Annotated in this window: 105 protein-coding genes and 1 pseudogene (1 of these 106 running past the window's edge); 48 read left to right on the forward strand and 58 right to left on the reverse strand. The window is 47.9% G+C overall.

Features of this window, described 5'->3' with window-relative positions; genetic code table 11:
- Nucleotides 1-636 precede the first annotated feature (636 nt).
- The 13 genes from HMPREF3091_RS16755 to HMPREF3091_RS16815 all read right to left on the reverse strand — a co-directional run bounded on the left by HMPREF3091_RS16755 (nucleotide 637) and on the right by HMPREF3091_RS16815 (nucleotide 13,509).
- Nucleotides 637-1,458 (reverse strand): heme ABC transporter ATP-binding protein, encoded by an 822-nt coding sequence (locus HMPREF3091_RS16755; RefSeq protein ID WP_070717264.1) that lies wholly within the window; start codon nucleotides 1,456-1,458, stop codon nucleotides 637-639.
- Complete coding sequence (locus HMPREF3091_RS16760; RefSeq protein WP_070717267.1) at nucleotides 1,451-2,452, reverse strand: FecCD family ABC transporter permease; 1,002 nt, start codon at nucleotides 2,450-2,452, stop codon at nucleotides 1,451-1,453. The genes HMPREF3091_RS16755 and HMPREF3091_RS16760 overlap by 8 nt, the downstream gene beginning before the upstream one ends.
- On the reverse strand, nucleotides 2,449-3,288 hold the full coding sequence (locus tag HMPREF3091_RS16765) for a heme/hemin ABC transporter substrate-binding protein (protein ID WP_004089890.1): 840 nt from the start codon (nucleotides 3,286-3,288) through the stop codon (nucleotides 2,449-2,451). Before HMPREF3091_RS16765 ends, HMPREF3091_RS16760 begins: the two co-directional genes overlap by 4 nt.
- Complete coding sequence (locus HMPREF3091_RS16770) at nucleotides 3,285-4,322, reverse strand: hemin-degrading factor (RefSeq protein WP_070717270.1); 1,038 nt, start codon at nucleotides 4,320-4,322, stop codon at nucleotides 3,285-3,287. The genes HMPREF3091_RS16765 and HMPREF3091_RS16770 overlap by 4 nt, the downstream gene beginning before the upstream one ends.
- 124 nt (nucleotides 4,323-4,446) lie before the next feature.
- On the reverse strand, nucleotides 4,447-6,567 hold the full coding sequence (locus tag HMPREF3091_RS16775) for a TonB-dependent hemoglobin/transferrin/lactoferrin family receptor (protein WP_020303755.1): 2,121 nt from the start codon (nucleotides 6,565-6,567) through the stop codon (nucleotides 4,447-4,449).
- 116 nt (nucleotides 6,568-6,683) lie between these two features.
- Nucleotides 6,684-6,887: a hemin uptake protein HemP gene (gene hemP / locus HMPREF3091_RS16780; RefSeq protein ID WP_004089883.1), complete on the reverse strand. Its 204-nt coding sequence runs from the start codon at nucleotides 6,885-6,887 to the stop codon at nucleotides 6,684-6,686.
- Between the two features lie 113 nt (nucleotides 6,888-7,000).
- Complete coding sequence (locus HMPREF3091_RS16785) at nucleotides 7,001-7,618, reverse strand: NAD(P)H-binding protein (RefSeq protein ID WP_070717272.1); 618 nt, start codon at nucleotides 7,616-7,618, stop codon at nucleotides 7,001-7,003.
- Nucleotides 7,615-8,139, reverse strand: a complete 525-nt coding sequence (hutX, locus tag HMPREF3091_RS16790) for a heme utilization cystosolic carrier protein HutX (RefSeq protein WP_004089881.1) — start codon at nucleotides 8,137-8,139, stop codon at nucleotides 7,615-7,617. Before hutX ends, HMPREF3091_RS16785 begins: the two co-directional genes overlap by 4 nt.
- Complete coding sequence (gene hutW, locus HMPREF3091_RS16795) at nucleotides 8,136-9,464, reverse strand: heme anaerobic degradation radical SAM methyltransferase ChuW/HutW (RefSeq protein WP_070717275.1); 1,329 nt, start codon at nucleotides 9,462-9,464, stop codon at nucleotides 8,136-8,138. The genes hutX and hutW overlap by 4 nt, the downstream gene beginning before the upstream one ends.
- Before the next feature lie 195 nt (nucleotides 9,465-9,659).
- Nucleotides 9,660-10,715 carry a 3-deoxy-7-phosphoheptulonate synthase gene (locus tag HMPREF3091_RS16800; protein WP_035502439.1) on the reverse strand — a complete coding sequence of 352 codons (1,056 nt, stop codon included), beginning with the start codon at nucleotides 10,713-10,715 and terminating at the stop codon, nucleotides 9,660-9,662.
- A gap of 259 nt (nucleotides 10,716-10,974) precedes the next feature.
- A complete protein-coding gene (locus tag HMPREF3091_RS16805; protein WP_004089878.1) occupies nucleotides 10,975-11,796 on the reverse strand; it encodes a posphoenolpyruvate synthetase regulatory kinase/phosphorylase PpsR in 822 nt (273 codons plus the stop codon).
- Nucleotides 11,797-11,916: 120 nt separating this feature from the next.
- On the reverse strand, nucleotides 11,917-12,264 hold the full coding sequence (locus HMPREF3091_RS16810) for a DUF3024 domain-containing protein (protein WP_004089875.1): 348 nt from the start codon (nucleotides 12,262-12,264) through the stop codon (nucleotides 11,917-11,919).
- A gap of 378 nt (nucleotides 12,265-12,642) precedes the next feature.
- Complete coding sequence (locus HMPREF3091_RS16815; RefSeq protein ID WP_070717279.1) at nucleotides 12,643-13,509, reverse strand: beta-1,6-N-acetylglucosaminyltransferase; 867 nt, start codon at nucleotides 13,507-13,509, stop codon at nucleotides 12,643-12,645.
- A gap of 581 nt (nucleotides 13,510-14,090) precedes the next feature.
- On the opposite strand from HMPREF3091_RS16815, the gene ppsA reads away from it, so the two are divergent.
- Nucleotides 14,091-16,466, forward strand: coding sequence for a phosphoenolpyruvate synthase (gene ppsA / locus HMPREF3091_RS16820; RefSeq protein ID WP_070717282.1), 2,376 nt, complete (start codon nucleotides 14,091-14,093; stop codon nucleotides 16,464-16,466).
- Nucleotides 16,467-17,010: 544 nt separating this feature from the next.
- Here ppsA and ydiK read toward each other — a convergent pair.
- Entirely contained in the window at nucleotides 17,011-18,111 is a 1,101-nt protein-coding gene (gene ydiK / locus HMPREF3091_RS16825; protein ID WP_004089866.1) for an AI-2E family transporter YdiK, read from the reverse strand.
- Nucleotides 18,112-18,799: 688 nt separating this feature from the next.
- On the opposite strand from ydiK, the gene HMPREF3091_RS16830 reads away from it, so the two are divergent.
- The 6 genes from HMPREF3091_RS16830 (at nucleotide 18,800) to HMPREF3091_RS16855 (ending at nucleotide 25,232) form a co-directional block, all read left to right on the forward strand.
- A complete protein-coding gene (locus HMPREF3091_RS16830) occupies nucleotides 18,800-21,856 on the forward strand; it encodes a D-2-hydroxyglutarate dehydrogenase YdiJ (protein WP_070717285.1) in 3,057 nt (1,018 codons plus the stop codon).
- On the forward strand, nucleotides 21,853-22,272 hold the full coding sequence (gene menI, locus HMPREF3091_RS16835; RefSeq protein WP_004089858.1) for a 1,4-dihydroxy-2-naphthoyl-CoA hydrolase: 420 nt from the start codon (nucleotides 21,853-21,855) through the stop codon (nucleotides 22,270-22,272). The genes HMPREF3091_RS16830 and menI overlap by 4 nt, the downstream gene beginning before the upstream one ends.
- 153 nt (nucleotides 22,273-22,425) lie before the next feature.
- On the forward strand, nucleotides 22,426-23,418 hold the full coding sequence (gene zntB / locus HMPREF3091_RS16840) for a zinc transporter ZntB (protein WP_070717287.1): 993 nt from the start codon (nucleotides 22,426-22,428) through the stop codon (nucleotides 23,416-23,418).
- Between the two features lie 395 nt (nucleotides 23,419-23,813).
- A complete protein-coding gene (locus HMPREF3091_RS16845; protein WP_070717671.1) occupies nucleotides 23,814-24,128 on the forward strand; it encodes an antibiotic biosynthesis monooxygenase family protein in 315 nt (104 codons plus the stop codon).
- Between the two features lie 2 nt (nucleotides 24,129-24,130).
- Nucleotides 24,131-24,520, forward strand: coding sequence for an amino acid-binding protein (locus HMPREF3091_RS16850; protein ID WP_070717289.1), 390 nt, complete (start codon nucleotides 24,131-24,133; stop codon nucleotides 24,518-24,520).
- Nucleotides 24,521-24,524: 4 nt separating this feature from the next.
- On the forward strand, nucleotides 24,525-25,232 hold the full coding sequence (locus HMPREF3091_RS16855) for an ArsR/SmtB family transcription factor (RefSeq protein ID WP_070717292.1): 708 nt from the start codon (nucleotides 24,525-24,527) through the stop codon (nucleotides 25,230-25,232).
- A 55-nt stretch (nucleotides 25,233-25,287) separates the two neighbouring features.
- Here HMPREF3091_RS16855 and ttcA read toward each other — a convergent pair whose 3' ends face one another.
- A complete protein-coding gene (gene ttcA, locus HMPREF3091_RS16860; RefSeq protein ID WP_070717295.1) occupies nucleotides 25,288-26,226 on the reverse strand; it encodes a tRNA 2-thiocytidine(32) synthetase TtcA in 939 nt (312 codons plus the stop codon).
- A 131-nt stretch (nucleotides 26,227-26,357) separates the two neighbouring features.
- Nucleotides 26,358-26,477, reverse strand: a pseudogene (locus tag HMPREF3091_RS22930) (site-specific integrase); the annotation flags it as partial.
- 459 nt (nucleotides 26,478-26,936) lie between these two features.
- Here HMPREF3091_RS22930 and HMPREF3091_RS16865 point away from each other — a divergent pair.
- From HMPREF3091_RS16865 to HMPREF3091_RS16890, 6 genes are all read left to right on the forward strand, one after another.
- On the forward strand, nucleotides 26,937-27,230 hold the full coding sequence (locus HMPREF3091_RS16865; RefSeq protein WP_070717298.1) for a hypothetical protein: 294 nt from the start codon (nucleotides 26,937-26,939) through the stop codon (nucleotides 27,228-27,230).
- Nucleotides 27,231-27,381: 151 nt separating this feature from the next.
- Nucleotides 27,382-27,666, forward strand: coding sequence for a hypothetical protein (locus HMPREF3091_RS16870; RefSeq protein ID WP_070717301.1), 285 nt, complete (start codon nucleotides 27,382-27,384; stop codon nucleotides 27,664-27,666).
- 123 nt (nucleotides 27,667-27,789) lie between these two features.
- Nucleotides 27,790-28,101 (forward strand): hypothetical protein, encoded by a 312-nt coding sequence (locus tag HMPREF3091_RS16875; protein WP_070717305.1) that lies wholly within the window; start codon nucleotides 27,790-27,792, stop codon nucleotides 28,099-28,101.
- A 174-nt stretch (nucleotides 28,102-28,275) separates the two neighbouring features.
- Complete coding sequence (locus HMPREF3091_RS16880; RefSeq protein WP_070717309.1) at nucleotides 28,276-29,013, forward strand: helix-turn-helix transcriptional regulator; 738 nt, start codon at nucleotides 28,276-28,278, stop codon at nucleotides 29,011-29,013.
- 25 nt (nucleotides 29,014-29,038) lie between these two features.
- Complete coding sequence (locus HMPREF3091_RS16885; RefSeq protein WP_070717312.1) at nucleotides 29,039-29,839, forward strand: PhzF family phenazine biosynthesis protein; 801 nt, start codon at nucleotides 29,039-29,041, stop codon at nucleotides 29,837-29,839.
- 23 nt (nucleotides 29,840-29,862) lie between these two features.
- Nucleotides 29,863-30,237 carry a RidA family protein gene (locus HMPREF3091_RS16890; protein WP_070717316.1) on the forward strand — a complete coding sequence of 125 codons (375 nt, stop codon included), beginning with the start codon at nucleotides 29,863-29,865 and terminating at the stop codon, nucleotides 30,235-30,237.
- A gap of 80 nt (nucleotides 30,238-30,317) precedes the next feature.
- Here the strand turns inward: HMPREF3091_RS16890 and HMPREF3091_RS16895 are convergent, their stop codons facing one another.
- The 6 genes from HMPREF3091_RS16895 to HMPREF3091_RS16920 form a co-directional block, all read right to left on the reverse strand.
- Nucleotides 30,318-30,734, reverse strand: a complete 417-nt coding sequence (locus HMPREF3091_RS16895) for a DUF2000 domain-containing protein (protein WP_070717317.1) — start codon at nucleotides 30,732-30,734, stop codon at nucleotides 30,318-30,320.
- 232 nt (nucleotides 30,735-30,966) lie between these two features.
- Complete coding sequence (locus HMPREF3091_RS16900) at nucleotides 30,967-31,248, reverse strand: hypothetical protein (protein WP_004089828.1); 282 nt, start codon at nucleotides 31,246-31,248, stop codon at nucleotides 30,967-30,969.
- Nucleotides 31,249-31,546: 298 nt separating this feature from the next.
- Nucleotides 31,547-32,689: a porin OmpC gene (gene ompC, locus HMPREF3091_RS16905; protein WP_004089826.1), complete on the reverse strand. Its 1,143-nt coding sequence runs from the start codon at nucleotides 32,687-32,689 to the stop codon at nucleotides 31,547-31,549.
- A 349-nt stretch (nucleotides 32,690-33,038) separates the two neighbouring features.
- Nucleotides 33,039-35,102, reverse strand: a complete 2,064-nt coding sequence (gene aegA, locus HMPREF3091_RS16910; protein ID WP_070717320.1) for a formate-dependent uric acid utilization protein AegA — start codon at nucleotides 35,100-35,102, stop codon at nucleotides 33,039-33,041.
- A 432-nt stretch (nucleotides 35,103-35,534) separates the two neighbouring features.
- Complete coding sequence (gene nifJ, locus HMPREF3091_RS16915) at nucleotides 35,535-39,068, reverse strand: pyruvate:ferredoxin (flavodoxin) oxidoreductase (protein ID WP_070717323.1); 3,534 nt, start codon at nucleotides 39,066-39,068, stop codon at nucleotides 35,535-35,537.
- A 325-nt stretch (nucleotides 39,069-39,393) separates the two neighbouring features.
- Nucleotides 39,394-40,050, reverse strand: coding sequence for an MgtC/SapB family protein (locus tag HMPREF3091_RS16920; RefSeq protein ID WP_004089820.1), 657 nt, complete (start codon nucleotides 40,048-40,050; stop codon nucleotides 39,394-39,396).
- 284 nt (nucleotides 40,051-40,334) lie between these two features.
- Between HMPREF3091_RS16920 and HMPREF3091_RS16925 the strand changes: the two genes are divergently transcribed.
- Nucleotides 40,335-40,598 carry a putative hemolysin gene (locus tag HMPREF3091_RS16925; RefSeq protein WP_004089819.1) on the forward strand — a complete coding sequence of 88 codons (264 nt, stop codon included), beginning with the start codon at nucleotides 40,335-40,337 and terminating at the stop codon, nucleotides 40,596-40,598.
- An 82-nt stretch (nucleotides 40,599-40,680) separates the two neighbouring features.
- On the opposite strand, the gene hslJ is transcribed toward HMPREF3091_RS16925, so the two are convergent.
- Nucleotides 40,681-41,109, reverse strand: a complete 429-nt coding sequence (hslJ, locus tag HMPREF3091_RS16930; RefSeq protein WP_004089818.1) for a heat shock protein HslJ — start codon at nucleotides 41,107-41,109, stop codon at nucleotides 40,681-40,683.
- 208 nt (nucleotides 41,110-41,317) lie between these two features.
- On the opposite strand from hslJ, the gene HMPREF3091_RS16935 reads away from it, so the two are divergent.
- Entirely contained in the window at nucleotides 41,318-41,863 is a 546-nt protein-coding gene (locus HMPREF3091_RS16935; protein ID WP_004089817.1) for a GNAT family N-acetyltransferase, read from the forward strand.
- Nucleotides 41,864-42,028: 165 nt separating this feature from the next.
- Entirely contained in the window at nucleotides 42,029-42,187 is a 159-nt protein-coding gene (locus HMPREF3091_RS16940; protein WP_004089813.1) for a glycogen synthesis protein, read from the forward strand.
- Nucleotides 42,188-42,291: 104 nt separating this feature from the next.
- Here HMPREF3091_RS16940 and HMPREF3091_RS16945 read toward each other — a convergent pair whose 3' ends face one another.
- Entirely contained in the window at nucleotides 42,292-43,284 is a 993-nt protein-coding gene (locus HMPREF3091_RS16945) for a 2-hydroxyacid dehydrogenase (RefSeq protein ID WP_004089812.1), read from the reverse strand.
- Nucleotides 43,285-43,531: 247 nt separating this feature from the next.
- Between HMPREF3091_RS16945 and HMPREF3091_RS16950 the strand changes: the two genes are divergently transcribed.
- From HMPREF3091_RS16950 to HMPREF3091_RS16960, 3 genes are read left to right on the forward strand one after another with little or no spacing between them, the layout of a single operon-like run.
- A complete protein-coding gene (locus HMPREF3091_RS16950) occupies nucleotides 43,532-46,150 on the forward strand; it encodes a YdbH family protein (protein ID WP_070717326.1) in 2,619 nt (872 codons plus the stop codon).
- Complete coding sequence (locus HMPREF3091_RS16955; RefSeq protein WP_070717330.1) at nucleotides 46,143-46,337, forward strand: YnbE family lipoprotein; 195 nt, start codon at nucleotides 46,143-46,145, stop codon at nucleotides 46,335-46,337. The genes HMPREF3091_RS16950 and HMPREF3091_RS16955 overlap by 8 nt, the downstream gene beginning before the upstream one ends.
- Before the next feature lie 10 nt (nucleotides 46,338-46,347).
- Complete coding sequence (locus HMPREF3091_RS16960; protein WP_070717333.1) at nucleotides 46,348-46,674, forward strand: YdbL family probable chaperone protein; 327 nt, start codon at nucleotides 46,348-46,350, stop codon at nucleotides 46,672-46,674.
- 128 nt (nucleotides 46,675-46,802) lie between these two features.
- On the opposite strand, the gene HMPREF3091_RS16965 is transcribed toward HMPREF3091_RS16960, so the two are convergent.
- Nucleotides 46,803-47,408, reverse strand: a complete 606-nt coding sequence (locus HMPREF3091_RS16965; RefSeq protein WP_004089795.1) for an FMN-dependent NADH-azoreductase — start codon at nucleotides 47,406-47,408, stop codon at nucleotides 46,803-46,805.
- Nucleotides 47,409-47,760: 352 nt separating this feature from the next.
- On the opposite strand from HMPREF3091_RS16965, the gene hrpA reads away from it, so the two are divergent.
- Entirely contained in the window at nucleotides 47,761-51,648 is a 3,888-nt protein-coding gene (gene hrpA, locus HMPREF3091_RS16970) for an ATP-dependent RNA helicase HrpA (RefSeq protein WP_083321453.1), read from the forward strand.
- Here hrpA and HMPREF3091_RS16975 read toward each other — a convergent pair.
- Entirely contained in the window at nucleotides 51,626-52,474 is an 849-nt protein-coding gene (locus tag HMPREF3091_RS16975) for a trypsin-like serine peptidase (protein WP_070717677.1), read from the reverse strand. The genes hrpA and HMPREF3091_RS16975 overlap by 23 nt on opposite strands.
- Nucleotides 52,475-52,954: 480 nt before the next feature.
- On the opposite strand from HMPREF3091_RS16975, the gene HMPREF3091_RS16980 reads away from it, so the two are divergent.
- Nucleotides 52,955-53,725, forward strand: a complete 771-nt coding sequence (locus tag HMPREF3091_RS16980) for a class I SAM-dependent methyltransferase (RefSeq protein WP_004089774.1) — start codon at nucleotides 52,955-52,957, stop codon at nucleotides 53,723-53,725.
- A gap of 458 nt (nucleotides 53,726-54,183) precedes the next feature.
- On the forward strand, nucleotides 54,184-54,819 hold the full coding sequence (locus HMPREF3091_RS16985) for a hypothetical protein (RefSeq protein WP_070717334.1): 636 nt from the start codon (nucleotides 54,184-54,186) through the stop codon (nucleotides 54,817-54,819).
- A 181-nt stretch (nucleotides 54,820-55,000) separates the two neighbouring features.
- On the opposite strand, the gene HMPREF3091_RS22935 is transcribed toward HMPREF3091_RS16985, so the two are convergent.
- The 6 genes from HMPREF3091_RS22935 to folM all read right to left on the reverse strand — a co-directional run bounded on the left by HMPREF3091_RS22935 (nucleotide 55,001) and on the right by folM (nucleotide 60,669).
- Nucleotides 55,001-55,699: a tetratricopeptide repeat protein gene (locus HMPREF3091_RS22935; protein WP_246840009.1), complete on the reverse strand. Its 699-nt coding sequence runs from the start codon at nucleotides 55,697-55,699 to the stop codon at nucleotides 55,001-55,003.
- Nucleotides 55,700-55,735: 36 nt separating this feature from the next.
- Nucleotides 55,736-56,167, reverse strand: a complete 432-nt coding sequence (locus HMPREF3091_RS22940) for an SEL1-like repeat protein (RefSeq protein ID WP_246840010.1) — start codon at nucleotides 56,165-56,167, stop codon at nucleotides 55,736-55,738.
- A gap of 101 nt (nucleotides 56,168-56,268) precedes the next feature.
- Nucleotides 56,269-57,756, reverse strand: coding sequence for a carboxypeptidase M32 (locus HMPREF3091_RS16995; RefSeq protein ID WP_070717338.1), 1,488 nt, complete (start codon nucleotides 57,754-57,756; stop codon nucleotides 56,269-56,271).
- Nucleotides 57,757-57,806: 50 nt separating this feature from the next.
- Nucleotides 57,807-59,135, reverse strand: coding sequence for a two-component system sensor histidine kinase RstB (gene rstB / locus HMPREF3091_RS17000; RefSeq protein WP_070717339.1), 1,329 nt, complete (start codon nucleotides 59,133-59,135; stop codon nucleotides 57,807-57,809).
- 6 nt (nucleotides 59,136-59,141) lie between these two features.
- Nucleotides 59,142-59,855: a two-component system response regulator RstA gene (gene rstA / locus HMPREF3091_RS17005; RefSeq protein WP_004089761.1), complete on the reverse strand. Its 714-nt coding sequence runs from the start codon at nucleotides 59,853-59,855 to the stop codon at nucleotides 59,142-59,144.
- A gap of 91 nt (nucleotides 59,856-59,946) precedes the next feature.
- Nucleotides 59,947-60,669 carry a dihydromonapterin reductase gene (folM, locus tag HMPREF3091_RS17010; protein WP_070717340.1) on the reverse strand — a complete coding sequence of 241 codons (723 nt, stop codon included), beginning with the start codon at nucleotides 60,667-60,669 and terminating at the stop codon, nucleotides 59,947-59,949.
- 675 nt (nucleotides 60,670-61,344) lie between these two features.
- Here folM and HMPREF3091_RS17015 point away from each other — a divergent pair.
- Nucleotides 61,345-61,767: a hypothetical protein gene (locus tag HMPREF3091_RS17015; protein ID WP_070717343.1), complete on the forward strand. Its 423-nt coding sequence runs from the start codon at nucleotides 61,345-61,347 to the stop codon at nucleotides 61,765-61,767.
- 94 nt (nucleotides 61,768-61,861) lie between these two features.
- On the opposite strand, the gene HMPREF3091_RS17020 is transcribed toward HMPREF3091_RS17015, so the two are convergent.
- Complete coding sequence (locus tag HMPREF3091_RS17020; protein ID WP_008813481.1) at nucleotides 61,862-63,253, reverse strand: amino acid permease; 1,392 nt, start codon at nucleotides 63,251-63,253, stop codon at nucleotides 61,862-61,864.
- 136 nt (nucleotides 63,254-63,389) lie between these two features.
- On the opposite strand from HMPREF3091_RS17020, the gene HMPREF3091_RS23010 reads away from it, so the two are divergent.
- Nucleotides 63,390-63,521 carry a hypothetical protein gene (locus HMPREF3091_RS23010; protein ID WP_256385891.1) on the forward strand — a complete coding sequence of 44 codons (132 nt, stop codon included), beginning with the start codon at nucleotides 63,390-63,392 and terminating at the stop codon, nucleotides 63,519-63,521.
- Between the two features lie 12 nt (nucleotides 63,522-63,533).
- Here HMPREF3091_RS23010 and ydgH read toward each other — a convergent pair whose 3' ends face one another.
- On the reverse strand, nucleotides 63,534-64,484 hold the full coding sequence (gene ydgH / locus HMPREF3091_RS17025) for a DUF1471 family protein YdgH (protein ID WP_070717346.1): 951 nt from the start codon (nucleotides 64,482-64,484) through the stop codon (nucleotides 63,534-63,536).
- A 625-nt stretch (nucleotides 64,485-65,109) separates the two neighbouring features.
- Between ydgH and pntA the strand changes: the two genes are divergently transcribed.
- A complete protein-coding gene (gene pntA, locus HMPREF3091_RS17030; RefSeq protein ID WP_070717349.1) occupies nucleotides 65,110-66,639 on the forward strand; it encodes a Re/Si-specific NAD(P)(+) transhydrogenase subunit alpha in 1,530 nt (509 codons plus the stop codon).
- Nucleotides 66,640-66,649: 10 nt separating this feature from the next.
- Entirely contained in the window at nucleotides 66,650-68,041 is a 1,392-nt protein-coding gene (gene pntB / locus HMPREF3091_RS17035; RefSeq protein ID WP_008813484.1) for a Re/Si-specific NAD(P)(+) transhydrogenase subunit beta, read from the forward strand.
- Between the two features lie 49 nt (nucleotides 68,042-68,090).
- On the opposite strand, the gene HMPREF3091_RS17040 is transcribed toward pntB, so the two are convergent.
- Nucleotides 68,091-69,350 (reverse strand): MFS transporter, encoded by a 1,260-nt coding sequence (locus tag HMPREF3091_RS17040; protein WP_004089739.1) that lies wholly within the window; start codon nucleotides 69,348-69,350, stop codon nucleotides 68,091-68,093.
- A gap of 193 nt (nucleotides 69,351-69,543) precedes the next feature.
- Here HMPREF3091_RS17040 and HMPREF3091_RS17045 point away from each other — a divergent pair, with 193 nt between their 5' ends.
- From HMPREF3091_RS17045 to bioD, 3 genes are all read left to right on the forward strand, one after another.
- Nucleotides 69,544-70,449 carry a LysR family transcriptional regulator gene (locus HMPREF3091_RS17045; protein WP_070717352.1) on the forward strand — a complete coding sequence of 302 codons (906 nt, stop codon included), beginning with the start codon at nucleotides 69,544-69,546 and terminating at the stop codon, nucleotides 70,447-70,449.
- A 140-nt stretch (nucleotides 70,450-70,589) separates the two neighbouring features.
- Nucleotides 70,590-71,810 carry a sugar metabolism global transcriptional regulator Mlc gene (locus HMPREF3091_RS17050; protein ID WP_070717355.1) on the forward strand — a complete coding sequence of 407 codons (1,221 nt, stop codon included), beginning with the start codon at nucleotides 70,590-70,592 and terminating at the stop codon, nucleotides 71,808-71,810.
- A gap of 228 nt (nucleotides 71,811-72,038) precedes the next feature.
- Nucleotides 72,039-72,704 carry a dethiobiotin synthase gene (gene bioD, locus HMPREF3091_RS17055; RefSeq protein WP_070717358.1) on the forward strand — a complete coding sequence of 222 codons (666 nt, stop codon included), beginning with the start codon at nucleotides 72,039-72,041 and terminating at the stop codon, nucleotides 72,702-72,704.
- 10 nt (nucleotides 72,705-72,714) lie between these two features.
- Here bioD and clcB read toward each other — a convergent pair whose 3' ends face one another.
- The gene (gene clcB / locus HMPREF3091_RS17060) at nucleotides 72,715-73,992 is read right to left on the reverse strand and encodes a voltage-gated ClC-type chloride channel ClcB (protein ID WP_070717362.1); all 1,278 of its coding nucleotides are present in this window, start codon (nucleotides 73,990-73,992) and stop codon (nucleotides 72,715-72,717) included.
- A gap of 147 nt (nucleotides 73,993-74,139) precedes the next feature.
- Nucleotides 74,140-75,528: a cytochrome-c peroxidase gene (locus HMPREF3091_RS17065; protein ID WP_070717365.1), complete on the reverse strand. Its 1,389-nt coding sequence runs from the start codon at nucleotides 75,526-75,528 to the stop codon at nucleotides 74,140-74,142.
- A 341-nt stretch (nucleotides 75,529-75,869) separates the two neighbouring features.
- On the opposite strand from HMPREF3091_RS17065, the gene HMPREF3091_RS17070 reads away from it, so the two are divergent.
- Complete coding sequence (locus HMPREF3091_RS17070; RefSeq protein WP_070717367.1) at nucleotides 75,870-77,360, forward strand: MDR family MFS transporter; 1,491 nt, start codon at nucleotides 75,870-75,872, stop codon at nucleotides 77,358-77,360.
- A gap of 52 nt (nucleotides 77,361-77,412) precedes the next feature.
- On the opposite strand, the gene HMPREF3091_RS17075 is transcribed toward HMPREF3091_RS17070, so the two are convergent.
- From HMPREF3091_RS17075 to ydfG, 3 genes are all read right to left on the reverse strand, one after another.
- Entirely contained in the window at nucleotides 77,413-77,685 is a 273-nt protein-coding gene (locus HMPREF3091_RS17075; protein ID WP_004089722.1) for a DUF1161 domain-containing protein, read from the reverse strand.
- 44 nt (nucleotides 77,686-77,729) lie between these two features.
- Nucleotides 77,730-78,077 carry a DUF1283 family protein gene (locus HMPREF3091_RS17080; RefSeq protein WP_172635521.1) on the reverse strand — a complete coding sequence of 116 codons (348 nt, stop codon included), beginning with the start codon at nucleotides 78,075-78,077 and terminating at the stop codon, nucleotides 77,730-77,732.
- Nucleotides 78,078-78,303: 226 nt separating this feature from the next.
- Complete coding sequence (gene ydfG, locus HMPREF3091_RS17085) at nucleotides 78,304-79,050, reverse strand: bifunctional NADP-dependent 3-hydroxy acid dehydrogenase/3-hydroxypropionate dehydrogenase YdfG (RefSeq protein WP_004089717.1); 747 nt, start codon at nucleotides 79,048-79,050, stop codon at nucleotides 78,304-78,306.
- Nucleotides 79,051-79,140: 90 nt separating this feature from the next.
- On the opposite strand from ydfG, the gene HMPREF3091_RS17090 reads away from it, so the two are divergent.
- The 3 genes from HMPREF3091_RS17090 (at nucleotide 79,141) to HMPREF3091_RS17100 (ending at nucleotide 81,070) form a co-directional block, all read left to right on the forward strand.
- Entirely contained in the window at nucleotides 79,141-79,365 is a 225-nt protein-coding gene (locus HMPREF3091_RS17090) for a hypothetical protein (RefSeq protein ID WP_070717371.1), read from the forward strand.
- A complete protein-coding gene (wzzB, locus tag HMPREF3091_RS17095; protein WP_004089712.1) occupies nucleotides 79,355-80,317 on the forward strand; it encodes an LPS O-antigen chain length determinant protein WzzB in 963 nt (320 codons plus the stop codon). Before HMPREF3091_RS17090 ends, wzzB begins: the two co-directional genes overlap by 11 nt.
- 225 nt (nucleotides 80,318-80,542) lie before the next feature.
- The gene (locus tag HMPREF3091_RS17100) at nucleotides 80,543-81,070 is read left to right on the forward strand and encodes a GNAT family N-acetyltransferase (protein ID WP_070717374.1); all 528 of its coding nucleotides are present in this window, start codon (nucleotides 80,543-80,545) and stop codon (nucleotides 81,068-81,070) included.
- Between the two features lie 135 nt (nucleotides 81,071-81,205).
- Here HMPREF3091_RS17100 and HMPREF3091_RS17105 read toward each other — a convergent pair whose 3' ends face one another.
- From HMPREF3091_RS17105 to HMPREF3091_RS22290, 8 genes are all read right to left on the reverse strand, one after another.
- Nucleotides 81,206-81,622, reverse strand: coding sequence for an RbsD/FucU domain-containing protein (locus HMPREF3091_RS17105; RefSeq protein ID WP_070717377.1), 417 nt, complete (start codon nucleotides 81,620-81,622; stop codon nucleotides 81,206-81,208).
- Nucleotides 81,623-81,677: 55 nt separating this feature from the next.
- The gene (locus HMPREF3091_RS17110; protein ID WP_004089705.1) at nucleotides 81,678-82,442 is read right to left on the reverse strand and encodes an SDR family NAD(P)-dependent oxidoreductase; all 765 of its coding nucleotides are present in this window, start codon (nucleotides 82,440-82,442) and stop codon (nucleotides 81,678-81,680) included.
- Between the two features lie 17 nt (nucleotides 82,443-82,459).
- The gene (locus HMPREF3091_RS17115; RefSeq protein WP_004089703.1) at nucleotides 82,460-83,788 is read right to left on the reverse strand and encodes an MFS transporter; all 1,329 of its coding nucleotides are present in this window, start codon (nucleotides 83,786-83,788) and stop codon (nucleotides 82,460-82,462) included.
- 64 nt (nucleotides 83,789-83,852) lie between these two features.
- Entirely contained in the window at nucleotides 83,853-84,386 is a 534-nt protein-coding gene (locus tag HMPREF3091_RS17120; RefSeq protein ID WP_083321458.1) for a gluconokinase, read from the reverse strand.
- A 123-nt stretch (nucleotides 84,387-84,509) separates the two neighbouring features.
- Entirely contained in the window at nucleotides 84,510-85,556 is a 1,047-nt protein-coding gene (locus tag HMPREF3091_RS17125; protein ID WP_070717385.1) for a LacI family DNA-binding transcriptional regulator, read from the reverse strand.
- 375 nt (nucleotides 85,557-85,931) lie between these two features.
- Entirely contained in the window at nucleotides 85,932-86,360 is a 429-nt protein-coding gene (arsC, locus tag HMPREF3091_RS17130; RefSeq protein WP_070717679.1) for a glutaredoxin-dependent arsenate reductase, read from the reverse strand.
- Between the two features lie 37 nt (nucleotides 86,361-86,397).
- Nucleotides 86,398-87,687 carry an arsenic transporter gene (locus HMPREF3091_RS17135; RefSeq protein ID WP_064573856.1) on the reverse strand — a complete coding sequence of 430 codons (1,290 nt, stop codon included), beginning with the start codon at nucleotides 87,685-87,687 and terminating at the stop codon, nucleotides 86,398-86,400.
- Between the two features lie 45 nt (nucleotides 87,688-87,732).
- Nucleotides 87,733-88,053, reverse strand: coding sequence for a metalloregulator ArsR/SmtB family transcription factor (locus HMPREF3091_RS22290; protein ID WP_071778688.1), 321 nt, complete (start codon nucleotides 88,051-88,053; stop codon nucleotides 87,733-87,735).
- An 86-nt stretch (nucleotides 88,054-88,139) separates the two neighbouring features.
- On the opposite strand from HMPREF3091_RS22290, the gene arsH reads away from it, so the two are divergent.
- Nucleotides 88,140-88,844: an arsenical resistance protein ArsH gene (arsH, locus tag HMPREF3091_RS17140; protein ID WP_064573852.1), complete on the forward strand. Its 705-nt coding sequence runs from the start codon at nucleotides 88,140-88,142 to the stop codon at nucleotides 88,842-88,844.
- 278 nt (nucleotides 88,845-89,122) lie between these two features.
- On the opposite strand, the gene HMPREF3091_RS17145 is transcribed toward arsH, so the two are convergent.
- The 4 genes from HMPREF3091_RS17145 to HMPREF3091_RS17160 form a co-directional block, all read right to left on the reverse strand.
- Nucleotides 89,123-89,500 carry a hypothetical protein gene (locus HMPREF3091_RS17145; protein ID WP_070717387.1) on the reverse strand — a complete coding sequence of 126 codons (378 nt, stop codon included), beginning with the start codon at nucleotides 89,498-89,500 and terminating at the stop codon, nucleotides 89,123-89,125.
- Between the two features lie 104 nt (nucleotides 89,501-89,604).
- Nucleotides 89,605-90,237, reverse strand: a complete 633-nt coding sequence (locus HMPREF3091_RS17150) for a CatB-related O-acetyltransferase (RefSeq protein WP_070717392.1) — start codon at nucleotides 90,235-90,237, stop codon at nucleotides 89,605-89,607.
- A 303-nt stretch (nucleotides 90,238-90,540) separates the two neighbouring features.
- On the reverse strand, nucleotides 90,541-92,001 hold the full coding sequence (locus HMPREF3091_RS17155; RefSeq protein WP_083321454.1) for an AMP nucleosidase: 1,461 nt from the start codon (nucleotides 91,999-92,001) through the stop codon (nucleotides 90,541-90,543).
- A 76-nt stretch (nucleotides 92,002-92,077) separates the two neighbouring features.
- Nucleotides 92,078-92,569: a MarR family winged helix-turn-helix transcriptional regulator gene (locus HMPREF3091_RS17160; protein ID WP_004089683.1), complete on the reverse strand. Its 492-nt coding sequence runs from the start codon at nucleotides 92,567-92,569 to the stop codon at nucleotides 92,078-92,080.
- A gap of 98 nt (nucleotides 92,570-92,667) precedes the next feature.
- Here HMPREF3091_RS17160 and HMPREF3091_RS17165 point away from each other — a divergent pair, with 98 nt between their 5' ends.
- Nucleotides 92,668-93,507 (forward strand): DMT family transporter, encoded by an 840-nt coding sequence (locus HMPREF3091_RS17165; protein WP_070717397.1) that lies wholly within the window; start codon nucleotides 92,668-92,670, stop codon nucleotides 93,505-93,507.
- 120 nt (nucleotides 93,508-93,627) lie between these two features.
- The gene (locus HMPREF3091_RS17170; protein ID WP_070717399.1) at nucleotides 93,628-93,900 is read left to right on the forward strand and encodes a hypothetical protein; all 273 of its coding nucleotides are present in this window, start codon (nucleotides 93,628-93,630) and stop codon (nucleotides 93,898-93,900) included.
- Nucleotides 93,901-93,959: 59 nt separating this feature from the next.
- On the opposite strand, the gene tehB is transcribed toward HMPREF3091_RS17170, so the two are convergent.
- Both tehB and HMPREF3091_RS17180 read right to left on the reverse strand, forming a co-directional pair.
- Nucleotides 93,960-94,574, reverse strand: a complete 615-nt coding sequence (tehB, locus tag HMPREF3091_RS17175; protein ID WP_035502252.1) for a tellurite resistance methyltransferase TehB — start codon at nucleotides 94,572-94,574, stop codon at nucleotides 93,960-93,962.
- A gap of 208 nt (nucleotides 94,575-94,782) precedes the next feature.
- Nucleotides 94,783-96,570, reverse strand: a complete 1,788-nt coding sequence (locus tag HMPREF3091_RS17180) for a methyl-accepting chemotaxis protein (RefSeq protein ID WP_070717400.1) — start codon at nucleotides 96,568-96,570, stop codon at nucleotides 94,783-94,785.
- 254 nt (nucleotides 96,571-96,824) lie between these two features.
- On the opposite strand from HMPREF3091_RS17180, the gene HMPREF3091_RS17185 reads away from it, so the two are divergent.
- Together HMPREF3091_RS17185 and HMPREF3091_RS17190 are read left to right on the forward strand one after the other, a co-directional pair.
- Nucleotides 96,825-98,012, forward strand: a complete 1,188-nt coding sequence (locus tag HMPREF3091_RS17185; protein WP_004089672.1) for a sugar transporter — start codon at nucleotides 96,825-96,827, stop codon at nucleotides 98,010-98,012.
- Between the two features lie 21 nt (nucleotides 98,013-98,033).
- Nucleotides 98,034-98,501, forward strand: coding sequence for a tetratricopeptide repeat protein (locus tag HMPREF3091_RS17190; protein ID WP_070717404.1), 468 nt, complete (start codon nucleotides 98,034-98,036; stop codon nucleotides 98,499-98,501).
- Here HMPREF3091_RS17190 and HMPREF3091_RS17195 read toward each other — a convergent pair.
- Nucleotides 98,491-99,954, reverse strand: coding sequence for an aminotransferase-like domain-containing protein (locus tag HMPREF3091_RS17195; RefSeq protein ID WP_070717407.1), 1,464 nt, complete (start codon nucleotides 99,952-99,954; stop codon nucleotides 98,491-98,493). The genes HMPREF3091_RS17190 and HMPREF3091_RS17195 overlap by 11 nt on opposite strands.
- Nucleotides 99,955-100,134: 180 nt before the next feature.
- Here HMPREF3091_RS17195 and HMPREF3091_RS17200 point away from each other — a divergent pair, with 180 nt between their 5' ends.
- Nucleotides 100,135-100,341: a DUF1127 domain-containing protein gene (locus tag HMPREF3091_RS17200; RefSeq protein ID WP_083321455.1), complete on the forward strand. Its 207-nt coding sequence runs from the start codon at nucleotides 100,135-100,137 to the stop codon at nucleotides 100,339-100,341.
- Nucleotides 100,342-100,408: 67 nt separating this feature from the next.
- Here HMPREF3091_RS17200 and HMPREF3091_RS17205 read toward each other — a convergent pair whose 3' ends face one another.
- Complete coding sequence (locus HMPREF3091_RS17205) at nucleotides 100,409-102,412, reverse strand: peptidase U32 family protein (RefSeq protein ID WP_070717410.1); 2,004 nt, start codon at nucleotides 102,410-102,412, stop codon at nucleotides 100,409-100,411.
- A 623-nt stretch (nucleotides 102,413-103,035) separates the two neighbouring features.
- Here HMPREF3091_RS17205 and HMPREF3091_RS17210 point away from each other — a divergent pair.
- The 3 genes from HMPREF3091_RS17210 to tus all read left to right on the forward strand — a co-directional run bounded on the left by HMPREF3091_RS17210 (nucleotide 103,036) and on the right by tus (nucleotide 106,113).
- Nucleotides 103,036-103,791, forward strand: a complete 756-nt coding sequence (locus tag HMPREF3091_RS17210) for an FNR family transcription factor (RefSeq protein ID WP_035502416.1) — start codon at nucleotides 103,036-103,038, stop codon at nucleotides 103,789-103,791.
- A 222-nt stretch (nucleotides 103,792-104,013) separates the two neighbouring features.
- Nucleotides 104,014-104,973 carry a universal stress protein UspE gene (gene uspE, locus HMPREF3091_RS17215; protein WP_070717411.1) on the forward strand — a complete coding sequence of 320 codons (960 nt, stop codon included), beginning with the start codon at nucleotides 104,014-104,016 and terminating at the stop codon, nucleotides 104,971-104,973.
- A 207-nt stretch (nucleotides 104,974-105,180) separates the two neighbouring features.
- On the forward strand, nucleotides 105,181-106,113 hold the full coding sequence (gene tus / locus HMPREF3091_RS17220) for a DNA replication terminus site-binding protein (RefSeq protein ID WP_070717414.1): 933 nt from the start codon (nucleotides 105,181-105,183) through the stop codon (nucleotides 106,111-106,113).
- Nucleotides 106,114-106,134: 21 nt separating this feature from the next.
- Here the strand turns inward: tus and fumC are convergent, their stop codons facing one another.
- A complete protein-coding gene (fumC, locus tag HMPREF3091_RS17225; RefSeq protein WP_070717419.1) occupies nucleotides 106,135-107,535 on the reverse strand; it encodes a class II fumarate hydratase in 1,401 nt (466 codons plus the stop codon).
- Between the two features lie 198 nt (nucleotides 107,536-107,733).
- On the opposite strand from fumC, the gene manA reads away from it, so the two are divergent.
- Together manA and HMPREF3091_RS17235 are read left to right on the forward strand one after the other, a co-directional pair.
- On the forward strand, nucleotides 107,734-108,909 hold the full coding sequence (gene manA, locus HMPREF3091_RS17230; protein WP_070717422.1) for a mannose-6-phosphate isomerase: 1,176 nt from the start codon (nucleotides 107,734-107,736) through the stop codon (nucleotides 108,907-108,909).
- Nucleotides 108,910-109,122: 213 nt separating this feature from the next.
- The gene (locus tag HMPREF3091_RS17235) at nucleotides 109,123-110,619 is read left to right on the forward strand and encodes a YdgA family protein (RefSeq protein ID WP_070717425.1); all 1,497 of its coding nucleotides are present in this window, start codon (nucleotides 109,123-109,125) and stop codon (nucleotides 110,617-110,619) included.
- 65 nt (nucleotides 110,620-110,684) lie between these two features.
- On the opposite strand, the gene malI is transcribed toward HMPREF3091_RS17235, so the two are convergent.
- Nucleotides 110,685-111,716 carry a Mal regulon transcriptional regulator MalI gene (malI, locus tag HMPREF3091_RS17240; RefSeq protein ID WP_004089652.1) on the reverse strand — a complete coding sequence of 344 codons (1,032 nt, stop codon included), beginning with the start codon at nucleotides 111,714-111,716 and terminating at the stop codon, nucleotides 110,685-110,687.
- Between the two features lie 241 nt (nucleotides 111,717-111,957).
- On the opposite strand from malI, the gene malX reads away from it, so the two are divergent.
- The 4 genes from malX to HMPREF3091_RS17260 form a co-directional block, all read left to right on the forward strand.
- Nucleotides 111,958-113,553 (forward strand): maltose/glucose-specific PTS transporter subunit IIBC, encoded by a 1,596-nt coding sequence (gene malX, locus HMPREF3091_RS17245; RefSeq protein WP_004089650.1) that lies wholly within the window; start codon nucleotides 111,958-111,960, stop codon nucleotides 113,551-113,553.
- A gap of 87 nt (nucleotides 113,554-113,640) precedes the next feature.
- Entirely contained in the window at nucleotides 113,641-114,816 is a 1,176-nt protein-coding gene (locus HMPREF3091_RS17250) for a MalY/PatB family protein (protein WP_070717428.1), read from the forward strand.
- A 235-nt stretch (nucleotides 114,817-115,051) separates the two neighbouring features.
- Entirely contained in the window at nucleotides 115,052-115,321 is a 270-nt protein-coding gene (locus HMPREF3091_RS17255) for a type II toxin-antitoxin system TacA family antitoxin (protein ID WP_004089646.1), read from the forward strand.
- A 3-nt stretch (nucleotides 115,322-115,324) separates the two neighbouring features.
- A protein-coding gene (locus HMPREF3091_RS17260; protein WP_070717430.1) for a GNAT family N-acetyltransferase crosses the window boundary here: on the forward strand, nucleotides 115,325-115,343 show its 5' end (the start). The gene runs 506 nt beyond the window's last position; 19 of the gene's 525 nt are visible here — the first part of the coding sequence; its start codon is at nucleotides 115,325-115,327; the stop codon falls past the right edge of the window.

The following is a 115,343-nucleotide window of genomic DNA, read 5'->3' on the forward strand; positions in this document are numbered from 1 at the left end:
AATGCGTCAGAACCTTTTTATGTAAAAATGGTGAGTGGTTTCGTCCGCCAGTTAGCATTTATGTATCTATGACACCGCTGGCGTAGGCGTCCGACGAGAGGTTACCAGCGCGTAACCTCTCGACTCTCGCGCTTTTTACCGCGTCGCTTGGCCGACCGGTCTCGGAGCGTACATCCTGTACGCCCTCGACCTACCGCCATCTTTCCTGATGGCGGTTCTATCATGCATTTCATCTAACATGAAAAGACAAAACAATATTGTTTTGTACTTTGTCTTTATTTTTTTAATTGTTTAAGTCTTGGTAGGGAGAGCCGCCGATACAGGGATGTATCGGCGGAGTTTGGGGCGCCCTGGATGGGCGATACCAAACCGGAGCGGAGATGGCGTCTCGGATAAAAGCGCGCGAGTTGAGAGCCCCCGCGCAACGGGGCTCTCATCGGTCGCCTACGCCAGCAAGCTCATGGAAACACATTAACTGACTGGCGAACGAAACATTTCACTGTGATTCCATAGAATAATGACGTCCCAAGCCGGAGCAACGCATCTGCTGACCGGTAAACGAAACATTACACCGTTGCCCTATAAAAGATCGGATGGCTAGCAACACCATCACCACAAAATCCATTCAACCACACGTTAGCGCCGCAGATATACCTGTGGTTCCCCGCATTCCGGATGTGGCATTACCCCTAAATCGGCGTGATACCAGCGGGTGAGGGTGTCATCGCTGAGCACTTCTTGCGGCGTTCCCTGAGCGACCAATTGGCCTTGGTGCAGTAGCAGGATGCGATCTGCGTACAGCGCCGCTAAGTTCAGGTCGTGCAAAATACAGCAAACGCCAAGAGGCTCACTACGCGTGAGCGATTTCAGCAACCGTAGCGTTTGCTGCTGGTGGTAGAGATCGAGTGCCGAGGTGGGTTCATCCAAAAATAGCCAGCGGGGCTGTGGTTCAGGCTGCCAAAGCTGGGCTAGTACGCGAGCGAGTTGAACGCGTTGCTGTTCACCGCCGGACAGCGCCCGATAATCTCGATCGGCAAGAACATCGCAGCCGGTTTGTGCCATCACATGCTCAACGGCGCGCTGATTATGTTCTCCGCCACGACCTTGATTCGGGTAAGGGGAGCGCCCCATCGCCACCACTTCCCGTACGCTAAAGGCAAAGGCGAGATCGCTGTGTTGACGCATAACGGCACGCGTACGCGCTAACTGGCGGGGGCTCCATTTATCGAGCGGCTGCTGTTGTAGTTCACAGTGGCCTTCGCTCGGGGGCAAAAAACCGGTCAGCAAACGCATCAGCGTAGATTTCCCGGCACCGTTAGGGCCGATAATCGCCACCATTTCTCCGCTGTGTAAAGAGAGCGACACCTGCTTAATGAGTCGGCGTTGTCCCAGATGGTAGCTGATGCTATGCGCTTGTAACTCAGGAGGCGTTAGCTGAATTTCGGAAGGTTTATCCAACGTTAAACTCCTTTTGACGCAGAATCAGCCATAAAAAGTAAGGGCCGCCGATCAGGCTGGTTAGCATACCTACGGGCATTTCAGCGGGTGAAACTAGCGTACGCGCCAATGTATCTGCGGTTAACAACAAGCAAGCACCACCTAGCGCTGAACAAGGTAACAACCAGCGGTGGTCTGCGCCTAAACGCATTCTCACCAGATGCGGAATAACTAAGCCGATAAAGCCGATAACCCCACTAACGGCTACTGCAGCACCGACTAATACCGCGCTCAGTAGCAGCAGTTGGCGCTTGGTTTTTGCCACATTAATCCCTAAATAGTGAGCTTCTTCATCGCCGAGCTGTAGAAGATTGAGACGGCGAGCCATCAGTAGTGCAGCCGCGCTGGCGGGAAGTATCAGTGAAGTGGCTGCCAGCAAGGTTCCCCACTGTGCTTGGCCTAAACTGCCCATACTCCACAGTGAAAATTGGCGTAGCTGCTGGTCATTGCTGATATAGCTGAGAACGCCAACCAATGCAAAGCAGAGTGCGTTGATAGCAATACCTGCCAGCAGTAGACGGGATAAAGAGCCGTGCCCACCGCGGCTGAGACCGTAGATCAGTAAGGAGATGACCAGACTGCCGCCGAAGGCCGCGAGCATATGGCTATAGAGCGCTAAGGTAGGGGCTAACGTCATGGGCATGACGATGACTAGCGCAACGCACAGTGATGCACCGCTGCTGATGCCTAACAGCGTTGGGTCGGCCAGTGGGTTGCGAAATAGCCCCTGCATGATGGCTCCAGAAACCGCCAACGCAATGCCGACAACCGTGGCGAGTAATACGCGCGGTAGTCGGATATTCAGCCAGACTTGCCACATTGCATCATCCAGCGGTGTTTCCCACAGAGTATGAAATGACAGGCGAAGGGCTCCCATATTGGCCGAGCCTAACCCGAGCGCCAGCAAAAGGACGATGAGGACGCTGAATGCAATGCGTGGCGATACTTTTGTCATCTCTGTGCTCGCTCCGCTGCCTGACGCAATGCCGCTAATGCTTCAGGTGTTTTTAAGCTAAAGCCGAGCAAAGCCATATCATCAACGACGAGGATCTGTTTGTTTTTAGCCGCAGGCGTCAGCGCCATGCCGGGTAATTCCCAGACTTTGTTCACGTTGCCTAAGGTTTTAAATCCATCGGTGGTCAACAAGATCAAATCTGGCGCACTTGCTACAACGCCTTCCTGTGAGAGGGGGCGATAACGAGAAAAACCTTGCATGGCGTTTTGCGCGCCGCTGGCTTTAATAATCGCGTCGGCTGCAGTGTCTTGCCCAGCCGCCATCGGCGTCATTCCACCGTGACTGAGAATAAACAACACCTTGGTTTTGAGTGGCGTATGAGGAATGGCGGCGAGCTGCTGCTCGTATTTTTGAGTCACTTCCGCGCCTTGTTTTTCTAAATTCAGTGCGCTCGCGACCTGCTGGATTTTGTGTGGAACATTTTCAAGAGAAGCTTCCCCACTGACAGGAACGACTTTCACGCCGACATCAGCAATCTGACGCAGCACGAGTGAGGGCTCCGCCAGTTCCGTCGCTAGCACCATTGTCGGCTTGAGCGAAAGAATGCCTTCCGCATTGAGTTGGCGCATATAGCCCACATCAGGAAGTTTTTTGGCTGCGGGGAGGGTACTGGTGGTATCTCTGGCAACCAGACGATCGCCGGCGCCTAGCGCATAAACAATTTCGGTGACGTCACCGCCGACGCTAACGATGCGGTCGGCTGCGACGGCGTTCATAGAGAATACAACCATCAGCGGTGCAGAAAGCACCGCCGCAAGGCGGCGGGCTAATGTCATGCGGCAACTCCATTCAGACGTGGTAAACCATTGATCTGGGTACGCCACTGTTCTTGTTCTGGCTGGCCTTCGGTACGCTGGCCAAACAGTTGGGCGATCTGAGTGCCATCTTCGGCGAAAAGCTCCAGACTCGTGACGAAACCATCTTTAGTCGGTTTGCGGGTGATCCAGCTTTCTGCAATCGCGGTTTCAATCAGATGCAGGGTAAAGCGGGAGTTAAAGATATTAATCCACTCATGGTGTGGCACCACGCGCTCAATTTTACCGGTGAAAATTTGTACGCAACCGCGATTACCCACAAAGACCATGATCTCGTTCTGGTCTTCTTTAGCGGTATTGAGCAGATGGGTTAGGGCGCTGTTGTCTACTCGGTAAGCTAAATCATCACCCACGGCAGCGAAGGCTTGCTGACGTGACAGATTATGGCGACCCAGTAGCTGGAAGAATTGGTGAACATCGGTCATGGCGCGCCATTCACTATCAATAACGGCGTTGTCGATGTGGCTATTTTTTGTTTCCGGCTGTGCCGGTTTGATCTCTAACGCTGGGTTTTCGTCGCTGACGAAACGGCCAATCAGATCATTCCATGCGGCCATATCAGTATTCGGCGTCGTGTAGACTTTATGTAGCGCATCGCCTTGAGCATCGAAGAATTGCACGCTGTGACGTTCACCGTTGCGGCTCTCTTCGGTTAATGTGAACGCGCTGCTCCAATGCTGAAGGAACAAGCGCAGATCGATGCTGCCTGGGTTCAGAATTAACCCCGCGTGACCGTGCAGGTGTTGGTTTTCGTAACTGCCTAGTTGTTCATGAACGGCGTATTCGTTACGCGTGATGGCCTTAACTTCGCCAACGGATTCTAATGCAGCCAGCAGAGTACGGGCATCGGCATTCAGACGACGTGCGCCGTGACCAACGCGGGCGTGCGTCAGCTCGGCCTCGCTGACATTCAGGATTGCCGCCAGATCTCGGGCATATTTTCCGCTGTTCTGCTCTTTGGCAGCCAGGTATTGCTCGTATAATGCAGATGTCATTTTGTCTTCCTTTTTATGGTGTTACAGGGTGCTTAAATGAATCAAATCAATGAGTGGTGCTACAGATACAAATGAGAAACCTCCCCCTAAACAGGGAGAGGTTGGAAACGCGTCGGAACCGCGATTACCACTGGTAGCTCACCAGCAGTTTTCCGTTAATACCATCCTGAATCACACCTTGTGATGAGTAGTATTCTTTGTCGAAGGCGTTACCCAGAACGACGCTTGTGGTCATGCCGTTGAATGAATCTTTGCCTTTGTAGCTAACGTAGAAATCGTTCACGCCGTAGCCAGCTTGTGGTGCGGTTCCGGCATTAACCTGATTGTTACGATCTGCGAAGGTACCGACCCAGCCTACGGAGAAACCGGTGGTGCTAATAGGCACGTTCACTTGGCTAGTGACGGTGTCTGGATTGATGTTATCTAGCCATTCTCCGGTTTTCTGATCTTTACCACGTGTACGGTTGTAGGCCAGACTCCAATCGAACCAGTCTGTTTGGTACTCCATCGCAGCATCCCAGCCCCAGATTTTGGCTCGGTCAATGTTGGTTGACGTAGTGCTGCAATCGATACAGCCGAATCGACCGTTAACAAAGCCCATATCCATCGTGACCTGGGTTTTGATGTAGTCCTTGGCTTTGGTACCGAAGTAACTTGATTTGAACTTCAGGGAGTCATTGGCCATCAGCACGTCGTCAAAGCGCAGACCAAAGCCAACTTCTTGGGTTTCATTGGTTTCAGGCTTCAGATTTGGATTTGGCTTCCAATAGTTCGCCATTCCTGGGCCCATTTGGAAGTGCAGGGCGTCGTTATACATTTCGCCCATCGTTGGCGCGCGGAATGCTTGGGCATAGCTACCGAAGATCATCAACCAGTCGGTTGGGTTAATGGTCATTGCGGCACGCGATGACCACTTGTCGGCATTAACATCATCGTAGCCGTCGCTGCTACCTTTATAATTGTCGTAGCGAGTACCGGCTACAATATCGACGGGTAAGTCGCGCAGCGTGATTTCATCCTGCAACCAGCCAGAAGCAAATTTGATATCCGCCTGTGGGAAACCAGTGGTCGCGCCGCCTGGCGTCTGCTTCTGTTTGTAGGCTTCTGTACCGTAAGTCAGCAAGTGAGAGGCAAAGCTGTCGGCAAACAGACGGCTACGGTTTTCCAGTTTGGCTCCGTTCGTGGTTTGCTTGCGCTCTTCGTAGGATGTCCCTGTTGGGCTCGCGTTAATTTTCACTTCAGAGGTATAGCCGGTCAGCGTGGCATCGAGCCAGTCTTGACCCACCGGTTTCAGTTTGTAGGTCGCCTGCGCATCGCGCTGAATAGTGGAGCGGTCGGTCATGACATTGCCGGTGCCCGCATTTTCTGTCTGAGGGTTTTTAGGTTCACGCGCGGCATTGTTGTAATAACGCAAATCACCGGACAACGACTGGTTTTCGTCAATTGTCCACGTTCCTTTGGTGAGAACGTTGCTGATGGTTTCATCATTCGGTGAATTAAAGCCGTTACTCATGCGCAAGTTACCGCGGTCGCGGGTGCTAAATGAGATAATGCCGTCTAAATCATCGGTTTTTCCGTATGCGCTCGCGCCCATGCCGAGGCTGTGATCCTGTGTGCCTGCAGTGCCAAATACGCGATAACCCGTATTTTTGCCCGGCATCAGCAGGTCTGCGGCATCGACGGTTTCGTAAGAGATTACGCCACCCAATGCGCCGCTGCCGTACAGTAATGCTCCTGGACCACGTACCACTTCGACGCGTTTGATAAGCGCGGGATCAAGGAAGGTACCGTTTAGATGTCCAGTATCTGTGCCTTGGCGAACGCCATCAACCAGAACCAAAACGCCGCGACGATCGTAGCCGCGCATGCTGATATCTTGCCCATTAGCACGGCTACCGCCAGAAATGGTTACACCCGGAATATGGCGCAGCATGTCGGGGGCCGAGCTAGCAGTCATCGTTTCTGGATCGTTGTTTTCCAGAACAGACACCATCATTGGCGCTTCAAAGCTGTCACGTTCGTTGCCTGTTGCGGTGACGGTCATGACGCTTTGCTGGCGGTTGCTGTCTTTGCCACCCGCAGGCGTGTTTCCAGTGTAAGCAATTTCTTGAGACGTGGAGCTAGCGGGAGTATCAACCAATGTATCCGCATGAGCGAATAAAGGTAGGGCGCAAGCCACAGCGATGCTTAAGCGGGAAGGACTAAAGGTTGAACGAGCCAGCCTGGCGCGGGTGGAACAAGACATGGGGCAACACTCCGTATGTATTAAAACATAGCATCAGGGCTGCTGGCTGCCTTGCCTAATAAAAGGCTGGGTGGCTGGCAAAATTAATGTTTGGATTAAAGTTAATGGTGTACTGATTACTTGGTCAGGATCAGTTTGCCTGATTTTGTTTGGCGCAGTTGATACTGTTCGCCTTGGTGCTGAATAATGACTTTTCCCTCGTCGCCTAACAGTGCGTGACTGTCAATCGTTGCCGCAGCCGAGGTATATAGCGTAGGGCTTTGGTGAGTCGACAAATTCAGCAAATCAACGGATTGAGGATCAATATTCGGCTTTTCCATATGCGCTCTTTCTTACAAATAGTAAGTGAATGTTAATTGTTATCACAATGAGAATCATTATCATGAAATGCGCTGAGCACAGCAAGATATTTTTGCAAAAAATGTGAACCTTTTTATGGTTTCAGCATCGGGTCAATCAGCGCGAAGATTTTCCCGTATGAACTTTCATCATCTATTCGCTTTTGAATAAGCAAGGCAACGTCAGCACGGCGGATAAGGCCATGAGCCTCACCCTGAACACATTGGCCGTTTCCGGTTGCTTCGCCGTTGAAGAGTCCACCTGGGCGTAAAATACAGCTTTGTAGCTGACTGGTTTGCAGCCAGCATTCCGCCAGTGATTTCTCACGCACCGCTTGTCCAAAGGCTTTTTTGGCACGTTCAGAGAGGGTGGGCCAACTATCGCCACAGCCAATAGAGGTGACTAGCATCATATGGGTGAGGCCGCAGCGCTCAGCGGTATCAATGATCAGTCGATTCCCCAGATAGTCGCCTTCACGGCTGCCTAACGTAGAGACAATTCGAGCTTTTTCGCCTGCCATCTGACAGATTTTTTCAACCTGATCCGCGTTGAGTGCATCGCCTTCAAGCACCGTTATACCTTTTTTGCGTAGAGTGTCGGCCTGCTCTGGGTTTCTGACGAGTGCAAAAATAGGGCGCTTTTCTTGTAGGCCCAAAGTGACCAGTTCGGCGCCGACGCCGCTACCTGCACCGAAGATTAACCAAGGTGTCATACGCAAGACTCCAGCTTTGTTGCAATCTTGCTAGATAACGCACGGAAGGCGTCTAACTGTTCGGTCAGCAGCTTGCGGTGGCTATCGCGGCCAACAAAAATTTTCATCATGGCGCGGCCAGCCTCGTTAATGAACCAGACTGATGCAGTGTCCATTCCCATAAATGGGCGTTCGACCAGTGCGATATGTTGGCAATGGGTGGCGCGAATGTGGCCGCTGAGGCCCTTTTTACCGCGTAAGTTAAAGAAACCATGGCGATGAGTACCGGTGGGTAATTCGCCATGAAACTCAAGGATCAAGTCATCATTGTTGACCAGCGTCGTGACGTCTCCCCATTGGGTGATTTCATCCCAAACCGTGTCAAACTGTGTGCCGTCGAAAATCTGCGCACCCGGCGTTAAACGGATAACGTCTAACGGAGTGACGTTGTAACGTTTGGCGATATCTTCAACCGTGCCGTCTGGGTTAGTGCTTAGGTACGCCATTAAATCGTGTTGTTGTGCTGAAGAGGGAGTGCTCATGCTGTTGGCTCCAAAATAGGTTGCTTGGTTTCTAATAGTTGAGGGACGAGAGTTTGCAGTGCCTGCATAATGTTGCTAGCCCAGAAACGGCCCGCGGGAGTCAGGAGAAAACGAGTTCCGTTAACCTGCATGAGGCCGCATTTTTGCCATTGTTGCAGTAATGGAAGGAGCGGTGATGGATTGGAAAGTACGCGTTTAAGGTCAAAATATCCCACCTCGATACCGCCTTGCAGCGTCAAACGCCAGCGGTGCTGCTCGCTGCGTGACGTCATCATCATGATTGGCTTACGCCCTTCATCAAGCTTTTGATAATAACGTTCAAGGCTGCGTTCCATCATATAAGACTGACCGTCGATATTTCCGCCAGCACAGCTGCCAAAAGCAAGACAGTCCGCCCCTTGTTTGATCAGCAGGTTGTACAGATTACGCTCCCTTGTGGTGCGCGCCCAATGGCTGTTACTGAGCTGACGCCAGCCTTCATCGGCTAAAAAGGCTTCTCCCGTGAGGTAAAAATCTCGGCGTTGAGTGACGTCGGGGAGCGTCACGCGTTTGTTTTCTACGGCCTTTCCCAACGGAGTAGAAGGCAGCAGGTTTAACGCATAGAGGTCAACGCCGTCTAACGGTAGATCGCTGACGATGTCGAGATCGTTTTGCCAGTCCTGCATGGTCTGTTCTGGCAGACCAAACATCAGGTCGCACACCACGGCCGCGCGATCGCGTTCAGCCAATTGGCGCATAAACGCAACGGCTTCTTCGCCAGTAGCTCGACGCCCCATACGCTGACGGATGCGGGTATTGAAGGTTTGAATACCGATCGAAAAGCGGTTTGCTCCGGCTTCAAGGCAGGCATCGACGCGTTCGTCATCAAAGTTGAGAATACGTCCTTCAACGGTGATTTCACAGTCTGGAGCCAACGGAAGCAGGCGTTTCAGCGTGCTGATAATACGGTTTAGCTGAGTCGCAGACAGCGCGGTCGGTGTGCCTCCGCCAAAATAGATCGCGTGGATAGGCGCAGACTGATGAAGCGGGCTGGAAGCCTCCATTTCAATTTCGCGCACCAGATAGTCGCAATATTGCTCGGTTGCTTCTGCTTCCAGTTTATTTTGATAGAAACCGCAGAATTTGCAGTGTGTCGCACAGAAGGGAATATGCAGGTACAGCAGGCGCTTATTCGCCTCGACGCTGCTATTCAGGATGCTTTGCCAGTGCTGATCAACGCTTTCTGGCGAGACTGGCTTTTGATTTCGCCATGGCATGGTTGCCCATCGGTCACGGAAAGGGATGCCTTCTTCCGCGGCGAAATAGGGCGCTAGATCCAAATACATGCGCAAATTTCCTTGGTGACTTTTTTGATAAAGGCCGACATTAAATGATAATCATAATCATTTGATCAACAGGGAAATCACTATAGAATGATCTACGTCAAAACGAAATGATAATTAATACCAATATGATTAAGGCGTAGTCAGGCGAAAAAAAACCGGCGCAATGGCCGGTTCATGAAGACGATGGGGCGTGAATTAGGATGATGACAGCCGAGCGCTAACGGCATCGGCCAACAACTCGAGTAATGTCTCGGTATCTTTCCAGCTCAAACACGGATCGGTGATTGACTGGCCATAGGTAAGAGCTTGTCCCGGAACATTTTTCTGCGTTCCTTCGACTAAGAAACTTTCTGCCATGACGCCTACGATAGCCTGTGACCCATCGCGGATTTGTTGTCCGACATTGGCGGCCACGTCTAGCTGACGACGGTGCATTTTTTGGCAGTTACCATGGCTGAAGTCGATAACCAAATGCTCAGGCAAATCAAACTCACGCAGGCTGTCGCAGGCGCTGGCGATGTCATCGGCGTGATAGTTCGGCGTTTTACCGCCGCGCATAATGATATGCCCGTAGGGATTGCCGCTGGTTTGGTAGATGGTCATCTGGCCATGCTTATCTGGGGATAAGAACATATGGCTAGAGCGCGCCGCACGGATGGCATCAATCGCAATACGTGTATTACCGTCGGTACCATTTTTGAAACCTACCGGACAGGAGAGCGCTGACGCCATCTCGCGATGGATTTGGCTTTCGGTGGTGCGTGCACCGATAGCGCCCCAACTGATCAGATCGGCGATATATTGACCGGTCACCATATCAAGGAACTCGGTGGCGGTTGGTACGCCTAATTCGTTCACCTTCAATAGTAGTTCACGAGCTAAGCGAATGCCGTGATTGACGCGGTATGAGCCATTGAGATCGGGGTCGGAAATTAATCCTTTCCAGCCAATCACCGTGCGCGGTTTTTCAAAATAGGTCCGCATGACAATTTCCAAGCGGTCTTGGTATTTGTCACGCATTGCTGATAAACGCTGGGCGTAATCAATGGCAGCATTGATATCATGGATCGAGCAGGGGCCAACGATAACCAGTAGGCGTTTATCATCACCACTGAGTATTTGTTCAATTCGCTTACGTGACGCTGTCACGTTTTCTGCGACCTGCAATCCAACAGGCAGTTGCTGCGCCAGTTCTTCAGGCGTAACAAGGGTGTCGATGCGCGCGGTTCGCAATTCATCGGTCTTGTGCATAACCATCTCTAAATCTGTTCTTCGCTACGGCAGGAGTACCGGGAAGTGATGACGATCACAATAAAGCAATTGACAAACAAATCAATAGCGGGCTGTTCATTTTATGTACGAATGGCGTACTTTTTTACTAGTACATGTGTACAAAATGATTGGGTGTGTGTTTTTAACACAAAATAACGATGTAGGTATGAGGGGAAAATATCAAATTAATAACGCACAGAAACCACTATCCTGTGCGTATCTAGCGATGTGATTAGCGCTAATACATCCGTCTGCTCAAACCTAAAGTATCGAGGATCTTAGTGGCAATCTCTTCAACTGAGTGATTAGTGGTGTTGAGGTAGCGGATCTGATTTTTGCGATACAGCGCTTCTACTTCAGCTAATTCTAAGCGGCACTGGCGCATGGAGGCATAGCGGCTGTTTTCGCGGCGTCCTTCACGAATTGCGGCTAGACGATCTGGGTTTATCGTTAAGCCGAAGAGTTTATGCTGATGTGCCTTAAGCGCTGGAGGCAGCTGTAGGTTATCCATATCGTCGGCGGTGAACGGGTAGTTTGCCGCACGGATACCAAACTGCATGGCGAGATAAAGACTGGTGGGGGTTTTTCCACATCGGGAAACGCCGAGCAGAATGACTTGCGCTTGGTCGAGGTTACGTAGCGAAATGCCGTCGTCGTGCGCTAACGTATAATCAATGGCGGCGATACGAGCATCGTATTTCAGCAAGTTATGTTCGGTTAAACCGTGCGTCAGATTTGCGACGTGCACGGGGCTCATGCCCAGTTCGTCCTGTAAAGGGGCGACCAGAGAACGGACGATATCCTGACAAAAACCTTCACTGCTGTGAATGATTTCACGAATTTTTGGCGAGACAATCGAGTAGAACACCAGCGGGCGAGAGCCGGTGCGATGATAGATATCATTAATTTGCTGACACACGGCTTCAGCGCGCGTTTCAGTTTCAACAAAGGGTAAGGTAAAAGAGGTGATATCGACGGGGAATTGCGAGAGCACCGCGTGTCCGAGAACCTCGGCGGTGATTGCCGTACCATCTGAAATATAAAATACGCTTCTTTCCACTCCGCGCTCCTGTAGGGACTTTCTTGTATTGTTCCTACTCTAGCGCACTCACATTTTATTTACATATTTTATATTTCAAACTGGTGGCATCGATCCGGCTTTGTGCTTTTTGTTGAGAACTTAGCCGAAGAAGCAGCCAAATTCATCGCGATCGACAATGCGCATGGCGATGCTGAAAGAAGGAACGGTGTCATCTTGATAGAGGTGCCATTCAGCGTTTGGGCGCATCCAGTAGAGTGTCCACTGTTTGGTATCTTCGACGTAGGTAATTTTTATCGATGGATGTTCAACCATCTTGGATTTCTTACTGTCGTCGGTGGCATGTAACTCATAAATGTCGATGTCATGACCTTTGATGCGGTACTGAAGGTCTGATTCGTGTCGCATATTTTCAGCAGGACGGCGTTTAGACAAAAACAGATCCATGCAGCGGGTGATATCTTGAAGCTCTGATTCAGTGAAAATCATGGTATTAACCTTAAAGCGATGAGCATACTAATTTAGTGAGCATCCTGACTTGGGAGACCGTCTATAGTGACGCTATGCCTATTTGCGTATACCCACATCGTTGACGTTGAATCGGTAGTTGGTTTGTCGCCTCGGTAAGGAGAGCCACAGATTACTGATACAAAACCAAGGATTTGGGGTATGGTTAAAAAACTGAAGAGGCCAACAATTTAGGAAATAGGCCTGAAGCTCGTGTAAAAATGGTATTTTAACCAAACATAAGGGAAATCATGAGAATAATGGGAATAGTCTCATTATTTCACCCCATGTAGGTGCATAAAAATACGTTTATTTGAGCAAAAAAGCAAATTCTCTGGCAGGGATAGCGCTGTCAACGATTTAAATTATGCTTTTAGCCGGGATAAAATTCTGCGGCGTCGTGATGTGCTTTTCCAAAATAGTTAAAATGTCGCTATCAATCGTTTCATCAAATTTTCTAGCAAAAAGATTTTTGCTGGAACATAAGTGTTTTTCATCCAGAGCCGTGAAGTCGCGGGGTCTAAGCTTAATATCTCCCATCGGGATCCAGTCAATAGCCCTTTTATCGTCATTGATAACGCTAGGGGGATAAGAGGTATTCATCAATACAGTTTGGAAGAAACCTTCGTCTGCGATCAGCGAATGGCGATAAAAATCACGAAATTTCTTAATTTCATCGCTGTGAGTGACAAATTCACAAAACTCACGACATAAAATCATCCACTGATTGCCAATATAGGGGGTGACATCTTTCATAAATGGCCGGTTTTTGGAAGGCACTTCAGTGATGTTACGTCCTGATTCCTCGACATATTTTTCTATTCGATGCATGGTTTCTGGGCGGGTGTCTTTTTGATTAGACATTTTTATAAAGTTACGGCCTTTATTCTTTATTAGAAACTGACAAATATTTTCTTGGGATTGTAGCGGGAAATCTTGACCACTCAAGTTAATGAAAAACTCCCAAGAGTTGCTTTTTTCTAACAGCATTTTCATGCCGCGTAATTCAGCGTCCACTAAGCTATAGCCGCCCCAGTTGGCATCCATACTTTCTATTAAAGATGCATTGGGGTATTCGCTTAGAAATTGATGGATATCTTGATGAGTCTCTTCACTTGAGCTTTTATCTATATGGACAACATATTGGTTATCCGCATGATAAATGGCTTTAAAGAGTCGTTTAAATTGGTTCGGATAGCGGTGGACCAGCAGAAAATAGGCAAGCATAGAAATTCCTTGGTGAGAATTAAATTCTATTAAACAGACGAAAAACATAGTGCTTCGTTATGATTCGTATGCACATAAAGAAAATGAAAATTAAAAAATCTGATGGATGTTAAATGCTAGAACACGTTGGGGAGATATTCACAACAGCCGGGTCGTGAAAATATTAATGATGGCAGGGATTTATTCTTCTGGCTGATGATAGAGCAACTTAACACCGATGTAAGGTAATAGCTATTTATAAATACAACGCTTATTTAGGGGGCAGATCGACACGCGTTGAGACTCTGCGCTGCAGAGGTATTGGCTGTGGTGTGCAAAAAAAGTGTATGGACATAATAACTATAGTAATCGTTTGCTTGTGAAGAATCGATTGTCCTTGGTTTTGCTCTGGTTATTAGCTGACGGATTTCAGCTTGTCAGAGTAAAAAAGTGCGGTTTGAAGAAAATTCATGATATTTACCAATAGGTGGATCGATTCACCTGTCTTGGCGAAACCTCACATTGTGCTAGTCTGAAAACGCCGAATTTGCGGCCACAATTATTTTCTGTACCCATCTTTGAATGTGAAAAGGATTGTCTCGATGTCTAGTAACGGCCCTGACTTGCATAACGTGCTTTGGTACAACCAGCTCGGAATGCACGATGTTGATCGGGTGGGGGGCAAAAATGCCTCTCTGGGTGAAATGATCACCAATCTGTCTGAGCTTGGTGTTTCCGTGCCGAATGGTTTTGCAACCACAGCACAAGCGTTCAATGATTTTCTCGAACAAAGCGGTGTTAATCAGCGTATTTATGAATTGCTGGATAAGACAGATATCGATGACGTTGCACAACTGGCTAAAGCGGGCGCACAGATCCGCCAGTGGGTCGTTGAAACGCCATTTACGCCTGAGCTTGAGCGTGACATTCGTAGCGCATATCAACAGCTCGCCCAAGACAATGCGGATGCCTCTTTCGCCGTGCGCTCTTCGGCCACCGCTGAAGATATGCCAGATGCATCGTTTGCTGGCCAGCAAGAAACTTTCCTTAACGTTCAGGGTATTGAAGCCGTCATGGTCGCGGTGAAGCATGTCTTCGCTTCGCTGTTTAACGACCGTGCGATCTCCTACCGCGTACACCAAGGGTACGATCATCGCGGCGTCGCACTGTCTGCGGGCGTACAACTGATGGTGCGCTCGGATCTGGCTGCTGCTGGTGTCATGTTCACCATTGATACTGAGTCTGGTTTTGACCAAGTCGTGTTTATCACGTCGGCCTATGGCTTAGGTGAAATGGTGGTGCAGGGCGCGGTCAACCCAGATGAATTTTATGTGCATAAGCCAACGCTGCAAAAAGGCAAACCCGCGATTGTGCGTAGAACCATGGGCTCGAAGAAAATTCGTATGGTGTATGCCGATAGCCAAGAGCACGGTAAGCAGGTACGCATTGAAGATGTTGAAGAGGCGGCGCGCAATCGTTTCAGTTTGAACGATCACGAAGTTGAGCAATTGGCTCATCAGGCTTTGATGATTGAGAAACACTATGGCCGCCCGATGGATATCGAATGGGCCAAAGATGGCCATACCGGTAAGCTGTATATCGTGCAAGCGCGTCCAGAAACCGTTCGTTCTAACGAACAGGTGATGGAACGTTATCAACTGACAGGACATAGCGAAGTATTGACCGAAGGCCGTGCTATCGGCCACCGCATTGGTGCAGGTCCGGTTAAGGTGATTCATGATATCAGCGAGATGAACCGCATCGAGCCGGGTGATGTGTTGGTTACCGATATGACCGATCCCGATTGGGAGCCGATCATGAAGAAAGCGTCGGCAATCGTGACTAACCGTGGTGGGCGCACCTGCCATGCGGCGATTATCGCTCGTGAACTAGGTATTCCAGCCGTCGTTGGCTGCGGTGATGCAACCGATCACTTAAAATACGGTCAGAAAGTGACGGTCTCCTGCGCAGAGGGTGACACGGGCTATGTTTACAGCGACATGCTGGACTTCACGGTGCATAGCTCTCAGGTATCGACGATGCCGGAACTGCCGCTGAAAATTATGATGAATATCGGCAATCCCGATCGCGCTTTCGATTTTGCTCGTTTGCCAAACGAAGGTGTGGGGTTAGCCCGTCTAGAATTTATCATTAACCGTATGATCGGTGTACATCCGCGCGCGCTGTTGGAGTTTGATCAGCAAGATGCTGAAACACAGGCTGAAATCAAGCAGATGATGCAGGGCTATGATAGCCCGGTTGAGTTCTACGTGGGCCGTTTGACGGAAGGCATCGCTACTTTGGCGGCCGCTTTCTGGCCAAAACGCGTTATCGTGCGTCTGTCCGACTTTAAGTCTAATGAATATGCCAATCTGGTGGGCGGTGAGCGCTATGAGCCGCATGAAGAGAACCCGATGCTGGGCTTCCGTGGAGCAGGTCGCTATGTCGCTGACAGCTTCAAAGATTGCTTTGCGTTAGAGTGCGCCGCAGTGAAGCGTGTGCGCAACGATATGGGGCTGACTAACGTCGAAGTCATGATCCCGTTTGTTCGTACCGTTGCACAGGCAGAGGCCGTGGTGAATCAACTCGCGTCCGAGGGCTTAAAGCGCGGTGAGAACGGTTTGAAAGTCATCATGATGTGCGAGATTCCGTCGAATGCGTTGCTTGCTGACCAGTTCCTTGAGTATTTCGATGGTTTCTCTATCGGCTCCAATGATATGACTCAGCTTACGCTTGGCTTAGATCGTGACTCCGGCGTTGTTTCCGAACTGTTTGACGAACGTAATGAGGCAGTGAAAGCGTTGCTCTCTATGGCGATACGAGCAGCGAAAGCACAAGGGAAATATGTGGGTATTTGTGGTCAAGGTCCATCGGATCATGAAGATTTTGCACGCTGGCTGATGGACGAAGGTATTGATAGTTTGTCCTTAAATCCTGATACCGTTGTTCAAACGTGGATTAATTTGTCAGAGAAATAGATTTGCATATTAATTATACGTAATTATTTCTGAGCGGCTGCTAAATACAGCCGCTTTTTTTTGCTTAATTTCGTAAAGGCGCAGGTAAAAATAGAGGGGTTAGTAAGAAAATGATTGATTATTCATCGATCAAAAAAGAATAAAAAAAAAGCCCATCATAGGGTGATGGGCAAAGACTACACACAGCAATTCGGTAAGAAGTGACGCTTGAACAAGCGGCTCCTTTAGGGGTACTTAGCAATCTAAGTTACTGAACATGATAGGTATCATGACTTGCATCGTCATTAAGAATCATCTGAATAACATTGAAGTCATATTATATAACGAATTATCAGGATAACGACAATGACTTTTACGCCGAGAATTAAGATTATTCCCTAAAGGCTGAAAAATTAGGCAATAATATAAAAGGAAAATACTTATTTATTATTTATTAAGCGGACAACTTGAGGATATTCTTAAATTCATGGTTTAAAAACACGAATTATCTTATTAATTAAAAACGGGGCCATTGGCCCCGTGATAGTTTATATATAAAAATATATTATAATTGATCAAGTTCCTTAGCCACTTGCTCTGCATCTTTGCTTGGCTCAGGGGCTTCGTGAACCCATGCCGAGACCAGACGATACGAGACGGCAAGAACCACTGGACCAATGAATAGGCCAATCATACCGAAGGCTAGCAGCCCACCGATAACACCAGACAAAATGAGGATCATGGGGAGATCTGCGCCCATACGGATGAGCGCTGGGCGAAGGAAATTGTCCAGCGTACCGACCACACAACTCCAGACGAGCAATACGGTGCCCCATGTTGTATCACCGGTCCAGTAGAGCCAGATGATAGCAGGGACTAGCACCAGCAATGGGCCTAGCTGTGCCAGACAACAAATGAACATTAAGACCGTGAGCAGCGTGGCATAACCGATACCGCTGATAGCCAAGCCAATCCCGCCAAGAACGGATTGTACTAATGCAGTGACCACCACACCAAGAGCAACAGCTCGGATAGCCTGAGCGGCCAATACAACGGCGGCATCGCCACGGTCAGAGCCTAAACGGACTGCAAAATGTCGGATGCCTAAGGCGACGTCTTCACCACGGCTATATAAAAGTGCGCTAAATAACAGCATCAGCGAACAATGCAACACAAAAGAGCCTACGTGAGCTGCCTGTGCGACAAACCACGTGATGGTTTGTCCGATATAGGGTTGTATTTTGGCAATGATGATACTGCCGCCACCCGCTAACATTGAGTGCCAACTGTTATAGAGTTTATGCCCGACCGCAGGAATGCTTTTTAGCCAGAGTAGGTCTGGAACTGACCAGTTTTTAGCGGAAGAGGCCCATTCTAAAACAGGACCGCTATTATCAATTAGGCTGCCAATCACTAAAGCGATAGGAATAATAAAAAGCAGAAGAAGTAAGATCGTCATCAGGAGTACGGCTATCCAGCGCTTACCCCAAAATATGTTCTGTAGCTTAATAAGCACTGGCCAAGTGGCAATAACAATCATGCTTGCCCAAGCGAATCCAAGAATAAATGGTCTCACTACCCAAAGGCAGGCAACTATCATGAGGGATACAAACAAAACCCCAAACATAATGCGGGGTAAGTCGTATTTGTACTGCGAATTATACATTTGAAATCCATCCTAAAATAGAACATTGAGTTCCCTATGCCTATGATGAACTATCATCGACAAAAACCCTAGCGCCTCGATGTATGCAAGCATAGCAGTTGGATGTTATTTGAGCGTGGATATTCAATTAATTAACAGAAAAACCCACTGGGATACGATCGACAGTGGGGGCAGAGCAGAAAAGATAACTTAGAGGGTGGTGAAATAATGAGCGATAAAGGCGATCACCGTAGCAGCAGTAAATAACTGTGCAACAAATTCGATGGACGTTTTAGGGAAATACATCAGTGAACTCACTCAATAGCGATAACCAGAGTTGCAGTATCTATTTCGAATCTTAACGAAACATTAAGACATCGCCGTGAGCGGTTTTTTTTGTCGGTTTGCTTTTTCCATCAACATAAAGCTCGGAGAATAGTGCGCATAGGGAGCGAAATCGTTTGCATGCTTGCAATCGCTTTGTTAGTAAAAGGTAAATTTTGTTTAGGTCACCATCGGCATCCACGCATTTTTTGTGATAGCTTCTTAAGGCTCGTATTTTTTGTCTGAGGCAAAAATGCGTATAAATAATAAAAAAGGATGAATCTGCCTTTCAGGTTCAGGAACTGCGTACAGGCGCAGATGGTTTGAATGTGAGCACGCTTTGATAACTCTTATTTGATAAGCATCCATGACAGGGTCGAGACGGATGATCCCACAAATTTCACAGGCACCAGGACTCGTTCAACTGGTGCTGGATTTCTTGCAGTCACTGAAGGACGGCGGTTTTACCGGCGATACTGATACGAGTTATGCCGCGCGTCTGACAATGGCGACGGACAATAGTATTTACCAGCTTTTACCTGATGCGGTACTTTTTCCTCGTTCTACGCCGGATGTTGCGCTTATCGCGAGATTGGCCTGCGAAGAGCGCTACCGCACGCTGGTCTTTACTCCGCGCGGTGGCGGAACGGGCACCAACGGGCAGTCGCTCAATCGCGGTATTGTGGTGGATATGTCTCGTTACATGAATCGCATTTTGGAGATCAATCCGCAGGAAGGTTGGGTAAGAGTGGAAGCTGGGGTGATTAAAGATCAGCTGAATCAATATTTAAAACCCTATGGTTACTTCTTTGCACCTGAGCTCTCCACCAGCAACCGCGCTACGCTGGGCGGCATGATCAATACCGATGCCTCAGGGCAGGGGTCACTGGTTTACGGCAAAACATCCGATCACGTTTTGGCCTTGCGCACGGTTCTATTAGGTGGCGAATTGCTCGATACCGCGCCTATCCCCGTCGAGTTAGCGGAAAAGCTGGCGCAGACTGGCACTAAGAGCGGCAGTATCTACCGTGCGGTGCTGGATTCCTGTCGTGATAATCGTGCGTTGATTATTGAAAAGTTTCCCGTCCTAAACCGTTTCTTGACCGGTTACGACCTGCGTCACGTATTCAGCGACGATTTACAGACTTTCGATCTGACTCGCATTGTTACTGGTTCGGAAGGAACGTTGACCTTTGTTACCGAAGCCAAGTTGGATATCACGCCGATCCCGAAGGTGCGGCGCTTGGTCAACATCAAATATGACTCCTTTGATTCCGCGCTACGTAACGCACCTTATATGGTTGAAGCTAAAGCGCTGTCGGTTGAAACCGTCGATTCTCGGGTGTTGAATCTGGCTCGTGAAGATATCGTTTGGCACTCGGTTAGCGAACTGATTCTTGATGTCCCTGATAAAGAGATGCTTGGCTTAAATATCGTTGAGTTTGCTGGGGATGATGCCGCGTTGATTGACGGGCGTGTTGCGGCGCTGTGTCAGCGCATGGATGAGCTAATGGCCACGCAGCAGGCCGGCGTCATTGGATATCAGGTTTGCGAAGAACTCGCTGGCATTGAGCGAATCTATGCGATGCGCAAAAAAGCCGTGGGGCTGCTGGGGAATGCCAAAGGACAAGCGAAGCCCATTCCTTTTGTCGAAGACACCTGCGTGCCGCCACAGCATCTGGCCGACTATATTGCCGAATTCCGCGCTTTACTCGATAGCCATCAACTGACCTATGGCATGTTTGGGCACGTAGATGCTGGCGTGCTACACGTACGTCCTGCTTTAGATATGTGCGATCCTCAGCAGGAAATGCTGATGAAAACGTTATCGGATAAAGTTGTAGAACTGACGGCCAAATACGGCGGGCTTTTGTGGGGCGAACATGGCAAAGGTTTTCGTGCCCAGTACAGCCCGGCATTTTTTGGTGAGGCGTTATTTACTGAACTGCGTCGCGTCAAAGCGGCGTTCGATCCAGACAACCGATTAAATCCGGGCAAAATTTGTCCTCCTTTGGGATGCGATGAACCGATGATGCAGGTCGATGCTGCCAAACGAGGCACCTTCGACCGCCGCATTCCGCTTGAGGTACGCAGTGAATTTCGCGGCGCGATGGAGTGTAACGGTAACGGCCTGTGCTTTAACTTTGATGTTCGCAGTCCGATGTGTCCTTCGATGAAAATCACCGGCGACCGTATCCATTCACCAAAAGGACGAGCAACGTTGGTACGTGAATGGCTGCGTTTGCTTTCGGAGCAGGGCGTAGACCCGCTAACGCTGGAACAAACGTTGGGTGAGCAGTCTACCGTGCGTGCGATGATCGAAAAAACGCGTAATACGTGGCATGCGAAAAAGGGTGAGTACGATTTCTCCCATGAGGTGAAAGAGGCGATGTCGGGCTGTTTGGCCTGCAAAGCATGCTCGACACAGTGCCCGATAAAAATTGACGTGCCGGGTTTCCGTTCGCGTTTTCTTCAGTTGTATCACACTCGCTATCTGCGTCCGGTGCGAGATTATCTGGTCGCGGGCGTGGAAAGTTATACGCCGCTCATGGCTAAAGCGCCGAAGGTGTTTAACTTCTTCTTTAGCCAGCCGTGGCTGCGTAAGATGAGTGAAAAGCGTATTGGTATGGTGGATTTGCCACTGCTATCTACGCCAACGCTCAAACAGTCGTTGGCTGGGCACATCGCTTACCAAACCACATTAGAACAGTTGGAAAAGTTAGGTGAGTCAGATCGCCAGCGGCACGTGCTGATCGTACAAGATCCGTTTACTACCTACTATGATGCGCAGGTAGTGGCTGATTTTGTGCGGCTGGTCGAACGGTTGGGCTTCCAGCCGGTTTTACTGCCGTTCTCGCCGAACGGCAAGGCGCAGCACATTAAAGGCTTCCTGACTCGCTTTGCTAAAACCGCGCAGAAGACGGCTGATTTCCTGAATCGAATTGCGCGGCTGGGGATGCCGATGGTGGGCGTTGATCCCGCGCTAGTACTTTGCTATCGGGATGAATATCGCGAGATTTTAGGTCAGCAGCGCGGTGATTTTAGCGTTCAACTGGTACATGAGTGGCTGCAGAAAGCTTTACCAGAGCCAGAAACATTACCGCCGCAAACCGGTGAGGCATGGTATCTTTTCGGCCATTGCACCGAAACTACGGCGCTTCCAGCCAGCACTCAGCAATGGCAGAAGATCTTTGCTCGCTATGGCGCAACGCTAGAAAATGTCAGCGTTGGATGCTGCGGAATGGCTGGAACCTATGGTCACGAGAGCAAAAATCTGGCTAACTCGCTTGGCATTTATGAGCTGTCTTGGCATCAGGCGCTGCAACGTTTACCTCGCCAACGCTGCCTCGCTCCCGGATATTCTTGCCGTAGTCAGGTCAAACGTATTGAAGGTAACGGGTTACGTCATCCATTACAGGCACTTTTGGAGATTGTTCGATGATTTGGAAACGTGCGGCAACGCTGGAGCAGCTTAATCAGATTGGCCATGATTGTATGGTCGGGCACTTAGACATTCAGATTACCCGAATGGGCGACGATGAGCTGGAAGGCACGATGCCGGTCGATCATCGAACGACTCAGCCTTTTGGGCTGCTGCACGGCGGTGCTTCGGTGGTATTGGCTGAAACGCTAGGCTCGCTGGCGGGATATTTATGCTCCGAAGGTAAACAACAGGTGGTTGGGCTGGAAATCAACGCCAATCACATACGCTCCGTGCGTGAGGGGCGAGTGCGCGGTGTCTGTAAGGCAATACATATTGGCCGCCGCCATCAGGTATGGCAGACCGAGATTTTTGATGAGCAAAACCGTTTATGCTGCACGTCTAGACTGACTACGGCGGTGATTGAAACCGCTTAACGCCAGAATCCATATCTAATACGCCCTTCAGTGCAAACTGCGGGGCGTATTAGTTTACGGATTGGTAAGTATGATAAATTAAACGAAAGTTTAAATTTCAAGACGTTAAGGCTAATATTAGCAACAGTGTTTTGGCTACAAAAAGGGGATGCTGTGACGGACGTTAATGTCATTTCAGGCGAACAATTAAAGATTCAGGATGCGGTTTACGCTTTACAACTCGACGGTAAGGGAGGCAGCGTTCCGGTGACGGATCTGACTCAGGCATCGAGTGAACATCCCTGTTGGCTGCATTTGGATTACGCGCGTGAAGAGAGTCAGAACTGGCTGAATAGTACCTCTTTGCTGCCTGATTCAGTGCGTGAATGCTTGGGCGGTGAAAGCATGCGCCCGCGAGTCACGCGTCTGGGTGACGGCACGATGATTACGCTTCGCAGCATAAACTTCAATAATGATTCCCGCCCAGATCAGCTGGTGGTTATTCGTTTGTACATGACGGATAAGCTGGTGGTATCGACTCGCCATCGCAAGGTTTACGCCATCGATGAAGTGCTGACCGATCTGCAAAACGGGACTGGCCCTGTAAGCAGCGGCGATTTGTTGGTACAGGTGGCCGATGCGCTGACCGATCATGCCAGCGAATTTATTGAAGATCTGCATGACAAAATTATTGATTTAGAAGATAACCTCCTGGATCAGCAAACGCCGGAAAGAGGGCAGCTCGCGCTTATCCGTAAGCAGTTGATTGTTCTACGCCGCTACATGGCGCCGCAGCGTGATGTGTTTGCACGTCTAGCCAGCGAACGTTTGCCGTGGATGACCGATGACGATCGTCGCCGTATGCAGGATATTTCCGATCGCTTAGGTCGAGGATTAGATGATTTAGACGGCAGCATCGCACGTACCGCTATTCTGGCTGACGAAATCTCAAATTTGATGGCGGACGCGATGAACCGTCGCACTTACACGATGTCGCTACTCGCCATGCTGTTCTTGCCGACGACGTTTTTAACCGGTTTGTTTGGCGTTAACCTTGGAGGCATACCGGGGAACACCTCACCCATTGCCTTCGCGACATTTTGCTTTTTGCTAGTTTTATTGTGCGTTTGCGTTGTGGTCTGGTTAAAACGCAGTAAATGGTTATAGTGAGTTATGCTGTAAAATTTTGTGGTAAATCAAATAAATCGGCATGAAAGGGTAAAACAGCCCGCGATATTGAGCCACATCAACATTTATCCTTTAGAGGTAGGGCAAACTTCATTTCGCAGGTGAATGCAACGCCAAGCGATGGGCGTTGCGCTCCATATTGTCTTACTTCCTAATTTTTGAATTATTGCATAGCACATTTAATTCGTAACATGCCGACTTTAGTCGGCATTTTTTTTTGCCTAAAACCTAGCGCTATACCTATCGAATCCTTCATCCCTCTAGCCTCTGCATCGTCACCTTCATTTGTGCACTTTGGATATTTCGTTTTTCAACGAAGCGTTCTCGAACGAAATCACTAGATTAATGCTTATCAACCGACCGGAGGGGAAATGATGATAGCAGTAATCTTTGAGGCAAATTCGCACCTAGATAAGCAGGCCCGTTATTTAGACATTGCAAGCGAATTGAAACCATTACTCGAGCAGATCGACGGTTTTATTGCGATAGAACGATTCCAGAGCCTGTCAGAGACAGGAAAGATCTTGTCTCTGTCTTGGTGGCGTGACGAGGAGTCGGTTTTGGCATGGAAGAAGAATGTCTTTCATCAACAAGCCCAAGCTGAGGGGCGCGCCTCTATTTTCTCGTATTACCGAATCAGAGTGGCCCGTGTGCTCAGAGATTACTCATCAGAAAATAGAGGGGAATGAACATGTATGATGTGCATATTATCTTGAAAAACTCTCCTGGAGAGCTGGCTTGGTTAGGGAAAGTTTTGGCACTTAACGGTATCGGACTCGAAGGTGGCGGCGTCTTTGCGTTAGGCGGTGAAAGCCACGCTCACTTTCTGGTCGCCGATGGCTTTAAGGCTAAAATGGTTCTTGAGAGTGAAGGGTTTCGAGTCAACAGCGTTTGCCGCCCGCTGATCAGAGTGCTAAGGCAGGAGCGTTTAGGGGAGCTAGGGGCAATTGCGGCAGCGCTATCTGAGAAAGGTGTTAATATTTTAACTCAATATAGCGATCATGCTAACCAGCTTATTCTCATTACGGATAATGACATAATCGCTCAGCAAGCCACTGAAAAATGGGCTGTGAAGGTCTAAAGCTATGCACAACACGATAAATGCCGAGCAGTTGACACAAGCTGATGTGCTTGAAGACGCCATGTCTGGCGTGGCTGCTGCCATGTCAGATCCGTCTCGCGTAAAAATACTTTGTGCGTTGATGGACGGTCGGGCGTGGACGGCAACTGAACTGGCCGCTGTTACAGACGTCGCGTCTTCTACGGCCAGCGCGCACCTTAACCGACTCTTAACGAATAAGTTGATTATCTGTTTATCGCAGGGACGGCATCGCTATTACCGTTTGGCGGGGAAGGAAACTGCCGAGCTGATTGAGATGATGATGGGGATTTCATGGCAACTCCATCCGACACCGGCAACGAGAACGCCGGTTGAATTGCGTATGCTTCGGACCTGCTACGATCATCTTGCGGGTGAAATTGCGGTGAAAATATATGATGCAATGAATCATGCCGGATGGTTTGGGGCTGATGGTACATTTTTAACTGACGAAGGATTTCGACAATTCAGTATGTTGGGCATCGATCTAGAACATAAAACCAAGCGAAAGATTTGCTGTGGCTGCCTTGATTGGAGCGAAAGGCGGTTTCATCTCGGAGGTGAAGCAGGGGCACAATTTTTTGCGCTGTGCGAACACAAGCATTGGGTACAAAAAGTTGCGGGGTTTCGTAAGGTCAATATGACGTCGAATGGAAGGAAGGCCATTGGACGACTGTTTCATATTGAGTGTTGATACACCGGTTGAAAAAACGCCGCTGAGCGCGGCGTTAATCTAAGGCTCTGGCGAGTTATTTTACTTCAACCACGTCCAGACGAATCGCATTGTCGAAGTTAGGCGCGTCTTCATCATCGGTTAATCCCACAGGGACTAACGGAAGCTCTTCACGATCAAAGGCCAAATCACCGCCGTCAATCACTTCACTCCCGTGCTGGATCCCTTTGAAGTCGAACAGGTTGGTATCAGCTAAGTGAGAAGGCACCACATTTTGCATTGCGCTAAACATGGTTTCGATACGACCAGGGTGACGGCGATCCCAATCACGCAGCATATCTTTAATCACCTGACGCTGTAGGTTTGGTTGTGATCCGCACAGATTGCACGGAATAATCGGGAACGCGCGTGCTTCGGCAAAACGCTCAATGTCTTTTTCACGGCAATAGGCCAGAGGGCGAATGACAATATGTTTGCCATCGTCGCTCATCAGCTTTGGTGGCATGCCTTTCAGTTTGCCGCCGTAGAACATGTTTAAGAACAGCGTCTGCAGCATATCGTCACGGTGATGACCTAATGCAATCTTGGTTGCGCCCAGCTCAGTTGCCGTGCGGTATAAAATTCCGCGACGCAGGCGCGAGCACAGGGAGCAGGTGGTTTTACCTTCTGGAATTTTCTCTTTTACAATCCCGTAGGTGTTTTCTTCTACGATTTTGTATTCCACACCGATGCTGTCTAAATAGGCAGGTAGAATATCTTCTGGGAATCCTGGCTGTTTTTGATCGAGATTAACCGCCACTAAACTGAAGTTGATAGGTGCGCTTTGCTGTAGGTTACGCAGAATTTCCAGCATGGTGTAGCTATCTTTGCCGCCGGACAGGCAAACCATAATGCGGTCGCCTTCTTCGATCATGTTGTAATCGACAATGGCTTCACCGACGTTGCGGCGCAGGCGCTTTTGCAACTTGTTCAGATTGTATTGCTCTTTCTTGCTTATGGTCTGATCTTCTGACATTGAATATGTATCCGGTGTTATGGGGCTCGCAGGGGGAAATGCCCTACAGGCAATAGTCGTTTCATGCGTAAGCGGGTCATCTGGCATTTTACCAGCTCATGGCACATAGCCGAAGGGATCCGCGTTGCTGCGTGGCGTGTATGGTACGGATTACGGCGACGAATTCCAGTGGGTTTTGCGGCTTTATTCCATAAAGCACCGATAGCAGAAAGCGGATAGCATGACTTCTGCCTATGGATCGCGTCTCTGGGGGTAACATTTCTCAACTTCTAGAACTGCTTGCCCGTGGTGTATCTCGGACTTTCTAACAAACGTAACTGTATATAAAATTATAGCATGGGATGTTAGTCGCGAGTTATATGTATATATATATTCCGATGGTGTATTTATCACTTTAATATCATTTGTTTTTATTGTTAACGATGGCGTTATTCATTTTTTTAGTTGATTAATATTGTAAGGGGTGAAGTTAATACAAAAAAATAATTAGCACCTTAAAAGGTTATATGTTGTTGACCTAAAAATTGACTGATTTACTATAACGACTGAGGTTCGTGCTGCAAATACATCATGGCTCACGAATTGTATTAGACCGTGATGGATTTTAGTGGGAAATTTCACCGATGTAACACTCGTACGAATCAGAATCTAATATGTATTAAATGCAAGGGATTCAATTTATACATTTCACGTAGGTATTAATCTTAACTATGAAAAATGCAAAATTTTGGTTGGCAATGGCTGTAGCGTTCGATGCTATCGGATTTTTTAGTCGTTTCTTTGGTGTATTAGCTGATGGGGCACGTGTCTTTGGTCGTGGATGTGACCTGCAATGCTCCAATGATGTAGTGATACTCTTTACTACCAGTGCATTATTTTTTGCGTTAGCATTGCTCTCCGCCATTTACTCGATATATCTTGCAAGGATGCAGTCAGGCAGAATCATAATAACGATTTTGGGTGTTCTGGCTGGGCTGATAGCAGTGATATTCTGTTGGGAGTAATCGTAATCAATTGCAATGACTATTGAATAGATATTTATAGAAATCCTGAATGGTAGATAGATAAAAGCTGAACTAAAAAATAATGAAACGTGATTTTTTGACGAAGGGAAATAGGCTTAACTTTATATATTGGATGTAGGGACTTATATCGATGGTAAAAATTTGGTTGACTGTAGCTGTAGTGTTTAATGCGATGGGATTATTTAGCGGCGTCGTTGCTCTAGGGGCGGGTATCGGAGGTTGCGTGCAATGCGGCGATATCCCTATGGCTGCGGGTGTATTATTTTTAGTTATAGCCTTCCTCTCAGCCGTTTACTCAGTACATCTTGCGATGCAGAAAGGAAGAGTCGTAATGATAATTTTGGGTATTCTGATAACGCTGGTAGCTTGCACACCGCTTCTTTGGCTATTCAGGCAGTTTGCTCTCCGCTTTTAAACTATTTCAGCAGAGGATAGTAATAATATATAGGTAAAAACTAACTGAAAATAATGGAAAGTAATTTCCCTCTCCAAGATAAATAAATTTCAATTTATACATTAGACTTAAGAACTTATATCGATGACAAAGAATTCAACATTTTGGTTGGTAGTAGCTGTAGTATTTGATGCGTTGGGGTTATTTATCAGTTTCTTGGGTGTTTTGGCTATTGGCGCGGGCGTTAGTGGAAGCGGATGTGGTCAGCAATGCTCTGCTAATTCAGAGATGTTCCTTGCTGTTGGTATATTCTTGTTGGTAGCGGCTCTGATATCAGCCCTCAGCTCGATATATCTTGCAAAGACGCAGAAAGGAGGAGGCGTGATAACGGTTCTGGGCGTGTTGGCTGCTCTGGTAGCCAGTTTACCGCTTCTGGTGTTCTGTATGGTGTTATAAATCGAGCGTGTATTTATCGCTGACCAACTCATCGTTTGTTCTTAATGTTTCAGTTTCATGCCACGGAGTAAATTCGGAAAAATTCAACATAAAGTTGAAATCACAACTTTATGTTGATATTGTCGTGTCAAGTGATACTCGCTAAATCTGTCATTTCTAGAGTCCTGAATCCGCATGAAAACGATGTTGAATGAACCCTGTCTTTCAGATACCACCGATCCTGCCATCATTGCCGAACGCAGGCTGGTGCTGAAGGTGTTGCGTAGTGCTTTGCAAATGCTTGGCTGCGTCGTTGGTCGCAATACTGAAGTGGTTCTCCACGATCTCACCCATCCAGAAAACTCGGTGATTGATATTGTTAACGGACACGTTTCCGGGCGCCGTATGGGGAGTTCTGTGCTATCGGGTCCACAAAACGATCGCGGCTTCAGTGCAGTGATGCAGGAGATAAAAAGCGAGTCCTGCGGCGAACCTTCAGTGGTCGGGGGATATGAAACATTGACTCCGTCGGGTAAAAAACTACGCAGTGCAACGGTCGTTTACCGGGATGCTCAGGGGCATCCGTTTGCCAGCCTGTGTGTGAATGCGGATATCAGCGGCATTGAAGCGGCACAAGCCTGTCTGGCGCAGTTATTGGCAAGCGGTATTCAGACGACTGAACATCCGGTATCTGAGCCACCGGATATGGAAATTCTGATGGCAGAAATCATTCAAGATGCAATGCAATGCACCGACGTTAAAAACGGCGTGATGAATAAAAAGGCCAAACTACAAGCGGTGCGCCAGATGCAGGAGCGGGGAATATTCATCGTAAAAGGCGGGGTTGAGAAAGCGGCAAAGGCACTCGGCGTCACGCGCTATACCATTTACAACTACCTTGAAGAAATCCGTCAAAGCCAAACTCGTGTCTAAGTATAACGATCCTTGGGGCAATATCATGCAAATTGAAATTTTTCAGGTTGATGCCTTTACCTCTCAAATTTTTGGCGGGAATCCAGCCGCGGTGTGCCCATTAGAACAATGGGTTGAGGATGAAGTGCTTCAGAAAATTGCGGCAGAAAACAATTTGTCAGAAACCGCATTCTTTGTGCAAAAGAGCGACATTATTGAACTGCGCTGGTTTACGCCACTCGTGGAAGTCGATCTCTGTGGGCATGCGACGCTGGCGACGGCGTGGGTATTGTTTAATCAACGTGGTGCCACACAGGATACGTTGAGATTCGCTACGCGCAGCGGCGTGCTGAGTGTTTCTCGTGACGGTGAGTTTTTGGCGATGGATTTTCCCGCAAAAAAACCGGAGCTCATTGATGTTCCTGAAGGTTTAGCGCAGGCGCTGAGCTTAAATACGCCTATTCGCCAAGTCTATAAGGCCGATGACTATATCGTGCTGGTGGATTCTCCAGAAATAGTGGAGGCCTTACGGCCAGACTTTTCGCTGCTTGCGCAATACCAAGTGCGAGGCGTGGTGGTAACCGCAGCGGGGCACGACTGTGATTTCGTTTCGCGCTGGTTTGGTCCAAACGTCGGTGTTAACGAGGATCCTGTTACAGGGTCGGCGCATACCTGCTTAGCGCCGATTTGGGCTGAAAAACTTCGGCGTAGCGATCTTAGCGCTCAACAGGGCGGCAGCAGAAAAGGGCAGTTAGGTTGTCGGCTTTATACGAATGTAGAGGGAGAAGAGCGCGTCATTATTAGCGGTCAAGCGGTGCTCTATCTTCATGGGATTATTTCTGTCTAGTTTTTCACTTTTGAGGGGCATCTATGTCTTCCAACCTACAGCGTTTTGCCAGTGATTTGCCGTTTCCATTTGCCAAAGCGGTACGCGCAGGCGACTTCTTGTTTCTGTCGGGGCAGGTTTCAATGTCTCCAGACGGCAAGCCGCTTTATGGCAGCATAACGGAACAGTCAGAAAATATTATGCAGAGTATCGCTAAAACGCTCAAAGAGTGTGGTTCTGATATGGACTCTATTGTAAAAGTAACCGTTTGGTTATCCGATATGAAACACTTTGCAGAATTTAATCAGGTATATGCTACTTATTTTAAACAAGGTTATCCTGCTCGTTCGGCAATAAGCTGTGAACTGGTGATGGGCTTAGATGTGGAAGTGGAAGTTCAGGCGATGATTAAAAAATAAAAATATTACGCAATCCATGTGAGGATAAAATAAAAAGCATGTCTCAGACATGCTTTTTTGTCGTGGTTAATTTAATGTGGCTATTTATAAACTGAGAATTTTTTAGTGATAGGTTTCAGTTTTTCCGTGTCACCAAATAAGGCAATAGCAATAAAATCAAGCTTATCTATTTCCGTATTTAACGTATCAGCGATCTGTTGCTCTGCGGAGTGAGATAACATCGTGTCCGTAAAGAAGTTATACGTTATTTCTGCCTCTTGGGCTTTTTGTACCGCGTTAGCGAGTTGGCTACTGTTCTTAGCCTGTAACACCACGACAGGGTAATGGCTCATATTGGCTTGTAATCCAGAACTGGCATTTGGGTACGCATCAAATAGCATTTCTTTAGCGCAGTCGGTAATTCCAGCGCTAAGATGACTGGCCGCATTCATTAATGTGCTAACTTCGTGATTGCGATTAAGGATGATATAAAGCTTCATCTCATTATCTTCGTACATTTTAAACTCTCGGTGTGGAATGATTCATTTTATATATAATACCACAATCATTCATTCAAACTACACCAGCATAGGAATGTATTTATTTTAAAATGTGTTAAGCACAAAGGTAGGCGGAAAGGCAAATGCCTCTAGTGGTGAAGTGATTAAAGAGCGCAGCAGCGATTGCCCGCCATGATATAAAGAAAAACCGCAGTAATTTCTACTGCGGTTAGAAAGAAAAAGTATAGCACTAACCTTGATGTGGCATTAAGTGAGGATCAGCGACTACAGCAGGTTTGTTGCTTGTAAGTGATTGTTCATCTTGAGAAATGCTACCGCTGTTGTCGGCCCAAGTACCTTCCATTGTTTTCGTGACTTGCTGATGTTGATAGTTCAAGTCTTGGCCTTGAGCGGCAACGTGAATACTTTCGGTTCCACCGCTGTTGTCAGCCCATGGTATTTGCAAATCAGCGGCAAACGCGGAGCCAGCCGTAGCGGCGATGATGAATGTGGAGAGAATGAGCTTTTTCATATAATACCTTAGTTCAAATGAAGGCGAACATAAACGTTCGTAGCAAGAGATCCATTGCACTGTTTATAACATCCTTATTTGATAGACATATTATCGCGCTGGCTTCTGATGAATAATAGCCAATAAGTGTAGACTTGTGTATGGATTGGTATCAATTATGAATATAGGATTTATATTTGTTATTTCGTTACTGTCGATGTTTGGATTTAACGTTTAGGTCTAATTGATGAGAGAGTGAATAACTCTGTTGAAACAAAAAAACCACCCGAAGGTGGTTTCTCAAAGCGAACAAACGGAATTAGAACTGATAAACCAGACCAACAGCTACAACGTCGTCGGTAGAGATACCGTTGTCTTTGTAGAAGTTGTCATCGTTGTCTAACAGGTTAATTTTATAATCAACATAGGTAGACATGTTTTTGTTGAAATAATAGGTCGTACCCACAGAAACGTATTTAACCAGATCTTTGTCACCGATGCTGTTTGCAGATGTTTGAGCATTGGCACTATAGAGGTCTTTGCCTTTAGATTGCAGATAAGAGACTTCTGGACGCAGACCGAAATCGAACTGATATTGCGCTGTTACTTCAAAATCTTGGGTTTTATTGGCAATTTGATTGCTGTCGCCATCACCGTATGGGGTCATGTTGTTGGTTTCAGCGAACATGGTGGCCAAATAGACGTTATTAGCATCATATTTCAGACCCACAGTCCATGCATCAGCTTTGTCACCGCGAGCGGTAGACAGATTACTTTGCTGATCGGTACGATCAGATGATGCATAGCTAGCACCAGCACTAATGCCCATGCCGAAGTCATAAGTGGTCGATAAACCGTAGCCATCGCCATTCTGGTGTTGAACATCGCGTGAGTTGTTGCTCAGTTTTTCGTTGTCGTTGTTCGTACCGTCGTTTTTACCTTGATACTGAAGGGCCACGTTCAACCCATCAACCAGACCGAAGAAGCCATTGTTACGGTAGGTTGCAACACCGTTAGTACGGCCTGTCATGAAGTTATCAGCCTGAGTATAAGAGTCGCCCCCGAACTCTGGCAGCATGTCGGTCCAGCCTTCCACGTCGTACAGAACGCCGTAGTTACGACCGTAGTCGAATGAGCCGTAGTCACCAAATTTCAGGCCAGCAAAGCCCAGACGGGTAAAGTTGCCGTCGCTGCCGTTGCCTTCGGTGTTATTCACCTGAACGTTATATTCCCACTGACCGTAACCGATCAGTTGGTCTGTAATCTGAGTTTCACCTTTAAAGCCAACACGCACGTATGACTGGTCGCCATCTTTGCTTGAGTCGTCAGAGAAATAGTGCAGGCCATCAACCTTGCCATACACATCCAGCTTGTTGCCGTCTTTATTATAAACTTCTGCTGAGTGAGCTGCGCCAGCCGCTAACAGAGCTGGGATAACCATCGCCAATACTTTTCTTTTCATGATAAATTCCTAATTATTTTTAGTGTGAATAAAAAACACGTAATCCATAGGTTGTAATTAATCGTTACAGCCATTAGATGCTAACGATTAAGTTCCATTTATCTGTAAATGTAATTTGTAATAAGTATACTGAAAGTAAGATTAAAAATGTCTGCTGTAATCTTTATTGATTTTATGAATATTTTAGTTCAATTAATTGATTGTTAATTTTTAATTAATTCAATGGTGCTTTATCTTCAGTTGCAAATATCTTATTTCTATTTTTGCATTTGCTGTCACACTTTATTTTTCATTTTGGCAATAAAAAAGCAGACCGAAGTCTGCTTGTATTAATTATCTCAATGTGTATTTATGCTGCATTCTCTGGGGTTATTGTTGGACGCTGCACAGGGACATGTAGGTACTGCATTATGCCGTCTGCAGCATGACGCCCCTCAGCAATTGCTGTTACAACTAGGTCAGCGCCACGCACCGCATCACCGCCTGCAAATATTTTTTTATTGCTGGTTTGATATGGAACCGCGGTTTCAACGCTGGCGACAATGCGTCCCCATTTGTCTAGTTTCACATTTTCAGACTCAAGCCACGGCATCTTGTGTGGGTTAAAGCCGAAAGCGATAACCACGGCGTCGGCAGGCATCACAAACTCAGATCCTGGAACGGGTTTAGGGCGACGGCGACCGGCTGCATCAGGTTCGCCCATGACGGTTCTCAGCATCCGAATACCCGTGACTTTACCTTCATCATCAATTTCAATGCTCAGTGGCTGCACGTTAAATTCGAACTCGACGCCTTCCTCACGCGCATTTTTTACTTCTTTCTTGGAGCCTGGCATGTTGGCTTCATCGCGACGGTAAGCGCAAGTTACCGTTTCAGCCCCGTGACGAATGGATGTCCGCACGCAGTCCATCGCGGTATCTCCGCCGCCAAGCACCACAACACGTTTGTTTGCCATACTGATGTAAGGTTCGTCTGGGAGCTCGGGTAATCCCATGACCTGTTTAGTATTGGCAATCAAGAAAGGCAGGGCGTCGTGAACGCCGTCTGCGTCTTCATTTTCAAGACCCGCTTTCATTGATTGGTAGGTGCCCGTGCCAACAAACACGGCATCATACTCGTCTAATAGTTCGGTTAGCGTAATATCGCGGCCAATTTCCGTGTTCAAGCGGAACTCAATACCCATGGCGCTAAAGATCTCACGGCGATGCGCGAGAATAGATTTATCCAGTTTGAAAGACGGAATACCAAAAGTGAGCAGGCCACCGATTTCAGGATGACGGTCGAATACCACCGCCTTGATACCGTTACGGGCAAGAATATCAGCACACCCTAATCCAGCAGGGCCAGCGCCGATAATGGCAACGCGTTTATCGACGGGCTTAACGTATGAAAGGTCTGGCGTCCAGCCCATTTCAAATGCTTTGTCTGAAATAAAGCGTTCGATGTTACCCACCGTGACGGCGCCAAACTCGTTGCCTAACGTGCAAGATCCTTCACAAAGGCGATCTTGTGGACATACACGGCCGGTCACTTCTGGGAGGCAGTTGGTCTGATGAGAAAGCTCCACGGCTTCCAAAATCCTGCCTTCTTTCACCAATTTTACCCAGTGTGGAATGCGATTATGCAAAGGGCAGGTCCATTCGCAAACGCTGTGGCTGCCGCATGAGAGGCAGCGGCTTGCTTGGCCACTGGCTTCTTCTTGAGTAAACGTCGGATAAATTTCTACGAATTGCGCCTTACGGATCGCAATCGGTTTTTTCACCGGATCGTGACGCGCTGGCGTATTCAGCATCTGTGGAACTTTACTGGCTTTTCCTTTCGTTTTAGCGCCGGTGGCGGGCATGACAATCGGGGCCGCAGACTGAATCGTTTTACTGGCGCTACCGTCGAAGAGTAAACCTGAATCGTCATTCATCATGGCGCGCAGTTGGCGCTGATGACGAAGATTGTTGAGCACGTGATCATCAATCAGTTTTAGTGCATTGCTTGGGCAACTGGCGACGCAAGAGGGTTCATCTGCAACACCGGCGCATAAATCACATTTATGTGCGTTAGCGAATACGCCATCGGGTTGGGTTTCGCTAGGCGCAGGGTGTGTAATCACTTCCATTGCGCCGAAAGGACATGCGACGACGCAGGTTTTGCAGCCAATGCATTTTTCCTGAATGACCTGAATGCTGTCATCACGTTTCTCAATGGCGTGATTGGGGCACACGTTAGCGCAAGGCGCATCTTCACAATGGCGGCATAATACGGCGGTGTGTTTATGCTCAATTTTGAGCACATGGATCCTTGGCTGGAATTGTGCGGGAGTCAGCACATGTTCACCATGGTTGTGAGCCATCACACAGGCAACTTCACAGGCACGGCAACCGATGCAGTTCTTAGCATCAGCAATAACAAATCGATTCATAACGACCTCACCCACATCCGGTTAATTATAAGTTTGTTCCGGTTATGCACATAGCATGCAAAGATTAGGGAAAATGACTTATTGAAGGCTAAGGAAATAGCCAATTGTGCAACGTATCACATTTATTCTGGCGTGACTGGTTAAAACATCAGCAGTGCCTTAGCGAAGATGCGCTGAGTCAATTTTTAATAGCGGTATATTTCTGATTGTTCGTCACGCAATATCAAAATGACACACGCAGCTTATCAAGGTTGTGACTATTGATAATGTGAGCGTATATCTAGATGCAGGCTTTTGTGAAACCGTTTATCGGAATAGTGTGGATCGGCAATGTATTCTTATTCGTTGGCGGCAATGTATTAATAAACGTGCATTAATAAAAAAGCGGCGCCAATGGAGGCACCGCTTTTAATATTATCGCCTAACTGAGCGTTATTCCGTATCGTCAGACAGTGGTTTTCCCGCCAACTGGCTTAAGAACTCAAAGCGCTTCTTCAGATCGGCAGTCGCATCGCGATACAGCTGCTGAGCAACTTCTGGCTCCTGCGTGTTCAAGCGGCGGAAACGCTGCTCTTTTAGCAAGGTATCGGCAAGATCAATCGACGGTGGTCGAGAGTCAAGCGCCAACGGCAGTTTACCTTCATCGCTGCGGCGCGGGTCAAAGCGATACAGCGGCCAGAACCCAGTCGCAGTGAGCTGCTTCATCTGTTCGTGGCTGTAAGCCAGATCATAGCCATGTTCTTCACACGGACTGTAAGCAATGATCAGGGAAGGGCCTGGATAGGCCTCGGCTTCCTGAATAGCTTTCACCGTTTGGTTAAGCTGAGCGCCGAGCGAAATCTGTGCGACATACACATGACCATACATCATCATGCTAACGCCCAAATCTTTACGCGCCTTGCGCTTCCCATGCTCGCCAAACTTGGTCACCGCGCCTAATGGCGTTGCTTTAGATTGTTGACCGCCGGTGTTGGAATAACATTGTGTATCGAGCACCAGAACATTGATGTTCTCCGTCAGACTCAACACATGGTCGAGGCCACCAAAGCCGATGTCATAAGCCCAGCCATCGCCACCAATCAACCAAACCGATTTATCTACCAGATAGTCTGCATCCGAGATCAACTGACGGGCATCATCAGAGTCGATGTTTTGCAGTTCGACACGCAGTTTTTCAACCTGAATGCGCCGTTCTTCAATAGGGAGATCCGGTTGGCGTAATTCATTTAGCAGTTCCTGCGGCAACTGTTCAGCCAGACTATCGAGTAGGCGATTCACGCGCTGGCGATGCTGATCGATCGTCAAGCGGAAACCGAGGCCAAACTCAGCATTATCCTCAAACAGTGAGTTTGCCCAAGCCGGGCCACGTCCGTCTGCGTTGGTGGTATACGGCGTGGTGGGCAAGTTACCACCATAGATAGATGAACAGCCGGTGGCGTTGGCGATTAATAGACGGTCGCCATACAGTTGGGTGAGCAACTTGATGTACGGCGTTTCGCCACAGCCAGAGCATGCGCCAGAGTATTCAAACAGCGGCGAAATCAGCTGCGAGGTGCGAATATCGATTCGCTCGATTTTGCTGCGATCGATTTCTGGTAGGTCGAGGAAGAAATCAAAGTTTTCTTTTTCCTCGGCGAGATGGTCAAGCCGGGACTTCATATTGATCGCTTTTATCTCAGGATTTTGGCGATCTTTAGCTGGGCAGACTTCAACACAAAGGTTACAGCCGGTGCAATCCTCTGGGGCGACCTGCAGCACATATTTTTGTCCACGCATATCACGTGCTTTGACATCCAATGAGTGCAGTGAGTCCGGCGCATGTTCCATGGCTTCCGGCATCACGACTTTGGCGCGAATAGCCGAGTGTGGGCAGGCGGCAACGCAGTGATTACACTGGGTACACAGCGGTGCTTCCCAGATAGGGATCTCTTCGGCGATATTGCGTTTTTCCCAACGCGTCGTGCCGGTTGGCCATGTGCCATCTGGTGGAAACGCGGAAACCGGTAAGGCATCGCCAAGACCCGCCAACATGGCGGCAGTAACCGTTTTAACGAAGTCTGGTGCGTCATCGGAAACGACCGATGGGCGCAGGCTGCTAGTGTCATCGATGGGCTGTAGCGGAATTTCTGTTAGCGCTGCCCGCGATGCGGCAAGTGCCTGCCAGTTGCGCTCAACGATTTCATTCCCTTTGCTGCTGTAACTGCGGGTGATCGCATCCTGTAGCAGTTTCAACGCATCATCACTTGGCAATACGCCGGTGAGATGGAAGAACGCCATCTGCATAACGGTATTGATACGCGCGCCGAGTTTGCATTCGCGGGCAATTTTGGCCGCGTTAATGATATACACCCGCGCCTGACGCTGATGAAGCAGAGCTTGGACATCCCGTGGTAGGTTGTGCCAGATTTCATCCGCGCTGTAAGGGGTATTGATAAGGAAGATGCCACCCGTTTTCAGGTGCTCAACCATTTGATACTTTTCGATAAACTGCCATTGATGACAGCCAATAAAATCGGCTTGGTTGATCAGGTAAGCCGAATTAATCGGGTTGTCGCTAACCCGCAGATGGGAAACCGTTAACCCACCGGCTTTTTTCGAGTCGTAAACAAAATAGCCTTGGGCAAACAGCGGGGTGCTATTACCGATAATCTTGATATTGTTCTTGGTGGCTGAAACGGTACCATCGCTGCCTAAACCATAGAACAGCGCTTCTAAGCGAGTACGCTGTGGCAGCAGTTCGTCGCTGAGCGGCAAAGAGAGCCCAGTAACGTCATCGAAGATCCCCACGGTAAAGCGTGGACGTGGATTTTCCAGCTTCAATTCATTGAAGACAGCCAACGCACAGTCGGGGCCAAACTCTTTCGATGAGAGGCCATAACGGCCGCCAATAACGCGTGGCAGGGTGTTGCGTTCGCCACGACTAAATGACTCCGCCAGCGCGGTCATGACATCCAGATAAAGCGGCTCGGCTAATGCGCCAGGCTCTTTGGTACGATCCAGAACGGCAATCCGTGTGGCAGAGTCCGGCAGCACCTTCAGTAATTGCTGTGCAGAGAAGGGGCGGAACAAACGCACCTTGAGCACACCGACTTTTTCATTACGGCTAAGAAGGGTATCGACAACTTCTTCACAGGTGCCGATGGCGGATCCCATCAGGATAACGACGCGCTCGGCTTCGGGATGACCATAATATTCGAAAGGCTGGTAGTGGCGGCCAGTCACGTCCCCAAACGCTTGCATGGCGTCGGCGACATGTTGATAGGTCGCGTCGTAGTAAGGGTTAGTCGCCTCACGGGATTGGAAATAGGTATCGGGATTCGCTGATGTACCGCGGATCACCGGATGATCGGGCGTTAGCGCGCGGGCACGGTGGGCATCAATCGCTGACTGTGGTAGCAGCGTTTTTAGCGTATCATCAGACAGCGGCACAATTTTATTGATTTCATGCGAGGTTCGGAAACCGTCAAAGAAATGAATAAACGGGACGCGGCTATTGAGCGTTGCCATATGGGCAATAAGCGCAAAGTCCTGCGCTTCCTGTACACTGTTGGCACACAGCATGGCACAACCGGTTTGACGCACAGCCATGACGTCGGAGTGATCGCCAAAAATGGATAATGCATGGGTTGCCACGGTACGGGCTGCGACGTGCAGGACAAAAGGCGTAAGCTGCCCGGCCAATTTATACAGATTGGGGATCATCAGCAGCAGCCCCTGCGATGAGGTAAACGAGGTCGCCAGCGCACCTGTTTGCAATGCGCCGTGAACGGTGGCTATCGCGCCACCTTCAGACTGCATTTCAACAACGCGTGGGATGTCTCCCCAGATATTCCGGCGTCCATCGCCTGACCAAGAGTCCGCTTGTTCCGCCATGGTGGAACTTGGCGTAATAGGATATATAGCGATAACTTCACTGGCTCGAAAAGCCACAGAAGCCACTGCGTTATTACCATCAGTGGTGATCATTAAATGTACCTTTTGTGCTCACTATCTAATACCCGTTATCCTCCAAACAACCTCCTCCAAACAGCCTGAATTGGCGGGGGTTTGAAATCATTCGGATATATTACATTGGACGCAGCAATAACAATCGAGCCACGTCTCGTCATGTTTTAATCATAGCAAAACATAATTAGCGGGCTTGTCAGTTTCATGGCATTGATGAAGTGGGCGGCGACGAGAAATTAACGGCAAAAGAGGGGAGATTAATATTAATTTACATATTGTCACGTTCTCCAATAAGAATGATTAAAAAATACCTTATTGGAGAACCGACGCTGCAGATAGCGGATTATCGAATATCGATAAAATGTACGCCGTTAACCTGCTGCAATTTCTGATAGACGTCACTGATATCTTGTTTCGGACGAAGCGTTAATTCCAGTGACATCTCACACAGCTCGGTATCGTTGTCATGCTGGTTTACGGTTAAATATCCAGGTTTTAGGCGCATCTGTTGTAACGCTAATAAAATTCCAGACACGCTGGCAGGCAATAGCTGAATAATCACTGAATGATGATGACCGATCAGACGATTGCTGAGCTGGCGGAAAACCTCGAGCACAATCAGCGTCATTAACGTGCCGTAGATACCGATTTCATACATACCACTCCCGATAACCAAGCCAATGGCCGCGGTGACCCAAAGACCGGCAGCGGTAGTGAGTCCTCTCACCACTTGCTTTTGAATCATGATGGTGCCCGCGCCGAGAAAGCCCATTCCGCTGACAACCTGTGCGGCGATACGGCTAGGGTCTAGGCCGACGTGTGACTCCATCAGAATGTCGTTGAATCCATACTTGGACACGATCATAAACATGGCGCTGCCGATGCCGACCAGTACGTGCGTGCGCAGGCCAGCTTCCTTAGCGCGTAACTGACGTTCAATGCCAATGAGGCCGCCAAGAAAACCCGCTAATACGACGCGCAGCAATAAATCAGTAATCATTTGTTCCTCTCGTTGTAATTTTATTGTTTTGCAGAACGATTAAGCGTAAAAACGAATAATTATTTTATGGTACGCCCAGACTGCTGAAACCGATGATTTTAGCCTAACCCGCCCGTCGGAAAAACAAGTATGCGTACCTTAAATGAGTCATCGCTTCGTATTCAGGTTGTTCAGTGTAAAAATATACTGGCGTTAAATATGTTTGTGTAAAATCCGAACGCTAAAAATACGCCGATATAGGATCATCGATAAACAGTCTTTAGGGTTTAGAGGAGAGAGTAGACATGATAGCTAAACTTGGGTTGGTGCTCGCGGCGGGCATTCTGTTGTCGGCCTGTAGCAGTGAACCTGAACAACAGGCAACCAGTGCTAACGTTCATCAGCGTATAGATATGTCGGACGCAGCCGTTGAAAACTGTGCGCTGGCGGGTGGAACTCTGGCTCTCTCCAGTCAACTTGACGGTAGTTCCGTCGGGATGTGCCAATTACCTGATGGTAAACGCTGTGGTGAATCGGCTTTGGTACGCGGCGCTTGTCCAGCGAATTAACGCGGTAGGGCATACTTTAGCCGTCAAAAATGAACAGGCCGGCCATAACAGCAGCCGGCTTTGTGCGCGCGGTGAGTCGGGCTTACATCCAATCTTTCTGCTGATATACCAGCGTATGGTTGGCATTCTTCAGCGTCAATTGTCCTTTAATCAATGAAACCTCTGCCCCCTGACTTAACACGTCGGTAATGATGGGATCTAACGCTGCGCGTGTAGGATCGATACACGCCATACGGGTAGATGCCAGATGCTCAACTTTCAATATATTGTTTTGCAGCTCTCCCTGACCCATAAAGCGGTTACACATTGCGCCAGAAACATGCATTTTCTCGCCAAACTCAATCCCCGGTTCCATACGGTTTTTATCGCCACCAATCGTTTTTCCGTCTACGCTTTGCAAAACAAAATGGCGATGCAGGAGATCGCTTTGTTGTATGGTCTGCGGTGCCTGAGTCGTACAGGCGGCAAGTAAAATAGTGCTTAATGCCAGAGATACAGCTTTGAATTTCATTATATTGCCTCAAACTATTTTTACAGAATAATCGGCGGTAACTTTCCGAAAGCTCACGCTATTTTACTCATTTGCTGAGATGGATGACACATTTCATCGCATGCGAGTTTATTTTTCATATAAAAACCTTTTACCCAGTCGGGTTTTGTTTGCTTCAGCTATTTATTTCGGTTTATAAATCAACAAAGACGAATATTTAGAGGATGTTATGGTGCTCGATACGCCGGTATTAATGACAGAACGTTTGGTTCTTCGCGCGCACAGGCTTGATGATTTTGCCGACCTGTGCGCGATGTGGGCCGATCCTGAGATCGTAAAATTTATTGGGGGAGAACCGCAAACTCCTGAGCAAGTTTGGCAGCGTCTGTTACGCTATACAGGTAACTGGGCGCTTTTTGACTATGGCTATTGGGCCGTTTTCGATAAGAGCACACAGCAATACATTGGCAATATTGGTCTGGCTGAAAACCATCGCGATATCGAGCCACGTTTGCGTTACCCAGAGATGGGGTGGACGCTCAACCCTGCTTTTCATGGCAAGGGTTATGCCATTGAAGCGGCAAAATGTGTGCTTGCTTGGGCTGATGAAGTACTAAAAACGCCGGTGTGTTGCATCATCGACCAAGATAACGTTCGTTCAATCCACTTAGCTGAAAAATGTGGCTTCCTGCTGCGTAAAGAAACTGGCTACCACGGCAACATGATTTACATCATGGAACGCCAAAATGCGATCGTCGACACGGAATTGCTTTAAATACAAGCACGCAGTGTTTAGTCGCCGGAGTCTATCTGGGTAATACTAGATATAGCGCAGCATATAAGCCTTTTTTCATAATCAGAAAGAGGAGTGTGCACAATGGTAAAGACTACCGCATCGCGTGTTTCATCCTGTGATGGAAGTCATTTTGGCGAAGGCAGTATGGACTTTCTTGCCAGTAGTATTGCGTTAATGGAGTCTCAAGGCCGTGAGGTAGATGCCAGCAAGGTGTGCGGCAACATGTCGGTCAAACAGCGAGAGCTGTTCAATCAACGTTTAACTCATTATCGTCAGGCATTATTGGCAGACCAGACGGTCTGATTTGACGACGGCGCTTAACGCCAAGATTTCCTCTTCAATCATCCATAAAAAACCCCAGTCAAAACTGGGGTTTCGTATTTAACGCTATCGGACGCCGCCGAGCGTTAAGCGGTCAGCAGATTGTCGCAGTGCTCACCGTTTGCCAGAGCGCGGATATTACCCAGTGTGGTTTCAGAAATGCTGGTCAGCGCTTCTTCGGTTAAGAATGCCTGATGACCGGTAAACAACACGTTATGACAGGCAGACAGGCGACGGAATACGTCGTCTTGAATAACGTCGTTAGACTTATCTTCGAAGAACAGATCGCGTTCGTTTTCGTAAACGTCCATCCCCAGCGAACCAATTTTTTGCTGCTTCAGCGCCTCAATGGCGGCGTCAGAATCGATCAGACCACCACGGCTGGTATTAATAATCATCACGCCACTCTTCATTTGGCTAAACGCATTGGCATCCAGCAGATGATGATTTTCCGGTGTGAGCGGGCAATGCAGGGTAATCACGTCAGATTTTTCGTACAGCGTCTTCAAATCGACATACTCAGCGCCCAACTCTAATGCCTGTGGGTTAGGGTATGGGTCATACGCCAGCAACTTCATACCAAAGCCTTTCAGGATCCGCATGGTCGCCACGCCAATCTTACCGGTGCCGATAACGCCCGCGGTGCGGTTGTGCATGTTAAAACCAATCAACCCCTCCAGCGAGAAGTTGGCGTCACGGGTACGCTGATAGGCGCGGTGAATGCGGCGGTTCAAGCTCATCATTAAGCCTACAGCATGCTCAGCTACGGCTTCAGGGGAGTAGGCTGGCACGCGAACGACCTGCAAACCCAACTCTTTGGCGGCAACTAAATCAACGTTATTAAAACCGGCACAGCGTAATGCAATGATTTTAACGCCCAGAGCGGCCAGTTCGGTGAGCACTTCGCGGCTCGCATCGTCGTTCACAAAAATACAAACCGCTTCACAGCCCTGTGCGACTTTTGCTGTTTTAGCGCTGAGTAAAAAGTCAAAAAACTCCAGCTCGAAACCGAATTCTTTATTTACTAGTTCTAGATACTTACGGTCATACTGTTTAGTACTATAAATCGCGAGCTTCATAGAGGATTCTCCACCAAAAAGATGTGATCATGATAGCAAAAATGGCTAAAAGAAACAAAGCAGCCAGCGGCGGCGGGTAAACATAAACGTGTCGTTGTTGAACCTCATAATGAAAGGTGTCGTTGAACGAAACTTGAGCTCAGCCATCATATCAACGACCACATTTATCTAGGATTTTGCCCGATTCATTCAGATGCATCCATTATTATGATATGTTGCGGCTGATTATTAAAAAGCAAGGCGAATTATGATCAAGTGGCTCAAAAGGTTATTTGCAGCGCTGATCGCCATATTATTGGCATTAACGTTTCTCTGGTTAACGGTGGCACATTGGCTGCCGTCGGTTATACAACATTGGCTTCCTGCGGGAACGACGGTGCGTTTTAGCGAACGTCCATTTTGGTCGAACGGGGCATTGCATCTACCGGGACTGAGCTATCAGGCTGGGGACTGCCGCTTGGGCGATCTATCGCAGGCACGTTTACGCTATCACCAAGGACGCTGGCAGATGTTGGCGGAAACGCTGGATGTAAATACCCAGTGCTTGGAAAAACTGCCTTCCTCAGACTCTCCCTCGGCACCGCTTGAGCTGGATAAAATCCAACAGTCTCTCCCGCTGTTTGATATCGCAGTGAACCATCTTATTGTCAGTCCTTGGCAGGATTATGCTGGGGCAATTAGCGTTGCTAACAATCTGGATGGACAGACCATCCGCTATCGCAGCGATCGTCTTAGTGTCGATGCACGTCTGGATGACAAACAGAAACTCACGTTGAAAAAGCTTTCGCTGAAAGTGCCACAAAGCGATCAACCGCTTGAGCTCGATGGCGAACTGCAAATTCCCTTGGATCTGGCGTCATTACCGCGTAGCGGTGCGATGCAGGCGCAGTTGAAAACGCCGTTTATTGATGCGCCTTTACAGGTGATTTCTTCGTGGAAAAATAAACAGGGTAATTTAACGATTATTGCTAGGGGGGATAAAACGCCGTTAGCAAACTTACCGTGGACGGTAAGCCGCCACGAGATTCATATCAACAAAGGGCAGTGGCGTTGGCCTTATGCGCAGCAACCATTGCAGGGCGGTATTGATGTCACGCTGACGGACTGGGATAAAAACTACCAGCAAACGCAGATTGAAGCGCGTATGAATGTGCTGACTCAGGGCGCTCACGGCAAAGGTAATGTGGTAGTCAATCTTGGGCCGGGCAAGCTCAGTGTGATTGACAGCAGCATGGCGTTTCGGGTCACTGGCCTCGTCAATAGCCAAAACCTTTCCCTAACGGCGTCGATTCCAGGGCAGCTTACCGGCAGCGTGTTGAACCCGTTGCTAACGTTAGACAGCGGTTCGCTGTTACGCGCCTGGGGCAAGCTGGATGCTCAAACCACGTTGCAAGAAATTCGCTGGCCGTTGGCCGGAATTAAACTCAACGCGGAAGGTGTCACAGGGCGCCTTCAGGCCATCATGCGCGTAAAAGATAGCTATTGGGGGAGTTTCAAACTCCATCTCGATGGGCAGGCGGCACAGTTTCTTCCCGACCAAGGACGTTGGCAGTGGCAATATTGGGGCAATGGCGATCTGCCCCCGCTTGCCGCTAAGTGGGACGTCGGTGGGCGCGGGGAGTGGATCGGTAATGCGATACGCTTGACCCAGCTTTCTACCGGATTCGATAAGATTCATTACGGTATGATGACGGTAATGAAGCCACGGCTTTCCATCGGGCAACCCGTCGAGTGGGTTCGTGATGAACAACAGCCAAAATTCAACGGCGCATTTATCCTCGATACCCGCAAAGTCGAGTTTGAGAACGGTGGCTATCTGCCGCACGCGGTTTTGAACCTTGCGGCTCAGGGCTCTGCGCCGGACCATTTTTTGCTCAAAGGCGATTTGCATGCCGAACGCATTGGCCCCATTAAGCTCAATGGACGCTGGGATGGCGAAAGACTGCGCGGAGAGGCTTGGTGGGCGAAGCAGCCAACGGCGGTATTCCAACCTCTGCTATCGCCTGATTTGAATATCACGCTACGCGATGGTGACTTTTACGCCCAAGCGGCTTTTTCTGCTGCGCGTGAACAAGGCTTCGAAGCCGGTGGTCATATGGTGGTGAAGAATGCCGGAATGTGGCTGAAAGACGGTGAAATGAGCGGGCTGGACTTTGTCATGGCCTATCGCTTGAAAAACGAGATCTGGCAGTTAGGTGCTAAACAGCCAATCAGCCTGCGTATTAAACATCTTTCGAACCTGTTTGAAATGAGCAATATTTCAGCCGACCTGCAGGGCTACTATCCTTATAGCGAAAGTGCGCCGTTGGTACTGTCTAACGTCGGTGTCGATATGCTCAAGGGACATATCGGTTTTGATGCGCTACGCCTGCCAGAGCCAGCTTCAACCGTACTGCGGCTGAAGGACATTGATTTAAGCGTACTGTTCACCGCGCTCAAACCGAAGCAGTTTGCGATGTCTGGCCGCGTTGACGGAGAGTTACCGCTGTATTTGAAAGATAAGCAGTGGCTGATTCGTAATGGCTGGATCAACAATTCTTCGATGCTGACGCTACGGCTCGATCCTGATATGGCCGACGCGATGGCGGAAAATAATCTGGCGGCGGGGGCGGCGATTGAATGGTTACGTTATATGGAAATCAGCCGTTCGCGAGCCGACGTGAATTTAAGTAATTTAGGGGGGCTCACGATGGCGGCTACCATTCGAGGGGTGAATCCTCAGCAGAACGCACACCGAGAGGTGGTGCTTAACTATCATCATGAAGAGAATATTTTCGAGCTTTGGCGGAGTTTACGTTTTGGCGATAATTTACAGGAGTGGCTGGAGCAAAGCCTCTCAACCCCTGCGAGGAGTGAGCATGAGTAACCTTAAGGTTTGGCTACTGGCTACCGTAGTATGTGTGCCCCTGACGGGCTGTGTACCGCGTATTGAGGTGGCAGCACCTAAAGATCCGATTACGATCAATATGAACGTCAAGATCGAGCATGAAATTCACATCAAAGTGGACAAAGACGTCGAGAATTTATTGAAAACCCAATCGGGCCTGTTCTAAGGAGATTCCGATGAAAAAATCGCTAATCGCATTGCTCGGTGCAGGCCTACTTTTCAGCAGCGCGGTATTTGCGCTGACGCTGGATCAAGCCAAACAGCAAGGTCGCGTAGGTGAAACGCTGAATGGTTATATTGTGGCGCTCAAGCAGGATAAAGAGACGTTAGCGCTGGTCGAGCAAATCAATACGGGTCGCGCGGAGAAGTATCAAGAAGTGGCGAACAATAACCACATCAGTCGCGAAGACGTCGCTAAAATGGCAGGGCAAAAGCTGGTGGAACGAGCTGCGTCAGGTGAATATGTGCGCGGCATCAACGGCCAATGGCTGCGAAAGCCCTAGCGTACAGGTTGGCATGACTTCATAAACAAACGCGCTCACAGGGAGCGCGTTTTTACTTTCTGCATAATAAATCTTTAGCTAACCACTCATCCGGACACAGGATCTAGAGGGGATAATGCAATATTGAATTATGCGGTAGCCAGTTGGCTGATCAGCGCTTTGGCATCTTGCTGCGCTTTTGTTGCCATATCTGGGCCGTAGGCGATTCCTTCTTCGAATACGAACTCTACGTCAGTCAGGCCGATAAAGCCTAAGAAAACGCGCAGGTAAGGCGTAACCAGATCGGTGTCGGTATCTTTGTGAATACCACCACGGCTGGTCAGAACGTAGACTTTCTTACCTTTCAGTAAACCTTCAGGGCCGGCCTCGGTATAACGGAAAGTCACACCGGCACGCGCTACCAGGTCAAAGTAGTTTTTCAACTGAGTCGAAATGTTGAAGTTATACATCGGTGCCGCAATCACAATCACGTCGGAAGCTTTCAGCTCTTCAATCAAGGTGTTCGACAGATCCAATGCATCCTGTTGGCGAGGCGTCAAAGGCGCATCAGAAGGGCGTAATGCACCGACTAACTCTCCATCCAGCACCGGAATCGGGTCTGCAGCCAGATCACGTACCTGAATCTGGTCATCGCTATGCTGTTGACGCCATTGTTCGACAAAGTAATCAGCCAAAACGTTTGACTGAGAGTAGTTAGCCAGAATACTTGATTTAAGAACTAATACTTTGCTCATGGTAATTTCCTTGTGACCTAATACTGTTAGGTATTGTCAGACTATTTGTTGAAATCAGGACGCTGTGTCCATCGCATGGAAGACACTTTATTCATAAAAGCCCATCAGTGATAGCGCAATAATTCGAGCTCTTTGTTCAATTAAATTGAACATGGTGAGATTGACCGCACTGTATGCATGACGATGTGACCGGCGAGTGAGAGAGATTGCGCCTGTGCTACTGCTGCCCAACGTTGGCCTGTGATACAATTACAGACAGAATTTGTCCCAGTGACATCATTAAAAACAACAGATAAACGGTGGTTTTACATTTTCACCTGTTGTCCGCCATCCGTTTCAAGGAATATTGATTGTGACATCCCCGCTTAGCGCCATCGCCTCGCAGCTTGATGAACTGATGCTGCGCGATAAACAGCGTTTGATGCGCCGCATACAGGGCGCCAAAAAGGTTAAAAAGGCCGAAAGCCAACAGGCTATCGCGGATACGCTCGCCGTCGATCTGGCTAGCGCGCTGCAACGCGTTGAGTCTCGACGTGCGGCCTGTCCAAAAATTCCCTATCCGGAAAACTTGCCGGTTAGCCAGAAGAAAGACGAAATACTTGCCGCGATCCGCGATCACCAAGTGGTGATCGTTGCCGGTGAAACGGGGTCGGGGAAAACCACTCAGCTACCGAAAATTTGTCTGGAGCTTGGGCGTGGGGTAAAAGGCCTGATCGGCCATACCCAGCCGCGTCGTTTAGCCGCTCGATCGGTCGGTGATCGTATCGCGCATGAGCTTGACACGACGCTCGGCGGCGCGGTGGGCTATAAAGTTCGTTTTAACGATCAGGTGAGTGACAATACGCTGGTCAAACTGATGACCGACGGTATTTTGCTGGCTGAAATTCAGCAAGATCGCATGTTGATGCAGTATGACACTCTGATTATCGATGAGGCGCATGAACGCAGTCTGAATATCGATTTTATTCTCGGCTATCTACGCCAGCTACTGCCTAAGCGTCCCGATCTGAAAGTGATTATTACATCGGCGACCATTGACCCTCAGCGCTTCTCGCGTCATTTCAATAACGCGCCCATTATCGAAGTCTCTGGGCGAACCTATCCGGTCGAAGTGCGTTATCGCCCGGTGGTGGACGATGCCGATGATGTTGACCGCGACCAGCTTCAGGCGATTTTTGATGCCGTGGATGAACTTGGACGAGAAGGACCGGGCGATATCCTGATCTTTATGAGCGGTGAGCGTGAAATTCGTGATACCGCCGATGCGCTCACTAAGTTGAATTTGCCGCATACCGAAATTCTTCCGTTATATGCTCGTTTGTCAGCTAGCGAGCAAAACCGTGTTTTCCAAAGCCACCATGGTCGCCGTATTGTGCTGGCGACCAACGTGGCAGAAACTTCGTTGACCGTTCCGGGAATTAAATACGTCATCGATCCGGGCACGGCGCGAATTAGCCGTTATAGCTTCAGAACTAAGGTTCAACGCCTGCCGATTGAGCCTATTTCTCAGGCTTCGGCCAATCAGCGTAAAGGGCGCTGCGGCCGCGTGTCTGAAGGTATCTGTATCCGTCTGTACAGCGAACAGGATTTCCTGTCACGTCCAGAGTTTACCGACCCTGAGATTCTGCGAACTAACTTAGCGTCGGTTATTCTACAAATGACGTCGCTTGGACTGGGCGATATTGCCGCATTTCCGTTCGTAGAAGCGCCCGATAAGCGTAATATTCTTGACGGTGTACGGCTTCTTGAGGAACTGGGGGCGGTTAGCACCTCGGAACAAGGACACCAGCAGCTTACACCGCTGGGACGCCAGTTGGCACAGTTGCCTATTGATCCTCGCTTGGCGCGTATGGTGCTGGAGGCGCAGAAGCACGGCGCAGTACGCGAAGTGATGATCATTACGTCGGGGCTGTCGATTCAGGATCCTCGTGAGCGCCCGAGCGAGAAGAAACAGGCATCGGATGAAAAACATCGCCGCTTTGCTGACAAAGAGAGCGATTTTCTATCGCTGGTGAATTTGTGGGATTACCTCAAAGAGCAGCAAAAAGAGCTTTCGTCCAATCAGTTCCGTCGTCAATGCAAAACTGATTATCTCAACTACTTACGCGTACGTGAATGGCAGGATATCTACACTCAGCTGCGTCAGGTGGTAAAAGAGTTACGTATTCCTATTAACTCCGTGCCGGGGGATTTCCGCGGGATTCACTGTTCTTTACTGAGTGGTCTGCTATCGCATATTGGCCAGAAAGACACTGAAAAGCAGGAGTATACCGGCGCTCGAAATGCGCGATTTGCCATTTTCCCGGGGTCGGCACTATTTAAAAAACCGCCTAAATGGACGATGGTTGCCGAGCTGGTGGAAACTTCTCGACTGTGGGGGCGCATCGCGGCGCGTATCGATCCTGAATGGATCGAACCGTTAGCGCAGCATCTGATTAAGAAAAGCTACAGCGAGCCGCATTGGGAAAAAGCGCAGGGCGCAGTGATGGCGACAGAAAAAGTTACGCTGTATGGCTTGCCGATTGTTGCTGCTCGTAAGGTTAACTACGGAAGTATCGATCCACAGGTGAGCCGCGAGCTGTTTATCCGTCATGCGCTGGTGGAGGGCGACTGGCAGACGCGTCATGCGTTCTTCCGCGCCAATCAGCGCTTGCGCTCCGAAGTGGAAGAGCTGGAGCACAAATCACGCCGTCGAGATATTTTGGTCGATGATGAAGCGTTGTTTAGTTTCTACGATCAGCGCATCGGCCATGACGTGGTTTCCGCTCGCCATTTTGATAGTTGGTGGAAAAAAGCCAGCCGCACCGATCCCGAACTGCTCAATTTCGAAAAATCGATGCTGATTAAAGATGGTGCACAGGGTGTGAGCGCTCTGGATTATCCTAATTTTTGGCATCAAGGGGCGTTCAAACTCCGTTTGTCCTATCAGTTCGAACCGGGGACCGACGCTGACGGTGTCACCGTACATATCCCACTGGCGATACTCAACCAGATTGAAGAGTCTGGTTTTGACTGGCAGATCCCGGGAATTCGCCGAGAATTAGTGATTGCGCTGATTAAATCGCTGCCAAAACCTATTCGACGCAATTTTGTTCCTGCGCCTAACTATGCTGAAGCCTTTTTAGGCCGAGCAACGCCGCTGGAAATGCCGTTGTTAGAGTCGATAGAACGCGAACTACGCCGCATGACTGGCGTGACGGTGTCACGTGAAGAGTGGCAGCTAGATCAGGTTCCCGATCATCTGCGCATGACGTTCCGCGTCATTGACGACAAAAAGAAAACGCTAGCTGAAGGTAAGTCGCTTGAAGCGCTGAAAACTCAGTTAAAAGGTCAGGTGCAGCAAACGCTGTCAGAAGTGGCCGACGATGGACTAGAACAGCAGGGCTTGCACGTATGGAGCTTTGGCTCTCTGCCGCAAAGCTACGAGCAGAAGCGCGGCGGTTATTCGATGAAGGCATTTCCTGCTTTGGTGGATGAAAAAGACAGCGTTGCGATTCGGCTGTTTGAAACCGAGCAGGAACAGCAGCAGGCAATGTGGCAGGGTTCGCGTCGTTTATTGCTGCTAAACATTCCTTCGCCGATAAAGTATTTGCATGAAAAGTTGCCGAATAAAGCCAAGCTGGGGTTGTACTTCAATCCTTATGGCAAAGTGTTGGATTTGATTGATGATTGTATCGCCTGCGGTATCGACTCATTGATTGCCAAACACGGTGGCCCCGCCTGGAGTGAAGAAGGTTTTACTCAACTTCATGAACAGGTGCGCGCAGAACTTAACGATGAAGTGGTGTCGATTGCGCGTCAGGTGGAACAAATACTGACAACGGCCAATGGCATTAATAAACGGCTCAAAGGCCGCGTTGATATGTCATTAGCGCTGGCGCTGTCAGATATCAAAAATCAGGTAGGAAATCTTATCTATCGTGGTTTTGTTACCGCTACTGGCGCATCGCGTTTACCTGATGTGGAGCGTTACCTGCATGCCATTGAACGGCGATTGGAGAAGGTGGCGACCGATCCTCATCGTGATCGTGCGCAAATGCTAAAGGTCGAACAGGTACAGCAGGCATGGAAGCAAATGCTCAACAAGCTACCGGCACAGCGTGCCGGAGAGCCCGAAATCAAAGAAATTCGCTGGATGATTGAAGAGCTGCGTGTGAGTTATTTCGCCCAGCAATTGGGTACACCGTACCCAATTTCAGAAAAACGCATCATGCAGGCTATTGATCAGATTTTGGCTTAGCATTTTGTTGAACGAGGCGTTTTAGGCCGTCACTGAATGCGGTGACGGCCACCGCTCTATTATCGGCTAGCGCGCGGTTTTCGGCGGCAGGCGCAGAGCTTTGAATAGCAATAAGCCGCCAGCCGTTATCCGTTGTCATCAGCAGCGGTGAGCCACTGTCTCCAGGCAACGTATCGCACTGATGACTCAGCACACCTGTTTGTGCCCATCCCATGACCAGGCAATTTTCATGGCTGTACAAATCATCCAGATGGTCTTGCGGATAACCCGCCTGCGTGACTAAACGCTTGTTGGCTTTTAACTCTGCGGTAAGCTGTTTACTGTTGCCTTGCCATAACGGCAGCGGTTCGATGGGCGGTAGCCAATCGCTCTCTATTTCCACTAAGCCATAATCCTGTGGCGCGGCGGAAGAGGGAACAATCCACCCATCACCGTCGGCTTTAAGGCGTTTGCCGAGTTTAGGGTCAACCAACGTACGCAGCTGAGTTATTTCATAGCGCCATTTTTGGTTATGCGAAGAGAAACGTAGGGCAATCGCTGGGTCAATCTTGCCGGGAGGTGTTAGTAAACAATGACCTGCGGTTAGCACTAAACGCGAGGTAATCAGCGTTGCGGTGCACAAATTCCCGCTTTCTGTCTCTATTTGGCCAATCGCATCCCACGGCGATTGCGTGACGTTAGTTATTTTTATGCGATCGTCTTTGCCATAGAACAGCTGTAACTGTTGCGCCGGAGTGAGTATTTCATCATCGGCCTTGGCAGGAAGTGTGGCGATGGCACAATAAAAAACTGGAACGCACAACGTAATAGAACGCAATAATTGCATAGAGCGGAACCCAATTGCAGTCATCCATTTACTCAGTAGTTTAACCAAATGATTGATTACTGCGAGGAATATTTGTGTTGAATAGGTGCGTTTCAGCGATGTTTTCTCGTTTACTGCTTTAACACCCAACTACAGATAAAAGCACGCAGTAATGATCCCGCACACAATCAGCGATATAAGAAGCAGTTCAAACCCATAGCGTCGAAACATATGCCATCCTCGAACCCTTCGCAGTCACTGATTTCCATGGTTAACCGATCTTTATCGTTAACATTGGCGCGCACGGCTGAATTATTCTCAACTTCAGGAGATGATTAATCTTAGTTTATCGTTACTTCAACGACTGTGAGTGATTGGTTTCGGCATGTAACGCTTTGTACTCAGTATGAAAATAATTCAATAGAGCGCTATTGAACCCCGCTAGATGCCTGACTATAGTGAGAAAATCGCTTTGTAAGTAAGCAGACATCAGGAGAATGCATGACCAATAAGCAGAGTCACCATAACGCGGTCGATCGTCAGTTTGCCGATCAGGCAAACGCCTATCTCGGTAGCGCGGTGCACGCACAGGGCAACGATTTACAACGTTTAGCGCAGTTACTTGAAGGTGACGATTTTGCCAACGTGCTCGATCTCGGCTGTGGTGCTGGGCATGCTAGTTTTGCCGTTGCGGCTCAGGTTCGTGAGGTTGTTGCTTATGATCTCTCAGACAAAATGCTTGATGTGGTGCAACACGCCGCACGCGATAAAGGCATCGATAACCTTATCGTCCAGCAGGGCGTTGCCGAATCTCTGCCGTTTGACGATGAGTCATTTGACGTAGTGATTAGCCGCTATTCCGCTCATCATTGGTATGATGTTGGAAAGGCGCTGCGTGAGGTCAAGCGGGTGTTAAAGCAGGGGGGAAGGGCTATTTTTATGGATGTTGTTTCTCCGGGGCATCCTGTTTTAGATGTTCATCTGCAAACGATTGAAATTTTGCGAGATACATCGCACGTCCGTGACTATACACCAGGCGAGTGGCTGTCATTTTTTACTGAGGCCGGATTACGAGTCCAAACGGTAACCTCCGACCGTCTCCACTTAGAATTTAGTAGCTGGATTACACGTATGCGCACGCCAGAGTCGCTGGTGACCGCCATCCGCGTCGTTCAAGAGAGTGCATCCGAAGAAGTGAAGCAGCACTTTGAACTCCAGCCTGATGGCTCGTTTACCAGTGATATCATGATGTTTGAGGTAGTTAAGAGTTAAAACAATCGCCGGAGCAGGTCTCCGGCGGTTTCAGACATCAATTTAGTTACAACATACATTGTAGGTTAAGCAGTAACAGACAATCTGAAACTCCTGCATTTCTTGTAACTAAGGGGGATATGTCATGCTGTAAAAAGCTTTATAGTGGGGGAAGTGTATTATAAACAACATTAAGTATTACTGAACAGCAAACATTGTAGTGACTACACCAAACAATCTTCATTACTCACTGAATCCGATATCGCAATATATCGCCAGCGTACAATTTCCTTTTACTGCTGCTTCATTTTAAAATGGTTATGGCTGTGAATTTCATCACAATCAATCAGTTAGTTTAATTGCTGATGGTTTAATTTTGGATAATATTACCTGTGGCAATTCGCAATATATTCGTCACTATCGCTTCAAGTTCTGGCCTGATAAAATTACTTAGAGTAACAACTAAGGATAAATACTCCATGTCAGCCTTACTAAAACAGCTTCACGCTATGGCAATAAATAAGGTTCAGCCTCCAGATGAATTATTGGCATTATATAACTGGATAGAAGAAAATGGATTTATAGAAGAATATAATGATGGCTTTCTATATGGCAGAATTAGCCATGATTGGGAATATACGCCAGATATTACCTTTACTGCTTCCCATCAAGACAGTATTCATTATTGGTTTGATTTGCCGACCGTCACAGAGGAAATTGCATCCAGACTCGTGATTTTTGCAAGCAGCGGCATGGATGGCTCCATGCTGGGGATGTGGCTTGATGATGATAAACAGGTAAGGTTTGTGCATCTGGGCTCCGGTTCAGGCTCCATGCTTTGCTGCATAATCGCCAATAACGCGCGTGATTTTCTTTCGCTACTTGCTATAGGTTATGCGGAAATAGGCGATGTTCATGATTTCTCTTTACCGCCAGAAGAATTGGGTCACAAGCCTAAACTAAATACGTTATTTCTCGATTGGTTAAAACGGGAGTTTTACATTACTCGCCCCCGTAATGCTTCGTTGATCGTGAAGAGGCCTGCTGAAATAGGAAGCAAAACGACCAGGGATCCGTTTTGTCAGTGGTGCAATAAGCAGTTTAAAAACACTTAATTTATAAAAGCACTTAATTTATGCGAGATGTGATTTAAAGGGACTCTTTGGTTTATGAGCGCAAGAGTCCGCTGTTCGAGCATTAATTGAAGGTGAAGCATTATTTTTTATATCGTATATTTCCGATCTATTGCCAGTGACATCAGGTATGGCAATAGATCGATATAAACCCCTAAGATCGTTAATTTCCGTTTACTGCAATATAAAACGCCTTTTCTTTGGCATATATTGCTTTGGCTTTTTGTAAGTCAGAAGCCGACAGTTCTTTTTCAATGGCATCTCTTTCATCTCGGGAATCGGGAGTCGCGTCCATACCGAGAGAGCACCAAGACCAAGCGGTGATATTGTCTTTGGCAACGGTGATGCCGTTATGAAGATAGTGACCGGTGCGATATGCCGCATAGGTGTCCCCTTGAGCTGCGGCTTTTTGGTACCAAAATAAAGCGCGTTTCTGATTAAGCGGTTCCATTTCCTCATAAACTTGCCCTAAGGTCGTCTGGGCAGACATATTGCCATTTGAAGCGGCTCGCTCGAGCCATTTAACCGCTTGCTGGATATCATGCTTACGAATTAGCGAAAGGCCAACGGCCAATTGTCCTCGGTCGTAACCTTTATTGGCAGACTTCATATACCAGCTAAACGCAGCGTCATCATTGCCTTCGTTGTCGCGAATAAAATATCCAAGCTCAAGCATGGCCTCAGCAGAACCATTGTTAGCGGCCAACGTTAGCCACTCTTTTCTTAACTCAAGCTGATTTTTCATTAACATGAAAGGGTATTCTTTGAGAATGTCTGCAACTTCTAGCTGGCTGCTAGCATCGCCCGATTTTGCCCATATCGAGTACCAGTACAGCGACTTCTCAATATTTTTCAGTGGCATCCGTGCATAGATGCTTGCAAAACTTCTTTGTGCGGGTCAGTATCCTTGCTCGGCAGCGCGTTCAAACCAATCTTTGGCTTTTGGCTCGCTGCGTCGTGAGTAATTATTTTCGTAGTCGCGGTCTGCACTCAGGATCGTGCCGAAATCGTATTCTGATTTAGGGTCACCGCTTTTCGCTTTTTTTTCTATTTCGTTGTATCGATGACGCAGTGCTGTAAGGCGTTGGCTTCCTTCCTCTGAATGACCTAGCAGCACGGCTCTGTGATAATAAGTCAGCGCTTCACCCAGATTTTGCTCAACGCCTTCAGCGTTCTCGAAACGTTTGCCAAGCTCAAGGCTGGCCTGAATATCACCTTGGCCAGCCTTAATTTGTAGCGCTTTAATATCTTGAGAGGCTGCATTTACCGAGGGTGAGGCCAGTATTGTAATCAACAGCAGGTTGAGCAGTGACACTTTAGCTATTGCCATAATCGTTTTTCTTCCTTGAAAAATTAGATAAACCCAACAAAACGCGCCATTTTATCGAGATATCCATTGCTCATCTATCTACGCTGGCTTCAACCTTCTTTCTACCTGTCTAAATAACGCTGTTCCAAATGACGGCGGAAGAAGCTTGGATTGAGTGTTTCGCCGCTGGCATTTTTTATCAATGTGTCAGTGTCGAAACGAGAACCCTGTTGCCAGATATTCTGGCGTAACCAATCAGATAGCGGTGACAAGTCTCCGCGCAAAATCTGGCTGTTTAAATCTGGCAGCGCCACTTTAGCAGAGGCAAACAGCTGAGCGGCATACATCGCACCTAGCGTATAAGTCGGGAAATAGCCAAATGCACCATCGGTCCAGTGAATATCCTGCATACAGCCATCACGGAAATTATCTTTGGTGCTGAGTCCTAGGTAAGCCTGCATTTTCTCATCCCAGAGTTCTGGAATGTGCTGCACATCAATTTCACCCTCGATTAACGCTCGCTCGATTTCATAGCGAAGAATGACATGGGCAGGGTAGCTCACTTCGTCGGCATCGATACGGATATAGCCAGCTTCCACTCGCTGGTTGATGCTTTTGAAATTGTCCGGTTCGAAAGCAGGTTGATCGCCAAACGCTTTTTGTACGTAAGGGCGTAAAAACGCAAGGAAAGGCTCGCTACGTGCGAGTTGCATTTCAAACAGCAAACTTTGAGATTCATGAATTGCCGTCGAACGTGCCTCGCCAATCGGCTGCCCAGCCCATTGTTTTGGCAAGTTCTGTTCATATCGCGCATGTCCGGTTTCATGCACAATGCCCAGCAATGCGCTGAGAAAATCATTTTCAGTATAGCGGGTCGTAATGCGGACATCTTCAGGCACGCCGCCGCAGAAAGGATGCGCGCTCACATCCAAGCGACCATGATTAAAATCAAAGCCAAGCACTTGCATAATTTCTAGGCCGAGAGCGCGCTGTTTCTCTATGGCGAATGGCCCCTGCGCTGAAAGTGTTTTTTCTGTGCTTTGTTTTTCAATAATGTTTTTCAGTAAATCAGGCAGCCAGCTTTTTACATCCGCAAAAATAGCGTCTAAGCGGGCGCTGGTCATTCCTGGCTCATATAAATCGAGAAGAGCGTCGTAGCGGCTAACGTTATTTGCCTCAGCGCGGATTTGCGCTTCTTCACGGCTTAGCTCAACCACCGGCGCGAAATTTTTCACAAACCCAGACCAGTCATTGTCGGGGCGTTGAGTTCGCCATGCGTGTTCACATTTCATCCCCGCTAATGACTTGGCGGAAACAAACTGGTCAGGCAGGATCACCGCCTGCTGATATCGGCGTGCGATCTCGTGCAGGTTAGCTTGCTGAGCGGCATCAAGAGACTCATTTTTTGCCTGTTCAATCCAATCCGCTATCTGTGGAGCGGTTAGCGCTTGGTGCATGAGAACACTGAGTTCAGATAAGGCTTCGGCGCGAGCCTGACTCCCGCCAGAGGGCATTTGAGTCTGCATATCCCAGCCCGTTATAGCGGAAAGATGTGACAAGCGAGACAGGCGTGTAAACGTATCGCGTAGCTGATCGTAGGCTGTTGTCATCGTAGACTCCCTATATCTTGTGGCAAATAAACAAATTAAAAACGAGAAGATCAGTGGGTATGAGGTTGAGCGGCTTGTGTACCGACCGTCGGTAGTGTGTTGGTCTGACGGCGTGGCCAACTGAATAAGAATGATGCGCCGCCCAACAAACTGCCGCTAGCCGAGATGGTGCCTTGATAAGCTTGCGCAATGCTGTAGACGATGGCTAAGCCGAGTCCACATCCACCGGTTGCGCGATCGCGGCTTGGGTCAAGGCGGACAAAAGGCTCAAATATTCGCTCGCGCTCCTCAGGAGGAATACCTGGACCGTCATCTTCCACCTGTAAACATGCGTTATTGCCGTCAAACCATAACCCAACGCGTAGCCTTTTCTCGCTGTAGCGCAGCGCATTATTGACTAAATTATCTAGCACACGCTCCATCAAGCGTAGATCGACGGCGCCAAAATCGCCTTCATGGGGAATATCCAGCGTGATTTCATGTTCGGGATGAATCATCTGGATATCAGCAATGCGTTCGGCCAGCCATTTGGGTAGATCGATAGCTTCAAGATGGGTTTCCACCTGTGGGCGGTCGAGGCGCGCATAGGTTAAGAGTTCATCGATCAGGCCTTCGAGCTGTTCAATATCGCGATTTAACGCCGTTTGCTCTGATTCCGACAGATTGTCACTCATTGCTAGGCGATAGCGTAGGCGCACCAGCGGCGTACGTAGCTCGTGAGCAATACCGTCAATCAACTGCTTTTTACTGACGATCAGCGTATTGATATTGTCAGCCATTTGATTAAAGGCCACACCTAAACGATGCAGGCTAGAGGTGGTTTCAAAATGCGTTCTTTCCTCCAGATGGCCTTCACCCAAACGCTGAGCGGCATTTTCAAGCCGTAATAAATCCTGCCAATGCGGTCGCATCCAAAGAAACACGGGCAACGCAAGGGACAAACCGATAAACAGTAGCAGCGCCAAATCTAGCAGGCGCATTTCGTGCAGATAGAAAAGATAAGGAATAGGGCCAACCGCTAATACATAGTGGCTACGCGGTATGCGCTGAATAAAAGAATATTCGCTGTCTAACGCCACAATTTCGCCGTTACGTAGCTTCTTTTCAAGCTCAGGAGCTAACTGTCGTTTGCCTAGCGGTTCGATATGAAATTTGAAGGATAAATTCCAATCAAGTTTGTTGATGGTCTTATTCCAATCTCGCGGAGGGATCTCGCGCAGTTCGCTGCGGATCAGATAAAGCGAGCTTTTCATCAGATCGTCCATCGACTGGCGTCCAGCGCGCTCGGCAGTCACTTTATAAACGAGCCCAACCAGCATCGCCATGACCAAGAAACAGACGAACAACAGGAGATAAAATTGGACAAAAAGCTTTCTCATCGAGAGTTATTCCCACGCGTTTGGTGCAAACAGATAGCCCTTATTGCGTACGGTTTTGATCCGGAACGGCTCAGTTGCGCTATCGTCTAATTTACGCCGTAGGCGAGAGATCGCCACATCAATGCTGCGGTCCATACCGTCATAGCTGACACCACGCAGCGTTAGCAATAGAGCATCGCGATCCATGATGGTGCCTGCGTGTGTTGCCAGTTCCCACAACAGATCAAAATCTGACGTTGAAAGACTGATATTTTTATCTTTCAACGTGACTTGACGGTTAACGGGGTCGATACGTAACTGGCCAAAATGGATGCCGTTACGAGTGTTCGTTGGTAACGTTTCCGCCTCAGCAGTCAAAGTCTGATGTTGACGAAGGTGCAAGCGCAGGCGAGCCAACAGCACCGCCGGCGGCGTGGTTTTCAAAATGTAATCGTTGGCGCCCATTTCCAAAGACAGAATATGGTTCATATCACTATCTAAGGAGGTCAGTAGTACGATCGGACCTTTATAAACCGGTCGTAAATCGCGACACAGCGTCATCCCATCTTTGCCTGGCAGCATGATGTCGAGCAAAACTAAATCAGGATTAAGGCGAACAATCGTTTCCATCGCGGTATCGCCGCGGGGCTCGATGGTGACGTCAAGATCGTGCTTGCCGAGATAAGCGGCAATTAGCTGACCAACCTCTGGATCATCTTCAACGAAAACAATGTTGTTCATAACGATTCTTAAGCCTTAGCGTGAAGAAAAACTCATACGAACGGCGCAATCTGAGCGAGCGACCATTCGAAATAAACAGAAATGCAGCGCGTTACCGTAATGGTCGGCCACCATCAACGCTAATAGTACGTCCTGTAACAAAGCGACTGTTCAACAGAAACTCAATGGTGTTCACAATTTCTTGTTCACCGGGAGCAATTTTCATCAGTGATTTGTCCAAAGCCTTCTGACGGTAGTCCTCACCATCGAGGCTATTAAACATTATAAGGGCGGGGGCGATGGCGTTAACTTTCACTTCTGGCGCCAATTTAGCGGCAAAGGAGCGGGTCATATTGTCTAATGCGGCTTTGCTTGCCGCGTAGGCAATATGCTTAGCACTGCCTCGTTCCACGACATAATCCGTAATATGAATAATATCTGAGCCAGCCTCACCTTGACCAACCAGTAACGGTTCAAGTAACTGATTGAGCAAATAGGGGGTATAGACGTGAATCTGCAGCATTTTAGCCAGCGTATCTTCTGGCGCGATCTCGGTAGTCTCAGCAAGCCATGCACTGGCGTTATGGATGACAGCGCGCAGTTTTGGTGTACAGGATTTGATCTGCTCAGCAAACCGATAGATCTCTTGGGTTTGAGTAAAGTCTCCCTGAATACATATTGCACCCGCTTGACGTAGTCCATCTAATGCGGGGTATTCGCTGCGATAGGCGACAATGACAGGTGTCCCTTGTGCTAGCAATGCATGAGCTAACGCCAGCCCGATTCTGCGGGCGCCACCGGTAATCAGGATGGGGGCGTTATAGGCATTTGTCATGTGTCGGCTTCCTATGATCGTTAGCATTGCGCTCGAGTCGAATGTCGCCGCTGATTATGCCATCTGTCGCTATGGTTAACATAGAGAAACGTTTCAGATTATCAGACACGTGATTGAGGCCGTAATCACTGTTTTTATAGTGTTACGTGCGATTGGAATACATTAGTAGTAGTAATATCTACGTTAAAATAAAGGCTCTGCCGCAGAGTATAAAGTTTTATAAATATAAGTTTAATGAATTAAAAATTAATTTTATCTACTTTTATAAATACTCTGTTTAAAAATGATTTTATAACGGGACGTATGGTTTGCACTTTTAACCACTCGCAGGCACTCAGGCTACAGTACGAGGCCTGTCGACTCAGGCGGGCTGCGGCGAAAGAGAGATAAGTGATATTACTGGTATTATTAAGGTAATATATATGATGTTAATTTTGTAAAATGTAATTAACGATTAAGTTAATTTTTTAATGGGAAGATAAAATAATGCTGCGTCTATGATGATATTTATATTTCTTATATTAAGTTTCATTTTCTGTGTGGTTTTCTATTTAAGAAAGTGCCATTATGAATTGGCTGAATAATTAAAAAATATCTGCAGCACCTGCAAAACATCATTTTGATACAATTTTATCTGTGCGCTATGTCGCAATCCAAGTGAGGGAGGCTAAGGTAATGTCCGGTAATCATTCAACCGTAGAGGATAGAAAAGCGCTCTGTTTTGATTACACTCGGTTTCTATCGGCTTCCTGTAACAAGCACTGGGGTTTTATTGATGCCATCTATGGCGTTATGCCGCTGTTCGGTATGGTGACTCGCTCTCAATCAAAATCGATTGAGAATCTCAACGCGCAGATTCGTCAATTAGCAATGCAGGTTTTATCGACACAGGTCAGCGATGAGACCAATATCGTACGTCTGATCGAACTGGTCAAAAATCAGGGGCTTCAAGAGTTAGACATTCAGCTTCCCTATGCATTGGAAGATGAGCAACTCATGACCATACAGGCTGAGTGCCGAAATGCTGTCAGTATGACCCAATACGACGAGCGTTTGCATGTTGTGATTACGACGACGAAAGAGCCTAAGCGTAAATAGGTCATATGCGTTGCGCATAGCGTCTACAGAGACAAAACGGACAAAATAAAAAGGTGGCTGATTAAGCCACCTTTTTGCATTTCATTCTCAGTCGTTATCCAAACATAAACCAAGCAGCGGGGAAAGTTGCGAGTAACAGTAAGAAGATCCCCATACGTTCCATGCCGCACAGATCCTTTTTACCCTCTAGGCCTCGCCGAGCAAACATGAAGACTAGCAGCCCAGGCGCATACAGCATGACAGACATCAGAAGATGAGTGATACCGGAGGCATAAATCAGCCATAATCCGTACGCACAGGCACCATACGCGGCGAAGATAATGCGTTTATCCTGCTTCTGGCGAGCCACTTTCAGCAGAAATGCGCCCACTAAAAAGTAAGGCACGAGAATCATCTCGGATGCGATGGTTAGCAGATTATTGTAATTAGCACCGGTCAACCAAATAATAATCAGCGTGATTTGTACCGCGCCGTTAGTTAACCACAGTGATGATGCTGGCGCCTCTTTGCTGTTTTGCTTACCGAAAATTTTAGGGAAAGCGCCGTGCTGAGAGGCAAGGAACGGCACTTCGGCGGCCATGATAGTCCAGCTCAGATAGGCACCACAAACGGAGACAATCAGACCGGCAGCAATGATGATCTCGCCCATTGGCCCCATCATGTTAACCATCAAACCAGCCATCGATGGGTTGCGGATTTCAGCAAGTTCGGCACGAGGCATAACCCCCAGTGACAGCAGGGTAATCAGCAGATAAACCACCAGGGCAGAGATAACTGCCAACATGGTCGCCAAGCCAACGTCTTTTTTATGTTTGGCTCGAGCTGAAACCACCACAGCGCCTTCGACCCCAATAAATACCCACAGAGTGAATAGCATCGTGTCTTTAACCTGTTCCCAAACAGGAACGCCGAGCTTAACGCCGGTGAAATCTAGCTTGAAGGTATCGATCTTAAACGCCAGCGCGGCCAAAATGACGAATAAACCCAGCGGCAATAATTTCGCTAAGGTCGCCGCCAAATTAATTCCGGCAGCGGTTTTTACCCCTCGCAGAATCAGGAAGTGAACCACCCACAATAAAATGGATTCGCCGACGATGGCCTGCCAAGTGTTACCATCACCAAATACGGTGTGTCCGGCGGAGTCGGTGAAGAAGCTTAGCGCCGCAAAAACGATCACCAGATAGGAGACGTTAGCGATGACCGCACACAGCCAGTATCCCCACGCAGAGCAAAAGCCGATCAGCTCCCCAAAGCCTTCTTTCGCATAGGTGAATATGCCGCCGTCTAAGTCTGGGCGAAGGCGTGTGAGCAGCAACATGGCAAAAGCAAGGAATAAAATACCAACACCGGTGATCGTCCAACCGATCAGTAGCGCAGCTGGGCTGGCTACGGCAGCCATATTTTGTGGCAGACTAAAAACCCCAGCCCCCAACATAGAGCTGAGGACAAGAGCTGTTAAAGCGGTGAGTCCGAGTTTTTTTTCCAATGCAAAATCCTGAAAGCAGTTTAATTAACTGTTTGATAACATCTGGTTGGTTTAAATAGGGTTGTAGCCGTAAATAAACAAAACAATAAACCGTAAAAAGTGGCGCCGATTGTACGAGTTGAAGGATAGGGGTGCAATGGATGCCTATGCGTTTTTTGCAAAAAAATATGCAAAATGCATGAAGATCAATCCAAGCACGCCAATGACGAGGGCGTTCTTTGCAAGGTTGAATAAAAAAGGGCAGCCAGTGGCTGCCCTTGTGGCGTAATAATTTAAAAATTTACTTGAACAGATCAGCGCTAACCGTAAGGTTGCCACCGCTCTTGTTCTGCCACTGGCGCGTAATATGGTAGTACTTAGCGCCTTTTTTAGCGGCTCGTTTAGCAACTTCAGTTGAAACGTCAGTCATACTATTGAAGTGGCCAGTAAAGGTCACTGAGTCAAACGGAACCATCTGCGCAGCGGTTGTGTTATTCACTTCCTGAATCTCTGTTCCATCAGGTAGCGTTACGGTGTATCGCTTGCCGGTGGATGACTGGGTTTCGAAGAAACGACCAATACCCGCGCTTGGCGTTCCCGAAGACGCTACGCCTGGAATTTCTACGTTTGCGGCTGCCGCGCCGCCGGCAGCAAGTGCCGCTTTACCTGCTTCAGAATCCGCTGGAATGGCGTCGGGACTTTGCACCTGACGCTTAGGCGCGTCGGCTTTATAGATGTAAGCGGTGATGTACTGGTTGCCGCCACCGTTGGCATTGATTTGGCGAACAATAAAGAAAGAGTCAGCGTCTTTTTTCTTCGCTGCACGGCTAATCGCTTCGGTTACCTCAGGCTGGCTACGGAAGAAGCCGCTCACGGTCACGGTATCGTAAGGCTGCAGTTCGTAAGCTTCTGCTTTAGGCAGTTCTTTAACGCCATTGAACACGCGATATTGGGTGGTGTTCTTAACCGTTTCTGCATCTTTCTTATAAACGTCGGCCGTTACGCGCCAGTTACCGCCGTTATTGCTGTTGTTGATATCTTGGATATAGAAGTAGTCCGCACCCATGCTATCTGCACGACGAGAGATTGCGCTTGCTGCGTCATTAATCGCGTTAAAACGTCCGCTGATGGTGACTCGGTCAAATGGCTTTAGTTCGGAGGCTTTCTCTGGCGTTAGTTCTTGTGCCGCTTGAGCAGACAGCGCAGTAAGAGACAATAACGCTGATGCAATAATGGTGGTTTTCAGCTTCATAAAAAATCCTTTACGCCTTTTTTGCATTGACGAGTGTGGCAGGGAGTACTGTTTAGTCTTTCACAGTGTTTGCTGCACAATCAATCAGGGTGACAGTGTTTGTAAAAATAATGGGGCAGATTATTACATGTAATAAGTTGTCATGCCTCAGTAATTTATGCGTAGTCAGTGATATGGTAACTAAATCGCATTTTTATGCCATACGGATATAAACCAAAGAAATACATTGGAGAATCAGATTACCGCACCGGTGTTAAGTTTATGTTAACTACAAACTTCAATCGTCTGATTTAACTGAATGAAAGTGCAAATGTGATGAATCTCTGCTCAGATTTTTTTCGGTAAAATCAATGCCATGAGTTCGGTTTTTACAATCGTTTTACTAATAACATACACAGAACGATAATTTTTATTAAATATATCCGTCAAGTGCATGGGAATAGTGGATCATCAACTCTATTTTCAGTAGGTTATAGGTAGCTATCAGTACCTCAAATGATAGGCGTTTTGTTATTGGCAATACGCCTTGTAAAAAAGGTTTAGCAAACATTGAGCTGTAAAGCTCTAACGGTCATCGCTCCTTCAGGATGACGCTCATCTTATTGACAGGTGAAAAGGGAAGATTATGCGTATTGGTATACCCAGAGAGCGGTTGGCCAATGAAGCCCGTGTAGCAGCTACGCCGAAAACGGTAGAGCAGCTACTCAAATTGGGTTTTACCGTGGCCATCGAAAATGGTGCCGGCAAATTAGCCAGTTTCGACGATGCGGCGTTCCAGCAAGCTGGCGCTGAAATTGTCGGCTATGAAGATGTTTGGCAGTCCGACGTCATTTTAAAAGTCAACGCGCCAGAAGATGAAGAAATTGCTCTGATGAATCCGGGCAGTACATTAATCAGCTTCATCTGGCCCGCGCAAAATCAAGAGCTGCTACAAAAACTGGCAGAACGTCAGGTTACCGTAATGGCTATGGACTCGGTGCCGCGTATTTCACGTGCCCAGTCGCTAGATGCGTTGAGTTCAATGGCCAACATCGCTGGCTATCGCGCTATTGTCGAAGCAGCACATGAGTTTGGTCGTTTCTTTACGGGGCAAATCACCGCAGCGGGTAAAGTACCACCGGCGAAGGTGATGGTTATCGGCGCTGGCGTTGCCGGTTTGGCTGCGATTGGTGCCGCCGGAAGCCTTGGTGCAATTGTTCGTGCATTCGATACCCGCCCAGAAGTGAAAGAGCAGGTTCAGAGTATGGGCGCAGAATTCCTCGAGTTAGACTTCGAGGAAGAAGCGGGCAGCGGCGATGGCTATGCCAAAGTGATGTCTCCAGCCTTTATCAAGGCTGAGATGGAACTGTTTGCTGCACAGGCTAAAGATGTCGATATCATTGTAACGACGGCGCTTATCCCAGGGAAACCTGCACCACGGTTGATCACCAAAGAAATGGTTGAATCGATGAAACCGGGTAGCGTGATTGTCGATCTGGCTGCGCAAACCGGTGGCAACTGTGAACTGACCGTTGCGGATACCGTGACTGAAACGCCAAACGGCGTGAAAATTATCGGCTATACCGATCTGCCAAGCCGTTTACCCACCCAGTCTTCTCAGCTTTATGCGACGAACTTGGTGAACTTACTCAAGCTTCTGTGTAAAGAAAAAGACGGTACGTTGAACGTTGATTTCGATGACACCGTGATTCGCGGCGTTACCGTGGTTAAAACCGGTGAAATTACCTGGCCTGCGCCACCGATTCAGGTTTCAGCGCAGCCTAAAGCCAAAGCTGCCGAGCCTGTTGCCGCTAAAGAGCCAGAGAAACCGGCCTCCCCATACAGAAAGTACGCCATATTGGCCGTTGCTATTATCCTGTTTGGTTGGCTGGCGAATGTTGCACCAAAAGAATTCCTTTCTCACTTTACCGTCTTTGCGCTCTCTTGCGTGGTCGGGTATTACGTGGTTTGGAACGTCAGCCATGCGTTGCATACACCGTTGATGTCGGTGACCAATGCGATTTCAGGGATCATTGTCGTGGGGGCCGTACTGCAAATCGGTCATGGCGGCTGGATCACTTTCTTCGCGTTTATCGCCGTGCTGATTGCTAGCATTAACATTTTTGGTGGATTCACCGTGACTCAGCGCATGCTGAAAATGTTCCGGAAGAACTAAGGGGTAACACATGTCTGGAGGATTAGTTACTGCAGCATATATTGTTGCCGCAATCCTGTTTATTTTCAGTCTGGCGGGTTTGTCTAAGCACGAGACATCCAAGCAGGGCAATATCTTCGGCGTTGTCGGGATGGCTATCGCGCTGATCGCAACCATTTTCGGCCCTGATTCCAGCAACGTAGGCTGGATTATTGTCGCCATGGTTATCGGCGGTGCTATTGGTGTTTATCTGGCAAAGAAAGTCGAAATGACCGAAATGCCAGAGCTGGTTGCCGTGCTGCACAGCTTTGTCGGTTTAGCCGCAGTGCTGGTTGGCTTTAACAGCTTTATCGAACACCAGCCGGGCTCAATGGAACATGTGATGGAGAATATCCATCTGACCGAAGTGTTCCTTGGCATCTTCATCGGTGCGGTAACCTTTACCGGTTCAATCGTGGCGTTCGGTAAACTGCGCGGCACGATTTCATCAAAACCATTGATGTTGCCAAATCGTCACAAGCTCAATCTGGCTGCGTTGGTTGTTTCTTTCCTGCTCATGGTATGGTTCGTGAATACCGGAAGTACCAGCGTACAGGTCATGTGTGTACTGCTGATGACGATCATTGCGTTAGCCTTCGGCTGGCATCTAGTGGCGTCTATCGGTGGGGCGGATATGCCGGTTGTGGTATCAATGCTGAACTCCTACTCCGGTTGGGCAGCGGCTGCGGCTGGCTTCATGCTGAGTAACGACCTGCTTATCGTAACGGGTGCTTTGGTCGGTTCTTCTGGTGCCATTCTGTCTTACATTATGTGTAAGGCGATGAACCGTTCATTCTTCAGCGTTATTGCCGGTGGTTTTGGTACGGATGGTTCTTCTACTGGTGAAGATCAGGAGATGGGCGAATACCGTGAAACGACGGCAGAAGAAGTTGCTGAACAGCTGAAAGGCTCTTCATCGGTCATCATCACCCCAGGTTACGGCATGGCTGTGGCTCAGGCTCAATATCCCGTTGCTGAGATTACCGCTAAGCTTCGCGCCATGGGCGTAAAAGTTCGCTTTGGTATTCACCCCGTCGCAGGGCGTTTGCCGGGGCACATGAACGTATTATTAGCTGAAGCCAAAGTGCCGTATGACATCGTGCTGGAAATGGACGAAATCAACGATGACTTTGCAGACACCGATACCGTTTTAGTGATCGGCGCGAACGATACCGTTAACCCAGCCGCGATGGAAGATCCACGCAGTCCAATCGCGGGTATGCCTGTACTGGAAGTATGGAAAGCGCAAAATGTTATCGTATTCAAGCGCTCGATGAATACCGGTTACGCTGGCGTTCAAAATCCACTGTTCTTTAAAGAGAACACCCAAATGTTGTTCGGCGATGCCAAAGCGAGCGTTGAAGCTATTCTGCGCGCGCTGTAATCACCGTTAGTTGCAGGTATCAAGGGCCGCAGATGCGGCCCTTTCTTATTTATATACGTCTTGCTTCGGGTAAGCGTTTTAGAGAACGACTGATCCAAATGGCGAGTAATAACATCACGCCGAGAAATATCACAATGCCGTTCCAACCATACTTATTCCAGAATACTCCCCCCAGCGTTCCCGCGACGCTAGAGCCCGCGTAATAACAAAATAGATAGAGAGAGGATGCCTGACCTTTGGCACGGCGAGCACGGCGGCCGATCCAGCTACTTGCTACGGAGTGCGCGGCAAAAAAACCGGCGGTAAACAGCATCATTCCGATAAAAATAGCCACCAACGGCGCGAATAGGGTAATAAGTAACCCGATCAGCATAATGGATATCGACACCGTCAGAACCGGACCACGGCCAAATTTACTGGTCAGTGCGCCTGCCTTGGGGGAACTATAGGAGCCGGTGAGATATACGACCGATAAGAGTCCCACAAAGGCTTGGCTAAGAGAATATGGCGTGCCAAGCAGGCGATAGCCAATATAATTAAACAGGGTCACAAAGCTTCCCATCAGCAGGAAACCTTCGGCGAAAAGAAGTGGCAGTCCACGGTCATGCCAGTGCAAACGGAAGTTGATAAGCAACGTCCGTGGGCGAAGTGAAGTTGCGCGGAAGTGTTTAGAGGCCGGAAGGATTTTCCAGAACATAAATGCAGCCGCGAGTGCGAACAACCCAATGATGGCGAGAGCGATTCGCCAAGAGAAGAAATCGGTCAGTACACCGCTAACTAATCGTCCACTCATTCCGCCAATTGAATTACCGCTGATATAAAGCCCCATAGAGAAAGCCACCACTGCGGGGTCAATTTCCTCACTCAAATAGGTCATCGCCACTGCTGCAACGCCGCTGAGCGAAAGCCCAACCATGGCGCGCATAATCAAAATTCCATGCCAGCTAGTCATCATCGAGCAAATCAGTGTGCAAATCGCCGCCAACAGCAGCGCGGTGACCATCACCTGTTTGCGCCCAATGGCGTCCGATAACGGGCCGGTAAACATCAGGCCAACGGCAAGGAGGCCCGTAGACACAGAAAGAGAAAGGCTACTGCTGGCGGGCGAAATGCCAAAGTCGTGCGACAACACCGGCAGAATAGGCTGCACGCAATACAGCAGGGCAAAAGTCGCGAGACCGGCGGAGAAAAGCGCAAGAGTGACGCGAATAAACTGCGGCTGTCCACGTTCTATATAGGGGAGTTTGTTTAATGTACGACGCGTTGGCGCAGCAGAAGGCGTTGAGGCCGAGCCAGCTTGAGGCTGCATACTTTCAGCCGAAGGGGTATCCACTCTGTATCCTTACCGAAAATATCGGGTGTAACGGTTAACCAGCTCTACTGACCTTATTAATGTGCGGTAGCTCACAACGGCTGATGTAAATTCAGCATAGGTATCTGCCATTTTATTGTCTAATATATTAATAAATACAAATGAGACTTTAAAAGTATCAATCAAGAAAATGCGTATAGAAATCAGACACCTTAAATACTTTATTGCGGTGGCAGAAGAGTGCCATTTTGGCCGCGCCGCAGAGCGGTTGAATATTTCTCAACCCCCACTAAGCCAGCAAATTCAATACCTTGAACAAGAAGTCGGGGCACGCTTATTAGCACGCACCAATCGCAGCGTGAGTCTGACTCAGGCTGGGGAGCTGTTTCTCAAGGAGTGCTATGAAATCGTTAACCATCTTTCACAAGCGGCAGAAACGGCGGCGCGAGCGCATCGCGGTGAGTTGGGGAGCCTGAAAATTGGTTTTACCTCTTCAGCCCCGTTTATTAGCCAGGTCGCCAGCAGTTTGTTTTCTTTCCGGCAACGTTATCCCTTGGTGCATATGCAAATGCGTGAGGTGAACACTAAGCAACAAATCGAACCGTTGTTGGAAGGGAAGTTAGATCTCGGCGTCATGCGTAACACTCGTCTCCCCGACACCCTGGTGCATCAACTCTTGTTACGTGAGCCACTGGTTGCCGTTTTGCATAAAAATCACCCGCTAGCGGCGGGGGAGCATAAGCCGCTTAAATTTAGCGATTTAGCCCATCAGCCTTTTGTTTTTTTCTCACGCGAAGTTGGGACGGCGTTGTATGACGAGATTTTAACCTTACTGCTCAATGCGGGGATTACGCCCTACATCACGCAAGAAGTCGGAGAGGCGATGACGATTGTTGGCTTAGTGTCAGCAGGGTTGGGCGTTTCGATTTTGCCCGCATCTTTTACTCGCATCCAAGTGGATGGCGTCTGCTATCGGCCCTTGGATGAAGACAATGCTTTCACTGAAGTTTGGTTAGTTTACAACAAGAATAGGGCATTAACCGCGCAGGCAACGGCCCTAATCGCGTTAATGCTCTCTCAACAGCAGATAAAATAATCGAAAATAAAGTCTGTGTAGCTGAGCTTATTTGTGCGCTAAATCACATAACGAATCAAATAGTTGACGCGTTTCCACAAAACCGACACCATAGCATTAATATTTATTTAGAAGCGTGAAAAATAAGCAGGAGTAGGTCGGTGATAGCTGAAAGCCAACCGGGACATATTGATCAAATAAAGCAGATAAATGCAGGGGCGGTATACCGCCTAATTGATCAACATGGCCAAATTTCACGCATTGAGTTATCAAAACGCGCTCAGCTAGCCCCGGCCAGTATCACTAAAATTGTGCGCGAACTGCTTGAAGCTCATCTGGTGCAGGAAACTGAATTTCAGGATCTCGGTAGCCGTGGGCGTCCTGCGGTGGGTTTAATTCTGGATACGGTCGCTTGGCACTATCTCTGTGTACGCGTTGGACATGGCGTCATGACGCTAGCACTGCGTGACTTAAGCAGTAAATTGGTTGCGGAAGACGATATAGATCTTCCGGCTCAGGCCGAACAGCCGCTGCTTGAGCGCATCATTAATGAAATCGATCAGTTTTTTATTCGGCATCAAAATAAATTAGAACGCTTGACCGCTATTGCAATAACGCTTCCGGGGTTAATTAATTCCGCCAAAGGCATGGTACATCGCATGCCATTTTATGCTGATGTCTGTGATATGCCTCTTGGCCCAGAACTAGAGCAACATACGGGACTACCGGTATTCCTGCAGCATGACATATGTGCATGGACAATGGCCGAATCCTTGTTCGGTGCAGGGGAAGGCTGCGGCAATATGATTCAGGTTGTGATCGACCATGATGTTGGCGCGGGTGTGATTACCGATGGGCGTTTGCTCAATGGTGGGCGTCATAGCGTTGTTGAAATTGGCCATACTCAGGTCGATCCATACGGCAAACAATGTTATTGCGGAAATCATGGCTGCCTAGAAACCGTCGCGGGGCTTGATCATATTCTGGATCTGGCTCAGCAGCGTTTACCTCTTTCTCCCTCGTCGCTGTTACATAATGGCCCCATTACCATTGACGCTATCTGTCAGGCCGCGATGCAGGGCGATCAGCTGTCTAAAGATATTATTAGCAGCGTCGGTAATAACGTCGGTCGTATTTTGGCTATCATGGTAAACCTGTTTAACCCAGACAAGATTTTAATTGGCTCACCGCTCAATCAGGCAAGCGCAATCCTTTTTCCTTCGATTAATGCGGCAATCCAACAGCAATCTCTCCCGTACTATGCTCAAGGCTTGAACGTCGAGGCGACCCGTTTCCGTAATAATGGCACCATGCCAGCTGCCGCTTTGGTCAAAGAGGCGCTGTATAATGGGTCATTGCTGGTTCAGTTACTTCAAGGTTGATTTTCCGCCTACATTTCTTCGGCTACACACCTTTCTATTTCATACCTCTATTTTGGTATAAATCGCGATATTTCATGAATTTGTCCGCTCGATAAACAAAATATTGAGCTAACGCAAGCTGCCGCTTTGCTGCTTCGCCTAGACTTTTCTCTATTCTTGACGGTGGAGGAGAGTGATCACTCCACCAATTTTTTGTATTTTTGTCGGAGTTTCTCCGGAGTAATATTCATGTTAAAGCGTGTTTTCGTCACAGGAACTGACACTGAAGTAGGTAAAACCGTCGTTTCTCGTGCTTTACTGCAATCCATCCATGCTTCTGGCGCTACTGCTTTAGGCTATAAACCTATTGCCGTTGGTAGCGAAGAAACCCCGCAAGGACTGCGTAATAAAGATGCGTTAACATTGCAGGCATCCTCTTCGATTCCATTGACCTACGACGAAGTGAACCCCATCACGCTGCAGGAAGAAATTGCTAACGCGTATACGGGTGAGGCACTGGACTACAGCTTGATGAGCCGCGGCTTGCAGAATTTGAGCTGCAAAGCGGAGCATTTGGTCGTTGAAGGAACTGGCGGATGGCGTGTATTAATGCAAGATTTGCGTCCACTGTCTGAATGGGTGGTGCAAGAGCAATTGCCTGTCATTTTAGTGGTGGGGATTAAGCTGGGTTGTATTAGTCATGCGATCCTCACAGCACAAGCGATTATCAACGATGGTCTGCCGTTTGCTGGCTGGATTGCTAACCGAATCAACCCAGGCCTGTCTCATTATGCGGAAACGCTGGAAGCGCTGCGTCAAAAACTGCCTGGGCCACAGTTAGGCGAGATTCCCTATCTGTTCCGCCCTGAAGAGAAAGATCTTTCTAAATATATCGATCTCTCACCGCTAAAATAACGAACGCTTTTTATTTTCGATATACCGACCCTGCCCGCAGCCAGCGAGATAGGGTCGTTGCTAGCACACATGCTAGTAGCAATCCTGGAAGCAGGGTGTATTCTCCCGTCATCTCAAACACCATCAATGCAGACATCACCGGCGCGTGGGTGGTTGCTGCCAATAGCGTTGCCATGCCTGTTAGCGCCATCAATAACGTAATATGCTGGCCCATCTCAGGCCAAATGGCACAGACCTGTCCCACCAACGTCCCCAACGCGGCACCAATAAACAGCGTGGGTGTGAATACGCCACCGGGAGCCCCCGATCCGCTACTGGCTAATATAGCCACCAGCTTACAGATCAATATGGCGGCGATAAGCAACACACCGGGCGGTGCTGTTAATAGTGACTGCACCACGCTGTAGCCATTCCCCCAGACTTCTGGAAATAGAATCGATAGTCCCCCTACAATTAACCCGCCAAGCGCCAGTTGCAACGGTGGCGGCAGGCGCAAGTGATGGAAGAAATTGCTGCTGTATTGCATCAGCATTAAAAAGAGGGGGCCTGCAAAACCCGCGATAATGCCCAGCACAGCCATGAGTACGTACTGAATAGGCCACGGCGCAGTCAGAATTTGTACCTGATAGAGAGTTTCTTGCCCGCCATTCAGCAAATTGCTCATTAACAACGCGCTAACGGCGGAGATCACCACGGGGCCCAGCGACGCCAACATCAGAGAACCGAACAGGATCTCGGCGATGAATAGGCTACCGGCTAACGGCGCATGATAAGCGCTAGCCATACCGGCGGCGGCACCGCAGGCGACCCACAGTTTCCACTCTTTAAACGGAGTGAAATAGCGGGCGAATATTGAAGCAAACAGGGCGGCTAACAGGATCATCGCCCCTTCGCGACCAATGGCACTGCCGCTGGAAACTACGATAAGCGAAGCAAGGCTTTTAACCAGACTTGCGGATACATCTAAACGACCATCGCCAGCATCAAAAGCCTCCATATAATCGGTGGGGGCTGAAGGGCGCTGGTGCTGATATTTCTGGAATAGCCACAAAATACAACCGGCTACCAATCCCCCAAGTGCTGGCGTAAGCAAGCGCCGCCATAATGGCAGATCGGCAGCAGCGGCCACTAAGCTTCCGCCACGACTACCGAGAAATAGCCATTCAAGCTGAAGCATCGCCTGATGAAATAACCAAACGACGGTGGCAGCAGCAATACCGAGGATCATTGAAATAACCAAACGGCGTAGCATGAGTTGATAATGTTGCATATGAATCAAACGTTTCATGCGTGGTGAAGTCATATTGGCCGTGGGTTTCCGTCGCAGTATGCACAGGCGATTTCGGCTGCGCTATTCAGAAGAGTATTGCCAGTTTAAGGGTTTTATCTACAGGAAGAAACTGTGCTGCAATCATGCAGCACAGTCAGTCAGAGGCTAGTGAATGGGATAGGGGGTATAAACCCCATTTAGCGATTCAAGGAAGGCGACGATATCATTCACATCTTGCTGTGGAAGCGTGGTGCCTACCTGATATTTCAGCATCAGTTTTACAGCTTCATCAAGCGTCGGAACGTCACCGCGATGGAAATACGGTGCCGTCAATGCAACGTTACGTAGCGTCGGCACTTTCTGACGGAAACGATCGCGCTCACCTTGGGTTACGTTCAGACGACCAATATCCGCACTAGTCACTTGACCGAAAGCGAAATCTTGTTTCAAGCCAAGTGGCTCAAACGCCTGGCCGCCCAAAATTTTACCCGTATGGCAGGTAGCACATTTGTTATCTTTAAATAGCTGATAACCATGTAGCTGTTGAGCCGTTAGCGCCTTATCTTCACCGCGAAGATAGCGGTCAAACGGACTATCCGGTGTGATTAGCGTTTTCTCAAATTCAGCAATCGCATCGGTGATGGTATCGCCAGTAAAGCCTTCAGGATAAACCGCCGTAAACTGCTGTTTTAGCGCCGCATCTTGATTAAGTTTGCCCGTAATCTCATCCCAAGACTTAGATGCCATCTCGATTGGATTCAGTGGTGGGCCTCCTGCCTGCTTTTGTAAATCAGGTGCTCGGCCATCCCAGAACTGTTCAACGTTGAAAACTGCGTTAAACACTGTCGGTGCGTTGATGGGGCCCACTTCACCGCCGACGCCAATCGAGGTTTGTCGCCCATCAACACCGCCAGCGCCTAACTGGTGACAATGTACGCAGGCGATAGAGTTATCACCAGATAAACGCGGATCATGATATAAGCGGAAACCTAAAGCCACTTTATCAGCCTGAACAGGGATCGACCGTGGCAATGGTTGAACGGGTTCGTTCATTAACGCGGGAGACATGTCTTTGGCCGCATAGTATTTAATACGCTGATCTTTGACCCAGTCTAGAATGCCTTTGCTTTCTTCTTCACTGAGAGAGCCAGCCCAATGCAAAGCGGTATAGCGAGTAGGTGGCATCGTATTGTGCTGCATTACCCATTCCACTTTAGCGATATCTCCCTGTGGCGGAGGGGTATCATGGATCAGGCTGTTGCGGATTGGCGTGAGATCAAACGACTTGTAGCCCAGATTGATATCGTATTCCATTAATTGCTTCGCAATCGGGAACTGTGAATAAAACGGTAACTTCGCCGATGGCGTATGACAGTAGTCGCAGCCTTTCTCACTCAACGTTTTCAATACCGCAGCATTCTGCGCTGAGAGCGATGCTTGCTCAGGCATGGTGATGCGCTGTTTGTCATGGTAATAAACGTATCCCGCCAGACCTAGGTATCCCACAACGCCCACCGTCGCAGCAATCCCTAAAACTTTGGTTATTTTTATCATGTTAAAACTCCATTTCAGAGCATGAAATAGGAGCGCGTCTGCGATGGACGCAATCCTCAGAGGGCCAAAATTGGCTTACTCATAGTGCGGGTTACAACCTGCCTCTTTATTGACCACTATCAATGATATGGGCAGGGGGTGCCTATCGTTAGAATAGGATTTAACAATCAATTGAATTTAGGTATATGTAAAACATATGTGTGACAGTGTCACAATTTGGAGTTAAAACCGACTTATTTTGCAATCTCATTCGCATCCTTGCACCGCTCATCATCCACCTTTTATTATTCATGCTACTGTAACAGGCTAGCTATACGTATTATTTCAGATGAGGCAGCAGTATGGTGGAACAGGTTGAACAGCAACATGGGCAGCGCGGTATCGTGTTAACAGCCTGCATGCTTGCCACATTTATGGCTGCGGTTGAGGTAACGATTGTTTCTACTGCCATGCCAACCATCATCGGTGATTTAGGCGGTTTTTCACTATTAGGCTGGATGTTTGCGGCGTATCTGCTGACTCAGGCGATATCTATTCCGATCTACGGACGTCTGGCCGATCTCTACGGCCGCAAAAGCATGTTTTACATTGGCGCATCGCTGTTTTTGTTGGGATCCGTACTGTGTGGTTTTGCCAACAACATGCTGTGGATGATTATTTTTCGCGCGATACAGGGCATGGGGGCAGGTGCAATCACGCCAATTGCCTTTACCATCGTTGCTGATATTTATTCGCCGTCAGAACGCCCTAAAATTCAAGGGTATCTCTCCAGCGTGTGGGGAGTATCCGCTATTGTGGGTCCGCTGATGGGCGCCTTTATTGTGCAGCATTTTAACTGGGCTCTGGTTTTTTGGGTTAACGTTCCCATTGGACTTACGGCCATGTACTTATTGTGGCGTTACTTCCCAGAAACACTCCAGCCACGAGTCCATCCGTTGGATATCGCGGGTACGGCTTGGCTAACCATTGCTGTGGCATCGCTTTTAGTTGCGCTGCTTCAGGCCGATATTCTGGGGTACTGGGTGGTGCCGTTGCTGTTGATAGCCTCTATAGCGTCATTTTTCCTGTTACGCCAAGAGAGAAGAGCAATCGAGCCGCTTTTTCCACTCGAGTTATGGCGGAATAAAGTCATTGTGGCAGGTAATATCGGCGGCTTAGTTGTGGGGGCCTCGATGATGGGGGTTGCTGCGTTTTTACCTACTTTTGTGCAAGGTGTCATGGGCGGCACGCCACTGCAAGCGGGAACGACTCTGGCCATGATGTCAATTGGATGGCCGATCGCCAGCGCGCTGAGCGGTCGCATGATGCTCCGTACCTCGTATCGGACGACGGCGCTATTTGGCAGCATATTATTGATTACCGGAAGCCTTGTTCTACTGATGCAGCAGCCTAATAGCGGTCTACTGTGGGGGCGCATCGCCGCCTTTATTATCGGCTGCGGTATGGGCATGACTAACACCACATTTTTGGTTTCGGTACAAAACATTGCGCCGCCAACCATGCGAGGTATTGCTACGGCCTCAACGGTGTTTACTCGGATGCTGGGTTCAGCGCTAAGCACCGCGGTTCTTGGTGCTACGTTAAACTTGAACCTCGACTGGCGATTGCCCGATATTCACGACCCAGTGCAGAAATTAATGAGTCTACATAGAGAGGGTTTTATTGCTGACTCCGCAATGCAGCATCTAACGGAACAAGTCGCCGCATCACTTCATTGGGTTTTCATGGCTGCCGCAATACTTTCACTTTTTGCGCTTATTACCGCTTGGCTTATTCCAGCAAAATTAAAGCCACAGAGTACGCCAAATGTGGAGTTAGAGAGTGAGTGTTAGATGTAAAAAAGGCTGCAATATGCAGCCTCTTACCTTTAGTTCTTCATTGAGATCATTGCGCGGCAGGGGCTGCGGTGCTCTCATCTTCATTGCCATTGGTACGCTGATAAATAATCTTCTGCGTATCGTTTTCGCAATGGCCGACAACCTGTCCACCGCTAGATTCCGCCTGATCGTTTGGCACGATATCCAGCGTAAAGCCTGACTCAGGCACGCCATTATTGATAATCTTTTGGCTAATATCGGCTTTGACGGTTTCACAGGATGCCTGAGCAGCCAATGGAATCGCGCCTAACAGCATGATGCCAATCAGTGATTTCTTCATGAAATATCCTCCAAGTTTCCTAAGGGTAGACTCGACTTCAACGCTTATGGATTAAGCGGGCGACCGGTATTTCTATCTAGGCAACGTTGGGTGTTGGGCTCCCAGTAAGCGTTGACGTTAAGGCTTTTCTCACATGCATCCTGCAAATCAACCGCTTTATCGAATTTATCGAACTGTTTCTCAACGCGTGTGTTCACCTTATTACGCAAAGAGCGAGTATCATCCCATTGCTCTTTTTGCTGGCGCGCATCTTCCTTCGTCAGCGAGTTATCTTGACCGCCGCTTGAGCCGAATACACACGTGCTGCCTGATGCACAAGAATCAGCCAAGGCAGATGCTTGCCAGCCGCCCATAATGAGTGCTGCCGCTAAAGGCATCCAACGAGCGGCCATCTGTAATTTTTTTAGTTTCACGTAGTTATCCTCATTTTTCCATGACCGAATTTCTCGATCACCACACGCGATATAAAGACACTATAACACCCGATCAGTTTCGCTGATAGTTTGTATAAAGACCGGTTGCGGTGTGGTTTAGTGAAAAGAGAGAAAGGCAGATAAAGCTAAACTTCAACGATTGATACAGGCGTTCAATGCAAAAGTTTAGCTTGTTATCTGATGCTTAACCGCGGTAAACGGAGAGCGGGGCGAAGGACTGACTCACTGGCATCATTTCAATGGTGTTGATGTTGACATGTGCTGGCAGCGTTGCAACCCAATATACAGCTTCAGCAATGTCTGCAGCACTGAGGGCATTGGCGTTTTCATAGGTTTTACCAACACGCTCATTATCACCTTTGAAACGCACGTTTGAGAACTCAGTGCCGCCAACCAGACCGGGTTCAATATCGCTAACGCGCACTCGAGTTCCGTGTAAATCAGCACGTAGACCCAAACTGAACTGTTTTACAAATGCTTTGGTGGCGCCGTAAACATTACCCCCAGCGTAAGGCCAATTCGCTGCCGTTGAACCGATATTGATAATGTGTCCAACATTGCGCTCAACCATATCAGGTAGGATTGCGCGGGTCATATTCACTAAACCTTTAGCATTTGTGTCAATCATCGTATCCCAGTCATCAATATTTGCTTTGTGTGCAGGCTCAAGCCCCAGCGCTAATCCAGCGTTATTGACCAAGACATCAATGCGACGTTTCTCAACAGGGAGGCTTTCCAGCGCTTGTTGGATGGCTGCGCGATTCCGTACGTCTAGCTGCAGAATTGTTAGTGCATCACCCAGTTCATCTTTGAGCTTTTCGAGGCGTTCCAAACGGCGACCGGTTGCAATGACATGATGTCCATTCTTGATAAATTTGCGCGTGATAGCTTCACCGAATCCTGCGGTAGCACCGGTTACAAATATATTCATTTCAAATTGCCTCGTTGAGTTAGCCTAAAATACAGTTCATTCAATCTACCAGAAGCACGTTAAATTGCTATTGCGGTTCGTAGAAAAATAATGGCTACCTATACTTACAAATACGGAAAAATCTTAGATGAAATAAAGGTGGAACAGCGTTTTGTCCGATTGAGTATCGATAAGGTATTTAGTACTATCAGCGGTCATATTCGTGCGCGATATATCAACCGCCAGCTATGGGTAATGGCGATATATTATTTGGTAAAAGAACAAATATTAGCTAGAACAATTAATAATATGTATGGGAAATCCTATGAGTTTTGAGCAAAAAAACAACAGCGATGAGATTGATCTGATCGATCTGCTGCTACAGCTATGGAATGGAAAGAAGACCATCATTGCCGCGGTGTGTATTGCTATTGTTTTAGCTATCGGATACATCGTCATCGCAAAAGAGCAATGGACGTCAACGGCGATAATAACACCTCCACAGCTAGGTCAATTAGCCGACTACCCAACGGCAGTTGCTGTTATTGACCCTTCAAATAGTAAAGATATTAGCAATGATGTATTCGCTAATTTCGTATCACGTATGTCGGCGGAAACTCTAGCGTTTATGCCTGAAAAGCCGTTAGATATTAAACCGACAAATTCAGGCAGCAAAGACTCCTTCACCGTAAGCTTCAGTGCAGAGACGCCAGAAGAAGCTCAAAAATCACTGTTAGCGGTGCTGAACAAGGTCAATAAGGAAACATCTAGCAGTTTTTATTCTAATGCAAGCAAAGCGCTACAAGTGCGAATGGATGCTATTAACACCTCACTAGATGCCCAACTTCAAACCGCCGAGGCTAAAAAGAATCGTCGTCTGACGGCATTAACAGAAGCGCTTAAAGTCGCTGAAGCGACTGATACAAAAAATGTCGCGGTTAAAGAAGTGAACGGACTGTCTGATGATATGCTATTTATGCTCGGAGAATCTGCTCTAAAGACATTAATAAATAACGAGTCAAGCTGGCCGCTATATTTAAGTGATAGCTATTACTCCAACCGTGAAACGTTGCAAGCACTGCAGAAAATTAAGCTAAGCGATACGGGTAATGATAAGTTTGAGGCATTCTCGTACTCGCAGAAGCCTTCGTTACCTATGATCAAAGATGCGCCAAAGAGAGCACTGATTCTCATTCTGTCTGTTTTACTTGGCGGATTGATTGGTGCGGCGATTGTTTTGGTAAAAGGCTTCTTGCGTAATATGAAGGATAAGAATCAAGCGGCATAATGCCGAGCGTTTAAGTTGATTGAAATTTGAACGTAGGTACGTCACAGATCCACCGAGCAAGCTTTGCGTAACACGACGCGGAGATTGCCGGTGGATTTTTAATTCTGAAGTCATCAAATTGTCGAACATAAATAAGTGATACACTCGCAAAACACCCGCAGTGCATTTTCATTATTATCCATCCTGTTATAGTTAATCCATCCCCCATAAACCTGAGAGATAAAGATGTTTAGCATTACGCGTATAACAAACACGGATGAAAAACTCTATACGTTAATAGATCACCTTTATGCAAGCGCATTTCCTTACCATGAAAAACGAGAGGAAAGGGCGAAACACGCGGCTTTGGCCAATCCTGCATATCATCTAGAGGCATGGCAATTCGACAACACCTTCGTCGGTTTTATCGGCTACTGGATGTTTAAGCACTATGCATACATTGAACATCTAGCCATTGAACCTAGCGTTCGCTCACGAGGATTTGGTAAACAAATTCTCGAACGCTTCTTGGCTACTCATCCGCAAACGGTGTTGGAAATTGATCCGTTAACCACGGAGATTGCTCATCGTCGACTGCGCTTTTATCAAAGCTTAGGATTTATTCAAAATGACTTTGCTCATCATCATCCAAGCTATCATGCAGAAATGAGCGATCATAAATTAATCGTGCTTAGCAGTAAGCAAGCATTGTCCGACGAGCAATACACCACTTTTTGCCACGACCTTCGTTTTGTGGTGATGGGCGCTGTTTAGTCTCACCAATAAATATCTCAGCAAAAAATACAGTATGTCGTTGCGTCTATTACGTAGTGATAAAGGGATGTGTGAACTACCTTACTTCGGCTCTATACATCCCTTGGTATTATTATGTTTTCAACGTGGATAACATTATAAAACTGGGGCTACGGTAAGAAGTAGATTACCAAATCGACGTTGTTCTCCTGATGCAATCACTAATAGTGTTTGATCAGATTTGACTTGGTTATAGAAATCTTGACGTGGCAAGTATTCTATCGGGCAGTTTTCTGGAAGTATCTGCCGATATTCAGATTCAATTGTATTTATAAAGTCAGAGGGGTAAGCCATTAAGACGGCTTTTTCAACGTTAATACTGGTAAGGATCTTTTCTAGAATTAATGTCGCAGGTACGACTCCAGGCGTGAGATTTAAATAAATAACCGTTGCCTGACGAGGGGAGTTTGTGATGACTGAGTAGTTGCTATCAGCAATCAGCACCTGTGTTTTATGGCCACATTTAGCGAGCGAGCACAACAGTTCAGGGTGAATGAGTTCTGATTTAATCATAATTATTCTCGAGTGAGTAAAGGCAGCCGAAAATTGACGGCTGCCAGTAAGTGAATTACATACGATAAATTCCACCGTTTATATCGATGGTCGCGCCAGAAATAAAGCCATCATATTCAGCGGCAAGAAAGCTAATCACTCGAGCAACGTCTTCGGGTGTTCCCGCTCTGCCAAGAGGAATAGCCTGAATCGTCTGTTCTGCTGATTCTTGGGTGGTATGACGATTGTGAAAACGCGTACCGAGAATCAAACCGGGTGCGACGGCATTTACCCTAATGCCATGCTCGCCGAGTTCTGCAGCTAAAGAGCGGGTCCACGTCAGCACAGCTCCTTTCGTCGTGGAATAAACTAAAGATCCAGAATGCCCCCCAGAACGGCCAGCTAAGGACGCCAGATTGACAATGCTGGCGCCATCGGCCGATGATTTTAAGAAAGGTAGTGCAGTTTGTGTCACATTAAGCATCGTTGTCATATTCACATCGAGAACGGTCTGCCAGAATTGACGGTCAATTTCACCTAGCCATTTACGGCCGACTATTCCACCCACATTATTGATTAATATATCAATCCCACCCAAAAATTCGGCTGCAGTGTTAACACAATGCTCGGCTTCCTCAGCATTAATCAGGTCAGCATAACCATAGGCGGCTTTTTGCCCCAATGAATGAGCTAACGCCGCCAACGCTTTGGGGCCTTCTTCACCGCTATGGTAGTGGAGATAGATATCGCAGCCGGAGCGAATTAATTGCTCCGCTGTAGCTCGCCCAATCCCTTGTTCTGCGCCAGTAATAAAAACTTTTTTACCTGTTAGAGTTCCCATGATTAATACCTCGTGTGTTAATTTTTTCCTGAAAAGGATTCGGATTGAATAACGCCTTCACGCTGTTTGGCACAGTAAAAAATGCAAATGAGACCGGTAACCAATAAGCATAAAGACAAAAAGATGAGACCTGGCATGCTGCTATGGGTCATATCGTTCAGTACGCCAACCACATAAGGGGCAACAAAACCGCCGATATTACCGATACAACTTACGACGGCTAATCCGGCTGCCGCTGCTGCGCCCGACGAAATATTGGCCGGCATAGATAAAAATGGGGGAACGGAGGTATATATTCCGATAGCGGCAATACATAGAAACGATAGTGAGACAAATACGTTGTATTTAAAGAAAATGACCGCGCCCACTAAGCCCATCGCCGCAACAACCATGCTGATACCGGCAAACACGCCGATTTTTTGAGTTTTACTTGCCAACAGGCTCCAGGGATAGACTAATAATGCTGCAAGACCATAGGGAATTAAGGCCATCAGACTGACCTTAAAGATATCGTCGCCTGAGATAGCAGTGATGATCGAGGGAAGCCACATGCCAAAACCATAAATCCCACACACCATGCCGAAATTCAGCATTGCATACAGTAGATACTTACGATTTTTAATTCCGTTAAAGAAATCAGAGAGCGTAATTTTGGACCCCGATTTGGAGCGCTCGGTGCTACTCATCAACCACGCTTTTTCTTCAATATCTAGATAATTTACTTCCTTTGGGGAGTTTTTGATAATAAAAGGAATTAGCAAGCCAATAATAATTGGCGGAATACCTTCTATGATGAACAGCAATTGCCATGGCTCCAAGCCAAACCAGCCTTGATCTATATTCAGAATAAAACCAGAAATTGGAGAGCCGATCGCATTAGACAGGGGTTGGACAATAATAAACATGCCTAAAATTCTTGTGCGATACTTTTGTGGGAAAAATACTGTAAAGTAGTAGACTACTGAAGGAAAAAATCCTGCCTCACAGACGCCAAGCATAAAACGGCAGATATATAACTCCATTGGTGTTCTAACAAAACCAAGCAAAGTTGCAAACACACCCCATGAAATTAAGATCCTTGCAAACCATATGCGTGGGCCAAATTTTATGGTCCCTGCATTGCTTGGTATTTCAAACATAAAATAGCCAATAAAGAAAATACCTGAGGCGAATCCAAAAGCTGATGCTGTTAAACCAAGGCTGTCCTCTAATGCCATAGCAGCATAGGCCATATTATTACGGTCAAGAAAGGCTAAGAAATAGAGCAGTATCATTAATGGGACAATGTGTAGTGTAAGTTTTTTAATTGCACTACGTTCAATATCCTGCGGAGTTCTTTTATTCATAATGGATATTCCCAGTGGGCTGGCATTAGAAACTCGCTAATGTATCTTTTAATTTAAATAGTAATTAAAGATTGGTTTTGTTTATTTGTTTAATACACTCTGAAACCACTGAGTCCAATGTTTGATTAATATCGATAGTAATAATATCTTTCTCATCAACATCAGGATTTTCGAGGGTGTTAAATTGTGAGTCCAGCATTGTAGCTTTAAAAAAATGTCCTTTACGCTGCTGAAGCCGTTCTTTGACAACATCCTTATTACCGTTGAGGAAAATAAAACGTATCCCCGCGTTATTTTGTCGCAGTATATCCCTGTAGTTTTTCTTAAGGGCAGAGCAGACCATCAGCGAGTTCGGATTAGTACGCAACATGGCATAAGCAGCCTGATTTAACGCCTGTAGCCAAGGTAAACGATCATCATCATCAAGCGCTTGGCCATTTGCCATCTTATCCACATTATGGCGGGGATGAAGAAAATCACCATCGAGACATGGAATATTCAATGCAGATGATAGTCTCTGTGCAACTACGGATTTTCCGCAACCAGACACGCCCATTAATATCCATAGTTGGTGATGTTTATGTGGTTTTTCCGATATGATATGACAGTCTGATGATGTTTTTTGGGCACACACAGTGTCGCTCCTCTAATTTTTATTAAAAGATATTGATTCGATGAAATTCACCGCTATAAAAGAAAAATGATTAAATATATAACTGCATTAGTTATTTATCGGTCTTACCGATTTTCTGCTGATGAGCATCGGAGTAAAAAGATATTCTCTGATCGGTAATGAAGGCTCGGCAATTCTATTTATCAGTCGTCCCACCATTCGCTGTGCCATTTCTGCCAGCGGGGGCATAACGGACGTCAGAGCAGGGGAGCTAAGGTTAGATAACGAAATATTATCGATGCCAACCAATGATATATCGTCTGGAATACGTATACCCGCAGCTTGCAAACCGACCATCAGTCCGATTCCCAAAGCATCATTAATTGCTACAATTCCGTCAGGAAGTGTAGGAAGTTTGAGGATTCTAGGTGCCAATATTAATCCCAGCTCAAACATCTCAGTATCGCCATACTCGCTGCTGGCTTTACCTTCAATAATCCGAGACTGAAACGGCAAGTTTTGGTGACGTAGCTCAGACAGAAATCCATCGATCTTATGGCTACGGCTTAGCGTCAGCGTCGTCTCTGTGGCAAAAAATATATTTTTGCAGCCGCGCTCGGCGAGATGCCGTGTGGCTAAACGACCCGCTTCAATGTTGTTCATTGAAACACTATCAAAAATATGGGCATGGCTAGATATGCCATCAGGAGAATGATTGTCATAGCTGACAATAATCATTCCTTTTTCGGCGGCGCGAATAAAATGAGTCTTCCTAATATCACTAGCTGCAACAATGATACCGCGGACACCGTGTGAGAACATATCCTCAATGAATGCTCGCTCCTCGTCCTCTTGCCGGTAAGAGTTTCCCAACAATACCCGATAACGAAATACTCTAGCCGCTAAATCTACTTCATGAGCTAATGCGGAAAAACTAGGATTAACAATAGAGGGTACCAGTAAGCCAAAAATTTTATTTTTCTCATCGCCTACCGATGGCAGACTCCTTACTGGGCGATAGTTGAGATCGCGTATTGCTTGTTCTATACGTAACAATGTTTCTGTGCTCATTTGACTAATTCTATTGTTCAGCACATTTGATACACTGCTGATAGATACTTTGGCTAGCCGAGCAACATCGCGAATATTTGCCATTTAATCTATCCCCTTATTTACTTCTTTCTGACCATGTACCCCAGATGCCCTAAGCAGCAATCTATAAGGGATATATATTCCAAGCAAGCAGAAAGCGAATACATAGATAACTGAATAATGCTTTTGTGAAAACTGTCATAACACTCGCGTTATGTTTACTAAACAGCGGATGAGATTTGATGATACGTGGATAGAGTAGGGAGAAGACATAAAGACGCTATTGTGCAATGTTAATCAGGTTCAAATCTGACTTGAAAGCCTACCCGAATTATTTTAAAAGCCGCCTCATAACTTAGCATTACATGAAGTTTTATTAATGTATTGAGTCATCATGAAATGACAAAAAGGGAGCATGATTGCTCCCTTACCCAGCACTTATTTTTTTATCCGTTTACCCTGTTCATCAATGACTCGCTCACCATCTTCTTTAGTGAACGAGCCGCATTGCTCATCAGGTAAAATATCCAGAACACTCTCAGAAGGCCGACATAAGCGTGTACCCAGCGGGGTAACAACAATTGGACGATTGATGAGGATAGGGTACTGCAACATAAAATCAATCAGTTGCTCATCACTGAAGGCATCATCTGTCAGACCTAATTGTTCATAAGGTTCGACATTCTTGCGTAATAGCGACCGAACGGAGATTCCCATATCCGCGATAAGTTTCATCAGTTCTTCTCGAGTCGGCGGTGTTTCAAGATACAGAATAACCGTGGGCTCAGTGCCGCAGTTGCGGATTAACTCTAGGGTATTGCGCGACGTTCCGCAGGCTGGATTATGATAGATAGTGATATTGTTCATCATAATGATCTCGTGTTAATACTCCTGAAGGTAATGGCTATAGCGCTACTGACAGGCGCAAAGCCAATGCCGCCAGCGTGACGAACAGTACAGGGATTGTCATGACGATGCCTACTCGAAAGTAATATCCCCAGGTAATCGTAATATTTTTCTGCGACAAAACGTGCAACCACAACAACGTCGCAAGACTGCCAATCGGCGTAATTTTAGGCCCAAGGTCGCTACCGATAACATTGGCATAAATCATCGCTTCTTTGATAACGCCTGTGGCTACGCTACCATCAATCGACAGGGCACCAACCAAAACGGTCGGCATATTGTTCATGACGGAAGAGAGGAACGCCGCGAGGAATCCTGTCCCTAAGGTCGATGCCCACAATCCTTGTTCAGCCAGTTGATTTAGCAGGGCAGAAAGGTAGTGAGTCAAACCTGCATTGCGTAAACCGTAGACTACCAGATACATGCCCAGTGAAAAAATCACAATCTGCCAAGGTGCTTCACGCAACACTTTGCCAGTGTTTATGACATGTCCTCTCTTCGCGACGGTAAGCAAAATTAGGGCACCAACGGCGGCGACCAGACTAACAGGTATACCGAGAGGTTCGAGGCCAAAGAATCCCACTAATAGCAAAGTCAGAACTAGCCAGCCGGTTTTAAAGGTTCTGGCATCTCGAATTGCTTTTTTAGGTTCTTTCAACAGGGAAAGATCGTAAACGGCAGGAATGTCATTACGAAAGAAAAGGTGCAATAGAATCAGCGTCGTCGCAATAGCCGTCAGGTTAACAGGCACCATGACTGCGGCATACTCAGAAAAACCTAGGTTAAAATAGTCAGCTGAGACGATATTCACCAGATTCGAGACAATCAGAGGCAGACTAGCTGTGTCTGCAATAAATCCAGCGGCCATGACAAAAGCTAATGTTGATCTCTGGCTGTAACCTAAAGCCAGCAGCATCGCAATCACAATCGGCGTCAGGATAAGTGCTGCACCGTCATTAGCAAATAACGCCGCGACCATAGCACCGAGCAGGATAATCCAAGTAAACAATCTTCGACCATGGCCATTACCCCAACGGGCGACATGTAGTGCAGCCCATTCGAAGAAACCAGCCTCATCGAGGAGAAGACTGATGATGATCACAGCTATAAATGTTGCGGTCGCATTCCATACTATCTGCCAGACAGCAACAATATCACCTAGATGAACAACACCGGTCAGTAATGCCAAACCTGCGCCCAATGAGGCGCTCCAGCCAATTCCCAGACCTCTAGGTTGCCAGATAACCAGGACTAGGGTGAATAAGAAGATCACGCCTGCTAGTAACATCACAAACCTCATTCATATTTGATAAAACGTATGCATACATCATCCTCAACAGGAGGATAACAACGCTCTATTGAGCTTATTGCGTATATTTTCACGTTCACAGTCCCAGGCTGTTTCAATAATACTTGCAGCCCAAGCAGGCATATGTGGTGATAGTCGATAATGCACCCATTTTCCCTGACGGCGATCTATCACTAGACCGGACTCGCGTAACAGAGCCATGTGACGTGATATTTTTGGCTGAGACTCTGCCGTTGATGCACAAATATCACAAACACACATCTCACCAGACTCCCTGAGAAGCATCACAATAGTCGAACGAGTTTCATCCGCAAGGAGTTTAAAAAGCTGAACAGGCTGTAGCATTTCTGACCTCAACGAAAAAAATATATACATATGATATTTCATATATGATAGGTTTTAAAGTATAGCTTATAAAACAGAGGTTTTTTATGACACAGTTACCAGCAGTTGAACTGGATTGCTTTGATGATGCAATCGTCAGCAAACTAGCAAGCAACACTGAAACAATGCCGCGTTTTCTCATCCTTTATGGTTCAGTTCGAGAACGCTCCTACAGTCGTTTTGCAGCTGAAGAAGCAGGGCGGTTACTGACAAAAATGGGGGCTGAGGTGAAAACATTTAATCCTTCCGGCCTGCCATTACCTGATGATGCCTTGGACAGTCATCCGAAAGTGCTTGAACTACGAGAACTGGTCAGGTGGTGTGATGGGATGATCTGGAGTTCTCCGGAAAGACATGGCGCCATGAGTTCGGTTATGAAGGCCCAAATTGACTGGATCCCCCTGAGTGAAGGCGCTGTTCGCCCATCACAGGGAAAAACGCTTGCTGTTATGCAAGTTTGCGGTGGCTCGCAATCGTTCAACGCAGTAAATCAGTTGCGAATACTTGGCCGCTGGATGCGTATGTTCACCATTCCCAATCAGTCGTCAGTGCCTAAAGCGTGGCAGGAATTTGATGACGAAGGACGCATGAAGCCATCTCCTTGGTATGACCGAATTGTTGATGTCGCAGAAGAGCTCTTCAAAATAACCCTGATCCTGAAGGAACATACAAGCTATCTTGCCGACCGTTACAGCGAAAGGAAAGAAAACCATCAGGAACTTTCGGCGCGGGTCAATCAAGCAAAAATCTGAGACCACAATTTGAAAGCAGTGAACGCGGCAGTAAGACTGTAACGTGCGAAAGATAGCTGGAGCCTGAATCGCTTAGTTTGACGGGATAGCTAGGAGGCGCGTCAGCATGTGAATAACCATGAGTAAAAACCTGTAAATTCCTCCTAATGATACTCTGGTACGCATAATGTATATTATGTTAAATTGCATGAATGGAGTGAAAACCTACGCTGCGTGCCTTTCCCCTATCAGTCTATCCCTTTATGCAAGGAACATAGCATTTACCCATTAATGATGAATTAAAACAAAGCGTCTGGTGGCCAGAAAACATAAGAAATAACAATCCACTTCCCATCTTTATAATGAAGCCAGCATGTCAAGTTTAAATCATCACTCAAGTGCCACAGCATTTCTTTAATCGGTGTGTTTTTTAATTCGGGGTTTGTCGACCGGTAAGTTCTCTCTATGCCAATGTAATATTCACCCACAAACTTATAGCGAGGTTTTGTGAAATTATGTTCAGGTTGACCATATTTCTTTAACAAGACAGTATCTTCAACGTTATCGAGCATACCATTGCCATTTAAATAAACATATTCAGGAACGCTGGCCATACTGCTTGTTGTTAAAGCGCCTAACGAGAAAATAAAAAACACTATCAGAAGCACTCTATTCATTTGTCCATACTCCTAATGGAAAACACCCTGATTTATACCAGGGTGTTAAAACCTCGGAACGACTCAAAGCTCTCACTTATTATCTTTTCCAAGCTTTATTGTACTTATGGCTTTGCAGACTCCTGCAGAGCAAACTCCAGCGCATCTAAATCATTCGAGCTTAGCAAGGTTCTGATACTTTCAAGCTCGTCTTCAGATCTGTCGTAAATATTTAACGCTAGAATTCGACCTATATCAGATTCAGAGAACCGGTATTTGAGTACTTTGGCGGGATTACCCCCGACAACCGCATAGTCTGGTACATCTTTAGTCACGATACTTCCAGCCGCGATGATGGCACCCTCGCCTACGGTAACGCCAGGCATAAGCATGCAACGCATTCCTAACCAACAGCCATCTTTAAGAACCGTGTCACCTTTATGACGATACGTATCCGTGATTGTCTCCATGAAGGGATAAAGACTAATAAAATCCATACAGTGATTATGATTGCCGCCCATTAAAATAGCGGACTCAGCACCAATGCAGACATAATCCCCGATGATGAGTTTATCGATCTTGCCTAGCGGCTCCCAGCGTTGGCTAATCCTATCGCCGTGTAAATATCGAACAACCGACTTTTCAAATCCATTGTCCCAGCAGTCACTGTAATAACTGTGAGTTCCGCTAACTAAAATGTTGGGATTCTTTACCGTCAGGTGAAGATATTCCAGTTTTGACCAATGCTTTTCTTTCATGACTCATCCTTCTATTAATAAGAGCCACGGAACGATTTTTCGTGGCAGTAATTACTCGTTCAGATAATTACTGCTATCAGAGATACGGGGATGTTTCAGCAATGGCTGATATAGAAGATGCATAGGGATAAACCTGCTTTCAATGGGTATTGTAATAGTATCAAGCGCGGGCACGTTATAAAACCGTTCAGCGCAAAGACAACGCTACGTGAAATCTGGAATTTTAACAGTGTAGTTATACACGAGATTTTACACAGCGCGATCACAAACAGGCCCACTTTCGTGGGCCTATCGGCTTAATACTTAACGGAACGGCGGCTCATTGAACGTACGTAGCTTACGAGAATGAAGTTTATCGCCTTCGGCTCGCAGCAAATCAATCGCGCGGATGCCAATTTGTAAGTGTTCAGAAATAGCACCTTCGTAGAAATGATTTGCCTGTCCCGGCAGTTTGATCTCACCATGCAGCGGTTTATCAGAAACGCACAGCAATGTTCCGTACGGAACGCGGAACCGATATCCCTGAGCCGCAATCGTGGCGCTTTCCATATCAACCGCTACGGCGCGACTCAGGCTAAAACGCAGCTCTGATGCGGAAAAACGCAGTTCCCAGTTACGGTCGTCGGATGTGACAACGGTGCCGGTACGCAAACGCTGTTTCACCTCTTCACCCGGCATTCCGCTCACGGCTTTAGTGGCATCATACAGAGCGCGCTGAACTTCAGCGATGCTTGGGATCGGAATATCTGGGGGTAAAACCGCATCTAAAACATGATCGTCACGAAGATAGGCATGCGCCAGTACATAATCGCCGATCGACTGACTTTCGCGCAGCCCACCACAATGTCCAATCATCAGCCAAACATGCGGTCTTAACACCGCTAAGTGATCGCAAATTGTCTTGGCATTTGATGGACCGACGCCGATGTTGACCAGTGTGATCCCCTGCCCGTTAGCCGAAATCAGATGGTACGCTGGCATCTGATGTTTCTTCCACGCAAGATCAGACGTAGTCTTTTCTGGATCTGCGGTTTCAGCCGTAATATAGCTTCCACCGGCGCAGGAAAGTGCTTCATACGGGCTGTTAGGATCGAGAATTTGTTCACATGCCCAGCTGACAAACTCATCGACATAACGACTATAGTTGGTGAACAAAATATAAGGCTGAATATGTTCCGCAGGAGTACCGGTATAGTGTTTCAATCGAGCGAGTGAGAAATCTGTCCGCAGCGCATCAAAATGTGAAAGCGGGAAGAAATCGCCTCCGGTCTCCAAACCATCGGTGATCCCATCACCAATTTGAGCCAAATCGGTGGTAGGGAAATGCTGCGCTAGCCCTGCGGTCATGGTTTTGTCGAGGATGAGGTCTGAACCATCAATAACAAATGGATATGGCATCTCTTGTTGTGACGGTGTCACTTCAAAGCTAGCGCCATACTCTGTTTCTAGCAGCGTTAACTGTTCTGAAAGATACTCTCTAAACAGGGCTGGACGTGCAATCGTGGTGCTGTACTGGCCGGTGCGGGAAAAGCGCCCATAGGCGCGAGTTCGCAGATGATCGCGGAATTTTCCGTCCCAACTTACGCTCAGTTGTGGATAGGCAAATAGCCCTTTTGCTCTTAAACCCACGTCCGGCAACTTGCCATCGCTGATGTAATCACTGATGGCGGTACGCAAGGCCGCCAGCGCTGACTCATACAGTGCTTCGAGTCGATCAAGTGCTTCGGATGCCGTGAGATGCATTGTCTCTTGTGATTTATTCAAAATATCCCCTTAATGACTCGCAAAGCTCTGGTTAAAAACAGTATGACTCACCCGCCCATTTATTGATGGCCGATGTTTATTCCGTAGGCTCATTATGCAGCAACCAGCGACGCATTAGGCCTGCTAATTGATGTCTTTCATCTGCGCTGAGTGGCTCAAGGATCTGCTTTTCATTCTGCACATGATGCTCAAGCGCCCTATCTATCACCTTTAACCCTTCTTCGGTCAGCCCAATTTTACAGCTGCGTTTGTCATGTTCATTGGGCTTTTTGAACACGAGCCCTCGTGATTCCAGCCGCTCCAGTCGCACCGACATCGCGCCTGATGAAAGCATTACCGTCTGATAAAGATCGGTAGGAGTAATCAGTTCACCACTTCTTCGCAACGTGGCCAAAATATCAAACTCGATAGTATCCAAACCATGCTGTTCATAAACCTGAGTGACTTTGCCTGATAAAAGCTGTCCCATGCGGGCCATCCGGCCAATGATCCCCATTGGAGAACAATCGAGATCCGGTCGTTCACGCTGCCATTGTTCAATGATTTTATCTACGTGATCTTGTTCCATCGCCACCCTCCTATATGTCTTTTTAAAAAGATACTTGTTTTATTGTGTTTTTGCCACTAACTTATCTTTTACAAAAGTAACTTTTTAAAAAGATATCTATGAACATACTCATCGCTTTTATGGTTCCACTGCTCTGGGGAAGTACCTACGCCGTTGTAGGTTACTTTCTACAAGATATATCACCGGTATGGATAGCCGTCTTTAGAGCCCTACCGGCCGGCTTTTTGCTATTGCTTATCCATCCCGCATTGCCACCGTTGAAATGGAACCGAATGCTGGCAATAAGCCTATGTAATATATCTTTTTTCTTCGTTCTTTTGTTTATTGCGGCACACCGCTTACCGGGATCGGTTGCAGGAACGCTGGGAGCCACATTACCGTTGATGGTGTTGTTATTGCAATGGGTTCAGGAGGGAAAAAAACCTGCATTATCAAAGCTTGGCCTTGCTTTATTAGGGTTATTTGGCGTGGTGCTATTGCTCAATCCATCGGCTCACCTTGATCCTGTCGGCGTGGCAGCCGCGCTGCTCGGAACTCTGCTCATGGCGCAAACCTCATTATGGATAGCACGCTGGCCAACTCACGATCAGCTTGGACTCGCCGCTTGGCAGCTTTTTCTGGGGGGAATAATTTTGTTGCCGTTCGCGTTGATGTTTGCAGGTGTTCCGGCGCTGCCTACGCCGAAAACGTGGGTAGGTTTAATCTGGTTGGTCGTTTGTAACACCGCATTTGCCTACTGGTGCTGGACTCGCTCAGTGAGCCTGCTCGGCCCACACACCATGTCGATGATTTCGCTGTTCAATCCGGTTACTGCTGTTCTGCTCGGTTCTATCTTCCTCAGCGAGAGGCTATCCATCACACAATGGAGCGGCATTGCCTTAATCTTTTTATCCATCCTGTTGATGAAGATGATTAAGGCGAAACCTGCTGCGGTATAACGCCCTGTTTCACTGGGCTATGCTGGGAAATAGCCCACTATTTGTACGACGTGTCACACAAATGCCACATGAAAATGCTATACATAAAGAGTAGTCATTCATTCCTCTCTGAGGTGTTATATGAATACTTTTGGTTTGACTCGAACCTATGCAGGAATATTGATTGTCGAAAACTGTCGCTGTGCGCAGTACGATCATATTGAGGAAAACTTCCACCTCGCCGTGCAGAAATATAGCTATTTGGTGCGGCCTGGAGAACATATTGATGGGCCAGAATGGGTGAATCGAATTCAGCAACGAGGATCAAACCACAATATTGATCACCTTCTTGCGGCTATTTTAGCCATGATGCATAGTGACCCAGAAATCGAACATGAATGTGTTTACTATTAATCTTATATGGAGCTTTAGCTCTCATTATGCCGCGCTAAAGCTCCCCTCATTACCGCACGTTAATTCACTTTTTTAGCTAGCATGGTCGCAAAGCGCATTTTAATGCGATTACCATTGGCATCTATGCGATGTAATTCGCCCACATCTTCGTTATATTTTGCAAACTCCCAGCCCGCATAGTAATTACGCAGTTCATCCGGTTTGAACGTAAACGAGAATGGTACGCTGCATGGGTAGTCTGGGCTGTCTACGGCAGCAACAATCAGGTTGTAGCCGCCGACGCGGGTGCTGGCCTGCATGTTTTCGATAATGGCAGGGATTTGTTGGCGGTCGAGAAACATAAAGACCACGGTGGAGAGGATGAAGTCATATTCTCCGCTAAAACGCTGGGTGTTGAGATCGACTTCATGGGCCGAAATATTCACCAGCCCTTCCGCCTGAATAACCTCATTCAGGCTAGCGATACTCATCGGATTTTTATCCCATGCGGTGACATCAAAACCTTTCGAATTTAAATACAGCGAATTACGTCCGCGGCCACAGCCGAGATCTAACGCTTTACCCACCGGAACAATTTTAGCGGCGTTTAACACTTCGGAATGCGTAGCTGTCAGTTGATATTTGCGAGTGTAATAATCGCCATCACGAGCGGTAGTGTTGTTATCTGAGTTCATTAGGGTATCCATATCAATTACCAGAATTAATCAGGTAATTATCCCTCATTCTGTCGATAAATGCTTCCCTGCGTCGGCAAGTTCACCATTCAATGACAACCTCACGGAAAAAATTGTTAACCCCGTAGCCGCAGTAAACATTAGGCCTGACTATCGGCATGATATTTATATCTAGCACACCACTAGTCAGGCCCCTACTCGTATTTCTTTAGACGTTGAACTGGCCTACCGCCCCCACCAAATCATTGGCCTGAGACAATAACGCCCCCGAGGCTGCGGTTGATTCTTCGACCAGCGCTGCGTTCTGCTGCACCATAGTATCTAGGTGAGTCACGGCTTTGTTGATCTCATTGATACCACGCATTTGTTCATCGGCCGCGTTGGTGATTTCAGACATAATTGCCGTCACTGCCGAAACGCTGGTGACAATATCGGTCATGGTATCGCTGGTTTGGCGCACCTGTGTTGATCCCGACGACACGCTGCGTACCGTTGATTCAATCAGGGTTTTAATCTCTTTCGCCGCCTGCGCACTACGCTGTGCCAAGGTACGAACCTCTCCTGCAACCACGGCGAAACCACGACCCTGCTCACCGGCTCTAGCCGCTTCCACCGCTGCGTTTAACGCCAGAATATTGGTTTGAAAAGCGATGCCGTCAATCACGCCGGTGATATCGCCAATTTTACCGGAGGCGGTTTCAATGGACTGCATGGTGTTGATCACCTTAGCTATCGCTTCTCCACCGCGTGAGGCATCGGCTGAAGCCGATTGTACAGCGCTGTTAGCCTGCTTAGCCGCGCCAGCGGATTGAGCCACCGTAGACGAAATTTGCTCCAGTGCGGCGGAAGTCTGTTGCAGATTTGCCGCAGCGGATTCGGTTCTGCTTGAGAGATCTTGGTTTCCTGAAGCAATCTCATTAGCCGCTACACGCACAGACTCGCTGCTATTGCGGATTGTTTTCATCACCGCGCTAAGCTTATCAACAAAGCGGTTAAAAGCACCGGCGATTTGCGATACTTCATCTTTGCCATCCGTGGGTAAGCGCTGGGTCAGATCTTCTGTACCGGAGCTGATCGCATCCATGGCATCCCGAATACGGATAAGCGGTTTTAGCGCGCGCTGGGCAATCACGCCAATGATGACGGCAGCAATCACGATAAGCACTAACAGCGTGACTAATGACGTTGTCAGCAGAGAACGCATACCCGCCGTGGCCTCAGTTTTGTCCATTGCTACCACGGTAAACCATGACGTTCCCGCGACAGGCTGAGCCAGCAGCAGTTTTGCACTACCGCTAATTTCTGACTCAATCGGCGTACGGGCATTCAGCAAGCGTGATAAATCCAACGTCGGCGCGATGCTGTGAAGCGATTTTTGAGTCAGAGATTCATCCGGATGCGCCATAATGTTGCCTTCGGAATCAATCAACATGCCGAAACTGCTGTCTGTTGGATGAATTGAGCGAACGTTTTCGATAACGCTGTCCATCGTCACATCCCCCTCGACCACCCCTTTAAGCACCCCATTTTCAATGCTAGGTGCCGCAAAGGTGACCACCATTTTCTTGGTGTTAACGTCGATATAAGGCGCGGTAATAATCGGTTTACCTGCTTTTACCGCTTGTATATACCAAGGTCGAGTTGTTGGGTCATAGCCTTCGGGGACGCTGTTCGGTACCGATGAGATATCAATTTTATTCGGATAGCCAATATCGATTCCCATAAAGTTACCGCCGTTGGCAACCTGCACCATCAAGGGCATCGGGTCTGGAGAGGTCACGTGCGGTGTCAATGATGCTACCAGATGACTTTTGCTAGCCACCCAATCGGCGATAGCACGGTTGTGACTGGATGAAACGGCTTCGAGAGTACTGTCTATCGCGCTGTTATTGTACTTATTCGCGATGGAATAGTTGAGATAGGTGTTAATACTGAGAGAGCAAATAACAATGGCGGTGGAGGCTGCCAGAATACGTGAACGGATAGAGTCGAACATGATAGCTTGCCCTGATTAGAAGAGAGATATGCCAGACTTATGCTTTTTATTAAAACAGCTCACTAAATAACGGCCTAAAAAATTAAAACTTGAGTTATTTACACTATAAATAAATTAAACCATATTAATCAGCAGAGTAACCGTTCTCATCGTCGCGGCTTTCCATCGGCCTATCACCTATAAATCCTGAGCATTTAGCAGTATGATGCTTCCCACTGCTCTATTTTCTCCATTCTCCTAACTTAGTAAGCGCAATGAATAAAACTCCTGTTTCCCGTAAAACCGCATGGTTAAGGGTGATTACCCTTGCGGTAGCTGCCTTTATTTTCAATACCACCGAATTTGTCCCCGTTGGTTTACTGTCGGATATTGCGGCTAGTTTCTCGATGAGCACGGCACAGGTTGGTTTGATGCTGACCATTTACGCATGGGTGGTTGCGCTGATGTCTCTCCCATTCATGCTGATGACCAGCCAGATGGAGCGGCGTGGGCTGCTGGTGAAAATATTCGTGCTGTTTATTGTCAGCCACGCGCTTTCGGTGGTGGCTTGGAATTTCTGGATTTTAGTGATTTCACGAATCGGCATTGCGCTTGCCCATGCGGTATTTTGGTCTATCACCGCCTCTCTGGCGATTCGCTTGGCCCCAGCGGGGAAAAAGGCGCAGGCGCTGAGTTTGCTGGCGACGGGTACTGCATTAGCGATGGTTTTAGGTCTGCCGCTCGGGCGAATCATCGGGCAATATTTAGGCTGGAGAACCACGTTTTTGGTCATCGGTATTTTGGCCACGATAACGCTGATCTGCGTACTTAAATTACTGCCTAAACTGCCAAGCGAGCATTCAGGCTCGTTGAAAAGCATCCCGATTCTCGCTCGTCGCCCCGCGCTACTGTGCTTATATGCTTTAACCGTGATTGTGGTGACGGCACACTACACGGCCTACAGCTACATCGAACCCTTTATTCAAACCGTGGCATCCATGAGCCAAGGTTTTGCCACCATGCTGCTATTGATTCTCGGCGCGGCAGGGATTATCGGCAGCGTGCTGTTTAGCATATTGGGTAATAAACACCCTACTGCACTCATTATTGGCGCCATTGTGCTGCTGGCTTTAAGCCTGTTGCTGCTATTGCCTGCCGCTGCGAGTCCACTGTGGATTGCCCTGCTTTGCGTTGTGTGGGGCGTGGCCATTATGACCATCGGTTTGGGAATGCAGGTAAAAGTTCTGGCAATGGCACCGGATGCGACCGATGTCGCCATGTCACTTTACTCGGGCATTTTTAATATCGGCATTGGCGCAGGCGCTTTGCTGGGAAATCAGATCAGCATTCATTTCAGCATGGCAAACATTGGCTATATTGGTGCAGCGCTGGCGGTGGTTTCCTTGCTGTGGTGCGTGTTTATCTTTCGCCGCTATGCCGAAGTAATGGCTAAAGGCTATTAATACTGACTGGATGGGGAGCTTATGATTTTATCGGCTTTGAAGGCACAGAACTATGCATTGGCACTGGATACGGCAGAAGCTGAGTTAGCCATTATCCCCAATTCAGCACTGAACCACTATTATGCGGCATGGGCGTGCGATGGTTTGGGACAAGAGAACCGGGCAATCCCTCATTATGAAAAGGCCATTGCACTGGGATTGCCCGACGCTGATTTAAAAGAGGCTTATTTAGGGCTTGGCAGTACCTATCGCGTGACCGGCAATTATCAGCAAGCCTATGAACTTCTCACTCAGGCCGTGGCGCATTTCCCGAACGACCGTGCGCTACAGGTGTTTTATGCGCTGGCGAAATACAGCATGGGCGATGCAAAAAGTGCGCTGCGTGACACCCTGTTGTTACTCACTAGCACCACGCAGGACGACGGGATTCTGGCTTATCGCAAAGCGATCGATTTTTACGCACAAGATTTGGATTTTATCAGCGATTAGTGCCGTTTTGACGGGCTTCTCCCGCCATTTGCAGCTGGCATTCCAACATGGCGCACTCAACCGCCTTAGCCAGTTTTTGCAAACCTTGGTCGACTTTATCGCTATAGGGCAAACCGTAATTTAATCGCAAACAATTTCGATATTTACCCGATGCAGAGAACAGCGAACCGATAACAAACTGTACTTTCGCTTCGCTGAGCTCAAGGCTTAAACGCACGGAATCAAAATGTTCTGGCAGTTCAATCCACATCACGAATCCTCCTTGAGGGCGACTGACGCATATTCCGCAAGGGAAATACTCCCTCACTCGACAGGTGAATTTCTCTAGATTCTGCTGATAATATTTGCGCATGCGGCGTAGGTGGATTTGATACCCTCCAGCCTTGATAAACTCGGCAATGGCTAACTGTGGATGCGAAACCGAGGCGCCAGTCCCGGTATATTTCATGTAAACCACACGATCAAAATAGCGGCCTGGTGCAATCCACCCCACACGCAGTCCCGGAGCAACCGTCTTCGAGAAAGAACTGCACAGCAGGACTCGACCATCCATATCCAGAGATTTAATCGTGATAGGTCGAGGATACTCAAAGGCTAAATCACCATAGACGTCATCTTCAATAATGGCGATGTCATATTCTTGAGCCAAACACAGTAATTCGCGCTTTCGTGGCTCAGGCATGATGAAACCCAAAGGATTATTGCAGTTAGGTACGAGCATCACCGCTTTAATTGGCCACTGCTCAAGCGCCAGTTTGAGCGCTTCTACGCTGATCCCCGTGCTTGAATCGGTTGGTATCTCAATCACTTTTATTTCGGAACCACGTAGTTTTTGCATAATCCCATGAAACGCAGGTGATTCCACCGCAACGATATCGCCTGCCGAACAAACCGCGCGAATCGCTACAATCAGTGCTTCATGACAGCCATTCGTAATAATGATATCGGCAGGATTTAAATGACATCCTGAATCGATGGCCAAACGCGCAACCTGTTCGCGCAGAGCGTAAGAGCCATACACGGGATCGTAGTTCAATACTCGACGGTCTTGAGACTGCATCAGCCGTGTCATCGCTTTCCATAACGGAGCCAGCGTGGACTGACTCATATCCGGCGATCCGCTGCCGAAAGGAATGGCATCGCCATCGGGTTCTTCATTCAGGCGGTCGAGAACACATTCCCATTGAGTTATTTCAACAGGACGCTGCGCTGGCCGACTGATCGCCGGTGCAGGCGGAGTATGTTTGCGTGGTGTAACATAATATCCCGATCTTGGCTGCGGTCTGATGAGCTGCCTATCTTCAAGCAAATGATACGCCTGTTGCACGGTGCTAATGCTGACCGAATGTTCCTCACTCAACGTGCGAACCGATGGCAAACGCTCACCGCTTTGATATAGCCCCGCTTCAATTCGTTGTGCTAATAAGTCGGCGAGGTGTTGATAGCGCGTCATGGTGTCCCCTTGATTCGTGGTGTGAGATTCAAACCGTCTAAAACCAGTACAGTTGCCTGTGATTTTGACCATTCAGATCGCATAATGCGCAATCTGTATGTTAAATAATAGTTATTTTTGTATCTGTGACCTGTATTCGCTTCGCGCAATGATAGATCTATCGAAACAGCGAGGAGCAACATGATGGGATATGATGAAAACCAAGCCAAGAAACCCTTTTTACAGTCGCCGTTTTATCTATTTTTCATGGGACTGTATCAGCATTGGCAAACGTGGCGTATGCGGAGAAAGGCGTATTACGCTTTACATCGTATGAGTGAGCAGCAGCTGAAAGATATTGGTCTATCCTGTGCGGATATTGACAATATCACGCGTCAGAGAAAATAGTCATGGGTATGACTCAAGCCTCTCTACACACTGGAGAGGCTTGAGCCGAGCACAGATTGGCAAGTGTCTAGCGACGAACTTTAGCTTTTGTTACGCTGGCTGATTTGCTTGGCAACGTTTTCATCAACTCTTCAGGTGAAACCGATGCAACAACGCTGCCTGGTAGCGGCATCTTCAAAATGTGATTTTTAATTTTGCCGATCACATGCATTTCACACGGTTTACAATCAAATTTGAGCGTTAGCACTTCATCCTGATGGATTAACTGCATCGGTGATGCGCGCCCTTTCACCCCCTGCACGCCTTTCGCCTGTTTAGGACACAAATTAAACGCGAATCGCAGACAGTGTTTGGTAATCATCACCGGAACGTCACCTTTCTCTTGATGTGCCTCATAGGCCGCATCAATCAGTTGGACGCCGTAGCGCTGGTAAAATTCACGGGCTTTATGGTTGTAAACGTTAGCTAAAAACGTCAGGTGCGTTTCGGGATAAATCGGTGCCGGTTCGGAAACGGCTTTACGACTGCCGCGCTGATACGCATGTAAACGCGCCTCGGTCAGCATATCGATAGTTTCGCGCCGTAGCTGATTGAGCAAACCATTAGGCACAAAATATGCCGCAGGCAGATTGATTTCGATCCCCTGAGAGAAATAGATGCTCTGCCCGAGTTTCGCCAAACCGTCATGCAAATTGCTGAAGGCTTTCTCTGGCTGATTGGCCACGTCGAAGTAACCTTCTAATGTTTGGGTTACGCTAACGCCGTCTGCGGCGGTGGCGGTTAACATCAGCTGGTTTTGATTACCTTTTAGACACAGTTTGACGCCGATGCGTCGCTCACTCGACGTTTTCAGCAACGCTTGCTGCCAATTGTGGTCCAGATTGCGGTTCAGCGGATGGTGAGGACGAATATTTTTCAACGCATCCAGCATCTCGTTAGGCCATACGCGGAAGCTGTTGGCCGCGATTTTTTCCACTTTGCTCGCCCGAAAACCGACGATATCGCGCTTAATTAATACGTTCAAACCATCGCCATTAGTCAGCGGCTCTGTCACGCTGACATCGACATGATCTTTACCAACCTTCAGAATTTCACCAATCGGTAAACCAACGAATTTTGGCGAATCAAACGCGCCGATATCCATTTTACGCTGATTGACAAAGTAATCGGTGCTGCCACGGTGAAAGGTTTTATCTGGGGACGGCACGAAGAAATGCTCGGTGCGCCCCAGAGATGCCGGCGCCAATTCCGGGCGTTCGTTCATAATCGCGTCGAGGTGCTGGCGATAATAAGCCGTGATATTTTTCACATAGCTCATATCTTTGTAACGCCCCTCAATCTTGAAAGAGCGAACGCCCGCGTCAATCAGTGCGATGAGATTTTGGCTCTGATCGTTGTCTTTCATCGACAGCAGATGTTTTTCATAGGCGACCACGCGCCCCTGATCGTCTTTCAGCGTATAGGGTAAACGGCATGCCTGAGAGCAGTCGCCTCGGTTTGCGCTACGCCCTGTCTGGGCATGGGAAATGTAGCATTGCCCTGAGTAGGCAACGCACAGCGCACCATGGATGAAAAACTCCACGGTCGCATCGATGTTATCGCTGATATTTTTAATCTGACTGAGGTTTAGCTCACGCGCTAAAACGATCTGCGAAAAGCCCACATCGGATAAAAACTTGGCCTTTTCTACGCTGCGAATATCGGTCTGCGTACTGGCGTGCAATTCTATTGGCGGAATATCCAACTCGAGGATGCCAAGATCTTGCACGATGAGCGCGTCAACGCCGGCGTCATACAGTTGATGAATCAACAGGCGCGCGGGTTCTAACTCTGCATCGTGCAAAATGGTGTTGAGCGTGACAAAAATTTTTACGCCATACCGATGGGCAAAAGTAACCAACTCGGCAATATCGCTCAGCGAGTTGCCCGCATTATGACGTGCGCCGAAATCCGGCCCGCCGATATAAACGGCATCTGCGCCGTGCAAAATAGCCTCACGCGCAATAGCAACATCGCGCGCAGGACTGAGGAGTTCAATTTTATTCTTGTGGGACACATCGCTTCGTAGCATGGATTAACCGTCTTGGTGAAAAGGCGAAAACGTGGCTATTGTAGTCTGGAATTCTCACTTCACAAGGAAACCTCACCAACATTGCGTGATTCTTTTCGGACATTTTCCGATTCAGATAAATAATCAAAGATCGGCCAGATATATCTTAATGGACTAAGTGCGTGTTACCCACGTTTGCTTACATTTTACTTTTGGTTTTTTTAAGGTATTGCAGTGTGACTTTGAGCAAAAAAATAATTTTTAAACCAATTATTAATGCTGCATTGAGTGAGTAGCGAAGATATTTATTCATTTGCGACAAATTATTAACGTATTTTTTTTAAGACTGCCGCTAAGCCGCACCAGCCTTGTGTTTCTTAAGTATCCTGTAAAGAAGAGCTCAAAACATTGACCTCCATTTTATTTGCTATTTATTAACAAGAAAAACAAGGCGCACAAATAAACACAACATATCCACCCTCTTATTGTGACGTTGTCACATAAAACAAACTCAATTTCGGTCACATTTCCTAAAATTATGTCCACTTAATCGTCAAATTATCGTTTGGATCAACAACAGGGTTTATTCTCTCCCCTAAAAGATGTTAAAATTGACCAATATCAATATTGCTTGGGCATTACCTATGATTCCGGAAAAGCGCGTCATTCGTCGTATCCAGTCTGGCGGTTGTGCGATCCATTGTCAGGATTGCAGCATTAGCCAGCTGTGCATTCCTTTTACTCTCAATGAGCACGAGCTGGATCAGCTTGATAACATCATTGAGCGTAAAAAGCCGATTCAGAAAGGTCAGGCGTTGTTTAAAGCCGGTGATGAGCTGAAATCGCTGTATGCCATTCGCTCCGGAACCATTAAGAGCTACACCATCACCGAGCAAGGTGATGAACAGATTACGGCTTTCCACCTGGCAGGCGATCTGGTGGGATTTGATGCCATTGGTAATCAGCAGCATCCAAGTTTTGCTCAGGCACTCGAAACCTCAATGGTTTGCGAGATCCCGTTTGAGACTCTGGACGATCTGTCGGGCAAAATGCCAAGCCTGCGCCAGCAGATGATGCGTTTGATGAGCGGTGAGATTAAAGGTGACCAGGACATGATCCTGTTGTTATCAAAGAAAAACGCCGAAGAACGCTTGGCGGCTTTTATCTATAATCTCTCCCGCCGTTTTGCTCAACGTGGTTTCTCTCCACGTGAGTTCCGTTTGACCATGACACGTGGTGATATCGGTAACTATCTGGGACTGACCGTTGAAACCATCAGCCGTCTGCTGGGTCGTTTCCAAAAAAGTGAAATTTTAAGTGTGAAAGGTAAATACATCACCATTCAAGATGTTGATGCGCTTTCGCTGTTGGCTGGCAATCCCCGCGCAACCAACGAGTAATTGTTCAGAGACTCATTGTTCAGATAGTTTTCTGAATGATATTAAACCGGGTCACTAATTTCTAACGGATTTTTTCCGATTAGTTGATCCGGTTCTCTTCTATCCCCTACTTTGTTTTCCCATGATGGTTTACTCTTAATCTGTAAGGCCTATTGTTGTATTTGTCCCATGGACGATAAAACAGTGCAATGCACACATTATTTGGGTTAGCGAGGAGGCGGTATGGCGAAGTATCAGAATCTTCTGGTGGCTATTGATCCCAATCAGGATGATCAACCGGCGTTGCGCCGTGCTGTTTATCTGGTCCAGCGAAATGGCGGACGTATTACGGCATTTCTGTCTATCTACGATTTTTCCTACGAAATGACGACCTTGCTCTCGCCCGATGAGAGAATGTCGATGCGCCAAGGTGTTATCAGTCAACGCTCTGCGTGGATCAAAGAGCAGTGTCGTTACTATTTGGAAGCGGGTGTGCCTATTGAAATCAAGGTGGTCTGGCATAACCGTCCATTCGAAGCCATCATTCAAGAAGTGATTAGCGGCAAGTACGATTTACTGCTGAAAATGGCACATCAGCACGATCGCTTAGAAGCCGTTATTTTCACCCCAACCGACTGGCACTTGCTACGTAAATGCCCTTGCCCTGTTTGGATGGTAAAAGATCAGCCTTGGCCACAGAACGGCACCGCTCTGGTGGCAGTGAATCTATCAAGCGAAGAACCCTACCACGATCCTCTCAATATTAAATTGGTGAAAGAATCACTCGAACTGGCAGAGCATGTTGACCATACCTCTTTGCATTTGGTCGGTGCCTATCCCGTCACGCCAATTAACATTGCTATCGAACTACCTGACTTTGACCCAAGCATTTACAACGATGCCATCCGTGGGCAGCACCTGCTCGCCATGAAAGCGCTGCGTCAGAAATTTGGTATGAAGGAAGAATGCACTCACGTAGAGAAAGGCCTACCTGAGGAAGTGATCCCTGATGTGGCAGAGCATCTGAACGCTGGCGTTGTCGTGTTAGGTACTTTAGGCCGCACTGGTATTTCAGCGGCATTTATTGGCAATACCGCAGAGCATGTCATCGACCATCTGAAATGCGACTTGTTGGCGATTAAGCCTGACGGTTTCCAGTCACCCGTAGAACTGGACGGCGACGATGAACATGATGATGAATGAGTACCGATAGATCTTTATCAAAACCTCCGTTTTACGGAGGTTTTTGCTCTCCTACGCCAGCCTTCCCTCCGCTGTTCAGCGCAGTTTATTCTTTGAGATACCATATACCACGTTAGTTAACTATTTTCTGCGGAGCTACAGACGGTGTCTTTTTTATGACTTACATTGTATGTTGTAACTAAATAACCATGGAATAAAAGGTGCGCTATGTCTGCTAACCATGTCATTGATCGAATGAACGTTTGCTTCCACCAGCTTGAGCAAGGCCTGATGGAAATCGACGCTGTGCTTAAATCACTGACACCTTTGCAAGCGAACGTCTTTCAATTGCCTGATATCGAAAAAGGTAAAGAGCATGACGAAGTCACCCATATTAGCGTTATCCCTTGCTCGGGTGAATCCGCATTTGATGCAGGATTACAGCATTTTCGCCGTCTGTTCATTCACCATCATGCACAGCATATCAGCAGTAAAGCCGCGGTGCGCCTTCCCGGTGTACTCTGCTACTCCGCCACCTATTCACAGGTGAAATCCACCAGCGCCCTTATTAGTGAGGTTAACCAGCTCAAAAAACAGTTGGAGAAGATCATTGCCGTAGAGTCCGGCCTCCCCCCCGAGCAACGCTTCGAGTTCGTTCACGCTCACCTTAAAGGCTTAATTACACTGAGCGCCTATCGATCGCTAACGGTATTACATAACCCAACCACCGTGCGTTTTGGTTGGGCAAATAAGAGCGTAATCAAAAATATGCAGCGCGATGAGGTCATTGCTCGCTTAGAGAAAAGTTTGACCGCCAATCGTTCGGTTCCGCCCTATTCTCGCGAACAGTGGGCTGAGCTGGTGAGTCAAGAATTAGAAGACGTCATGCGTTTGCCTGAAGGGGTTAAGCTGAAGATAAAGCGGCCGGTAAAGGTTCAGCCCATTGCACGCGTTTGGTATCAGGAGGAACAAAAACAGATACAACATCCTTGTAGCATGCCGTTGATTTCCCTAACGGATGAGTTTAGCGAAACACCGGTTCCCCTGCTGGGCGATTTAAACGACTACGACGCGGACAATATTCAGGTAAAACACCGTCCGCGCGCAAAGAGGCTTGAGCTCTTGATACCCCGTTTACATCTTTATCGAGAACTGGAATAAAGTGACAACGTCACGAAAGTATCATGATCTAATGGTGCTCCCCACCATGTCTTGTGGTTTAACCCATTCGTCAAACTGAGCCGCCGTGACATAACCCAGCATCAGGGCAGACTCTTTGAGGGTTAAGCCCTCGTGGTGAGCCTTTTTAGCAATTTCAGCCGCTTTATCATAGCCAATATGGGTGTTAAGCGCGGTGACTAGCATGAGCGACTCATTCAATAACTGATTGATTCGAGGCCGATTAGGTTCAATTCCACGGGCGCAATGTTCGTTAAAGCTTTCCATTCCATCGGCTAGCAAGCGCACGGATTGTAAAAAGTTATGAATAACCAGAGGTCGAAAGACGTTGAGTTCAAAGTTCCCCGAAGCACCTCCGATATTCACCGCAACATCATTCCCCATCACCTGAGCACAAAGCATAGTAACGGCTTCACACTGAGTGGGATTCACCTTTCCCGGCATAATGGAACTACCCGGTTCGTTTTCAGGAATACTAATTTCGCCGATACCACAACGTGGCCCAGAGGCCAGCCAGCGAACATCATTGGCTATTTTCATCATCGATGCGGCCAGACCTTTCAGCGCACCGTGAGCCTGCACCAAGCCGTCACAGCTGGCCAATGCCTCAAACTTATTCGGAGCCGTCACAAAATCACAGCCGCTCAGCTGAGCGATCGCTTTTGCCACCCGCACAGCGTATTCAGGATGCGTATTAAGTCCTGTCCCAACCGCAGTCCCTCCCAAAGCCAGCTCATAGAGATGTTCAAGCCCGTATTCAAGATGCTTTTTACTGTGTACGAGCATCGCAACCCAACCTGAGATCTCTTGCCCAAGCGTTAATGGCGTTGCGTCCTGCAAATGTGTACGACCGATTTTCACGATGTCGCTAAATTGCTCTGATTTTTCCTGCAAGGTTTGTATCAATACATCCATCTGCGGCAATAGTTGCTGACGGATTGCCACCACCGCCGCCACGTGCATCGCGGTTGGAAATACATCATTCGAGCTCTGACTTTTATTCACGTCATCATTGGGATGAACTTTACGCTCATTGCCACGTTCTCCGCCCAATAATTCGCTGGCGCGATTCGCCAGAACTTCGTTCATATTCATATTGCTTTGCGTCCCCGAACCGGTTTGCCACACCGCGAGCGGAAATTCCTGATAACGAAAACCGTCAATAACTTCCTGCGCGGCCTGCATGATCGCCTCGGCTTTCTCTTCGCTTAATAAACCAAGATCTAGGTTCACCTGCGCCGCAGCTTTTTTTACCACCGCCAACGCATCAATTAACGCCTGCGGCATTTTCTCCACCGAAATACGGAAATGTTCCAATGAGCGCTGCGTTTGAGCGCCCCACAACCGCGCCTGAGGAACATCAATATCGCCCATAGAGTCTCGTTCAACGCGCATAGCTGTCATATTTTCTCCTTGGTTATAAATACCTAACTCCGGTGAATGGTTAGCTCATTTAATGAGTATAGCGTTATATCAACTGGTTAGAATGTGAGAGCTCGTCTAATTTCTTACATCAATATCCTTGCGTCAGGTGCGCTATCTCCTGTTTACTTATCGCAATCACTTTATAATTCGCTTTAACTTCACCTTAGGTTGATACCAATGCAAAAGATGATCAATGCCGTACAAAACTATGCTTGGGGTAGTCACGACGCACTCAGCAAGCTTTATGGTTTTCCAAATCCAGATAACAAACCCATGGCCGAACTCTGGATGGGCGCGCATCCACTAAGCAGCTCCAAGGTTTTAGATAAAAATGGTCATAAAGTGTCGCTGCGTGACGAAATCGCCAAGGATCTGAATGGCAATTTAGGGAATGCGGTGGCAAAACGCTTTGGTGAGCTGCCGTTTTTGTTCAAAGTTCTCTGCGCAGCACAGCCTCTCTCAATTCAAGTACACCCAAGCAAACATGCTGCCGAAGAAGGCTTTGCGCGTGAGGAATCGGCTGGAATTGCAATCAATGCCGCAAACCGTAATTACAAAGATCCTAACCATAAGCCTGAATTGGTCTATGCCTTAACCCCATTCAAAGCAATGAACGGGTTCCGCGAACTGACTGAAATCGCGCAGTTGTTACAGCCTGTAGCCGATGCTCACCCAGATATCGCGCAATTTATCCAACATCCCGATGAACAGCATCTCACCGCGTTGTTCGGGAATTTGTTAAGCATGACGGGCGAACAAAAAGCCCATGCGCTTAGCGTACTTGCCGAGGCGCTCAACCATCAGCAAGGCTCCGCTTGGGACGCCATTCGCCGTATCGCCCAGGTCTATCCAGACGATAGCGGGCTGTTCTCGCCATTGCTGCTCAACACCATCGATTTAACGCCGGGACAAAGCATGTTCCTGTATGCCGAGACGCCGCATGCCTATTTAAACGGCGTAGGGTTAGAGATTATGGCTAACTCCGATAACGTGCTGCGCGCAGGCCTAACGCCGAAATATATCGATGTTCCTGAACTGCTGGCTAACGTGAAATTTGTGCCTAAACCGGCGAACTCACTGCTGACGACGCCGGTTATCACTGGCAACGAAACGCGCTTCCCTATTCCCGTTGAAGACTTTGCCTTTGCCGTACACACGCTGACCGACGCACCACAGTCCTTAGCGCAAGAGAGTGCCGCAGTGCTGTTCTGCATTGAGGGCGAAGCAACATTAAGCAAAGGTGAGCAGCGTATTACGTTAGCACCGGGAGAGTCTTGCTATCTTCCCGCGAATGAATCACCGGTGACCGTCCAAGGACATGGACAGTTGGCTCGTGTATTTAACGAACTCTGAGCACATAAGAGGATAAACGAGGCTAAAACCCTCTTTAGAAAATTCTCTTTTCTTAGCTAATTCAGATTAGTATTTGCTAATTGGCGTTGTTTACCGCCACAATAAAAACGCCTGCGGGCGTTTTTTGTTTATGCTCGCCACAAATTTTTTGATACGCCGTTGATGGGATGTCTCCCTGCGGCAGCACATTCAAGGCTTAAGGAAGAACTCAATATGAAAAAATCAGCTGTCGCGGTCGCGGTCATCGTGGTTTTAGGTGCCGCTTGGACTGGAGCCTCTTGGTATACCGGCAAGCTCATTGAGCAACGTATGACGACTGAGGTCGAGAACGTTAATAGCCAGATCAACAACTATTTCCCTAAAGCGGGTTTAAAACTCAGCTACGAAGACTATAACCGTCATCTGTTCTCCACTGATGTGCGCTATATTCTGCAAAACGATCCGAGCTTCAAAGGCGAGCCAAGCCTAAAAGCCGGTGAGCAGATTGTCCTGAAAGAAACCATTACCCACGGCCCATTCCCTACCGCTCAGCTGAAAAAATTCAACTTTGTGCCAAGCATGGCCTCTGTACATACCGAATTAGAAAATACGCCAGCGGTAAAAGCGCTGTTTGATGCCACGAAGGGTAAATCGCTGATCGATGCTGATACCCGCATCGCCTACAACGGCGATACGCAATCGAAAATTACGCTCATTCCTGTCGACTACGCGAAAGATAAAATTTCGGTAAAATTTGACGGCGCAGTGATTAACGCAGACGTAGCTAAAGATCTGTCCTCGCTGAAATTCGATATGAACAGCGATAACGTAGCGATCTCTGCACCAAATGAGATGAACCAGCAAGAGCAAATCACTCTGCAAGGTTTCACGATGGAAAGTGATAGCCATCGCGGCAAGTTCGATCTGAATATCGGCTCACAGAAAATGAATGCCAAGCATCTGTCGGTGTCTGTCGATGGTAAAGAGTCTGCAGTGTTAGATGGCTTCAAACTAGACGCTAACATGGGTGAAGATGATAAAAACCTCAATGGCGTTTTGAACTACACACTTGATGCACTAAAAATCAGCGGCAAAGATTTTGGTCAGGGCGCATTAACGCTGAAATTTAGCGGTGTTGATGGTAAAGGATTAAAAACCTTTGCTTCACAGTACAATGATTTTATCAATCGCCAACTGGCTCAGGGCGATGATCTCGATCCTGATGTATATCAACAAGAATTAGCGGCGCTGGTTGAAAAGAATATGCCAGCCCTACTCGCCGGTAATCCAACGCTGAATGTACAACCTCTAAGCTGGAAGACCTCTCAGGGCGAAAGCCAGTTTAGCTTGGATCTCAATCTTGTGAATCCTCAGCCTCAGGCAGAAACCACCGACGAGCCACTGATGTTGCAGTCCATCAAAAAACTGGATGCAAAACTGGCTATCTCCATGCCAATGGCGACTCAGTTAGCGTCTCAAGCAGCAGAATTAGAAGGTTATAACGCTGAAGATGCAAAACGCTTAGCGGGACAGCAAATTCAAGGTATTTCAGCCATGGGCCAAATGTTTAAACTGACAACCCAGAAAGACAACATGATTTCTAGCAGCTTCAGCTATGCGAATGGTCAAGTTGATTTGAACGGCACCAAAATGCCTCTCGCTCAGTTTGTTGGCCTGTTTGGCATTTTAGGCGGCATGCAGGATCAGGGCCAAGCCCCTGCGGGAAATTAATCGCCGTCACTGAACGACGCCTACAACGTAAACGGCCCCGATTGGGGCCGTTTTTTACGGATATCTTACGCAGAACCTCTGGCAATCAGTTTTGGCGGCAAAATAATATGTTGGATCTGTTCATCTGGTGCATCAATGCGCTGTAGCATACGATTTGCCGCGCTATAGCCAATTTCACGCGCAGAACTACTGATGAAGGTCAGAGGCGGATCGGTAAGTTCGGCTTCAGGCACATCGCCAAATCCTATTAATGCGACCTGACGCGAATAATAGCTTTCGTTTTCGTCTTTACCGACGCTATTCCCCATGCCGACCACGCCAAAATAAGCACCCATGGCAATAGAGGCTTTATGACATAAAATGGCAGTTATTTTAGGGTGATGATTTAACAGAGTTTTAGTGGCTTCTGCCGCAGCCTGTTGCTTACAGTCACACTCGACAACCCATTCGGATTTGAACGGCAGACCATATTGGATCAATGTTCCACAGAATCCACCTAAGCGCTCAGCACGCGTAAGCGAGCTGCTTTCCCCTCCCAGATAAGCGATCTGACGATGGCCATGCTTGATGAGATATTCCGTCGCAATCTTTGCCGCCTGAGAGTTATCAGGACGAATGACGTCGATATCATCAAATTCGCTGGCACGTGCGGCACAAACCAGCGGCAAATGCATTTCTCGCGCTTTTTGTTTCATCTCATCACTGAGAAAACGCCCACTGCCAACGATAATGCCATCAACGCCATAGCCGCTGAGACTATCTAAGCAACGCGCTAAGTTGCGCCCATTTTTCCCACACTGGGTAAGAAACAGCACTTTTCCCTGCGCTTCAAGAATTTCACTGATTCCGGCGGCGACTTCGGCATAAAAAGGCTCGCTGATATCACTCACAATAAGGCCAATCACATTCGACACACTTCCTCGCAGCATGGCGGCCTGCTGGTTGCGCACATAACCCAATGTCTCAATGGCGTGATTGACACGGCTGCTGGTTTTATCAGAGATCCGCCCTTTCCCGCTGAGGACTAAAGACACAGTGGTCACAGACACGCCAGCGTGTTGTGCAACATCGGTGATAGTGATTTTTTTAGAGTTCATGCCGTTTTTATTCACTTATGGGTAGCTTATCGAGCTCAGTAGCATGCTTATTTTACCTTATTTTTTAGTAAAACATTTAATCCGATCTCGCATAATTCACATTAACACGGATACTGAGAACTGTGATCAGGCGTGTGGTTTTGTTTGGTAAAACGTTTTATCTTCTTTTACCAGAATTACTTAAAGTCCGTCGATAGTTTTACACGTTATAGCGTTCAAGGATCTTTCATCAGGAGTTGTCATGCCCACTCAGACCAAACAAAAAATCACGCTGTGGGAGTTTTTCCAGAGTCTCGGAAAAACCTTTATGCTGCCCGTGGCACTGCTGTCTTTCTGCGGCATTATGCTGGGAATTGGTAGCTCGCTGAGCAGCCGTGATGTATTAACGTTATTACCCATGCTGGATAATGCCCCACTCCAGTTGCTGTTTACTTGGATGAGCAAAGTCGGCTCTTTCGCATTCAGCTTCCTGCCAGTGATGTTTGCAATCGCTATTCCGCTAGGTATGGCGCGCGAAAACAAAGGCGTCGCGGCGTTTGCCGGTTTTGTCGGTTTTGCCGTATTTAACCTGGCAACCAACTTTTATCTGACCACCAAAGGTATTTTACCCACCGTTGATCCTTTGGTGCTGAAGGCAAACAACATCCAAAACATCATCGGTATTCAGTCTATCGACACCGGTATTTTGGGTGCAGTGATCGTCGGGATCGTGGTTTATCTGCTGCACGAACGCTTTAACACTATTCGTTTACCCGATGCGCTAGCCTTCTTCGGCGGTACTCGCTTTGTGCCGATCATCACGACGTTGGTGCTTGGCCTGTTAGGCCTGCTGGTGCCATTGATTTGGCCTTGGTTCGCGATGGGTATCAACGGACTCGGCAAGCTCATTCATAACGCAGGCGTCTTCGGCCCCATGATTTTCGGCTCCGGCGAGCGTCTACTGCTGCCGTTTGGCCTGCACCATATTCTGGTGGCGTTGATCCGCTTCACCGAAGCTGGCGGTACCATGGACGTCTGTGGTAACAGCGTTAGCGGCGCATTGACCATTTTCCAAGCGCAGCTTTCTTGCCCTACGACTCACGGCTTCTCCGAGAGTGCGACACAGTTCCTTTCTCAAGGCAAAATGCCTGCATTCTTAGGGGGATTGCCGGGTGCTGCACTGGCGATGTACCACTGTGCCCGTCCTGAGAACCGTCATAAAATTAAGGGTCTGCTGATCTCAGGCGTGGTTGCCTGTGTGGTTGGCGGGACGACTGAGCCGCTGGAATTCCTGTTCCTCTTCGTCGCACCATTCTTGTATGTGATCCATGCTATTTTGACCGGTTTGGGCTTCACCATCATGTCAGTGCTGGGTGTGACTATTGGTAATACCGACGGTAACATTATTGACTTCGTGGTCTTCGGTATCCTGCATGGCTTACAGACGAAATGGTATCTGGTGCCGGTGGTTGCAGCAATTTGGTTCGTGGCCTACTACGCGATCTTCCGTTTTGCGATTACTCGCTTCAATATCAAAACGCCGGGACGCGATGTTGATAACAGCGCGACTAGCGAGAAATCGGCTAAAAATGCCACTTCCAGCAAGTCTGGCTACGATGTGCCGGGAATTTTGACCGCCTTAGGGGGAGCCGAGAATATTGTCTCGCTCGACAACTGTATTACCCGCCTACGCCTGTCGGTTAAAGATATGTCGTTGGTTGATGATGCAACGCTGAAAAATCTCCGTGCAATTGGCGTCGTGCACTTAAACGAGCACAATTTACAGGTTGTAATCGGGCCACAGGTACAGTCTGTCAAAGATGAATTAGACTATCTGATAGCTCAGCCGAGTGCGTAATCTTTATCATTGATTCGGGGCGCTAAGCGCCCCGCTTTATTTATCTAATCCCTCATTCGAGCAGATATCATAAAAGGCGAATGAAATATGTTTGATTTCTCTAAGACTGTTGACCGTCACGGCACTTGGTGCACCCAGTGGGACTATATTGCCGATCGATTTGGTGCCAATGACCTGCTGCCATTCACCATCTCCGATATGGATTTTGCAACCGCTCCCTGTATTACCGAAACATTAGAAAAACGCATTGCGCACGGTGTTCTTGGTTATAGTCGCTGGCAGCACGAAGATTTCCTTGGTGCGCTACGACACTGGTATGCCAAACGCTTCAACAGCGCCATCGATACCGACACTGCGGTTTATGGCCCTTCGGTCATCTATATGGTCGCCCAGCTCATTCGACTTTGGTCTCAACCAGGCGAATGCGTGGTAACTCATACCCCCGCCTACGACGCGTTCTATAAGGTAGTATTAGGTAATCAACGTCAGCTGCTCTCTTGTCCATTGAAACAAAAAGAGGGCGAATGGTACTGCGATATGGCTCATCTGGAAGCACTGCTGGCACGTCCACAGACCAAGGTGCTTTTATTGTGTAGTCCGCAAAATCCAACGGGTAAAGTTTGGACGCAGGCCGAACTGCAAGTCATGGCCGAGCTCTGCGAGCGCCATGACGTTAAAGTGATTAGTGATGAAATTCACATGGATATGACGTGGGGAGAACACCGTCATACGCCTTGGAACGAAGTGGGGAAAACACCGTGGGCATTGCTTACCTCAGCCTCTAAATCGTTCAACATTCCCGCGTTAACCGGTGCCTATGGCTTTATCAACGATCCTGCGACTCGAGATGCTTATTTCCTACAGTTGAAAAGTAAAGACGGCCTTTCCTCTCCCGCCGTACTGGCGGTGGCAGCGCATATTGCCGCCTACCGTGAGGGGCAACCGTGGCTGGATGAGTTACGCGGTTATCTTCAGGCTAATTTAGAATATGTTGCCCAAGAGCTCAACGCTGCCTTCCCACAGTTGAATTGGAAAATCCCGCAGGCAACCTATCTGGCATGGATCGATCTGCGCGTGCTGGGTGTCGATGATCAAGAGCTACAGCGCATATTAATTGACGAAGAGAAAGTCGCGATCATGCCAGGTTTTACCTACGGTGAAGAAGGTCGCGGATTCGTGCGCCTCAACGTAGGCTGCCCACGCAGCAAAGTTGAACTCGGCGTACAAAAGCTGATTTCAGCCTTAAATAAGTTAGTTAAATAACCCTGCCGAAAATCCCCCGCCGCGCATATCGGTGGGGGTATTCCCCCAGTTCGATAAGCATTCCATTTGTTCAACAAATCGACTTACCCGTTGAAAGATGTCTCGATCGCGCTTATAGTGAGCGTACGGAAATTTTCCGTACAGTATCATTCAAGTTTGGCTTCTTTTTTGACTCAAAGAGAGCTGAAACAATAAGTCTGACAGTGACTAAACACCCACTGTCGAGGAGTACATCATGACCGCCCTGAAAAAACAGCGTATCGATCTCAGACTCACCGATGACGACAAAAGCAAGATCGAAGAAGCTGCAGCAATGACCAACCAAACTATCACTCAGTTTATGGTTGCTAGCGCCGCGGAACGTGCAGAGGAAGTCATTGAGCAGCATCGCCGTCTCATTCTCAACGATGAGTCGTGGAATCTGGTGATGGACGCTATCAGTAATCCGCCAGCCCCGAACAATCGGCTGAAACGAGCAGCGAAACGTCTAGATAGCATGGAGTAAAACATGCCAGATCTCGCTATTG

The sequence above is a fragment of the Hafnia sp. HMSC23F03 genome (assembly GCF_001816025.1).
Classification (GTDB): Bacteria; Pseudomonadota; Gammaproteobacteria; order Enterobacterales; family Enterobacteriaceae; genus Hafnia; species Hafnia paralvei.

Coding starts and splice junctions, on each gene's coding strand:
- HMPREF3091_RS16800 (WP_035502439.1), bottom strand. CDS start 10,715: ATGCACAAGACCGATGAATTGCGAACCGCGCGCATCGACACCCTTGTT.
- HMPREF3091_RS17190 (WP_070717404.1), top strand. CDS start 98,034: ATGATTTTATCGGCTTTGAAGGCACAGAACTATGCATTGGCACTGGAT.
- HMPREF3091_RS16815 (WP_070717279.1), bottom strand. CDS start 13,509: ATGCTTGCCTATTTTCTGCTGGTCCACCGCTATCCGAACCAATTTAAA.
- fumC (WP_070717419.1), bottom strand. CDS start 107,535: ATGACAGCTATGCGCGTTGAACGAGACTCTATGGGCGATATTGATGTT.
- wzzB (WP_004089712.1), top strand. CDS start 79,355: ATGAGTTTTGAGCAAAAAAACAACAGCGATGAGATTGATCTGATCGAT.
- HMPREF3091_RS16950 (WP_070717326.1), top strand. CDS start 43,532: ATGATCAAGTGGCTCAAAAGGTTATTTGCAGCGCTGATCGCCATATTA.
- HMPREF3091_RS22940 (WP_246840010.1), bottom strand. CDS start 56,167: ATGGCAATAGCTAAAGTGTCACTGCTCAACCTGCTGTTGATTACAATA.
- HMPREF3091_RS17160 (WP_004089683.1), bottom strand. CDS start 92,569: ATGGAACAAGATCACGTAGATAAAATCATTGAACAATGGCAGCGTGAA.
- HMPREF3091_RS17235 (WP_070717425.1), top strand. CDS start 109,123: ATGAAAAAATCAGCTGTCGCGGTCGCGGTCATCGTGGTTTTAGGTGCC.
- HMPREF3091_RS16995 (WP_070717338.1), bottom strand. CDS start 57,756: ATGACAACAGCCTACGATCAGCTACGCGATACGTTTACACGCCTGTCT.
- bioD (WP_070717358.1), top strand. CDS start 72,039: ATGTTAAAGCGTGTTTTCGTCACAGGAACTGACACTGAAGTAGGTAAA.
- ydfG (WP_004089717.1), bottom strand. CDS start 79,050: ATGAATATATTTGTAACCGGTGCTACCGCAGGATTCGGTGAAGCTATC.
- HMPREF3091_RS17105 (WP_070717377.1), bottom strand. CDS start 81,622: ATGATTAAATCAGAACTCATTCACCCTGAACTGTTGTGCTCGCTCGCT.
- manA (WP_070717422.1), top strand. CDS start 107,734: ATGCAAAAGATGATCAATGCCGTACAAAACTATGCTTGGGGTAGTCAC.
- HMPREF3091_RS17115 (WP_004089703.1), bottom strand. CDS start 83,788: ATGAATAAAAGAACTCCGCAGGATATTGAACGTAGTGCAATTAAAAAA.
- HMPREF3091_RS17090 (WP_070717371.1), top strand. CDS start 79,141: ATGGCTACCTATACTTACAAATACGGAAAAATCTTAGATGAAATAAAG.
- HMPREF3091_RS16885 (WP_070717312.1), top strand. CDS start 29,039: ATGCAAATTGAAATTTTTCAGGTTGATGCCTTTACCTCTCAAATTTTT.
- HMPREF3091_RS16870 (WP_070717301.1), top strand. CDS start 27,382: ATGGTAAAAATTTGGTTGACTGTAGCTGTAGTGTTTAATGCGATGGGA.
- HMPREF3091_RS17150 (WP_070717392.1), bottom strand. CDS start 90,237: ATGAAAGAAAAGCATTGGTCAAAACTGGAATATCTTCACCTGACGGTA.
- HMPREF3091_RS16845 (WP_070717671.1), top strand. CDS start 23,814: ATGATAGCAGTAATCTTTGAGGCAAATTCGCACCTAGATAAGCAGGCC.
- HMPREF3091_RS16810 (WP_004089875.1), bottom strand. CDS start 12,264: ATGATTTTCACTGAATCAGAGCTTCAAGATATCACCCGCTGCATGGAT.
- HMPREF3091_RS17040 (WP_004089739.1), bottom strand. CDS start 69,350: ATGCAGCCTCAAGCTGGCTCGGCCTCAACGCCTTCTGCTGCGCCAACG.
- HMPREF3091_RS16960 (WP_070717333.1), top strand. CDS start 46,348: ATGAAAAAATCGCTAATCGCATTGCTCGGTGCAGGCCTACTTTTCAGC.
- tehB (WP_035502252.1), bottom strand. CDS start 94,574: ATGAACTCAGATAACAACACTACCGCTCGTGATGGCGATTATTACACT.
- HMPREF3091_RS16900 (WP_004089828.1), bottom strand. CDS start 31,248: ATGAAAAAGCTCATTCTCTCCACATTCATCATCGCCGCTACGGCTGGC.
- HMPREF3091_RS17185 (WP_004089672.1), top strand. CDS start 96,825: ATGAATAAAACTCCTGTTTCCCGTAAAACCGCATGGTTAAGGGTGATT.
- hutW (WP_070717275.1), bottom strand. CDS start 9,464: ATGTATTTGGATCTAGCGCCCTATTTCGCCGCGGAAGAAGGCATCCCT.
- hslJ (WP_004089818.1), bottom strand. CDS start 41,109: ATGAAATTCAAAGCTGTATCTCTGGCATTAAGCACTATTTTACTTGCC.
- HMPREF3091_RS23010 (WP_256385891.1), top strand. CDS start 63,390: ATGGATGCCTATGCGTTTTTTGCAAAAAAATATGCAAAATGCATGAAG.
- nifJ (WP_070717323.1), bottom strand. CDS start 39,068: ATGATCACCACTGATGGTAATAACGCAGTGGCTTCTGTGGCTTTTCGA.
- HMPREF3091_RS17200 (WP_083321455.1), top strand. CDS start 100,135: ATGATGGGATATGATGAAAACCAAGCCAAGAAACCCTTTTTACAGTCG.
- HMPREF3091_RS16935 (WP_004089817.1), top strand. CDS start 41,318: ATGGTGCTCGATACGCCGGTATTAATGACAGAACGTTTGGTTCTTCGC.
- uspE (WP_070717411.1), top strand. CDS start 104,014: ATGGCGAAGTATCAGAATCTTCTGGTGGCTATTGATCCCAATCAGGAT.
- hutX (WP_004089881.1), bottom strand. CDS start 8,139: ATGAGCACTCCCTCTTCAGCACAACAACACGATTTAATGGCGTACCTA.
- HMPREF3091_RS16925 (WP_004089819.1), top strand. CDS start 40,335: ATGATAGCTAAACTTGGGTTGGTGCTCGCGGCGGGCATTCTGTTGTCG.
- HMPREF3091_RS17110 (WP_004089705.1), bottom strand. CDS start 82,442: ATGGGAACTCTAACAGGTAAAAAAGTTTTTATTACTGGCGCAGAACAA.
- clcB (WP_070717362.1), bottom strand. CDS start 73,992: ATGAAACGTTTGATTCATATGCAACATTATCAACTCATGCTACGCCGT.
- pntB (WP_008813484.1), top strand. CDS start 66,650: ATGTCTGGAGGATTAGTTACTGCAGCATATATTGTTGCCGCAATCCTG.
- ppsA (WP_070717282.1), top strand. CDS start 14,091: ATGTCTAGTAACGGCCCTGACTTGCATAACGTGCTTTGGTACAACCAG.
- HMPREF3091_RS17255 (WP_004089646.1), top strand. CDS start 115,052: ATGACCGCCCTGAAAAAACAGCGTATCGATCTCAGACTCACCGATGAC.
- rstA (WP_004089761.1), bottom strand. CDS start 59,855: ATGAACAACATTGTTTTCGTTGAAGATGATCCAGAGGTTGGTCAGCTA.
- HMPREF3091_RS17195 (WP_070717407.1), bottom strand. CDS start 99,954: ATGACGCGCTATCAACACCTCGCCGACTTATTAGCACAACGAATTGAA.
- HMPREF3091_RS17135 (WP_064573856.1), bottom strand. CDS start 87,687: ATGTTACTAGCAGGCGTGATCTTCTTATTCACCCTAGTCCTGGTTATC.
- HMPREF3091_RS16765 (WP_004089890.1), bottom strand. CDS start 3,288: ATGACATTAGCCCGCCGCCTTGCGGCGGTGCTTTCTGCACCGCTGATG.
- HMPREF3091_RS16770 (WP_070717270.1), bottom strand. CDS start 4,322: ATGACATCTGCATTATACGAGCAATACCTGGCTGCCAAAGAGCAGAAC.
- arsH (WP_064573852.1), top strand. CDS start 88,140: ATGACACAGTTACCAGCAGTTGAACTGGATTGCTTTGATGATGCAATC.
- HMPREF3091_RS16890 (WP_070717316.1), top strand. CDS start 29,863: ATGTCTTCCAACCTACAGCGTTTTGCCAGTGATTTGCCGTTTCCATTT.
- HMPREF3091_RS17170 (WP_070717399.1), top strand. CDS start 93,628: ATGAATACTTTTGGTTTGACTCGAACCTATGCAGGAATATTGATTGTC.
- HMPREF3091_RS17165 (WP_070717397.1), top strand. CDS start 92,668: ATGAACATACTCATCGCTTTTATGGTTCCACTGCTCTGGGGAAGTACC.
- HMPREF3091_RS17180 (WP_070717400.1), bottom strand. CDS start 96,570: ATGTTCGACTCTATCCGTTCACGTATTCTGGCAGCCTCCACCGCCATT.
- HMPREF3091_RS16865 (WP_070717298.1), top strand. CDS start 26,937: ATGAAAAATGCAAAATTTTGGTTGGCAATGGCTGTAGCGTTCGATGCT.
- HMPREF3091_RS17065 (WP_070717365.1), bottom strand. CDS start 75,528: ATGATAAAAATAACCAAAGTTTTAGGGATTGCTGCGACGGTGGGCGTT.
- pntA (WP_070717349.1), top strand. CDS start 65,110: ATGCGTATTGGTATACCCAGAGAGCGGTTGGCCAATGAAGCCCGTGTA.
- hemP (WP_004089883.1), bottom strand. CDS start 6,887: ATGGAAAAGCCGAATATTGATCCTCAATCCGTTGATTTGCTGAATTTG.
- HMPREF3091_RS17080 (WP_172635521.1), bottom strand. CDS start 78,077: ATGGCCGCTCGTTGGATGCCTTTAGCGGCAGCACTCATTATGGGCGGC.
- HMPREF3091_RS16775 (WP_020303755.1), bottom strand. CDS start 6,567: ATGTCTTGTTCCACCCGCGCCAGGCTGGCTCGTTCAACCTTTAGTCCT.
- HMPREF3091_RS17145 (WP_070717387.1), bottom strand. CDS start 89,500: ATGAATAGAGTGCTTCTGATAGTGTTTTTTATTTTCTCGTTAGGCGCT.
- HMPREF3091_RS16955 (WP_070717330.1), top strand. CDS start 46,143: ATGAGTAACCTTAAGGTTTGGCTACTGGCTACCGTAGTATGTGTGCCC.
- menI (WP_004089858.1), top strand. CDS start 21,853: ATGATTTGGAAACGTGCGGCAACGCTGGAGCAGCTTAATCAGATTGGC.
- HMPREF3091_RS17250 (WP_070717428.1), top strand. CDS start 113,641: ATGTTTGATTTCTCTAAGACTGTTGACCGTCACGGCACTTGGTGCACC.
- HMPREF3091_RS17205 (WP_070717410.1), bottom strand. CDS start 102,412: ATGCTACGAAGCGATGTGTCCCACAAGAATAAAATTGAACTCCTCAGT.
- HMPREF3091_RS16965 (WP_004089795.1), bottom strand. CDS start 47,408: ATGAGCAAAGTATTAGTTCTTAAATCAAGTATTCTGGCTAACTACTCT.
- HMPREF3091_RS17045 (WP_070717352.1), top strand. CDS start 69,544: ATGCGTATAGAAATCAGACACCTTAAATACTTTATTGCGGTGGCAGAA.
- HMPREF3091_RS16850 (WP_070717289.1), top strand. CDS start 24,131: ATGTATGATGTGCATATTATCTTGAAAAACTCTCCTGGAGAGCTGGCT.
- HMPREF3091_RS17100 (WP_070717374.1), top strand. CDS start 80,543: ATGTTTAGCATTACGCGTATAACAAACACGGATGAAAAACTCTATACG.
- HMPREF3091_RS16945 (WP_004089812.1), bottom strand. CDS start 43,284: ATGAAGCTCGCGATTTATAGTACTAAACAGTATGACCGTAAGTATCTA.
- ydgH (WP_070717346.1), bottom strand. CDS start 64,484: ATGAAGCTGAAAACCACCATTATTGCATCAGCGTTATTGTCTCTTACT.
- folM (WP_070717340.1), bottom strand. CDS start 60,669: ATGACAAATGCCTATAACGCCCCCATCCTGATTACCGGTGGCGCCCGC.
- HMPREF3091_RS16830 (WP_070717285.1), top strand. CDS start 18,800: ATGATCCCACAAATTTCACAGGCACCAGGACTCGTTCAACTGGTGCTG.
- HMPREF3091_RS17125 (WP_070717385.1), bottom strand. CDS start 85,556: ATGGCAAATATTCGCGATGTTGCTCGGCTAGCCAAAGTATCTATCAGC.
- HMPREF3091_RS22935 (WP_246840009.1), bottom strand. CDS start 55,699: ATGCCACTGAAAAATATTGAGAAGTCGCTGTACTGGTACTCGATATGG.
- HMPREF3091_RS17015 (WP_070717343.1), top strand. CDS start 61,345: ATGTCCGGTAATCATTCAACCGTAGAGGATAGAAAAGCGCTCTGTTTT.
- arsC (WP_070717679.1), bottom strand. CDS start 86,360: ATGAACAATATCACTATCTATCATAATCCAGCCTGCGGAACGTCGCGC.
- HMPREF3091_RS17210 (WP_035502416.1), top strand. CDS start 103,036: ATGATTCCGGAAAAGCGCGTCATTCGTCGTATCCAGTCTGGCGGTTGT.
- HMPREF3091_RS16920 (WP_004089820.1), bottom strand. CDS start 40,050: ATGATTACTGATTTATTGCTGCGCGTCGTATTAGCGGGTTTTCTTGGC.
- HMPREF3091_RS16855 (WP_070717292.1), top strand. CDS start 24,525: ATGCACAACACGATAAATGCCGAGCAGTTGACACAAGCTGATGTGCTT.
- HMPREF3091_RS16985 (WP_070717334.1), top strand. CDS start 54,184: ATGTCAGCCTTACTAAAACAGCTTCACGCTATGGCAATAAATAAGGTT.
- tus (WP_070717414.1), top strand. CDS start 105,181: ATGTCTGCTAACCATGTCATTGATCGAATGAACGTTTGCTTCCACCAG.
- HMPREF3091_RS16875 (WP_070717305.1), top strand. CDS start 27,790: ATGACAAAGAATTCAACATTTTGGTTGGTAGTAGCTGTAGTATTTGAT.
- HMPREF3091_RS16980 (WP_004089774.1), top strand. CDS start 52,955: ATGACCAATAAGCAGAGTCACCATAACGCGGTCGATCGTCAGTTTGCC.
- malX (WP_004089650.1), top strand. CDS start 111,958: ATGCCCACTCAGACCAAACAAAAAATCACGCTGTGGGAGTTTTTCCAG.
- ttcA (WP_070717295.1), bottom strand. CDS start 26,226: ATGTCAGAAGATCAGACCATAAGCAAGAAAGAGCAATACAATCTGAAC.
- ompC (WP_004089826.1), bottom strand. CDS start 32,689: ATGAAAAGAAAAGTATTGGCGATGGTTATCCCAGCTCTGTTAGCGGCT.
- aegA (WP_070717320.1), bottom strand. CDS start 35,102: ATGAATCGATTTGTTATTGCTGATGCTAAGAACTGCATCGGTTGCCGT.
- HMPREF3091_RS22290 (WP_071778688.1), bottom strand. CDS start 88,053: ATGCTACAGCCTGTTCAGCTTTTTAAACTCCTTGCGGATGAAACTCGT.
- HMPREF3091_RS16760 (WP_070717267.1), bottom strand. CDS start 2,452: ATGACAAAAGTATCGCCACGCATTGCATTCAGCGTCCTCATCGTCCTT.
- HMPREF3091_RS17070 (WP_070717367.1), top strand. CDS start 75,870: ATGGTGGAACAGGTTGAACAGCAACATGGGCAGCGCGGTATCGTGTTA.
- HMPREF3091_RS16895 (WP_070717317.1), bottom strand. CDS start 30,734: ATGTACGAAGATAATGAGATGAAGCTTTATATCATCCTTAATCGCAAT.
- ydiK (WP_004089866.1), bottom strand. CDS start 18,111: ATGTATAATTCGCAGTACAAATACGACTTACCCCGCATTATGTTTGGG.
- HMPREF3091_RS17075 (WP_004089722.1), bottom strand. CDS start 77,685: ATGAAGAAATCACTGATTGGCATCATGCTGTTAGGCGCGATTCCATTG.
- rstB (WP_070717339.1), bottom strand. CDS start 59,135: ATGAGAAAGCTTTTTGTCCAATTTTATCTCCTGTTGTTCGTCTGTTTC.
- HMPREF3091_RS16785 (WP_070717272.1), bottom strand. CDS start 7,618: ATGACACCTTGGTTAATCTTCGGTGCAGGTAGCGGCGTCGGCGCCGAA.
- HMPREF3091_RS16940 (WP_004089813.1), top strand. CDS start 42,029: ATGGACTTTCTTGCCAGTAGTATTGCGTTAATGGAGTCTCAAGGCCGT.
- HMPREF3091_RS16975 (WP_070717677.1), bottom strand. CDS start 52,474: ATGCAATTATTGCGTTCTATTACGTTGTGCGTTCCAGTTTTTTATTGT.
- HMPREF3091_RS16880 (WP_070717309.1), top strand. CDS start 28,276: ATGAAAACGATGTTGAATGAACCCTGTCTTTCAGATACCACCGATCCT.
- malI (WP_004089652.1), bottom strand. CDS start 111,716: ATGAACTCTAAAAAAATCACTATCACCGATGTTGCACAACACGCTGGC.